Origin of the sequence: Streptomyces sp. NPDC087440 (genome assembly GCF_044744005.1) — a bacterium.
In the GTDB taxonomy this organism is placed as follows: Bacteria; Actinomycetota; Actinomycetes; order Streptomycetales; family Streptomycetaceae; genus Streptomyces.
Window position 1 is genome coordinate 573682 of sequence record NZ_JBIUXN010000002.1, and the last position, 114274, is coordinate 687955.

The 114274-nt window shown below is 71.4% G+C and carries 91 protein-coding genes and 3 pseudogenes (1 of these 94 cut by a window edge); 56 read left to right on the forward strand and 38 right to left on the reverse strand.

What is annotated here, in order from left to right; genetic code table 11:
• From ACIO3O_RS07430 to ACIO3O_RS07440, 3 genes are all read right to left on the reverse strand, one after another.
• On the reverse strand, positions 1–579 hold the 5' end (the start) of the coding sequence (locus ACIO3O_RS07430) for an ATP-binding protein (protein WP_401743038.1). Its footprint begins 945 nt before the window's first position; 579 of the gene's 1524 nt are visible here — the first part of the coding sequence; its start codon is at positions 577–579; the stop codon falls past the left edge of the window.
• Between the two features lie 233 nt (positions 580–812).
• A complete protein-coding gene (locus ACIO3O_RS07435) occupies positions 813–1034 on the reverse strand; it encodes a hypothetical protein (RefSeq protein ID WP_401743040.1) in 222 nt (73 codons plus the stop codon).
• A 56-nt stretch (positions 1035–1090) separates the two neighbouring features.
• On the reverse strand, positions 1091–2965 hold the full coding sequence (locus ACIO3O_RS07440; protein WP_401743043.1) for an N-6 DNA methylase: 1875 nt from the start codon (positions 2963–2965) through the stop codon (positions 1091–1093).
• Between the two features lie 870 nt (positions 2966–3835).
• Here ACIO3O_RS07440 and ACIO3O_RS07445 point away from each other — a divergent pair.
• From ACIO3O_RS07445 to ACIO3O_RS07455, 3 genes are all read left to right on the forward strand, one after another.
• On the forward strand, positions 3836–4084 hold the full coding sequence (locus tag ACIO3O_RS07445) for a hypothetical protein (protein WP_401743046.1): 249 nt from the start codon (positions 3836–3838) through the stop codon (positions 4082–4084).
• Positions 4081–4482 carry a DNA-binding protein gene (locus ACIO3O_RS07450; RefSeq protein ID WP_401743048.1) on the forward strand — a complete coding sequence of 134 codons (402 nt, stop codon included), beginning with the start codon at positions 4081–4083 and terminating at the stop codon, positions 4480–4482. Before ACIO3O_RS07445 ends, ACIO3O_RS07450 begins: the two co-directional genes overlap by 4 nt.
• Before the next feature lie 145 nt (positions 4483–4627).
• Positions 4628–4798 (forward strand): HGGxSTG domain-containing protein, encoded by a 171-nt coding sequence (locus tag ACIO3O_RS07455; protein WP_311772308.1) that lies wholly within the window; start codon positions 4628–4630, stop codon positions 4796–4798.
• A 308-nt stretch (positions 4799–5106) separates the two neighbouring features.
• On the opposite strand, the gene ACIO3O_RS07460 is transcribed toward ACIO3O_RS07455, so the two are convergent.
• Positions 5107–5985, reverse strand: coding sequence for a helix-turn-helix transcriptional regulator (locus tag ACIO3O_RS07460; RefSeq protein ID WP_401743051.1), 879 nt, complete (start codon positions 5983–5985; stop codon positions 5107–5109).
• 148 nt (positions 5986–6133) lie between these two features.
• Here ACIO3O_RS07460 and ACIO3O_RS07465 point away from each other — a divergent pair, with 148 nt between their 5' ends.
• On the forward strand, positions 6134–6937 hold the full coding sequence (locus ACIO3O_RS07465; RefSeq protein WP_401743054.1) for an alpha/beta fold hydrolase: 804 nt from the start codon (positions 6134–6136) through the stop codon (positions 6935–6937).
• A 105-nt stretch (positions 6938–7042) separates the two neighbouring features.
• The gene (locus ACIO3O_RS07470) at positions 7043–7231 is read left to right on the forward strand and encodes an HGGxSTG domain-containing protein (protein WP_401743439.1); all 189 of its coding nucleotides are present in this window, start codon (positions 7043–7045) and stop codon (positions 7229–7231) included.
• Between the two features lie 870 nt (positions 7232–8101).
• Here the strand turns inward: ACIO3O_RS07470 and ACIO3O_RS07475 are convergent.
• A complete protein-coding gene (locus ACIO3O_RS07475) occupies positions 8102–8629 on the reverse strand; it encodes a hypothetical protein (RefSeq protein WP_401743057.1) in 528 nt (175 codons plus the stop codon).
• Between the two features lie 430 nt (positions 8630–9059).
• On the opposite strand from ACIO3O_RS07475, the gene ACIO3O_RS07480 reads away from it, so the two are divergent.
• From ACIO3O_RS07480 to ACIO3O_RS07495, 4 genes are all read left to right on the forward strand, one after another.
• A complete protein-coding gene (locus tag ACIO3O_RS07480; RefSeq protein WP_401743060.1) occupies positions 9060–10592 on the forward strand; it encodes an ATP-dependent DNA ligase in 1533 nt (510 codons plus the stop codon).
• Positions 10593–11255: 663 nt separating this feature from the next.
• On the forward strand, positions 11256–11717 hold the full coding sequence (locus ACIO3O_RS07485; protein WP_401743062.1) for a cytidine deaminase family protein: 462 nt from the start codon (positions 11256–11258) through the stop codon (positions 11715–11717).
• On the forward strand, positions 11714–12880 hold the full coding sequence (locus ACIO3O_RS07490) for a rhodanese-like domain-containing protein (RefSeq protein WP_401743065.1): 1167 nt from the start codon (positions 11714–11716) through the stop codon (positions 12878–12880). The genes ACIO3O_RS07485 and ACIO3O_RS07490 overlap by 4 nt, the downstream gene beginning before the upstream one ends.
• A 122-nt stretch (positions 12881–13002) precedes the next feature.
• A complete protein-coding gene (locus tag ACIO3O_RS07495; protein WP_401743067.1) occupies positions 13003–13524 on the forward strand; it encodes a hypothetical protein in 522 nt (173 codons plus the stop codon).
• Positions 13525–13657: 133 nt separating this feature from the next.
• On the opposite strand, the gene ACIO3O_RS07500 is transcribed toward ACIO3O_RS07495, so the two are convergent.
• Positions 13658–15196, reverse strand: coding sequence for an alpha/beta hydrolase (locus ACIO3O_RS07500; protein ID WP_401743070.1), 1539 nt, complete (start codon positions 15194–15196; stop codon positions 13658–13660).
• A gap of 236 nt (positions 15197–15432) precedes the next feature.
• On the opposite strand from ACIO3O_RS07500, the gene ACIO3O_RS07505 reads away from it, so the two are divergent.
• From ACIO3O_RS07505 to mnhG, 6 genes are read left to right on the forward strand one after another with little or no spacing between them, the layout of a single operon-like run.
• The gene (locus ACIO3O_RS07505; RefSeq protein ID WP_401743072.1) at positions 15433–18414 is read left to right on the forward strand and encodes a Na+/H+ antiporter subunit A; all 2982 of its coding nucleotides are present in this window, start codon (positions 15433–15435) and stop codon (positions 18412–18414) included.
• On the forward strand, positions 18411–19088 hold the full coding sequence (locus ACIO3O_RS07510) for a Na(+)/H(+) antiporter subunit C (RefSeq protein WP_401743074.1): 678 nt from the start codon (positions 18411–18413) through the stop codon (positions 19086–19088). Before ACIO3O_RS07505 ends, ACIO3O_RS07510 begins: the two co-directional genes overlap by 4 nt.
• A complete protein-coding gene (locus tag ACIO3O_RS07515; protein ID WP_401743077.1) occupies positions 19085–20665 on the forward strand; it encodes a Na+/H+ antiporter subunit D in 1581 nt (526 codons plus the stop codon). The genes ACIO3O_RS07510 and ACIO3O_RS07515 overlap by 4 nt, the downstream gene beginning before the upstream one ends.
• Positions 20662–21303, forward strand: a complete 642-nt coding sequence (locus ACIO3O_RS07520) for a Na+/H+ antiporter subunit E (RefSeq protein ID WP_401743079.1) — start codon at positions 20662–20664, stop codon at positions 21301–21303. The genes ACIO3O_RS07515 and ACIO3O_RS07520 overlap by 4 nt, the downstream gene beginning before the upstream one ends.
• On the forward strand, positions 21300–21596 hold the full coding sequence (locus tag ACIO3O_RS07525) for a monovalent cation/H+ antiporter complex subunit F (RefSeq protein ID WP_401743082.1): 297 nt from the start codon (positions 21300–21302) through the stop codon (positions 21594–21596). Before ACIO3O_RS07520 ends, ACIO3O_RS07525 begins: the two co-directional genes overlap by 4 nt.
• On the forward strand, positions 21593–21940 hold the full coding sequence (gene mnhG, locus ACIO3O_RS07530; RefSeq protein WP_401743085.1) for a monovalent cation/H(+) antiporter subunit G: 348 nt from the start codon (positions 21593–21595) through the stop codon (positions 21938–21940). The genes ACIO3O_RS07525 and mnhG overlap by 4 nt, the downstream gene beginning before the upstream one ends.
• A gap of 78 nt (positions 21941–22018) precedes the next feature.
• Here the strand turns inward: mnhG and ACIO3O_RS07535 are convergent, their stop codons facing one another.
• A complete protein-coding gene (locus ACIO3O_RS07535; protein WP_401743088.1) occupies positions 22019–23029 on the reverse strand; it encodes a PRC and DUF2382 domain-containing protein in 1011 nt (336 codons plus the stop codon).
• Positions 23030–23392: 363 nt separating this feature from the next.
• Between ACIO3O_RS07535 and ACIO3O_RS07540 the strand changes: the two genes are divergently transcribed.
• Entirely contained in the window at positions 23393–25807 is a 2415-nt protein-coding gene (locus tag ACIO3O_RS07540) for an ATP-binding protein (protein WP_401743090.1), read from the forward strand.
• A 47-nt stretch (positions 25808–25854) separates the two neighbouring features.
• Here ACIO3O_RS07540 and ACIO3O_RS07545 read toward each other — a convergent pair whose 3' ends face one another.
• Positions 25855–25998 (reverse strand): hypothetical protein, encoded by a 144-nt coding sequence (locus ACIO3O_RS07545; protein WP_401743092.1) that lies wholly within the window; start codon positions 25996–25998, stop codon positions 25855–25857.
• Positions 25999–26256: 258 nt separating this feature from the next.
• Here ACIO3O_RS07545 and ACIO3O_RS07550 point away from each other — a divergent pair, with 258 nt between their 5' ends.
• The 3 genes from ACIO3O_RS07550 to ACIO3O_RS07560 all read left to right on the forward strand — a co-directional run bounded on the left by ACIO3O_RS07550 (position 26257) and on the right by ACIO3O_RS07560 (position 28585).
• Positions 26257–26679: an ATP-binding protein gene (locus ACIO3O_RS07550; RefSeq protein ID WP_401743095.1), complete on the forward strand. Its 423-nt coding sequence runs from the start codon at positions 26257–26259 to the stop codon at positions 26677–26679.
• A gap of 139 nt (positions 26680–26818) precedes the next feature.
• Positions 26819–27307, forward strand: coding sequence for a cation:proton antiporter regulatory subunit (locus tag ACIO3O_RS07555; protein WP_401743098.1), 489 nt, complete (start codon positions 26819–26821; stop codon positions 27305–27307).
• 18 nt (positions 27308–27325) lie between these two features.
• On the forward strand, positions 27326–28585 hold the full coding sequence (locus ACIO3O_RS07560) for a cation:proton antiporter (RefSeq protein WP_401743101.1): 1260 nt from the start codon (positions 27326–27328) through the stop codon (positions 28583–28585).
• 60 nt (positions 28586–28645) lie between these two features.
• Here ACIO3O_RS07560 and ACIO3O_RS07565 read toward each other — a convergent pair whose 3' ends face one another.
• The 5 genes from ACIO3O_RS07565 to ACIO3O_RS07585 all read right to left on the reverse strand — a co-directional run bounded on the left by ACIO3O_RS07565 (position 28646) and on the right by ACIO3O_RS07585 (position 32866).
• A complete protein-coding gene (locus ACIO3O_RS07565) occupies positions 28646–29311 on the reverse strand; it encodes a CatB-related O-acetyltransferase (protein WP_401743104.1) in 666 nt (221 codons plus the stop codon).
• Between the two features lie 42 nt (positions 29312–29353).
• Positions 29354–29917 carry a GNAT family N-acetyltransferase gene (locus ACIO3O_RS07570; protein ID WP_401743107.1) on the reverse strand — a complete coding sequence of 188 codons (564 nt, stop codon included), beginning with the start codon at positions 29915–29917 and terminating at the stop codon, positions 29354–29356.
• Positions 29887–31002 (reverse strand): peptidoglycan DD-metalloendopeptidase family protein, encoded by a 1116-nt coding sequence (locus tag ACIO3O_RS07575; RefSeq protein WP_401743109.1) that lies wholly within the window; start codon positions 31000–31002, stop codon positions 29887–29889. The genes ACIO3O_RS07570 and ACIO3O_RS07575 overlap by 31 nt, the downstream gene beginning before the upstream one ends.
• 208 nt (positions 31003–31210) lie before the next feature.
• Positions 31211–32191: a hypothetical protein gene (locus tag ACIO3O_RS07580; RefSeq protein WP_401743112.1), complete on the reverse strand. Its 981-nt coding sequence runs from the start codon at positions 32189–32191 to the stop codon at positions 31211–31213.
• Between the two features lie 162 nt (positions 32192–32353).
• Complete coding sequence (locus ACIO3O_RS07585; protein ID WP_401743114.1) at positions 32354–32866, reverse strand: ATP-binding protein; 513 nt, start codon at positions 32864–32866, stop codon at positions 32354–32356.
• Positions 32867–33023: 157 nt separating this feature from the next.
• Here ACIO3O_RS07585 and ACIO3O_RS07590 point away from each other — a divergent pair, with 157 nt between their 5' ends.
• From ACIO3O_RS07590 to ACIO3O_RS07610, 5 genes and pseudogenes are all read left to right on the forward strand, one after another.
• Positions 33024–33863, forward strand: coding sequence for a helix-turn-helix domain-containing protein (locus tag ACIO3O_RS07590; protein WP_401743116.1), 840 nt, complete (start codon positions 33024–33026; stop codon positions 33861–33863).
• Entirely contained in the window at positions 33860–34186 is a 327-nt protein-coding gene (locus ACIO3O_RS07595; RefSeq protein WP_401743117.1) for a DUF397 domain-containing protein, read from the forward strand. The genes ACIO3O_RS07590 and ACIO3O_RS07595 overlap by 4 nt, the downstream gene beginning before the upstream one ends.
• Before the next feature lie 169 nt (positions 34187–34355).
• Positions 34356–34754: a hypothetical protein gene (locus ACIO3O_RS07600; RefSeq protein ID WP_401743119.1), complete on the forward strand. Its 399-nt coding sequence runs from the start codon at positions 34356–34358 to the stop codon at positions 34752–34754.
• Between the two features lie 127 nt (positions 34755–34881).
• Positions 34882–35121 (forward strand): annotated as a pseudogene (locus ACIO3O_RS07605) (IS5/IS1182 family transposase); the annotation flags it as partial.
• Between the two features lie 62 nt (positions 35122–35183).
• Positions 35184–35795: an ArsR family transcriptional regulator gene (locus tag ACIO3O_RS07610; protein ID WP_401743120.1), complete on the forward strand. Its 612-nt coding sequence runs from the start codon at positions 35184–35186 to the stop codon at positions 35793–35795.
• Between the two features lie 69 nt (positions 35796–35864).
• Here ACIO3O_RS07610 and ACIO3O_RS07615 read toward each other — a convergent pair whose 3' ends face one another.
• A complete protein-coding gene (locus ACIO3O_RS07615; RefSeq protein ID WP_401743121.1) occupies positions 35865–36173 on the reverse strand; it encodes a hypothetical protein in 309 nt (102 codons plus the stop codon).
• A gap of 83 nt (positions 36174–36256) precedes the next feature.
• On the reverse strand, positions 36257–37561 hold the full coding sequence (locus ACIO3O_RS07620) for an MFS transporter (protein WP_401743122.1): 1305 nt from the start codon (positions 37559–37561) through the stop codon (positions 36257–36259).
• Between the two features lie 145 nt (positions 37562–37706).
• Between ACIO3O_RS07620 and ACIO3O_RS07625 the strand changes: the two genes are divergently transcribed.
• Together ACIO3O_RS07625 and ACIO3O_RS07630 are read left to right on the forward strand one after the other, a co-directional pair.
• A complete protein-coding gene (locus ACIO3O_RS07625) occupies positions 37707–38603 on the forward strand; it encodes a winged helix-turn-helix transcriptional regulator (protein WP_401743123.1) in 897 nt (298 codons plus the stop codon).
• 39 nt (positions 38604–38642) lie between these two features.
• Positions 38643–38911: pseudogene (locus ACIO3O_RS07630) on the forward strand (PIN domain-containing protein).
• 56 nt (positions 38912–38967) lie between these two features.
• On the opposite strand, the gene ACIO3O_RS07635 reads toward ACIO3O_RS07630, so the two are convergent.
• The 7 genes from ACIO3O_RS07635 to ACIO3O_RS07665 form a co-directional block, all read right to left on the reverse strand.
• Positions 38968–39786, reverse strand: a complete 819-nt coding sequence (locus ACIO3O_RS07635) for a hypothetical protein (protein WP_401743126.1) — start codon at positions 39784–39786, stop codon at positions 38968–38970.
• Positions 39787–39826: 40 nt separating this feature from the next.
• Positions 39827–40336 carry a SigE family RNA polymerase sigma factor gene (locus ACIO3O_RS07640; protein WP_401743128.1) on the reverse strand — a complete coding sequence of 170 codons (510 nt, stop codon included), beginning with the start codon at positions 40334–40336 and terminating at the stop codon, positions 39827–39829.
• 121 nt (positions 40337–40457) lie between these two features.
• A complete protein-coding gene (locus ACIO3O_RS07645; RefSeq protein WP_401743129.1) occupies positions 40458–40859 on the reverse strand; it encodes a DUF1801 domain-containing protein in 402 nt (133 codons plus the stop codon).
• Between the two features lie 68 nt (positions 40860–40927).
• Positions 40928–41425, reverse strand: coding sequence for a hypothetical protein (locus ACIO3O_RS07650; RefSeq protein WP_401743132.1), 498 nt, complete (start codon positions 41423–41425; stop codon positions 40928–40930).
• A gap of 98 nt (positions 41426–41523) precedes the next feature.
• Positions 41524–67206, reverse strand: coding sequence for a DUF6923 family protein (locus tag ACIO3O_RS07655; protein WP_401743134.1), 25683 nt, complete (start codon positions 67204–67206; stop codon positions 41524–41526).
• 636 nt (positions 67207–67842) lie between these two features.
• Entirely contained in the window at positions 67843–67983 is a 141-nt protein-coding gene (locus ACIO3O_RS07660) for a hypothetical protein (protein ID WP_401743136.1), read from the reverse strand.
• Between the two features lie 69 nt (positions 67984–68052).
• Complete coding sequence (locus tag ACIO3O_RS07665; protein WP_401743137.1) at positions 68053–68967, reverse strand: hypothetical protein; 915 nt, start codon at positions 68965–68967, stop codon at positions 68053–68055.
• A 197-nt stretch (positions 68968–69164) separates the two neighbouring features.
• Between ACIO3O_RS07665 and ACIO3O_RS07670 the strand changes: the two genes are divergently transcribed.
• Positions 69165–70748: a hypothetical protein gene (locus tag ACIO3O_RS07670; RefSeq protein WP_401743139.1), complete on the forward strand. Its 1584-nt coding sequence runs from the start codon at positions 69165–69167 to the stop codon at positions 70746–70748.
• A 101-nt stretch (positions 70749–70849) separates the two neighbouring features.
• Here the strand turns inward: ACIO3O_RS07670 and ACIO3O_RS07675 are convergent, their stop codons facing one another.
• Positions 70850–72121 (reverse strand): hypothetical protein, encoded by a 1272-nt coding sequence (locus tag ACIO3O_RS07675; RefSeq protein ID WP_401743140.1) that lies wholly within the window; start codon positions 72119–72121, stop codon positions 70850–70852.
• A gap of 43 nt (positions 72122–72164) precedes the next feature.
• Positions 72165–74699 carry a glycoside hydrolase family 172 protein gene (locus ACIO3O_RS07680; RefSeq protein ID WP_401743142.1) on the reverse strand — a complete coding sequence of 845 codons (2535 nt, stop codon included), beginning with the start codon at positions 74697–74699 and terminating at the stop codon, positions 72165–72167.
• Positions 74700–74948: 249 nt separating this feature from the next.
• Between ACIO3O_RS07680 and ACIO3O_RS07685 the strand changes: the two genes are divergently transcribed.
• The 3 genes from ACIO3O_RS07685 (at position 74949) to ACIO3O_RS07695 (ending at position 79269) form a co-directional block, all read left to right on the forward strand.
• A complete protein-coding gene (locus ACIO3O_RS07685) occupies positions 74949–77039 on the forward strand; it encodes a M12 family metallo-peptidase (protein WP_401743144.1) in 2091 nt (696 codons plus the stop codon).
• A 98-nt stretch (positions 77040–77137) separates the two neighbouring features.
• The gene (locus ACIO3O_RS07690) at positions 77138–78802 is read left to right on the forward strand and encodes an alpha/beta hydrolase (RefSeq protein ID WP_401743145.1); all 1665 of its coding nucleotides are present in this window, start codon (positions 77138–77140) and stop codon (positions 78800–78802) included.
• A gap of 59 nt (positions 78803–78861) precedes the next feature.
• Complete coding sequence (locus tag ACIO3O_RS07695) at positions 78862–79269, forward strand: SSI family serine proteinase inhibitor (protein ID WP_401743148.1); 408 nt, start codon at positions 78862–78864, stop codon at positions 79267–79269.
• Between the two features lie 23 nt (positions 79270–79292).
• Here ACIO3O_RS07695 and ACIO3O_RS07700 read toward each other — a convergent pair whose 3' ends face one another.
• The 3 genes from ACIO3O_RS07700 to ACIO3O_RS07710 form a co-directional block, all read right to left on the reverse strand.
• Entirely contained in the window at positions 79293–80336 is a 1044-nt protein-coding gene (locus tag ACIO3O_RS07700) for a hypothetical protein (protein ID WP_401743150.1), read from the reverse strand.
• A 190-nt stretch (positions 80337–80526) separates the two neighbouring features.
• Positions 80527–80985, reverse strand: coding sequence for an ATP-binding protein (locus ACIO3O_RS07705; RefSeq protein ID WP_401743153.1), 459 nt, complete (start codon positions 80983–80985; stop codon positions 80527–80529).
• 199 nt (positions 80986–81184) lie between these two features.
• Positions 81185–81403, reverse strand: coding sequence for a hypothetical protein (locus tag ACIO3O_RS07710; protein ID WP_401743155.1), 219 nt, complete (start codon positions 81401–81403; stop codon positions 81185–81187).
• Positions 81404–81527: 124 nt separating this feature from the next.
• On the opposite strand from ACIO3O_RS07710, the gene ACIO3O_RS07715 reads away from it, so the two are divergent.
• The 6 genes and pseudogenes from ACIO3O_RS07715 to ACIO3O_RS07740 all read left to right on the forward strand — a co-directional run.
• Positions 81528–82346: a Scr1 family TA system antitoxin-like transcriptional regulator gene (locus tag ACIO3O_RS07715; RefSeq protein WP_401743158.1), complete on the forward strand. Its 819-nt coding sequence runs from the start codon at positions 81528–81530 to the stop codon at positions 82344–82346.
• Positions 82343–82624 (forward strand): DUF397 domain-containing protein, encoded by a 282-nt coding sequence (locus ACIO3O_RS07720; RefSeq protein WP_401743160.1) that lies wholly within the window; start codon positions 82343–82345, stop codon positions 82622–82624. The genes ACIO3O_RS07715 and ACIO3O_RS07720 overlap by 4 nt, the downstream gene beginning before the upstream one ends.
• A 103-nt stretch (positions 82625–82727) precedes the next feature.
• A complete protein-coding gene (locus tag ACIO3O_RS07725) occupies positions 82728–83009 on the forward strand; it encodes a DUF397 domain-containing protein (protein ID WP_401743163.1) in 282 nt (93 codons plus the stop codon).
• A gap of 103 nt (positions 83010–83112) precedes the next feature.
• Positions 83113–83394 carry a DUF397 domain-containing protein gene (locus tag ACIO3O_RS07730; protein WP_401743165.1) on the forward strand — a complete coding sequence of 94 codons (282 nt, stop codon included), beginning with the start codon at positions 83113–83115 and terminating at the stop codon, positions 83392–83394.
• Positions 83395–83516: 122 nt separating this feature from the next.
• Positions 83517–83729 carry a DUF397 domain-containing protein gene (locus ACIO3O_RS07735; protein ID WP_401743168.1) on the forward strand — a complete coding sequence of 71 codons (213 nt, stop codon included), beginning with the start codon at positions 83517–83519 and terminating at the stop codon, positions 83727–83729.
• 129 nt (positions 83730–83858) lie between these two features.
• Positions 83859–84230, forward strand: a pseudogene (locus tag ACIO3O_RS07740) (Tn3 family transposase); the annotation flags it as partial.
• A gap of 44 nt (positions 84231–84274) precedes the next feature.
• Here the strand turns inward: ACIO3O_RS07740 and ACIO3O_RS07745 are convergent.
• Positions 84275–84937 (reverse strand): TetR/AcrR family transcriptional regulator, encoded by a 663-nt coding sequence (locus ACIO3O_RS07745; RefSeq protein ID WP_401743170.1) that lies wholly within the window; start codon positions 84935–84937, stop codon positions 84275–84277.
• Between the two features lie 63 nt (positions 84938–85000).
• On the opposite strand from ACIO3O_RS07745, the gene ACIO3O_RS07750 reads away from it, so the two are divergent.
• Positions 85001–85627, forward strand: a complete 627-nt coding sequence (locus ACIO3O_RS07750) for a class I SAM-dependent methyltransferase (RefSeq protein ID WP_401743172.1) — start codon at positions 85001–85003, stop codon at positions 85625–85627.
• Positions 85628–85846: 219 nt separating this feature from the next.
• Here the strand turns inward: ACIO3O_RS07750 and ACIO3O_RS07755 are convergent, their stop codons facing one another.
• Positions 85847–86149: a hypothetical protein gene (locus tag ACIO3O_RS07755; RefSeq protein ID WP_401743173.1), complete on the reverse strand. Its 303-nt coding sequence runs from the start codon at positions 86147–86149 to the stop codon at positions 85847–85849.
• 133 nt (positions 86150–86282) lie between these two features.
• On the opposite strand from ACIO3O_RS07755, the gene ACIO3O_RS07760 reads away from it, so the two are divergent.
• Both ACIO3O_RS07760 and ACIO3O_RS07765 read left to right on the forward strand, forming a co-directional pair.
• On the forward strand, positions 86283–86663 hold the full coding sequence (locus tag ACIO3O_RS07760; protein WP_401743174.1) for a type II toxin-antitoxin system RelE/ParE family toxin: 381 nt from the start codon (positions 86283–86285) through the stop codon (positions 86661–86663).
• The gene (locus ACIO3O_RS07765; RefSeq protein ID WP_401743176.1) at positions 86660–87016 is read left to right on the forward strand and encodes a helix-turn-helix domain-containing protein; all 357 of its coding nucleotides are present in this window, start codon (positions 86660–86662) and stop codon (positions 87014–87016) included. The genes ACIO3O_RS07760 and ACIO3O_RS07765 overlap by 4 nt, the downstream gene beginning before the upstream one ends.
• 5 nt (positions 87017–87021) lie before the next feature.
• Here the strand turns inward: ACIO3O_RS07765 and tgmC are convergent, their stop codons facing one another.
• On the reverse strand, positions 87022–88176 hold the full coding sequence (tgmC, locus tag ACIO3O_RS07770; protein ID WP_401743179.1) for an ATP-grasp peptide maturase system methyltransferase: 1155 nt from the start codon (positions 88174–88176) through the stop codon (positions 87022–87024).
• A complete protein-coding gene (locus ACIO3O_RS07775) occupies positions 88169–88738 on the reverse strand; it encodes a hypothetical protein (RefSeq protein WP_401743180.1) in 570 nt (189 codons plus the stop codon). Before ACIO3O_RS07775 ends, tgmC begins: the two co-directional genes overlap by 8 nt.
• Positions 88739–89141: 403 nt before the next feature.
• Here ACIO3O_RS07775 and ACIO3O_RS07780 point away from each other — a divergent pair, with 403 nt between their 5' ends.
• Together ACIO3O_RS07780 and ACIO3O_RS07785 are read left to right on the forward strand one after the other, a co-directional pair.
• Positions 89142–90131 (forward strand): XRE family transcriptional regulator, encoded by a 990-nt coding sequence (locus ACIO3O_RS07780; protein WP_401743182.1) that lies wholly within the window; start codon positions 89142–89144, stop codon positions 90129–90131.
• Between the two features lie 90 nt (positions 90132–90221).
• On the forward strand, positions 90222–90836 hold the full coding sequence (locus ACIO3O_RS07785; protein WP_401743184.1) for a dihydrofolate reductase family protein: 615 nt from the start codon (positions 90222–90224) through the stop codon (positions 90834–90836).
• A gap of 65 nt (positions 90837–90901) precedes the next feature.
• Here ACIO3O_RS07785 and ACIO3O_RS07790 read toward each other — a convergent pair whose 3' ends face one another.
• Positions 90902–91546 carry a uridine kinase gene (locus tag ACIO3O_RS07790; RefSeq protein WP_401743185.1) on the reverse strand — a complete coding sequence of 215 codons (645 nt, stop codon included), beginning with the start codon at positions 91544–91546 and terminating at the stop codon, positions 90902–90904.
• Between the two features lie 86 nt (positions 91547–91632).
• On the opposite strand from ACIO3O_RS07790, the gene ACIO3O_RS07795 reads away from it, so the two are divergent.
• The 3 genes from ACIO3O_RS07795 (at position 91633) to ACIO3O_RS07805 (ending at position 94978) form a co-directional block, all read left to right on the forward strand.
• Complete coding sequence (locus ACIO3O_RS07795) at positions 91633–93213, forward strand: alpha/beta fold hydrolase (protein WP_401743187.1); 1581 nt, start codon at positions 91633–91635, stop codon at positions 93211–93213.
• 146 nt (positions 93214–93359) lie between these two features.
• Complete coding sequence (locus ACIO3O_RS07800; protein ID WP_401743189.1) at positions 93360–94202, forward strand: ANTAR domain-containing protein; 843 nt, start codon at positions 93360–93362, stop codon at positions 94200–94202.
• A 38-nt stretch (positions 94203–94240) separates the two neighbouring features.
• Positions 94241–94978 carry a GAF and ANTAR domain-containing protein gene (locus tag ACIO3O_RS07805; protein ID WP_401743192.1) on the forward strand — a complete coding sequence of 246 codons (738 nt, stop codon included), beginning with the start codon at positions 94241–94243 and terminating at the stop codon, positions 94976–94978.
• 22 nt (positions 94979–95000) lie between these two features.
• Here the strand turns inward: ACIO3O_RS07805 and ACIO3O_RS07810 are convergent, their stop codons facing one another.
• Both ACIO3O_RS07810 and ACIO3O_RS07815 read right to left on the reverse strand, forming a co-directional pair.
• Positions 95001–95219, reverse strand: a complete 219-nt coding sequence (locus ACIO3O_RS07810) for a hypothetical protein (protein ID WP_401743193.1) — start codon at positions 95217–95219, stop codon at positions 95001–95003.
• Between the two features lie 164 nt (positions 95220–95383).
• Positions 95384–95815, reverse strand: coding sequence for a pyridoxamine 5'-phosphate oxidase family protein (locus ACIO3O_RS07815; RefSeq protein WP_401743195.1), 432 nt, complete (start codon positions 95813–95815; stop codon positions 95384–95386).
• A gap of 129 nt (positions 95816–95944) precedes the next feature.
• On the opposite strand from ACIO3O_RS07815, the gene wrbA reads away from it, so the two are divergent.
• The 5 genes from wrbA to ACIO3O_RS07840 all read left to right on the forward strand — a co-directional run bounded on the left by wrbA (position 95945) and on the right by ACIO3O_RS07840 (position 99813).
• Positions 95945–96565, forward strand: coding sequence for an NAD(P)H:quinone oxidoreductase (gene wrbA, locus ACIO3O_RS07820; RefSeq protein ID WP_401743196.1), 621 nt, complete (start codon positions 95945–95947; stop codon positions 96563–96565).
• 167 nt (positions 96566–96732) lie between these two features.
• Entirely contained in the window at positions 96733–97866 is a 1134-nt protein-coding gene (locus tag ACIO3O_RS07825; protein ID WP_401743442.1) for an LLM class flavin-dependent oxidoreductase, read from the forward strand.
• Positions 97863–98477 (forward strand): FMN reductase, encoded by a 615-nt coding sequence (locus ACIO3O_RS07830; RefSeq protein WP_401743199.1) that lies wholly within the window; start codon positions 97863–97865, stop codon positions 98475–98477. Before ACIO3O_RS07825 ends, ACIO3O_RS07830 begins: the two co-directional genes overlap by 4 nt.
• Positions 98478–98526: 49 nt before the next feature.
• Complete coding sequence (locus tag ACIO3O_RS07835; RefSeq protein WP_401743201.1) at positions 98527–98949, forward strand: universal stress protein; 423 nt, start codon at positions 98527–98529, stop codon at positions 98947–98949.
• A 78-nt stretch (positions 98950–99027) separates the two neighbouring features.
• Positions 99028–99813, forward strand: coding sequence for a hypothetical protein (locus ACIO3O_RS07840; RefSeq protein ID WP_401743203.1), 786 nt, complete (start codon positions 99028–99030; stop codon positions 99811–99813).
• On the opposite strand, the gene ACIO3O_RS07845 is transcribed toward ACIO3O_RS07840, so the two are convergent.
• Complete coding sequence (locus tag ACIO3O_RS07845) at positions 99795–100205, reverse strand: hypothetical protein (RefSeq protein ID WP_401743206.1); 411 nt, start codon at positions 100203–100205, stop codon at positions 99795–99797. The two genes, ACIO3O_RS07840 and ACIO3O_RS07845, sit on opposite strands and share 19 nt — an antisense overlap.
• Before the next feature lie 155 nt (positions 100206–100360).
• Between ACIO3O_RS07845 and ACIO3O_RS07850 the strand changes: the two genes are divergently transcribed.
• From ACIO3O_RS07850 to ACIO3O_RS07865, 4 genes are all read left to right on the forward strand, one after another.
• The gene (locus ACIO3O_RS07850) at positions 100361–101266 is read left to right on the forward strand and encodes a hypothetical protein (protein WP_401743208.1); all 906 of its coding nucleotides are present in this window, start codon (positions 100361–100363) and stop codon (positions 101264–101266) included.
• Positions 101267–101271: 5 nt separating this feature from the next.
• Positions 101272–101826, forward strand: coding sequence for a hypothetical protein (locus ACIO3O_RS07855; RefSeq protein WP_401743210.1), 555 nt, complete (start codon positions 101272–101274; stop codon positions 101824–101826).
• 170 nt (positions 101827–101996) lie between these two features.
• A complete protein-coding gene (locus ACIO3O_RS07860; RefSeq protein WP_401743212.1) occupies positions 101997–102281 on the forward strand; it encodes a DUF2630 family protein in 285 nt (94 codons plus the stop codon).
• Between the two features lie 270 nt (positions 102282–102551).
• The gene (locus tag ACIO3O_RS07865) at positions 102552–104177 is read left to right on the forward strand and encodes an alpha/beta fold hydrolase (RefSeq protein ID WP_401743213.1); all 1626 of its coding nucleotides are present in this window, start codon (positions 102552–102554) and stop codon (positions 104175–104177) included.
• A 58-nt stretch (positions 104178–104235) separates the two neighbouring features.
• On the opposite strand, the gene ACIO3O_RS07870 is transcribed toward ACIO3O_RS07865, so the two are convergent.
• Positions 104236–106311, reverse strand: a complete 2076-nt coding sequence (locus tag ACIO3O_RS07870; RefSeq protein ID WP_401743216.1) for a PhoX family protein — start codon at positions 106309–106311, stop codon at positions 104236–104238.
• A gap of 840 nt (positions 106312–107151) precedes the next feature.
• Positions 107152–108714 (reverse strand): MFS transporter, encoded by a 1563-nt coding sequence (locus ACIO3O_RS07875; protein WP_401743219.1) that lies wholly within the window; start codon positions 108712–108714, stop codon positions 107152–107154.
• A gap of 216 nt (positions 108715–108930) precedes the next feature.
• Between ACIO3O_RS07875 and ACIO3O_RS07880 the strand changes: the two genes are divergently transcribed.
• Positions 108931–109698 carry a TetR/AcrR family transcriptional regulator C-terminal domain-containing protein gene (locus ACIO3O_RS07880; protein ID WP_401743222.1) on the forward strand — a complete coding sequence of 256 codons (768 nt, stop codon included), beginning with the start codon at positions 108931–108933 and terminating at the stop codon, positions 109696–109698.
• A 60-nt stretch (positions 109699–109758) separates the two neighbouring features.
• Here ACIO3O_RS07880 and ACIO3O_RS07885 read toward each other — a convergent pair whose 3' ends face one another.
• On the reverse strand, positions 109759–110181 hold the full coding sequence (locus ACIO3O_RS07885; protein WP_401743224.1) for a DUF6344 domain-containing protein: 423 nt from the start codon (positions 110179–110181) through the stop codon (positions 109759–109761).
• A 316-nt stretch (positions 110182–110497) separates the two neighbouring features.
• Between ACIO3O_RS07885 and ACIO3O_RS07890 the strand changes: the two genes are divergently transcribed.
• Entirely contained in the window at positions 110498–112483 is a 1986-nt protein-coding gene (locus ACIO3O_RS07890; RefSeq protein ID WP_401743225.1) for a VWA domain-containing protein, read from the forward strand.
• A gap of 79 nt (positions 112484–112562) precedes the next feature.
• Complete coding sequence (gene metG / locus ACIO3O_RS07895; protein WP_401743228.1) at positions 112563–114173, forward strand: methionine--tRNA ligase; 1611 nt, start codon at positions 112563–112565, stop codon at positions 114171–114173.
• Positions 114174–114274 lie beyond the last annotated feature (101 nt).

Sequence of the window (114274 nt, forward strand, 5' to 3'; positions counted from 1 at the left end):
TTCAGCCGCCGCCCGGTACCCGAAGGGCCTTACGACAAGCTCCAGTTGAGCCCGCCCTCGCAAGGGCGCAGTACTCGCCAGCAGTCCGCCCATGACGGACATCGCCGAACCGCACAGGAGAAGCCGCATCCGGCTCTGCTCAACCTGGAACCGGTCGACCTCCCGCTGGATTATCGACGGAAGCTCCGGAGCGGTCTTCGCCAAGTACGGAAATTCATCGATGACCACAAGCAGTGGAGCCTGAGAACTTCGCGGCGAGGCCAGCCCGAACAGGTAGGAGATCGCGTCGTCCCAGGTGGCGAAGGCAAAGGGGACCGGCGACCCCACGTGCTCCGCAAGAGCCGCAGCGAACTGGCGCAGGGATTCCGTCTCCGTCGCCGCCGTGGCCCCAAAGTAGAAGCCCCCCTGCTGCTCCACCAGGGCGCGCAGCAGGTAGGTCTTGCCCATCCGCCGCCTGCCGCTGACGATCCCGAGCATGGCGTGCGGCAGGGGTCTGCTCACGAACGCCGCGAGAGCGTCCCACTCGACGCTCCGGTCGAAGACATGTGCCGGCTTGGGTGGGTGCCTGGGACTGGACACGAGAGACACTCCTTAGGAACGTACTCCTATGGAGTGTACTCCTCAGCATTGTCCGCCCGCCTGGAGAGGACTCCGCGCGCACCCGCGGTGCAGCGACCCTGTGGTGCGTCAGGTACTCGCCACAGCCAGCACGGAACAACAAAGCCCCAAGCCGGTGGCTTGGGGCTTTGTTGTTCCGTGCTGGGGGCAGATGCGGCAGGGGCCACGGCCCGTGCCCAGGAGTCCAGGCCAGGTCAGATCTGCCGCTTGAGTTCGCGAATGGTCGCGGGAAGTGCGAAACAGAGGCCGAGGGAGGTCGCGAATGCCCCGCCTCCGGAGAGGAGGGCGGTCGTCGTGCCGACGCCTGTTCGGAACAACATCACCATCACCACGAGTCCCACCACCATGGAGCAGGCGGCGAACAGTGCCAGCCAGAGCTTCCACGTACGCCCGGCACGGGCTGTCGGCTCGGTCATGGAATGGGTCCTTCCGGAAGTCATGGGCGAGTAGGGGAGATCGATCGGGCGGCCGGTCACAGCGGCTCCACCAGACCGTGCAGCAGATACTCACTGAGCTCGGTGCGCAGTTGACCGAGGGAGGACGCGTACGCGGCGCACTCCTCGACACGTCGGCCTAGATCGCCGAGAAGCTCGACGCACCGCCGCTGCTGCTCGATCGGAGGCAAGCGCACCGGGAGGTGCCCCAGGGCGGCAGAGCTGAGCGAGGGGGCGGCAGTGGCTGCGGCGCGGTGGGACATCCACTCCCGTGCGTACTGGAGGCCGAGGTAGGCATGGAGGTACAGCGGATCGATCGCGGCGTCCTGGCGCACCCGCAGACGCGTCACGTTGGAGCTGAGCAGCCAACCGGACTGTTCGCCGGAAACGAGTGCGGGTTGCTGTTGTGCTCCTGTACGTACGCAGACGATGTCGTCCGGGAGCAGGCGGAACTTGGCGAACGGCTCGGCCTTGTCCCTTGGGATCCGGATTCGGGGTTCGCCCGTGATCTTCCCGCCGCTCAGGTCCTGGGGAAAGACGAGAGGAACCTCGCCGTCCTCCGAGCGCGCCCGTGCCGGAAGGCGGGTGTAGGACGGACCTGCCTGGATCTCGCACAGGTCCGCAAGGCGGGCTTCCTTCCAGCCGACGGGTCCCGCGCTCGGGCGGTAGCCGCTCCCCTGCTCTGCGGCTCGTTGCTCCAGCGAGAGCAGCACGTCCCTCTGCCGGACGGCTTCAGCACCGACCTCGTTCAGTCGGGCAGCCTCGGGGGCAGCCCCGTACTTCCCGCCCCCGAGGTGGTCGGCAGGCCGCAGTGAGGACTCCTCGTCGGCGACGTCCGCCCGTGCGACGGCGATCGCCGGGAGCGCGGGACCGGATTCCTGAGCCGGGAGTTCCTTGCCTTCCAGCCACGGGCGGACGAGGGCCACAATCGCATCGGTGTCGGCGTCCCTCAGCACTCGTCGACGTCCGGCCTTCACCCCCAGGCCCTGAGCATCGACGAACAGGATCTCCTCCCTCTCCGGACGCTCGGTGCGCCGCAGCACCCACAGGGAAACCGGCACGGGGGTCCCCGAGAAGAGGTGCGACGGGAGTGTAATGACGCACTCCACCGCCGTGCGGGCCAAGTTACGGCGGATCTCCTGCTCGGCGGAGTGCACCGAGTTGCCCGCCTTCACCGGCATGATCACCACCGCCCGGCCGCCAGGCTTGAGAGCGTCGAGGTCGTACTGAAGCCAGGCGAAGTTGTCGTTGCCCCGTGGTGGTTGTCCGTAGGGCCAGGCGCCCCTCGTCCGCAGCCCAGGACCAGCCGCGTCGCTCATGTTGAACGGCGGGTTCGACAGCACGACGTCCGCGACCCGGTGCGTGCGGTCGGGTGGCCACTTGTCGGACCGGCTGCTGGTCAGCACCGGTTGTACGCCGAGATGCAGGAGCCGAAAGCTGGCAACCGCCTGCAAACGGCCGTCGAGGGTCTCGCCGTACAAGGGGCCGCACGCATCGCCCATGTGCTCTTGCGCGGCGGCCAGCATCTCTCCGCCCCGCATGTAGGTGTCCAGTACCGTGGCCTGCCGTCCGGGCGTCAGTACGAGTTTCGCCGCCAGCGAGGCAAGCCCCGTCGGACTGCAGAACTCCGTGCTCTGGAGACCTTCCCGGCTGTTGAACGACTCCAGCACGAGCGGAAAGGCGCCGGGGCCTGCCCCGGCAGCCGTTCGTACAGCTGTGGTGAGGTCGCCCCAACTCCGCGGCTGCAGTCGCAGCAAGCTGCTCCGCATGTCGGTGCGGTCACCACTCCGACGCAGCGCCTCCTGGGCCAGACCGCCGAGGTGGCGGAGCAGCCCCCGCACGTCCCGGGTGCTGTGTCCCGCCGCCATCACCTTCTCGACGCCGCGCCACTGCGCCGGCGCCGTGTGCCGCATGGACAACACGGCGAGGCAGAGATGCACGTAGTCCGCCGTCGGCGCCGGGCCCCGCACTTGGTCCGCGAGGGGTCCCATGAGTTTCGCGACGGCCTTCTCGTCCGCAACTGTGGTGCGCCGCTCGCGTACCTCTGAAGCTTCTCTCCCAAATCCCTTACGGCTGCTTCCGGTTCGAGAGAAACGATCGGCGTAGGTGGACCCTGTCGGCTCCCCGTCGCGCAACTGCTGTGACGGGATCACTCGGTTCGCCAGCCATCGGGTCACCTCGGCCTCGTGGAAGAGTTCCGTGTCACCAGAGCGCTGAGGAGCGGGGAAGTCCCTGTGCCGACGGGCCCAGTTCGATACGGCCGGACGCTTCACGCCGGCGCGCTGTGCGATCTCCTTACGGGTAACAAAGCCGGTCTGTTCACCGTGCTCCAGCTCCATGATGGCTCCCGCCGGTTGCGTCGGTTGAGCTTCCGATGCGAGGAACGTACGAGGTGGAACGCTCGTCTGCCAACTGCGCATTCACAGTGCTCAGTTCGACGTTGTGGTCCTGCGGTTCCACACGCGCCCACCGCAGGACCACGTGCGGCGGCCCAGAGAAGGGGAAGTGCCAGCTCAACAAGGCTTTCATCACCGCTCCTCACGCAGAGCCATGCGTTCAGAGGGGTTAACAACAAACCTTCAGACCGTCACGGCTGGGATATCAGGCGGGCGGGACCGAAATGTCCATGAGCTTGCGAATGACGGCCGGGACGGCCTCCCGCGGCGGGTAGATCCGATGGCCCGCCTCGGATGCGCTACTCATCCCGGATGCAGCCTCCGCCAAGGAGGGGGCGAGCTACCGAACAGCCGACGGCGCCATGCATACTCCAGCATGCTTGACGCATGTCCTCCACGACGCGCATCACCGTCACCTTGCCCAGCGACCAGGTGGCCGAGCTTCGCAAGCTCACGGACAACGTCTCCGGGTACGTGGCGGAAGCGGTGGCCCGCCAGATTCGGCACCGGCTACTCGGTGATGACCTGCGGCGCCACGAGGAGGAGCACGGCAGCTTCACGGAGGAAGAGCTCGCTGAAGCTCACTCGAAGATCTTCGGCAATGCCGACGCCGATGAGCGGTCGAGTGCCGCATGACGGAGCGCGTCGAAACCGTCGTCCTGGATTCCGAGGGGTTGTCGGCCTGGGTCGCGCAGGACCGGAAGGTTCTTGCGATGCTGCGGGTGTTCCATGGCATGGGCGCGGACCTGGTCGTGGGGACGAACACGATCGTGGAAGTCAGCCATGCGCGTACGAACATGCCTCGGCTGAACTGGGCGCTGTCGCGGGTCAAGGTGGAAGCGGTCACCGAGCAGGCTGCCAAGGCGGCTGCTGAGCTGCTGAAGCAGAGCGGGCTGCACGGGCACAAGTACGCCATCGACGCGACCGTGGCGGAGGTGGCCCTGCGGCAGCCGGGGCTGGTCGCGCTTCTCACCTCAGACGCCGACGACATGACGCAGTTGTGTGGTGGTCGCGTCCACATGGTCTACCTCTGAACCAGAGGAAACCTCGACGGGGGTACCTCCGCCGACACCGCCGGGCCGAATACGGCCGATTCGTGGCTTCACAGCCGGGGCGAGGGGCAGGACGATCTCCGCAACCACCGCAGCAGTGGCAGGGTACTCGTTCGAGGGGGTCGGCGTGGCGAAATGTGGTGCGCGCACCAAGACCGGCGGCCGTTGCCAGCGGAAGGTCGTGACCGGCACTTCCCGTTGTCCCGTACATCAGGGGGCTTGGTCGGCATACGGCGTGGCCCAGCGCAAGGAGAAGGAGGCGCAGGCGAAGAAACGCGGGATACGGAAGAAGCGTTAGCGCCGACGCAGAGGGCGGCGGCTGCCGGGCCGGAGCGGAGCCAGGCTCACCCCGAGAGGTCGATGCTCACATCGTCCCCGGCGGTCGTGCCACAACGTGCCAGTAGGAGCGGTAAACAGCGGTCACCAAGGGCTTCACCTAAGCTCCTCAGATCACCCTCAGCTGGCCATCGCCCCAGGTCAAAAGCCACTCACGGCCCGAAGTGCAGGGTGATTCCCAAGCTCAGAGCGCGAGTTCGATTCTCGTCACCCGCTCCACTGCGAACCCCCAGGCCACCGGCCCGGGGGTTCTTTGTTGTGCGGACCGCATCAGGAACCGTGCCCCACCTCTGCACCACCTGGGGAGGGCGTGAACTGGCCCGTGCCCACGATCTTGAGAAGGGCGAGGCGTTCGGCGGTGTCGCTGCCGACGGGGGGTGTATGGAGAACCACGCGCTGGTCTCCCTCCGGGGCGAGCAGGACCTGGCAGTCCAGGTCGACCGGGCCGATCAGGGGGTGCAGGACACGCATGCGGGTTGCCCGGCGTACGGCGACCTCGTGCAGGTCCCACAGGGCGGTGAACTCCTCGGAGGCCGCTGTCAGCCGCTCCACGAGGCGGGTCGCGGCCGGATCGCCGGCGCGTCGGCCCACGGCCGCCCGCAGGTCCGCCACGTGCAGGCGGCTGTAGTACGCGTGCTCCTCCGGCGGGTACGCGACGCGCTGGGCCGGGTCCGTGAACCAGCGCCAGACCACGTTGCGCCCGTGCTCCGACACTGAGCACACCCCGCCCAGCAGGGCCTCGGCCATCGGGTTCTGCGCCAGTACGTCGCCCAGGTCGCCGAGTATCTGGACCGGGGTGGCCGGCAACTGGTCCAGCAGGTGCAGCAGCCCCGGGTTGACGTGGTCGCCCGAGGTACGGGAAGCGGGCGGGCGTCGGCCGGCGAGGAGGTGGAGGTGGTCGCGTTCGTCTTCGGACAACCGAAGGGCGCGGGCCAGGGCTGCGAGCATTTCCGGCGAGGGTTGCGGGCCGCGGGCCTGTTCGAGGCGGGTGTAGTAGTCGGCGGACATGCCCGCGAGCTGGGAGACCTCCTCGCGGCGCAGCCCCGGGGTACGGCGACGGGGCCCGGCCGGAAGGCCCGCGTCCTGGGGGCTCACCCGGTCGCGGGAGCGACGCAGGAAATCAGCGAGTGCCTCGCGGTCGATCTTCATGGCGTCATCCTGCCGGACGCCCGCGGGCCCAACCAGGGACTGCCGATCCCAGGGTAAGGAGGTCTCTCCCGGCCCCTGTCGGGCGACGGCACTGTTGGTCCGGCCGGAGCACGGATGCCCCGGTCAACTCACCGACAGGGAGCATTCCATGGCCATCGTCAACGTCAACGGCGCACAGGTCCACTACGAGAAGACCGGTTCGGGCCCCGCCCTCGTCCTGGTCCACGGAACCGGCTCGGCCGGTGCCGCCCTCAACTGGGGAAGCACCGCGCCCCGGTTCGCCGCGCACCGCACGGTGATCGCCCCTGACCTCTCCGGCACCGAGGCCACCGTGGACGACGGCGCCCCGCTGACCGCGGAAGGGCTCGCCGCCCAGGTCATCGCCGTCATCGAGGACGCGGTGGACGGGCCGGTCGACCTGCTCGGCTTCTCGATGGGCTCCACCGTCGCCGCGACGGTCGCCGCCCTGCGGCCGGACCTGGTCCGGCGGCTGGTCCTCGTCGCCGGGTGGGCCCACACCGACAGCGACGAGTACCTGCGCAGCCTCTTCACTCTCTGGCAGGACCTCGGCACCTCCGACCCCGCCTCCTTCGGCCGCGCGGTGGCGATGACCGGCTTCAGCCGCGGCTTCCTCAACGCCATCGGCCGCGCGCAGTTCGAGGCCCTCATCCCCAACATGCCGCCCACCTCCGGCACCCTGCGCCACATCGCGTACGACCTCCGGGTGGACATCCGGTCCCTGCTGCCCCGTATCGACGCCCCGACCCTCGTCGTCGGAGGCACCCAGGACCTCACCGTCCCCGTCGAGCACAGCCGCGCGCTCCACGCCGCGATCCGGAACAGCTCCTACGCCGAGATCGACGCGGGCCACGTCATGCTCTTCGAGCAGGAGGACGCGTTCATCAAGCTCGTGACCGACTTCGTCAACGTTCCCGTGACGACCGGCAGGTGAGCGGAGACCGTACCGATCGCGCAGGACCGAGAGGTCCTCGCGATGCTGCGGGTGTTCCACGACATGGGTGTCGACACCGTGCGGCACCCGCGTCCGGGGGTCGGCATGGCGAAGTGCGGTGCGCGCACCAAGACCGGCGGTCGTTGTCAGCGGAAAGTCGTGACGGGCACTTCCCGTTGCCGCGTACATCAGGGTGCTTGGTCGGCATACGGGGTGGCCCAGCGCAAGGAGAAGGAGGCGCAGGCGAAGAAGCGCGGGATACGTGGGATACGTGGGATACGGAAGAAGCGTTAGCGCCGACGCAGAGGGCGGCGGCTGCCGGGCCGGAGCGGAGCCAGGCTCACCCCGAGAGGTCGATGCTCACATCGTCCCCGGCGGTCGTGCCACAACGTGCCAGTAGGGGCGGTAAGCAGCGGTCACCAGGTGCTTCGCCAGAGCTGTACGCGAACGACACCAGGAGGCCATCACCCCAGCTCAGAGGCCACTCACTGGTCGAAGTCCAGGGTGATTCCCAAGCTCAGAGCGCGAGTTCGACTCTCGTCACCCGCTCAAGGCAGTACCTACAAAAGCCCCGGGCCAGCGGCCCGGGGCTTTGTTGTTGTTGGACCGTCTCAGGCGGCTCGTGACGTCCGCATCCGGGCACGGGGGCTCTTGCGCATCACCCGCGGCGTCACAGCGAGGAGAGAAGCCAGATCAGCAGCTCTCGGAGTACGACGCGGACGACCCCCTCAAGAAGGATGCGCAGAGCCTTCCTGAGGAGGCGCGGGCAGGCCGACCGGAAATCCTTGATGCTCCTCTTGCCCGAGCGCTTCCGTGTGGTGAGGCGAGCCCGCAATGTTGACGTATGCATGACACTTCCTTACGTATGACGGCTTGGCCGCATCCCGCGTCGAGCGGGTGTCTGATGAAGTGCCGTGAAGGTAGGGCGGCGCGTGGTTAGCCCCGCAACCCCTGCTTGTCCTGGGCAAACGAAGCGTGGACGAGGAAGGGGACACAGAGGGGGGCGGGTCGGGTCGGCCCGCGCAGGGCCGCCTGGCGGCATGGAGTCCGCCGCCGTCGAGCGGGCTGTCCCCCTCACGCGTCGCACACGGAGCACGCGGGGTGATGACGAACAGCCCCCGTCGCCGTAAGCGGCAGGGGCCTGCGGGCGTGCACCGCTCCGGGTCAGAGTCCGTTCGGGGCCTCGGCGCCGACGACGGTGGTGGGGCTGTCGGCGGCTTCTGAGCACTGTTCGGTCATCGCGCGCTTGAACTCGGCGCTGCTGTACGTCTGCTTCTCGGCGGCGGTCAGGTCGTACTCGCCCGTCGTCGGGTTCGGGTCCGGGTACGCGGGATAGCCGTGCGCGCGGGCACAGGCGCTGAACCTTGTGAGCTTGGCGGCGAAGTCGGCCGGTACCTGCGCCGGCGGAGCGGCGTCGTCGGCCGGGAGCAGGTTCGCGCATTTCGCTTCGGCGGAGGTGTGAACCTTCTCGTCGAACGCGTCCTTGTCCACGCGGAGTTGGCCGTCGTCACGCTTCTCCAGGAGTACGCCGCGCTTCTCCAGGCACCGGTAGTAGGCGACTTCTCCCGCGCTCGGCGGCGCCGACTTGCCGGGCGCCGCCTGGGCGGTCCCTCCGGAACAGCCGGAAACAGCCAGGGAGACGAGCAGCATCGCCACCCCGATTCCGGGCACGGCGACCGGGCGTATGGGCATGAGGACTCCGATGGGGGACTGACCGGGGCTACCGAGAGCGCCAGGACCGCCCGGGCTGCCCGCAGGAAGGTGTGGAGGACGGGCCTGCGGAGGGGGGTGCACCTACCGCGTGAAGATCCCGCGATGACGGACCCTATCGGTTGGTCTCTTTCGTGGCTACGGGGCAACTCGCTGCGCCTGTACGTCATTTGGGATGTGCCGGGGCATCACTGCGCTGGGGATCGATACGTACGCCGCGCCCGTGGAAGTGGGTGGGCCGTTGCGGCGGGGTGGCGCGGCGTTTGCGGGTGTCGTTTCGTCGGCATGAGGGCCCTTGGGCAGGGGCTCCGGTCGGCATGCCCCGGGCGGACCCCTGCGCCGTGCGGGACGGGGGTGGGGCGGGGACGATCGGGGGAGGGCCGGTGGTGGTCCGGTGGTGGAGGGAGTGCGGGTGAGGTTCGAAGAGCTGGCGAGGGCGTCGCGGCGGGTGGGGGCCGCTTCGGGGCGTACGGAGAAGGTGGCGCTGCTGGCGGAGGTGTTCCGGGTGGCGGGGGCGGGTGAGGTGGCGCTGGTGGTGACGTATCTGTCGGGGCGGTTGCCGCAGCGGCGGGTCGGGGTCGGGTGGGGGGTGCTCAAGGAGGCTGCGGGGCCGGCGGAGGTGGCGTCGTTGGAGGTGGGGGAGGTGGATGCGGCGCTTGAGGAGATCGCGGGGGTCGGGGGGAAGGGGGCGCGGGCGGAGCGGAAGCGGTTGGTGGACGCGTTGCTGGGGGCGGCGACGGAGGAGGAGCGGGAGTTTCTGGTGCCGCTGATCCGGGGGGAGGTGCGGCAGGGGGCGCTGGACGCCGTGGCGGTGGAGGCGTTGGCGGCTGCGTACGGGGCTCCGGTGGAGGGGGTGCGGCAGGCGCTCATGCTCGGGGGGTCGCTCGGGGAGGTGGCGCGGGCGCTCGCGGCGGGCGGGGCGGAGGCGTTGGGTGCGTTCCGGCTGGAGGTGGGGCGGCCGGTGCTGCCCATGCTGGCGCAGAGCGCGAAGACGCTCGCGGAGGCGGTGGGGCGGGTGGGGGTCTGTGCCGTGGAGGAGAAGCTCGACGGGGTGCGGATCCAGGTGCACAGGCGTGGGGACGAGGTGCGGGTGTTCAGCCGGACGCTCGTGGAGATGACGGGGCGGGTTCCGGAGGTGGTGGAGGCCGTACGGGGGCTGGGTGGTGGGGACTTGGTGCTGGACGGGGAGTTGCTGGCGGTCGGGGCGGACGGGCGGCCTCGGCCGTTCCAGGAGACGTCGGGGCGGGTGGGGAGCGCGGTCGGGGCGGACGGGGTGCCGGTGGGGGTGCCGCTCACGCCGGTGTTCTTCGACGTGCTGTACGGGGAGGGGCGCGAGCTGCTGGATGTGCCGGACGCGGAGCGTCGTGAGGTGCTTGAACGGGTTGTGGGGGATGGGGAGTTGAGAGTGCGGAGGGTGGCGCCGGTGGGGGTCGGGGAGCTGGGCGCGGCGGAGGAGTTTCAGCGGGAGGTGCTGGCGCGGGGGCACGAGGGGGTCGTCGTGAAGGGGCTCGACGCGGGGTACCGGGCGGGGCGGCGCGGGGCCTCGTGGGTGAAGGTGAAGCCCGTACACACGCTGGATCTGGTGGTGTTGGGGGCCGAGTGGGGCAGTGGGCGGCGGACGGGGTGGCTGTCGAATCTGCACTTGGGGGCGCGGGGCGAGGACGGGTCGTTCGTGATGCTCGGGAAGACGTTCAAGGGGCTGACGGACGAGGTGCTGGCGTGGCAGACGGCCCGGCTGAAGGAGCTGGCGGTGGCCGAGGAGGGGTGGGGGGTGCGGGTGCGGCCGGAGCTGGTGGTGGAGATCGCGTTCGACGGGGTGCAGAGGTCGACGCGGTATCCGGCGGGGGTGACGTTGAGGTTTGCGAGGGTGGTGCGGTATCGGGAGGACAAGGGGGTGGGGGAGGTTGATGGGGTGGGGGTGGTGAGGGGGTTGTTGGTGGGGTGAGGGTGAGGGTGCCGGGTGGGTGCGGGTGCGGCCGGGGCGGGGCTGCTGGCCGGTGGGGGTCTGGTGGGCAGCCGGTGTCGGGGCTGGGCCAGGGGCGGTACCCGGGTGGGCCGGGAGCGGGAGGGGCCGCCCCCTTGCCCGCCCGTCCCGCCCCCCAGGGGGCCCCGCCGCGGGGGCTAGGGGGGAGCGGGGAGGGCGGCTCCGGCGCCCAAGGGGGCTAGGGGGAGGAGGAGGAGGGGGAGGGCGGCCCTGGCTCCCAAAGGGGCTACAGGAATAGGGGCGGTGCCCAAGGGGGCGGGGGTGCGGGAGGGGCGGCGACCAGGGGGGCGGGGGTGCGGGAGGGGCGGCGACCAAGGGCGCGGGGGTGCGGGAGGGGCGGAGCCCAAGGGGACAAACATGCAGGAGCGGGCGGAGCCCAAGGGGACGGACATGCAGGAGCGGGCGGAGCCCAAGGGGACGGACATGCAGGAGCGGGCGGAGCCCAAGGGGACGGACATGCAGGAGCGGGCGGAGCCCAGGGGGGAGGGGCGGCAAACGGCGCAGCCCAGAGGGGCTGCAAGAGAGCGGAGCCCAGGGGGCTGGAGCGGCAAGAGGGCGGGCCAAGAGGGGTGGCGGGGTCTTTGTCGCAGCGGAAGGATGCGTGGGCTTCGTAGCATGCGGATCATGGACTACAGGGCGGGATCGGCACGAGAGCTGACCGACGACGAGGTCGAGCTCGTCGCGTACGCGCGGCGGATCGTGGATACGCAGGGCGACGGCGAGCAGGGGGTGCACACCATGGGCGCCGCCGTGCGCGGCGTCGACGGGCGGATGTACGGCGGGATCAACCTCTACCACTTCACCGGCGGGCCCTGCGCCGAGCTCGTCGCGCTCGGGCATGCGCGGGCGTCCGGGGCGCGGGGGCTGACGACGATCGTCGCGGTCGGGGACGGCGGGCGCGGGCCGGTCGGGCCGTGCGGCCGGGACCGGCAGGTGCTGCTCGACTACCACCCCGGCATCCGGGTGCTGCTGCCCACCGCCGAGGGCGTACGCAGCGTGGTCATCGAGGACTTGATGCCGTACGGGGCGCGGTGGACGCCCGACGAGGGGATGGCTCCGGTGGGCCAGGAGGAGGGGCAGAAGTGAACGGTGCGCTGGTGGGGGCCGAGTGGCTGCTGGAGCGGGTGGCGGCGGGGGGTGCGAGGGCCCTGCCCGGCGAGGGGGCCCGCACCGGCCAGGGACCTCGGCCCGGTGAGGGGCTCCGGCGCGGTGAGGGGCCCCAGCCCGGTGAGCGAACCCAGCCCGGTGAGGGAACCCAGCCCGGTGAGCGACCCCGGCCCACTGAGGGAACCCAGCCCGGTGAGCGGCTCGTCGTGCTGGATGCCTCCGTCGGGGCGCACCGGCACAAGGGACCCTGGATTCCCGGTGCGCGGATCTTCGACATCGACGGGGAGATGTCGGACGAGGGTGCCGCCGCGCCGCACACCATGCTGGGTGAGGAGCAATTCACTGAGCGGGTACGGAGGTTGGGAGTGCGGGGCACGGATCAGGTGGTCGTGTACGACGCCGCCGGGATCTACTCCAGCGCCCGCGCCTGGTGGATGCTGCGCGCGGCGGGCTTCGAGCGGGTGGCGGTGCTGGACGGCGGCCTGCCCGCGTGGCTGGCGGCGGGCGGCCCGGTGGTCGACTCCCCCACCGAACCCGGGACCGGCTCCCCCGCCGACCCCCGGACCGCCCCCTCCGCCGCCCACCGGACCGGACCCTCCGAACCCGGGACCAGCTCCCCCACCGCCCCCCGGACCCACTCCCCCGCCGCCGCCCGGACCGCCCCCTCCGCCACCCCCCGGACCCACTCCCCTGCCGAACCCCCGCCCCGCACACGCGACTTCACCGCACGCCTCTCCCCCGGAGCCTTCGTCGGACGCGAAGAAGTGCGGGAGGCACTGGGCGCGCCCGGCGTCCGGGTCCTCGACGCACGCTCGCGCGGGCGGTTCGCGGGTACGGAGCCGGAGCCCCGGCCCGGGCTGCGCGGCGGGCACATGCCGGGTGCGGTGAACCTCCCGTTCGGCGAGCTTCAGGACGGGGAGGGGCGGATGCTTCCGGCCGGGCGGCTGCGGGAGCGGTTCGACGCGCTCGCCCCCGACGCGCGGCGGCTGGTGGTGAGCTGCGGGTCGGGCGTGACCGCGTGCGTGCTGGCGCTGGGGGCGGAGCTTGCCGGGTACGGGGAGCGGGTGTCGGTGTACGACGGCTCGTGGAGCGAGTGGGGACTGGAGGGGGCCGGGACGCCGGTCGTGGTGGAGGAGGCCTAGAGAGGCCCACGTGGTCGGCTTGCGTCAAGCCCGCATCAAGGTACGGGCAGGAGTTGGCGGTATTCGTCAGTGAAGCGTCAACTCCCGTCGAGCGGTGCGGGTTTCCTGCTTAACCTCCCCTTATGGGACCCGATGGAGGACCTCTCGGCGAGACCGCTCACGACGCGGAATGGGCCGATGCGGTGCGGCACGCCCTGCGGTGCGCAGGGGCGTTCCTGGCGATGCTGCTGGTGGTCGACGCGGGCGCGGAGACGTCGAGTTGGGCGCGGACGGCGGTGTGGGTCGGGCTGGCGCTGTTGCTGCTGGTGATCCTGGTGCCGGTGCGGGTGACGGCGGGGGCCGGGTGGGTGTCCGTACGCGGTGTGCTGGGCGAACGTGTCGTACGGACGGACCGTCTGGTCGCCGTGCGCTGGGCGGAAGGAGTCGCGGGCCGGGTGGTGCTGCGGGACACGGAGGGCGGCCGGGTAGAACTGGACCCGAGGGTCCTGGTCGCGAACCCGCAGCTGTGGCACCTGGTGGACGAGGGCGTCCGGGCCTCCCGGGCGCAGACGCTGCGGTGCGGGACGGCGGAGGTGCGGCGGCTCGGCGAACGGGTCGACGGGGAGACGGCACGGGCGGTGTTCCGGGTGTCGGGGCTGGAGTGACGGCCCGGGGCCTGCGACCGGGGTGAGCGAGCCCCCGCCCGAGCCCGCACCCAGGCCCCCGCCCGAGCACCCACCCAAGCCCCCAGCCGGGGCGCCCGCTCGGGCCACGACGCCCCCCGCCCCCCCCCCCCGATCAGCAGCTCACGTCCGACGCCGGACGCACGCCCCGGGTCAGGAAGGCCGTCACGCGGGCGTCGCCGCAGCTGTTGCCCGTGCCCAGGTAGGAGCCGTGACCTGCCTTGTTCACGCTGATCAGGCGGGTCCGGTCGCCCAGCGCCTCGCGCATCTTCAGGGCGCCGAAGTAGGGGGTGGAGGGGTCGCGGCGGTTCTGGACCATGAGGATGTTGGAGGGGCCGGAGGAGGTGATCCGGGTGGGCTGCTCGGCCGGGGTCCATTTCCAGTACGAGCACGGGGTGATGTTGGCCGGGAAGCCCGCCGTGAGGGGATACCGGGCGCGGTCCTCCCGTACGGCCCGGCGGTGGGCAGCAGTGGTGCCCGGGCCGGTGGGCCAGCGGACGTCGTTGCAGATCACGCCGATGGTGGTCGCGGCATCGGCGTCCGGGAGCGGGCCCGCGATGTCGGGGGTGAGGACCGGCTTGACCTTCGGGTCCGTACTCGACGCGGCGGCGATCAGCTTCGCCAGGGCGGGGTAGTTGGCCTCGCCGTACAGGGCGTTCTGGAGGGCCTGGCGGAGGTGGTTGCCGGTGAGGGGGGTGCCGGGGGTCGTCGATTCCCTGGGGGTGCGGTCGAGGCGGGCCGCGAGGGAGAGCACCAACGGGCGTACGCGGGAGGGGGTCCGGGCGAGGCGGTCGGTCCCCCGCGCCGGGTCGGACGCCCAGGCCGCGAAGTCGGGGAAGGCCTCCTCGACCGCTCTGCCCGTGTTGTACATCCAGGTCCGGGCGAGACGGGCCGGGTCGGGGTCGGCCACGCTGTCCAGCACCCAACGGTCCGTGCGCTGCGGGTACTTCTGGGCGTACACGGCCGCCGCGTACGCCCCGTACGACGTCCCCCACGCGGACAGCCTGCGCTCGCCGAGCGCGCGGCGCAGGAGGTCCATGTCGCGGACCTGGTTGGCGGTGGTGAGGCTGCGCAGGACCGCGCCGCCGTTGCGGGCGCAGAGGTCGGCGGTGCGGCGGGAGCGGTCGATGTTGGCGTCGATACTGCCGTCCGGGGCGGGCCAGGAGCGGAGGGTGGTCAAGTGCCGGTCGGTGGAAGGGAGTTTGCAGGTGGCGCGGGTGCTGTTGCCGGTGCCGCGGGGGTCGAGGGCGACGAGGTCGTACGTGTCGCCGAGCTCGGCCCGCAGCTTCGTGCCCTTCTGGGTGAGCCGCTGCACCCCCGACCCGCCCGGGCCGCCCGCCAGGACCAGCAGCGCCCCGCGCCGCTTGGCCGGGTCCTCGCTGCGGACGCGGGAGACGGCGAGGGAGAGCTGCGGCCCGGCGGGGTCGGCGTGGTCGACCGGGACGGAGAGGGTCGCGCACTCCTGGGTGGCGGGCCCCCCGAGGTCGGTCCGGGCGCACGGCGTCCAGGTGAGAGCGGGCCGGGGGTCGGCCTGGGTGCGGGGTCCCGTGGCCTGGGTGCCGGTGGCCTGGGCGCTCGGGGCGGCGGCCAGGGTGCTGATCGCGGCGGCGGTGGAGAGGGCGAGGAGGAGGCTCTTCGAGCGGTAAGTGGGCATGTGAGAAAGCTATTTGGGGGTGACGTGCGGGCCCATCGGGCGGCCTGGTGACTCGGAGGTGGGGGTAGCCCCCGAGTCACCCGCGCAGCCCCGCCCGGGGCGCGGAGACGGACGGACACACCCCGAGCCCACGCACCCCAGGCCCCAGGCCCCCCGGGGCCGATCGAGCGGCGGCCGACCGCGAGGGCGGCGTGTTGGGAGCCGCCGAGAGAAGCGCGCAAGGTATTTGTGTGCTTATGACCTTTTTGGTCCTGGCTCACTTCGTCGTCGCACTCGGCGCCGCCCCCCTCGTCCGGCGCTGGGGGCCGCGTGCCTTTGCCCTGCTCGCCGTCCCCCCGGCCGTCGCCCTCGGGTGGGCGCTGACCCGGTGGGGGGAGGTGGTGGACGGACGCCCGGCCGAAGAGGCGTGGACGTGGATCGAGGAGTACGGGGTCGAGGTCGCCTTCCGGCTCGACGCACTGTCACTGCTGATGGTGCTGCTGGCGGCCGGGATCGGCGCGGTGGTGCTGCTGTACTGCGTGAGCTACTTCGAGGCGGGCGAGCGTCGACTCGGGCCGTTCGGCGGGCAGTTGCTCGGGTTCGCAGGGGCCATGCTGGGGCTGGTCCTCGCCGACGACCTCATGGTGCTGTATCTGTTCTGGGAGCTGACGACCGTCCTGTCCTTCCTGCTCATCGGGTACGACTGCGAGAAACGGGGTGGGCGGCGGTCCGCACTCCAGGCCCTCACCGTGACCACGGTCGGCGGGCTCGCCATGTTCGTGGGGTTCCTGATGGTGGGGGAGGAGGCGGGGACGTACCGGATCTCGAAGATCCTCGACACGCCCCCCGCCCCCAGCACCGCCCTCTCCGTCGCCCTCGTGCTCATCCTGTGCGGGGCCATCGCCAAGTCGGCGATCTGGCCGCTGAGCCTGTGGCTGCCCAACGCCATGGCCGCGCCGACACCCGTCAGCGCCTATCTGCACGCCGCCGCCATGGTGAAGGCCGGGGTGTACCTGGTGGCCCGGCTCGCGCCCGCCTTCGCGGACGTCACGCCCTGGCGGCCGCTCCTGCTCACCCTCGGCACCGCGACCCTGCTGCTCGGCGGGTGGCGGGCGCTGCGGCAGAACGACCTCAAGCTGGTGCTCGCGTACGGGACCGTCAGCCAGCTGGGGTTCCTGGTGGTGCTGGCGGGAGCCGGTTCGTACAACACCGCGCTCGCGGCCGTCGCGATGATCCTCGGGCACGCCCTCTTCAAGGCGCCGCTGTTCCTGGTGACGGGGATCGTCGACCATGCCGCCGGGACCCGTGACCTGCGGAAACTCTCGGGGGTGGGGCGGGCGCTGCCGTGGGTGTGCGCCGTGGCCGCCGTCGCGGGGATGTCGATGATCGCGCTGCCGCCGATGCTCGGGTTCGTCGCCAAGGAGGCCGCCTTCGAGGCGCTGCTCGACGGGACGCCCGGGGAGCGGTGGGTGCTCGCGCTGGTCGTGGTCGGGTCGGCGCTCACGACCGCGTACACGCTCAGGTTCCTGTGGGGGGCCTTCGCACGGAAGCCGGGCCTCGCCGACACGCACGTGCACCGCGTGGGGGCCGCGTTCCTCGCGCCGCCCGCCCTGCTCGCCCTCGGCTGCCTCCTCCTCGGGCCCGGCATCGGGTGGACCGCCGGGCTCTTCGAGCGGTACGCCGCCCAGTACCCCGTGCCCGAGCACCCGTACCACCTCGCCCTCTGGCACGGCTTCGGCCCCGCGCTCGGGCTCTCCGCGCTCGCCTGGGTCCTCGGCGCGGGCCTCTTCGTCCTGCGCACGCCCGTCGCACGGTTCGGCTCGCACATCGCCTGGCCGTCCGCCGAGCGCGCCTTCGACGGGTCGGTGCTCGGGCTGGAGCGGGCCTCCCTCCAGCTCACCGGCAACGTCCAGCGGGGCTCGCTGCCCTCGTACGTCGCCACCGTCCTCGGCGTCATGACCTGGGCCCTGATCGCCGTGCTCGCCGTCGACCGGCCCTGGCGGAACCTGCCGCCCGCACCCCGCCTCTGGGACTCCCCCTGGCAGGCCGCCGTCGCCGCCCTGACCTGCGCCTGCGCACTCCTGTGTCTCGGCGCGCAGCGGCGGATGCAGGCCGCGGTACTGGCCGGGCTCACCGGGTACGGAACGGCTCTGCTGTACGTCGTCCACGGCGCGCCCGACCTCGCGCTCACCCAGTTCGGGGTGGAGACCGTCTCCACGGTGGTGCTCGTCCTCGTCCTGCGCAGGCTGCCCCTGTTCTTCGGGGAACCCGAGCGGCGCTTCCGGCGCGTGCCGGTGCTGGTGCTCGCGCTGGTCAGCAGCCTGGTGGCGGCGGGGGCGGTGTGGCTGGCGGCGGGGGCGCGCACGGGCACCCCGATCGGGGCGGCCATGGTGGCGGCGACCGCCGAGCACGGGCTCAAGGACGTCGTCGCGACGATCCTCGTCGACTTCCGGGCCTGGGACACGCTCGGCGAATCGGCCGTGCTGGCGGCGGCCGTCGCCGGGGTGACCAGCCTGCTGTTCTCCGACAGCGGGCAGGAGGACCCGCACGCACCGGGCGCGTGGCGGAGGTACACGCGGACCGGTCCGGAGACGGTACGGGCCGGACAGACGCCGTCTCCGGACGAGCCCGAGCCCGAGCCGTCCTCGTACGCACGGGAGCCGTCCCCGTACGAACGCGAGCCCTCCCCGTACGACCTGGCCGCGCCCGAACGCTCCTGGCTCGCGGCGGGCGGCGCGACCGACCCCCGGCACCGGTCGGTGGTCTTCGAGGTCGTCGCCCGGCTGGTCTTCCACCCCATCCTGGTGCTCTCCGTGTACCTGCTGTTCTGCGCCGAGAACCTGCCGGGCGGCGGCTTCGTCGGCGGGCTGGTCGCCGGGATCGCCCTGACGATCCGTTACCTCGCGGGCGGGCGGCACGAGTTGGAGGCCGCGACCGGTTTCCACGCCGGGTTCTTCGTCGGCGTCGGGCTCGCGCTGTCCACCACGGTCGCGCTCGCCGGGCTGGTCTTCGGCGGCACCGTGCTGCACTCCTGGTCCTGGCACGGGCACCTGCCGCTGATCGGCGACTGGCACGCCGGCACCTCCGTCCTCTTCGACATCGGCGTGTACTTCCTGGTGACGGGCGTCGTCCTGGACACGGTCCGGGCGATCGGCGCGTGGATGGACCAGGGGGCCGAGGAGGCCGCCCGCACCGAGCCGGCCGGACCCCGCACCCTCACCCCCGAGGAGACCTCGTGACCGTCAGCGCCACGCTGCTGGCCTGCGCCGTCGTGCTCACCTTCGTGGGCAGCGTCCTGGTCATGACCCGCAGCCTCACCCGGGTCCTGATGGGCGTCATCGTCTCCGGCAACGGGGTCAACCTCTTCGTGCTCGCCGGGAGCGGTCCGGCGGGTGCGCCGCCGCTGCTGTACCCGGGGGTCGGGCACGACACGGTCAGCGACCCCTTCCCGCAGGCCATCGTCCTGACGGCGGTGGTCATCACCCTGGGCACCACCGCGTTCGTCCTGGCGATGGCGTACCGCAGTACCCAGCTCACCGGCTCGGACTTCGTGCCGGACGACTACGTCGACCGCCGGGTCACCCTGCGCGCCCAACTCGCCCTGGAGCTTCGACGGTTGCGGGCGAAGGCGCGGGCCGGGGAGACGGACCGCCGCACCGCGCGCGGGGCGTGGCGGGAGCTGTGGCGCGAGCAGCGCCGCCTGCTGCGCAACGACCGCGCCTACCAGGCCCGGGCGGGCGACTACGCGGACGACCGCTGGGACGACGTGCTCGGCGCGGACCCGGAGGTGGCGACGCAGCCGTCGCCGCAGCCGTCGTCACAGCCATCGCCGCAGGAGCGGTCGCAGGAACCGTCGCAGCCCTCGTCGCAGCCGCCGCAGGACCCCCCGTCCCCCCAAGAGGAGTCCCGGTGAACGCACTCGTGCCGCTGCCCGTCGTCCTGCCGCTCGCCTTCTGCGGGTGGTCCGTGGTCGTCGGGGCCCGCCTCATCGCCCTCCAGCGGCTCGTCTCCGTCGTCATGCTCGCCACCGTGCTGGCCGTCGACGTGACGCTGCTCGTCCAGGCCGACCGGCACGGGCCCCTCGTCGTCCACCTCGGCGACTTCGCGCCGCCGCTCGGCGTCACACTCGTCGCCGACCGGCTGTCCGCGCTCATGCTGACGGTGTCGGGGGCGGTCACCCTGCTCGTCCTGCTGTACGCGATGGGGCAGGAGGGGCGGGCGCGCGGGCCCCGGGCGATCTCCTTCTTCCACCCCGCCTACCAAGTCCTCATCGCGGGCGTCTCGTTGACCTTCCTCGCCGGTGACCTGGTCAACCTCTACGTCGGCTTCGAGATCATGCTGATGGCCAGCTTCGTGCTGATCACGGTGGCCAGCAACGAGGCCCGGCTGCGGGCGGGTTCGACGTACGTGATCGTCTCCCTCGCCTCGTCCCTGGTCTTCCTGCTCGGCATCGCCATCGCCTACGCCGCCACCGGCACCGTGAACTTCGCCCAGCTCTCCGTCGCGCTGGGCGAACTCCCCCTCGGCATCCGCACCCTGGCCGAGGCCCTGCTGCTCACCGTCTTCGGCGTGAAGGCCGCCGCGTTCCCGGTCGGGGCCTGGCTGCCGGACTCGTACCCGACCGCGCCCGCGCCCGTCACGGCCGTCTTCGCGGGCCTGCTGACCAAGGTCGGCGTGTACTGCATGATCCGCACCGAGACCCTGCTCTTCCCCGGCAACCGGCTCTCCCACGTCCTGATGGCCGTGGCCTGCGCGTCCATGCTGATCGGCATCCTGGGCGCGGTCGCGCAGACCGACCTCAAGCGGCTCCTGTCGTTCACCCTCATCAGCCACATCGGCTTCATGCTGTACGGGCTGGCGCTGGGCAGTGCGGCGGGGATCGGCGGGGCGATCGTCTACACCGCGCACCACATCACCGTACAGACGACCCTCTTCCTGGCCTGCGGGCTGCTCGAACAGCGGTATGGCACAACGGAGTTGACCCGTCTCGGCGGGGCGATCAGGTCCGCGCCGCTGCTGGCCGCGCTGTGGTTCGTGCCCGCGATGAGCCTTGCCGGGATTCCGCCGCTGTCCGGGTTCCTCGGCAAGCTGGGGCTGATCCGGGCCGGTGTGGAGGCGGGCGGCACCTGGACGTATGTCGCGATCGCGGTGGCCATGGTGACCAGCCTGCTCACCCTGTACGTCGTCACCAAGGTGTGGAACCTGGCCTTCTGGCGCACCGCCCCGCTGCCCGACGCGGCCCCCGCCCCGGCCCTCACCGAACCGGCGGACCCGCCTCCGCTGGGGGGCGGTGCGACGGTCGTCCTCACCGCGCCGCACCGGGCCCCGGACCGGGCGGTGCCCCGCCTGACCACCGCCGCGACCGTCGCCGCCGTGCTGCTGGGCCTCGCGTACACCTTCCTCGCGACGCCCCTCACCGGCGTGGCCGACCGCAGCGCGGCCGAACTCCTCGCCCGTACGCCCTACATCGAGGCGGTACTCGGACCATGACCCCGGACACGCCCCGTGGCACGCCCCCGGACACACCCGCGGACACGCCCGCGGAAGACCCCACCCCGTGCGGGCGGCGCGGCCGGATCGACCTGCCGCTCATCGCCTGGCTGACGGTGATCTGGATGATGCTGTGGTCCGGCGTCACCTGGGGCAACCTCATCAGCGGCATCGCGGTCGCCGTCGCCCTCTGCCTGCTCTTCCCACTCCCGCCCGTCGAACTCGGCCTGCGGCTGCGCCCGTTGGGAATCCTGCTGCTCGCCAAGTACCTGCTGCGCGACATCGTCGCCGCCAGCCACAGCGTCGCCCTGCTCGCCTGGTCGGGGCGGGTCGGACCGGCGGCGGTGGTGCGGGTGCCGTTGCGGTGCCGTACGGACCTGATGCTGGCGGCGACCGCCGTCGCCGTGTCCAGCGTGCCCGGCGGGGCGCTCATCGAGGTCAACGCGGCGACCGCCACCCTCTACCTGCACGTCAGCGACGCGGACGACCCGGCGAACGTGGCCCGCACCCGGGCCAGCGTGTGGCGGCTGGAGCGGCTGGTGGTACGGGCCTTCGGCCCCCGCGACGAACTCGCCCGCGTCCGCCAGGACCCACCCTCCCTCACCCCCCGTTCCGCACTCCCTGGAGAGGCCCCGTGACCCAGGCCGCCGACATCCTCCTCAACGCCGCCCTGGGCGTGCTCGCCCTCGCCGGGGCCCTCCTCCTGATCCGTATCGCGCGCGGGCCCTCGATGCTGGACCGCGCGGTGTCCATCGACGTCGCGTCGGCGCTGATCGTCGCCGGGATCGGCGTCCAGGCGGCGATGACGGAGACCCGCTACTACCTGTCGATCATGCTGGTCCTCGCCTTCCTCGGCTTCACCAGCTCGGTCTCGATCGCCCGGTTCATCGCCCGCCGGGACCGCCCCACGGCGAAGGAGCGCGCGTCATGAGCAACTGGTCCAGGGCCGCCGACCTGATCAGCTCGATCCTGCTGCTCATCGGGGCGGTGAGCTGCCTGTCCGGGGTCATCGGCCTGCTCCGGCTGACCGACGTGTTCACGCGCAGCTACGCGGCGACCAACCCGCAGACCTTCGGCATGCTGATGCTCCTGGCCGGGGTCGCCCTGCGCCTGCGCTCGGCCTTCGACCTGGGCACGCTGGCCCTGGTCGCCTTCTTCCAGCTCCTCACGAGCGCGGTCGCCGCCCACCTGGTCGCTCGCGCGGCCTACCGAACGGGCCTGACCGGCGACACCCCCTTCCTCTACGACGAACTCAACGACCGCCTGCCTCGCTGACGCTCCCTCCTCGGCCCCCCGTGGGGCACGGCGGAGCAGCCCCGGGAGGGTGGTCCCGGGGCTGCTTGGCCGGAGGGGTCAGCGCTTGGTGCGGCCGCCGCCCAGGTCACCGTCCGGGCCGTCCGCGTACTTCGCACGGATGCCGTCGTTGAAGTCGACCTGCTCCTTGCGGACCTGGCCCGTCATCTCCTTCTGCTCGGTGACCTTGTAGACCTCCAGGCGCACCCGCTCCACCGGCACGGTCTCCTTGCGCATCACCGCGCGTTCCTCGTGCAGCACGACCTCGACCTGGCCCTCGCCGATCTGCGCGGAGGTCCGGCCCGTCCTGCGTTCCTCGTCCGTGATCGGGACGCGGGTGACCCGTACCTCCTCGTGGCTGACCGCCACGGACTTCGTCACGTCCTCGGTCACCACCCGCTTGCGGAGCTGCGCGCGGCCCGCTTCGCGTTCCTCGGTCGCGAAGCTCAGGCGCTCCTCGGAGAGGAGGAGTTCCTCGGTCTGGCCCTTGGTGCCCGTCGTGCCGGGGGCGGTACGGCTCATCGCGCCCGCACCCGCGCCCGCCAGGGTGCGCGCCTCGCCGCCGCCCGAGACCGATCCGGCCGGCGGGCGGACGGTGGCCCGGTCCGCGATGCCGGACGAGGTGGCGGCGGCAGTCCCGGCCGCCGTCGCGGCAGCCGCCGGGGCCGCCGCGTGGCGGCCCGTGGAGGTGGTTGTGGTCGTGGTCGTGGTGTCCGTCGTGCGGCCGACGAAGCCGTTGCCCGTGTCGCCCGGGCCCGACAGGCCGTAGTGCCGGTAGAGCGTGCCCTCCTCCGAGCGGTCCAGGTGGCCGTCCACGTCGATCCTCGGGGCGTCCTTGATCACGTCCTTGCTGTGCGGGACGCGCAGGCCCCCGTCCGTGCGGGTCGAGCCGGCCAGGGGCACGAAGGTCTCCTTGGTGCCGAACAGGCCGGTCCGTACCGTGACCCACTCCGGTTCCCCGGTGGTGTCGTCGCGGTAGACCTTCTGCACGGCCCCGACCTTGTTGCCCTCGGCGTCGACCACGTTCGCGCCGGACAGGTCCTCGGGGGTGTAGCCGTTGGGAGCGGTCATGGGCTTCTCGTCTCCTTTCGCGCAGCGCCGGTGCGGCACCGTTGCGGCACCGGTCCAGTGCGATGCCCTGCGCATACCTCCAGTGCGCGCCCGTCCGGCGGCCCGCGCGACCGCAGTGATCGCCCGTACGCCCGCCGAAAGCGCCCCCCGGACCGCCGGGGAGCCGCCCCACCGGCCATATCAGGCCCTTCCCGCCCCACGGGGCACCTTCCGTCCCATGTACTCCGTTCGAGTGAACCTGGTTCAGGGGGCGGTCTTGCCCCGGACCGTCACGACCTGTCACCGTGCGGTCCGTACGCTGACACGTGATGCCCTAACGGGCCACACTGGTAGGCACATTGAGAACCGCGTGTGGGGGGCGACATGGCACTCGGCTACACCCGACGCACCGGCATGCTGCCCGTGGAAGTGACCGGTTTCGTGGGGCGGGTCTCCGAGCTCGACCACGTCCGGGAACTGCTGCGGCGCTCGCGTCTGGCCACGCTGATCGGGCCGGGCGGCGTCGGCAAGAGCCGTCTCGCGCTGCGCGCGGCGCTGTCGCTGAAGGGCGACTACGACGACGGGGTCGTGCTGGTCGAACTGTCGGCACTGCACGACCCCGAGCTGCTGCCCAGCGCGGTGGCGAGCGCCTTGGGGCTGCCCGAGCAGTCCGGGCGGGTGGTCGTGGACGTGGTGGTCGAGCACCTGGAGGCCCGGCGGGTCCTGCTCGTCCTGGACACCTGCGAGCACCTCCTCGACGCGTGCGCACTGCTCGCGGACCTGCTGCTGCGCGAGGCGCCCGGCGTGACGGTGCTGGCGACCAGCCGCCAGCCCCTGGACGTCCCGGGCGAACACACCCTGCCCGTCCCGCCGTTGGAGGACGTCGACGCCGTCGAGCTGTTCGCGCAGCGCGCCGCCGCCGTCGTCCCGGGCTTCCGGGTGGACGACGCCAACCGCTCCGACGTCCTGGCCCTCTGCCACCGCCTGGACGGCATCCCGCTCGCCATCGAGCTGGCCACGGTACGGCTGCGGGCCCTGCCCCTGACCCAGCTCACCGCCCGCCTGGAGCACCGCTTCCAGGTCCTCACCGGCGGGCGGCGCAGCGCCGCCCTGCCCCGCCACCAGACACTCCGTACCGCCATCGACTGGAGCCACGAGCTGTGCTCCCCGCAGGAGAAGCTGCTGTGGGCCCGGCTGTCGGTGTTCGCCGGTTCCTTCGACCTGACGGCCGTCGAGGAGGTCTGCTCGGACGACGAGGGCGAGGGGTACGGGAACGACGCCTACCAGGAGGGACACGGGGGCGCCGCCCGCCAGGACGGCTCCGGCGGCCTGCTGCCCCGCGAGGAGATCCTGGAGCACCTGATAGGGCTGGTCGACAAGTCCGTGGTGCTGCGCGACGGCGACGAGGGCGCGCGCTACCGGCTGCTCGACACGATCCGCGAGTACGGGGCCGACACCTGCGGCTCCGCCGAGCGCGAGCGGTGCAGGCGCCGCCACCGCGACCACTACCTGGGCCGCGCCTCGTACTTCTTCGAGATGCTGCTCACCGCCGAACAGGTTCCGCTGTACTGGCAGTTGCACCGCGACATCGCCGACCTGCGCAGCGCCCTGGACTACTCGCTCTCGCGCCCCGACGGGGTGCGCCCGGCGCTGGTGATGGCGGCCCGGCTGTGGCCGTTCTGGTCGACGGCCGGGCTCTTCGCGGAGGGCCGCTACTGGCTCGACAAGGGCCTGGTGCAGGAGAGCGAGCCGTCGCGGGAGCGTTCCCAGGCCCTGCTGTGGGGCAGCCTGCTGGCCGTGATGCAGGGCGACGTGGGGGTGGCGCACGCGGGCTTCACGGAGACCATGGAGGTCGCCCGGGCGGCCCATTCCGAGCTGGACCGGATGCTGGCGCTCGGCTACCTCGGCGGGCTCTCCTGGCTGTTCGGGGACTTCGAGAAGGGCCGCGAGTCGCTGACCGAGGCGCTCGCCGGGCTGGTGCGCATCGACGACCCGCTGGGCCTGGTCATCCACCACTACCAGAGTTCGTACGTCCAGGCCCTGATACGGCGTTCCGACGACTCGGACGCGCACGCCGACGAGGCCCTGCGGCGGATCTCGGCCGCCCCCGGTGACGGGGTCGGCGAGTGCATGATCACCAGCCAGGTGCTGGGCATCAAGGGCATGGCCGCCTGGACGCGCGGCGACTGGCCCGAGAGCGTGCGCTACGCCCTGGAGTCCCTGCGCCTGAGCCGGGAGCTGCGCGACCACTTCGCCGCGACGAACTCCCTGGAGCTGCTCGCCTGGGGCTCCGCCGAGACCGGCCGCCACCGGCTGGCCGCCTGGCTGCTGGGCGCCTGCTCCGAGCAGTGGCGCAAGATCGGCTCGCCGATGATCGGGGTGGCGATCTACCAGGACGACCACTCCCGGGTGGAGTCGGCCGTACGCGAGCAGCTCGGCGAGGCGGAGTACCGGCTGCTCTTCGAGCAGGGCGCGAAACTGGCGCTCGACCAGGCCGTCGAGCTGGCCCTGACCGGTGCCTCCCGCCCGGTGACGGCCACCACCCCGGCCGAGGGCACGTCGTCCCTGGACCACCTCACCCGGCGCGAGCGGGAGGTGGCGGCGCTGATCTCGGCGGGGCTGACCAACCGGGAGATCTCGGAGCGGCTGGTCATCTCCAAGCGGACGGCGGACGCGCACGTCGAGCACATCCTCGCCAAGCTGGGCTTCTCCTCGCGCACGCAGATCGCGGCGCTGGCGGGGGAGGCGGCGACGGGACCCGGGCCCGGCCGCCTCGGGTCCTCCGGGGCCCCGAAGTAGCCGCCGCTACTCGGCGGACCGCCGTACGTACGGACCCGTATCCGCCGCTACTCGGCGGACCGCCCCACGTACCGGGCCACCGCACTGATCACCGCGTACGCGAAGAACAGCGCGAGGAGGACCTGCGCGGCGACGGGCAGGTCCGGGCCGGTACCGGCGGTGGCGGCAAGGGTCGTGCTGATCGCAGTCATGGGGCCCGTGTGCCCCCGTAACCGCCCGCGGGAACGCCCGCCCGCCCGGGCTCCGCCCGTACGAGCGACGCCGCCCCGCACCCGTTCGAGGCGCCACCGGGCCTGTTCGACGGCCCGCATCACAATTTCGCCGACCGCCGCATTGGCAGGACTGAAAACGCGATGATGGGGAAAGCGCGTCAGCAGAGCACCGGGCATCACGGGGGACGTCAGGTGTACGACAGTGGACGGGTGGTGCTAATGGTGCGGGAAGCGACAATGACGGTGACCATCCCCTTCAGTGCCAGCGCGACGTACGACGGCGCGCCGGGCACGATCGGGGAGGCCCGCGATTTCGCCGAGGACTTTCTGCTGCGGGCCGAGGCGCTGCAAGGGGTCACGGTCACGCCGAGGACATCGGGCACGGTCAAGCTGGTGGTCAGCGAGCTGGTGACGAACGCCGCGAAGTACGCCCCCGGCCCCTGCCTGCTCGACCTCTCCGTCGACCGGGGCCGCACGGGCCGCCCGGACCTCCAGATCACCGTCTGGGACACCGACGACAGCCTCCCGCAGCCCGGCGCCCCGGACCCGGAGCGGATCGGCGGCCACGGGCTGGAGCTGGTGCTGGCACTGGTGGAGCGGTACGACATCCAGCGGATGGCCGGAGGGAAGCGGGTGCGGGTGCACCTGCCGCTCGACTGACGCGCTCTCCGGGTGCACGGCCCCGAAGTGCACGGCCCCGAATTCAGCCCCGTAAAACCGCATAAAGCCCCACAACTCCGGCGGGAGTAGGGTAATGGAAACTTAAAGTTGATCAGTTTCCGCTCCCCTGGAGGACCCCATGGGAACCCGCCGCTCCACCCTCCCCGGCATCGGCACCCAGTACGACTTCACCACCGAGGAGGGCCGGCACCTCTCCGTGGTCGTCCACCACGACGGCCGCCGCTTCATCGGCTTCTACGACCGCGACGACCCCGACGCCTGCCAGCAGGCCGTCCCCCTCTCGCAGGACGAGGCCACCGCGCTCGCCCACCTCCTGGACGCCGCCCCCATCGACGCGGTCCGCACCGACGGCATCGACCTGGTCACCGAGCACATCCCGGTCACCTCCAAGTCCCCGTACGGCGGGAAGCTCCTCGGCGACACCAAGGCCCGTTCCCGTACCGGAGCCTCCATCGTGGCCGTCCTGCGCCGGGCCAGCGCCCACCCCTCCCCCGAGCCGGACTTCCGCCTCGCCATCGGCGACACCCTGGTCGCGGTCGGCACCCGCGAGGGCGTGGACGCGCTGGCGGAGATCATCGCGGGCGCGCCAGCCGGCGACGACGACTGAGCCGGACGGGAACCCAGCATGCACAACACCACCGCCCTCCTCATCGAGCTCGGCGCGGTCATCCTGGCCCTCGGGATCATCGGCCGCCTCGCGGGCCGCATCGGCCTCTCCCCGATCCCCCTCTACCTGATAGCCGGTCTCGCCTTCGGCCACGGCGGGCTCATACCCCTCGACGCGAGCGAGGACTTCACCGCCGTCGGCGCCGAAATCGGCGTGATCCTGCTGCTCCTGCTCCTCGGCCTCGAATACAGCGCGAGTGAGCTGGTCAGCAGCCTGAAAACCCAATACCCCTCCGGAATAGTCGACTTCCTCCTCAACGCGGTCCCGGGCGCGGTCGCCGCCCTCGTCCTGGGCTGGGGCCCGGTCGGCGCGGTGGCGCTCGCGGGCGTCACCTGGATCTCCTCCTCGGGCGTCATCGCGAAGGTCATGACCGACCTCGGCCGCCTCGGCAACCGCGAGACCCCCGTCATCCTCGGCGTCCTGGTCATGGAAGACCTCGCCATGGCGGTCTACCTGCCGTTGCTGACGGCCATGCTGGCGGGCGTGGGCCTCGCGGGCGGCTCGGTCACGCTGCTCATCTCGCTCGGTACGGTCGGACTCGTCCTGTACGCGGCCCTGCGCCACGGCCGCCTGATCAGCCGGGCGGTGTCCTCGGACAACCCGGAGATGCTGCTCCTGGTCGTCCTCGGCCTGACCGTCCTGGTCGCGGGCGTCGCCCAGCAGCTCCAGGTGTCGGCGGCGGTCGGGGCCTTCCTGGTCGGCATCGCCCTCTCCGGCGAGGTCGCGGAAGGCGCGCACAAGCTCCTCGCCCCGCTCCGGGACCTCTTCGCCGCCGTCTTCTTTGTCTTCTTCGGCCTGTCCACGGACCCGGCGGACATCCCGCCGGTACTGATCCCGGCGCTGATCCTGGCGATCGTCACGACCTTCACGAAGATCGGCACGGGCTGGTACGCGGCGCGCCGCGCCGGAATCGGCCCGCGCGGCCGCCTGCGGGCGGGCGGAACGCTCGTCGCCCGGGGCGAGTTCTCGATCGTCATCGCGGGCCTGGCCGTGGCCACCGAACCCCGCATCGGGCCGATCGCGACGGCGTACGTCCTGATCCTGGTCATCATCGGCCCGCTGGCCGCACGCTGGACGGAACCCCTGATCACGCGGATGCAGGGCCGGGGCAAGAAGCGGGTGGCGGGGCCGCCGACGCTGGAGGACATGATCGCGGCGGAATCGCCTGCGGCGCCTGCTGCACCTGCGTCGCCTGCGTCGGAGCCCTCGCGCTCGTAGGACGAGGTAATGCCGGAGGCCGGACCCTCTCACGCCGTACGGGTCCGGCCTCCCGGTGTGTCAGCGGGGCGCGACGGCCGCCAGTTCGTCCACGGTGCCCGCCATGATGACGCGGACGTGCTCGGTGATCAGCTCCACCGGCCAGTCCCACCAGGCGATCTCCACGAGCCTCTTGACGTCCTCCTCGCTGAACCGCTTGCGGATCAGCTTGGCCGGGTTGCCGCCGACGATCCCGTAGTCCGGCACGTCCGACACGACCACGGACCCGGCGGCGACGATCGCCCCGTGCCCGATCCGCACGCCCGGCATGACGGTCACGCCGTACCCGAGCCAGACGTCGTTGCCGAGGACGGTGTCGCCGCGCTGCGGGAGGTCCATCAGGAGGTCGACGTTCGGCCCCCAGGCCCCGCCCATCGTGGAGAACGGGAAGGTGGAGGGCCCGTCCATGCGGTGGTTGGCGCCGCCCATGATGAACCGCACGCCGGTCGCGATGGCGCAGAACTTGCCGATGCGGAGGCGGTCGGGGCCGTAGTGGTGGAGGACGTTCTTCGTCTCGAAGGCGGTGGCGTCGTCCGGGTCGTCGTAGTAGCTGTACTCGCCGACGTCGATCAGCTCCGACTGGACGAGGGGCTTGAGGAGGACGACGCGGGGGTGGCCGGGCATGGGGTGCAGGGTGCTCGGGTCGGTGACGGCCAACTCGGCCCCGGTCTTGGTCTCTTCGGTCATGGGGTCCCCCCTGGTCGTCAACAATTGATCACCCAGAACCTCTCATGTCCCGTTCCTTCCGGACCACTTGATTCCTCCCACGCCCCCCTGACGGGGCGCTCCGAAGCAGTGGACCGGTACGTGTACGCCGCCGCCCCAGTCCTGCTCGCCCGAGCCCAGCCGCTCCCACCCCGCGTGGACGTAGAAGGCCACCGAGGCCGTGTCGCCGGACACCACATCCAGGACGGCCCGGCGGCCCATGCCCCGTGCCCGCTCCCCCGCCTCCCGCAGCAGCGCCCGACCCGCACCCAGCCCCCTCGCCCGGGGGGAGACGAAGAGGCGGGCCACGACGGCGACCTGCTCGGAGGAAGCGGCGAGGTTCGGGGCCACGTCGCCATCCCCGGGCGGCCCCAGTGCAACGTGGCCGATGAGGCCCAAGCCGGGCATCTCCGCCACCCAGGCCCCGCAACCGGAGCCCGCCGCCACCCAACTCACCGGGTCCGCAGGCCAGTTGCGCGGATAGCCGCCGGCCGTGTGGACCTCCCGGAGGACCTCCACACACGCCCCGACATCCCCCGCACCCCGTTCTCGTAACCTCACAGCACCACCCCGTGCTCCCTCAGCCACGGCATCGGGTCGATGCCCGAGCCCAGTTGCGGCGTCACCCGCACCTCGAAGTGGAGGTGCGGACCGGAGACGTTACCGGTGCGGCCACTGAGGCCGATCGTCTGGCCCGGGACGACCCGCTCACCCGTGCGTACGCCGAAGACGGACAGATGCGCGTACTGGGTGAAGTAGCCGTTGGCGTGGCGCAGGATGACCTGGTTGCCGAAGCCGTCGCCGCAGCCGACGAACTCCACCACCCCCTCCCCCACGGCCCGTACCGCCGCCCCGTCGAAGACCGCGAAGTCCTGGCCCGTGTGGCGGTGCTTCCAGCGGCCGCCCGCCTCCGCGAAACCGGAGGAGAGGGGGGCCGGGTCGACCGGCTTCACCCAGGCCGGGGCCACAGCGCGGTCGGCCGGGGGTGGCGGGCCCAGCGGGGCCACCTCCGCCGCGCCCCCGCACGCGGGGCCGGGCGCGCCCCCGGACGCCACCCACCCCCTGCCGTCCTTCGCGGCCTTCGCCGCCGCAGCCGCAGCGGCCGCCGCGAGGGCCGCCCGCCGGGCCTCCTCGGCGATACGGAGCCGCTCCTGCGCCTCCTTGAGCTTCCGCTCGATCTCCTCCCGGGCGGCGGACTGCCGGGCCAGTTCCGACTTCAGCCGGGCCAGCGCCGCCGTCGACGCCGCCCGGTCCCGCGCGAGCCGCGCCTGGGAGTCCCGTACCCGCGTCATGAGCGTGTCCGTGGCGTGCCCGCCGCGCCGGGCGAGCGACAGCCGCTCCATCATCAGCTCGGGCGACGGAGCCGTCAGGAACCGCACCGCGACGACGACCCCGCCCCCACCACCCCGGTACTGGCTGCGCGCCAACTCACCCATCGCCGACCGCAACTGCTCCAGGCGCGCCCGCTCCGCCTCCTCCGCGCCCTGGAGCCGTACGACCTCGCCCCGCCCCCGCTCCACCGCCTTGCGGGCTGCCTCGTGCGCCTTGACGGCCACCGACGCCTCCCGGTACAGCCGCTCCACCTCCGCCGCCTCGGGCACGGGCTCCAGCCCCCGGGCGTTCGCGCTCGCGCCCGCCCCCACCACCAGACAGCCCGCAACCGCCACCGTCACCGCACACCTTCGTGTGAATTCGTGTCGTCGCATTGACCGACTGTGACAACCCGACACCCGATCAGCCCCGCACCGCCCCCGGGGGCGCGCGACAGGGTCACTCCGGTGCAGCAACCCGGACGCCGCTCCGTCCTCCCCTCCGGGCGCCGCCGGGAGGACTCGATCGGCCGACGGGCGTTCGCGGGGGGGCCACAGGAGGTACGCCGCCTCAGAAGGCCGGTTCCGGGTACGCGGCGGGGGCGGGCGGTGCCCAGACCTGGTGCGGGTTCTCCTGGCGGAGGGCGGCTTCCAGTTGGGGGTAGGTGCGGCGGCAGGCGGGGCAGAGGGTTTCGTCGCCGACGGGGCGGAAGGCCAGGCCGCAGCATTCGTCGCAGGTACGGAGTGCCTTGTACGGGTTGGCAGCGGCCACCGGCGGGGTGGCGTCCCGGAGGGCGTCGGAGGCGGCGAGGGTGGGTCCGTCGGGGACGTTGCGGCGCAGGCGGCTGGTGACGAACCCGGCGGCGTTGTGGATCGGGGTGGCGGGCAGACCGTGGGTGAGGGCCTGGTGGACCTCCCACACCGGGACCCCGCTCCGCAGCTTCTCGGCGACGACTCCGGCGAGGTAGCGGACGTTGCGGAAGGTCAGGCGGAGGTCGGTCCGGACCATGCCGAGTTCCCTCAGCAGGCGTTCGGCGACGGCGAATTCGGGGCCGGGGGTGGTTTCCGGGGTGTCCGCCTCCGCTGCCTGCTGGCTGGGTGGGCGGGTGGGGTATGTCTTGCTGTTCGTCTGAGAAGTACCGGTAGAACCGCCGACGGACGGTGCGCTCGGCCGTCCGACGGTCGGACGGTGACCGTCGGAGGAGAGCCCGGCGGTTCCGCCTTCGCGCAGTGCCCGGAACTGTTCTTCGGAGAGCGGCACGTTGCTCACCCACTGGTCGGTGACCCACCGCCCGCCGCCCACCTGGTGGCGGTGGTCGTGCACGTATCCGTACTGGACGAGCTGCTTCTTGATCCGCTTGTACGCCCCCGGGCTGATCCCCAGCTCTTCGGCGTGGCGTGCGAGCGGCAGGTGGGTACCGTCGGCGGAGGGCAGCAGGTCGCCTACGTAGGCGAGGAGGAGGCGGGTGTCGGGGTCGAGCTCCGTCCGCCGGAACAGACTCTTGGCAACCTTCGCGAACGCGCGAGAGGGCGAGATAGCATGCAGAAACATTCCTGGGGCTCCGTTAGCGCCTTGGGTTTGAGGCCCTCGCTCGGTGTTGCTAGCACCAGGCGGGGGCTGCTCTACGCGCCGAACCGCACGCGGAGAGTGATGACGCGGTCACCGTAACGCATCAACTCCACTCTGCGTGACTGGAGTTGGTGAATCGGTCGATCACGGACACAGACGTGCACGTACGGTCTTCCCGCGATCAGGATCCGATCTCAGGAACCAGCTCAACTCGCCCAGGCTGCGGACCAGTTGGAGACCGCGCCCGCCGTCGCAGCCGTCACCGGAGGGCCGGAAGCCCTCCACCGGGTCGGACACGTCCACCAGCAGCGCACCGTCCTCCAGCAGCGCGAGCCGCAACCACGCCACCCGGCCGGGCACTCGGGCATGCCGGACGGCGTTCGTCACCAGCTCCGAGACGACGAGTACGGCGTCGTCCACATCTCCCGCCCACCCGAGGACGGTCAGGCAGGTGCGGGCCCGCGTGCGGGCGAGCCTGACCGCGCGGGGGGTCAGGGCGCACTCGGCGGACCACTCGCGGGTGACCGGCGGGGGCAGGGTGGCGGAGGCGGGTGTACATCCGAACGCCGGTTCCCACGGCGGAACGACGTGTGTTCCGTCTGCGCTCAACTCGGCCCGGGTAGGGGACAGTTCGACCCCCGCAGGTTCGCTCATCATGCGTGAAAGGCTGTCAGCGGGCGACTACCGTCGGTACTCCAGCCGACCCGTAGAAGTGAACTTGCGGATCGGTGAGGAATCCGATGCGGCCCGGATGGGGAGCCTTGAGACCCCGATGAGGGCTCGGTGAGGTTCGCTGCGGGAAGGCGGGAACGGCATGGGAGAACAGGGCAACGGTAGTCGGGGGAAGCCGCTCATCTGGAAGCTCTTCGGGCTTCAGCAGAAGGCGTTGCGCAACCTTCGTGGGATGACGCAGGAGCAGTTGGCGACGGCTACGGCGCGTAAGTATTCGCTGTCGACGGTCCAGAAGGTGGAGGCCGGGTCGATCAGGCCGCAGCCGGATTACGTCACGGACGTGGACCATGTGCTGCGGGCGGAGGGCGTGCTCATCGCCTTGCTGGAGGAGCTGGCCCAGCCCGGCTATCCAGGCTTCTTCGAGGAGTACGTCGAGACGGAGGGCACCGTAACCCGGCTCTACAAGTACGACGCAGTCTCGATCAGCGGCCTCCTACAGACCGAGGCGCACGCCCGTGAAGTCCTCAGCTCATTCATCCCACTGATGGAGGACGACGACATCGAGGCCAATGTACGGGGCCGGATAGGGCGTCAGAAGCTGCTCACCCGTAAGCCCTCGCCCATCCTCTGCTTCGTCATCGAGGAACATGTCCTGCGGAGGCCGATCGGCGGAAGGGCTGCCCACCAGGAGCAGTTGGAGCACATCGCCTCCTGCGCGCGAATGCGCAACGTTTCCATCCACGTGATGCCCATTTCGGTCACGAGGCACGTCGGGCTCGACGGGTCGATGACACTTCTGGACACCGCCGATGGCCAGTCGCTCGCGTACGTGGAATATCAAGGCCCAGTGGGTGGCTCCACCTTCTACAGCCTCCCCAAAGAGGTCAGCGCCTTGGAACAGCGGTATGCAATGATCCGATCCGATGCACTCCCGACGAAGGAGTCGCTGATGTTGATCGAGGAACTGGCAGGAGCGCTATGAGCAACGGAACCCCCAACTCAGCCTGGTTCAAGTCCAGTTACAGCGGCAACGCAGGCGGCGACTGCATCGAGGTCGCACACGGCTGGCACAAGTCCAGCTACAGCGGGAACGAAGGCGGCCAGTGCGTCGAGGTCGCGTACGCGGGGTGGCAGAAGTCCAGTTACAGCGGCAACCAGGGCGGCGAGTGCGTCGAGATTGCCACCTGTGCCTGTGCTGACGTCCACGTGAGGGACAGCAAGCTCGGTGACGCCTCTCCCACCTTCGACGTGCGCCCCGCCAGCTGGGCGGCCTTCGCCTCCTTCGCGGCGGCCCACACGGTCTGACCCGTACGACATCCGAACGGGGTCCCGCCAGAACTGGCGGGACCCCGTTGTGTACGGCGGGGGCGGCTGGGGCCTGTCGTTTGGATCAGGTGCCCGAAGTGGCAGGCTGTGCAAGGCAGTTCAGGCTGGCAGATGGTTCCGTGAAAGCGTCGCTGCTACCGTTCGATCCATGATGGTCAACATGCCCACCGGGCTCGGCAGGCCGGCGCGGGACAACTGGCTCATGCTGCTGTCATCGGTCGACCCGTCGGAGAGCGGCAGGCGAGCCTTCGACGGCTTGTACGCCGACTTCGGTGCCCGCATGGACCTTTCGCCCGGCGATTGGGTTCTTTCGGTCATCGGCGAATCGGACCCCGTCGTCCAGGTCCGCCTGTACGAGGTGTCCGCCAGTGGCCGTCTCGCGGAGCGTGGTTCTTGGGCCGCGTCCGCCCAGCCCAATTGGATCCTTGAGGTGCGGGACAGCATCGCGGCCCTCGTCAATCCGAGCCATGAGGCGCTCATGCGGGCATACGAGAGCCCGGAAGGACGGGCGGCGATGGAGCAGGTTCGCAAGCGCCTCAACCCTTAGGCATATTCGCCTGGATCAGTCGGTCGTTGGAGCGGGTGTGACGTTGGCTGGTGCGCAGGGGGCCCACTTGCCGGGAGGTGATGGCCGGCCTGCGCGATCCCAGACAGCGCGGTCGTCCGCGCACCCCCGCGAGATCCGCGACCCTCTGCGCAGACGCGGCATCCGGGCGGTGATTCCGGAACGGGCCGACCAGCGGGCCAACCGCCGGCGACGCGAACCGGCCGACGGCAGGCCACCGGCCTTCGAGCGCGAGGCGTACAAGCAACGCAACACCGTCGAGCGGTGCATCAACCGCCTGAAGCGGTGGCGCGGTATCGCTAGGCGCTGCGGGAGTTCGTTCCTGTGCGGCGAGATCACCACTCACCTGATCCAGCGAAAAAAGAAGCCACCCAAAAGCACTTTCATTGGGCGCACAATATTGTGCGCCCAATGAAGACTTCTCCGTCGCTACTTCCTCTTTTGCGGTCGCAGCTCCAGGGAGACCTGCTGGCGCTCACCTTGCTGCACCCCGAACAGCCCTACACGCTCGGCGACTTGGCCGAGCAGTTACGGGTCTCCCACACCTCCGTACTGCGTGAGGTCAACCGGCTCATCGAAGCCGGAATCCTGACTGACCGGCGGGTCGGCCGCACGCGCCTGGTCACCGTCCGGACCGACACTCCCCTGGCCCGCCCCCTCACCGATCTCATCGCCGCCGCCTTCGGCCCGGTCCCCCTGCTGACCGACGCCCTGAGCGAGGTACCGGGAGCGACCCGGGCGTACCTCTACGGCCCCTGGGCCGCCCGCTACAACGGCGAGAACGGTCCGCCGCCCACCGACATCGACCTCCTCGTCGTCGGCGACCCCGACCCCGACGAACTCTCGGCAGCGATCGTGCAACCCGCCCACCGCCTGCGCCGCGAAGTCAACGTCCACCTCACCACCCCCGCCGCCTGGTCCACCCCGACCGACGACCCCACCCTCGCCACCATCCACGCCCAACCCCTCGTCGAACTCCCCCTCACCCACACCCCGATCACCACCTGGGGCACCTGGGACTGACCCGCCAACTCCGCCAGCCCCAGGCCCCGCAGGCTCGGGGCCGCGTGACTCACCCAGAGGCTCGCCCCGTCAGCCCGAACCCTCCGGGAAGGCGTTCAGGTCGGAGTCGAGGCCGTGCGCAAGCGATCCGAGGTGGTCCATGGAGGCAAGGTCCTTGGAGCTCTCCAGGGACCCGGAGGACGCAGGGCCCTCGGGGTCCCGGAGGCTGAGCGCGTCGTCGCCCTTCGTCACCAGCGGCACGCTCGTCAGAACGGGAACGGACGGCGGCTCCGGGCTCCGGGACGCGGCCAGATCGGCAGCGGAGGCGGCCGAAGCGCCGGTGGCGAGGGCGGTGAGGGCGAGAGCAGCTGAGGCGAGGGCACGCTTGGCATGATTCATGCCCCCCTCAACGATCAAGCCGAGGCGTGGTCACACGACGGGTCGACCGTCTGCGGCACCGGTCACCGGGCAGGGCGCGGGCGTCAGGCGAAGTCCCGGTGGCGTCCCACCCGCGTGGTGAGCAGGTAGAGCGGGGGCAGGACGGCCGCCGTGCACACCACCCACAGGGCCGTGTGGGTTCCCGCACACGTGGCCAGCACGCCCGCCGTGAGCGCGCCGACCGGCTGCGCACCCCAAGAGACAAAGCGCACGGTGGCCATGACCCGGGACAGGAGCTCCGGCGGCGACTGCGTCTGCCGGTACGTGCGGGTGGTGATCGAGCCGATGACGACGCCGAAGGCGAAGCCCGCGTTGCCCAGGGCGAACCAGTACGCGTCCGCGGCACTCGTCGTCAGCGGAATCAGCGCCGCAGCGGCGACACCGCCCGCCAGCGAAACCCCGACGACCCCGCGCGCGGTGCCGAACCGCCGGGTGATCCGTACCGCCACCGTCGACCCGGCGAGCGCGCCCACACCGTCCATGGCGAGCACCAGACCGAGCTGGGCCGGCGTCAGCCCGGCCTCGCGGACCAGGTAGAGGGGAGTGAGCGCGACCAGCGCCGCGCACACGAAGTTGGTGGCGGTCGCCCAGAGCATGCACGGCAGCATCACCGGGTGCCCCGTCACGTACCGCCAGCCCTCCCGGATCTGCCGCAGCGCACTGGCGCCGGTACGAGGGGCGGGGCGGCGTTCGGGGAGGGTGCGCAGCAGCACGGCGGAGACGAGGTAGCTCGCGGCGTCCACGAGGAGCGCGCCGACCGGACCCGCCGCCTGCACCAGGAGGCCGCCCGCGGAGGGGCCGCCGGTCTCGGTGACGGCACCCGTGCCGGACATCAGGCTGTTCCGCGCGGCGAGCTGCCCCGCCGGGACGACGGCGGGCAGGAAGGTCGAGTTCGCTATGTCGAACAGGACCGTGCAGGCGCCGGTGACCAGCGCGGCGAACAGCAGGTGCGGATACGTGAGGGCGTCGAACCACCAGGCCAGCGGCAGCGACCCGAGCGCGGCGAACCGTACGAGGTCCAGGCTGACTTGAAGCCTGCGCAGCGGTACGCGCTGGGCGACCACCCCGGCCGGAAGGCTCAGCAGCAGCCAGGAGATCTGACCGGCGGCGGCGAGCAGGGTGGCCTGGAGCGCGGTCGCGTCGAGGACGGTGAGAGCGACCAGAGGCAGGGCGAGCGCGGTGACCGCAGTGCCTGCGTGGCTGACGGTGGAGGCGGCCCAGTAGCGCCAGAAGTGGCCGGTGGGCGCCGAGGGAGCGGGGGCGGTGGCGGCAGGGGCGACAGGTGTCGCGGCCGGGGGCGGGCCGGGGTCCGGGCGGACAGGTCCCGGGGCCGTCGGGGTCGCGCTCATGCCGTGTCCTTCTCCGCCGAAGCCAGTGAGTCTCCATATGAAACTCACTCGTACGACTGAGTTTCTATCGGGAACCGACCCGGTGGCGCAAGATGGTTCCGAGGACTGAGGACCGACACACCACACCGCATCCGACAGGAGACCCATGGCCAGGACCGTTCCCGAGCGGGATGCCGCCTGCGCGATCGCCCAGGCGGCGGCCGTGATCGGCGACTGGTGGAGCCTGCTCCTGGTGCGGGAGACCGCGCGCGGGCACCACCGGTTCGACGCGCTCCTGGGGGAGCTGGGGATCTCCCGGAAGGTGCTGACCGAGCGCCTCACACTGCTGGTGGAGGCGGACGTCCTGGAGAAGGTCCCGTACCAGCACAACCCCGTACGCCACGAGTACCGGCTGACGGAGCGCGGGCGGGGGCTATTGCCCGTGCTGCTGTCGATGCAGGACTGGGCGGACCGCTGGGTGCTCGGCGACGGCTCGCTGAGCGGCACGGCCGACGAGGCGAGCGCCGAGGCGCGGCGGGTGGCGGGCCTGGTGGGCGAGCGGCTGCCGCGCCTCGAACTGCCCGGACACGTGGACGGGGCGCCGACGGACCCGGTGGCGGAAGGGGCCGCGGCCACCGTCCTGTTTACCTACCCGGCGACGGGCCGCCCGAGCCCGCTGCCGGACGACTGGGCGTCCATCCCCGGGACGATCGGCTGCACGCTGGAGAACCGGCTGTTCCGCGAGGCGTACGAGGACTTCCGGGCGGCGGGCGCACAGGTGCACGGCGTGAGCACCCAACGCCCGGACGAGCAGCGGGTGTTCGCGGTGGAGGAGGGCCTGCCCTTCCCCCTCCTCTCCGACGTCGACCTCCGCCTCTCGGCGGCCCTGCGCCTGCCGGTGTTCCGCGCGGGACAGGCACTGCGCCTGAAGCGGGCGGTCCTGGTGGTGGACCGCGACCGCGTGGTGCGCCACGCACGCTTCCCGGTGACGGACATCCCGGACGCGGTCCGGGAGGCCTTGGACACGGCACGCAGCCTGGCCGCCGGAACCGCCCCGGCCTGACAGGCACCTCCGGAGACATACTGTCGCGACACCAGCGCCCTGGCCCGTCTCGTGCGCGGCGACGCCGAGCCGTACGGCTGGGACCAGGCCGCAGCGGCAGGACTCATCGCCACCTGCCCGCTGACGGACCTGGAATTCTTCTTCAGCGCCCGGAGCGCGGCTGACCCGGGCCTGTCGACCTCGTCGTGGCCGCGACTGCGGAGCTCCAGGGCCTCACACTCCTGCACCGCGACCGCGACTTCGAGCGCGTGGCGGCCGTCACCGGGCAGGCACTCCAGTGGTACGGCCCGCCGCCGGGCGCCAAGTAGCGCGGTCTTCACCCGGGGGGACCCGGCACGGCCGGCTACGCGCCGCCTGCCGCGTATCAGCCCACCGCGCCCAGGATCGGCGTCCACGCCGGGCCCGTGAGGGCGGTCGCCGCCTGGTGCGGGGTCAGGGGAGGGGCGGGGCGGTTCGGCTTGCGGGGGGTTGTGGCGTCGGCGGGCGCGGCGGCGGCGTTCCACTGGACGAGCTGGACCTGTGCTCCGGTGGATTTCACGGTGACCGTCGTCGTCCAGCGGTAGGCGGTCGGGCCGTCGGCGGGGTCCTTGTCGGCGATCTTCTCGGACATGACGAACGCGCCGCCGGGGAGGGTGGGGCTGCTGGGCAGCTCGGTGAGTTCGCAGGTGTCGCCGATGTCAGGGTTGCCGAAGGTGTTCTCGCAGGTCAGACCCTCGCCGTCGGTGAGCGGGAGCTGGAGGCGCATCGCGGAGACACCGACCTGGGCGGGGCCGCCGTGGCCGTCGTCGACCAGGAGGCTGCCGTTGGCGACCTTTCCGGCGGAGGGGTTGGAGGGGTCGTTGCTCTGGCCCTCCTTCCCGCTGAAGCGGCTGCCGGGGTACGTCTTCTCCAGGGCCCGGATCATCTCCGTACCCGAAATCGCGGAGCGGGGCATGGCGAGCGCCACCGGCTCGATGTCGGAACTCCCGGCGGAGCGGGCCGCGTTGAGGGCGCCGGGGGCCACCAGGCCCGCCACGGCGATCAGGGCGCAGGCGCCGACGCCCGCCCCGAGGTTGCGCCGGTTGCGGCGGCTGCGGCCGCGCCGGACGGCGTCGGCGGTCAGGCGGGTGAGGTCGGGGGCGAGGTGCTCGGTCGTACGGTCGAGGGCGTCCGCGAGGTGCGAGGCGAAGGCGTCGTCGGGCATGCGTGGGTCACCTTTTCGCTGGGTGGGGGCGGTGGAGGGCTCAGTGCTGCGGTACGAGGTCGGCGAGGGTGTCGCCGAGCAGGGCCCGGACCCGGGTGAGCGCCCGCGTGCTCTGGGAGCGGACCGCGCTGCTGCTGAGCTTCAGCATGTGCGCGGTCTCCTCGATGCTGTGGCCCTCCCAGTAGCGGAGGAGGAGAACGGCCCGGTCCCGGGGCGGGAGTTGGGCGAGTGCGTCCAGCAGGGTCAGGCGCAGGGCGGTGTCCGGTCCGGTCGCCGCGCTGTCGGGCATGTTCCCGGTGGGCCGCTCGCCGGTGCTGCGGCGGCGCTGGAGCGTGAGGAAGGTGCGGACCAGGACGGTCTGCGCGTACGCCGCCGGGCTGTCGGCCCGGGCCACCTTCTTCCAGTGCACGTACACCCGGCTCAGGGTCTCCTGGACGAGGTCCTCCGCCAGGTGCGCGTCGCCCGCCGCGAGGGCGTACGCCGACCGGTGGAGCGCTCGCGCCCTCGCCGTCACGAACTCCAGGTACTGGTCCTCCTGCGCTGCCTTCACTCGGCCCCCGCCTGCTCTCTGTCGCTGTGATCCGCGTGCATACCCCTGCTGACTACGCGGGGCGGCAGGATGTCGCGCACCACGGGCGACCACTTTCGCGGCCGGGTGCCGGGGGAGCCCGCTAACTCCCGGCCAGCCGGTCCCGTACGCGTGCGGCGGCCTCGTGCAGGAGGGGGGTGATGCGGGGGTCGGCCGCCGCCTCCGGGGTGTGCAGCTTGATGTGGCGGGCCTTCTTGCCGGTGCCCTCCAGCAGGGCGCCCGCCTCGGAGTGGGCCGCCAGCTCCGCGCCCTCCGAGAACATCAGGTTCACATGGCGGGTGTGCAGGATCAGGCCCGCGAACAGGCCCTTGTACGTGCCGGGGGCGAAGGTGAAGCCCAGGAGACGGGCGGAGGGGTCCACCTCCTCGGACGCGTCCGGGACCGCGTCGCGGATGATCTCCCGGGCGCGCCGCGCGATCCCGGCCACCTCGTCGGAGGCGGCGTCCAGCAGTACGTCCCAGCCCTCAGGGCCCTGTCGCGTCATAAGGGGGACACTAACGCCCGAAACCGTCCCACTTCTGAGCGCGACGTCCCGGCCCCGCCGCCGCTCGCTCACTCCCCCGCACACGCCGCCTTGCGGAACGCGTCCGTCGAGCCCGTGGTGTAGACATCGGGGTCCGCCGCCGTGGCGTACCGCACCTGGCCCGGCTTCAGCGCGGCCAGGTCCTCCGGGGTGAATTCCACGGGCAAGGTCGACCAGGAGCTGTCCTCCGTCGCCCCGTAGAGGGCGTACGTGACGTGCGGGGTCAGGGGCTTCGGCGGACGCTGCGCGGCCCAGTCGCCCGTGGCCTCGCCGGACAGCGGCCAGGTGGCGAACTCCGTCGGGGTCCCGGACCTGCGCCAGGTCGCCTCGGGAGGCGCCTCGGGGTCCTTCGCGGGCACGTACAGCAGCACCTGGTCCATCGGTGCCTCGCACGACTGGACGACCCCCATCGGCCGCCCGTCCCTCCCCACCGTCACTCCGGTCAGGCCGGACACCGGCACCGTGCACCCCGTGAGGAGGGCAAGCAGGGGCAGGGGCAGGACGAGGAGTGCTCTGCGGTGTGTCAACGTCGGTCCCCCCGAGGGCCGTTGGGTACGGCGACGCGCCCCCGCCGGACGTTGGGTCCGGCGGGGGCGCGTCGTGGCGTCAGAAGGGGATCGTAGGGCTAGGAACCGCCGTTGCGCCCCCGCCGGGTGATCACGATCAGGGCACCTCCCGCCGCCAGGAGCAGCGCCCCCGCGCCCGCCGCTGCCGCCGTGCGCCAGCCGTCCGAGCCGGTGGCGGGGAGGTGGCCCGACGCGTGGCCCATCGGGCCCGGCTTGCCGCCGCCCGGCTTCGGCTTGGTGGGCTTCGTCGGCTTGGACGGCAGCTGCTTGATGCGTACCGCCGTCGAACAGGCCTTGTCGCGGGAGGACGTGCCGCAGTTGGAGCCCAGGGTCGCCGTCGAGTCGACCGTGTTCGTCAGGCGGCCGTCGCCCGTGCGCGCCCCGACCACGGTCACCGGGTAGGTGACGGTGGCGGTGGCGCCCGCCGGGATGTCGCCGCGCCAGGTCAGGACGGGTGCGGCGTAGGTCACCCGGCCCAGGGAGGCCTTGACGTACCGGGGGTCGAAGCGGACGTCGTCCAGGATCTCGCGGAGGTCGTCCGCGAAGCCCGCACCCGTGTAGACACCCGTCCCGGAATTGCGCAGGGACACCGTGTACGTGAGCTTGTCGCCCGGCTTCGGGACCGCGGGGCCCGTCAGCTTCTTCGTGTACGTCACCAGCGGGATCAGGACCTCGTCCGCGCACTCGGTGTCCACCGGGCGCTGCGCGTTGCAGTTCGAGGCGTTGCCGATGATGTGCGCGTTGAGGTGCAGGTTGCCGCCCGGCGGGGTGTCCACGACCGCCGACCAGGTGACGGTCGCCGTCTCCCCGACCGGGAGGTCACCGGTCCAGTACGCCACGTCCTGCGCGGTGGGCACCGCCCGGTCGGCCAGCTCGGTGGGGAGCTGGGCGCGCGGGATGCGGGTGACCGTTCCCTTGTCGGTGGCGAAGTCGTCGGCGACGGTCGCCGAGTCCATGATCTGCGCCAGGTCGACGTACGCCTTGGCCGCCGGGTAGGGGGCCGTGCCGGTGTTCTTCACCCGGGCCGTGTACTTCACGCGCTCGCCGGGCTTGGCGACCACGTGGTCGTCGACCAGGTCCACGTACAGCTTCGGGATGCCGCCGTTCTCGCCGGTGCCCGTGGAGCACTCCGGGGTCTGCTCGCCCTCGACGCAGTTCGAGCCGGGGTTGGTGGAGGTGACGGAGTTGGACAGCTTGGCGTTGCCCTCGGGCGGGGCGCCGACCGTCACCGAGTAGGTGATGACGACGGCGGTGGCGTCACCGCCGTGCCGGACCGGGCCGGTCCAGGTCAGCTTCTTGGTCGCCGGGTCGAAGACCGGGGCCGGGTTGCCGTCCGTGACGGTCAGGTCGTCGTTCCACTTCGCGTCGTCCAGGACGTCCGCGAGGTCGTCGGTGAGGTTGGCGTTGGGGAAGTCGGCCCTGCCGGTGTTGAAGACCTTCACCGTGTAGGTGACCTTGTCGCCGGGGAGCGGGTTCGGCTTGTCGACGGACTTCTCGATGGCCGGGTTGGCGATCGGGACCTCGACGCCGCACTCGGCGCCGGGGGCCGTCTTCTTGCAGTTGGAGCCCGCGTTCTCGGAGGTGACGGTGTTCTTCAGGAGCGCCGTGGCGCCCGCCTTTGTCTTCTCCGGGACCTTGACGGAGTACGTCAGCTTGACCGTGGTGCGCGCCGGGACGTCGCCCCTCCAGGTCAACACCGGTGCGGTGTAGGAGAGTTGGCCGCCGAGGGAGGAGGCCGCGTCGTCCCGGTAGTCGGCGTCGGTGAGGACGGCGCTCAGGTCGTCCGTCACCGTCACGCCCTCGTACTTCGCACCGCCCGCGTTCGCGATCAGGATCGTGTACGTCACCTCCGAGCCCGGCACCGCGTGCTCGTGGTCCGCGCTCTTCTTCACGTCGAGCTGCGGGAAGCCGCCCTTCTCGTCGGGGCCCTTCGTCCCGAACTTGTTGCCGCAGAGCACGTTGTTCGAACCGGCCTTGCAGTTGGAGCCCGCGTTGGCCGAGACGATCCCGTTGAGCAGCTGGCCCGTCGCGCCCGCCTTGGGGCGTTCGTGGACGGTGACCGAGTAGGTGACCGTGGCCTTCGTACCGGCCGGGACGTCCCCCTTCCAGGTCAGCTTCTTCGCCGCCGCGTCGTACCGCACGTCGCCCGCGGTCGCCGCCGCGTCGTCGTTGTAGTCGGCGTCGGTGAGGGCTCTCGCGAGGTCGTCCTCGAAGGCGGCGGCCGGGTAGACGCCCTTGCCGTCGTTCTCGGCGGTCACCGTGTACGTGACCTTGGTACCCGGCAGCGGCCTCTTCGGGCTCATCACCTTCTGGAAGGTGATGTTCGGGTACGTGACCGTGGTCGTGCACCCGGACGCCGTCGCCGTGGCGCAGTTGGCGCCCGGCTCGGTCGAGGTGACCGTGTTGACGAGCTCGCGGTCGGCGGCGGACGAGGTCCGTGCCGGGTCCGGGATCTTCACCGCGTAGGTGAGCGTCGCGGAGCCCTTCGCCGGGACGTCCCCGGTCCAGTTCAGCTTCGTACCGGAGACGGTGGCCGTGCCCGTGGTGGCCTGGGCGTCGCCGACCAGGTCGGCGTCGTCCAGGACCTTGGCGAGGTCGTCGGTGAGGGAGTAGTTCCGGTACGCGCCGGCTCCCGCGTTGGTGACCTTCACCGTGTACGTGACGGTCTCGCCCGGCAGCGCGGTCGCCTTGTCGGCGGTCTTGACGACCGTGACGTAGGGAACGCCGCCGTCCTCGCCGCCGGTCCCGCAGGCGGGGTCGGTGGAGCCGAAGGGGCAGGGCGAGCCGGGGATGTCGGAGACGACCTTGTTGACCATCCGGCCGTCGCCGCCCGTCTTGGGCTGCGCCGGGATCTTCACCTGGTAGGTGATCTTCTTCTCCTCGTGGGGAGCGAAGTCGCCCGTCCACGTCAGGTCGGGGGCCGTCCAGACGGCCTTGCCGCCCGCGTCGTCCTGGACGCCGACCCAGTCCGCGTCGTCGACGACACCCGCGAGGGAGTCGCTGAACTCGGCGTTCGGGTAAGGGGCGTTGGCGTCGTTCTTCATGGTGACGGTGTAGGTGACCGTGGCGCCCGGGAGGAGCGGGGTGGGCGCGACGGTCTTGGTGATGACCAGCTTCGGGTCCACGGGCGGCTGGCTGCCGCTGACGCAGGCCTTGTCGGCGTCGTCCGCGCACTGGTTGGCGGTCGGGACGGTGGCCTTCGAACCGGCCGTCGTCCAGGCCTTGTTGACGAGCTTGTCCGTCTTGCCGGCGGAGGCCGTGGCCTTCACCGTCAGGACCAGTGAGGCATCCGCGCCGGGGGCGAGGGTGCCGACCGTCCAGACCAGCGGGCGGGCCGCGGGGTCCGCGACCGTTCCGGCGGTCGGGGCGGCCTTGACCACCTCGACGCCCTCGGGGAGCGCGTCCGTGACCTCGATGCGCTTGGCCTCGGCGGCACCGGCCGCATTGGCGATCTTCAGGGTGTAGGTGAAGGGGACGCCGACCTGCGGCGCGTCCAGGGACTGCGCCTTGGTGAGGGTCAGCTTCGGCTCCTTGACCTCGGAGCCCTCGCCGTCCGTGTCACAGACCTTGCCCGGCTTGGGGTCGGTCTTGCAGGTGTTCTCGGGCGGGACGACCGGGTCCGGGCCCTCGGTCACCTCGGCGGAGTTGACCAGCTTGGTGCCCTTGGCGGCCGCCGTGACGAGAGCGGTGATCTTCAGGGTCGAGGTCGTCCCCGCCTTGAGCAGCGGGAGCTTCCAGACCACCGGGTCGGCCTTCGCCGCGCTCGTGCCCTCGGACTGGTCGACCGCGAGCAGGTCCAGGCCCTGCGCCAGCTTGTCCGCCACCTCCAGGTCGGTGGCGTCGGCGGTGCCGGTGTTCTCGGCGGTCAGCGTGTAGACCACCTGCTCACCGACCTGCGGGTCGGCCGGGGAGGCCTTCTTGGTCAGCTTCCAGACCGGCTTGCCCGGAGCGGTCGTGTCGTGACCCGAGCAGGCCCTGGTGGGCTCGCCGGGGCACTGGTTCGCCGTCGGCACGGTGGCGACCGCGCCCGTCGACGTCCACGTCTTGTTGACGATCTTCTGCGATACGTCGGCGTCCTGGCGGACCTTGACCTTCACGGTCAGGGTGGCCTCCGCGCCACCGGCGAGGGTGCCGACGGTCCACAGCAGCTTCGGCTTGGCCCCGTCGTCGACGGTGCCCGTGGAGGGGGTGGTCGAGACGAGGTCCACACCGGCCGGGAGCAGGTCGGTGACCTCGACGCGCTTGGCGTCGTCGGCGCCGGCCGCGTTGACCAGCTTGACCGTGTAGGTGAGCGTGTTGCCGATCTGCGGGTTGGCCGGGAGCTGCGTCTTGGTCAGGGTGAGCTTGGGCTCGCCCACGTCCGTACCCTCGCCGTCCGTGTCACAGACCTTGCCGGGGTCCGGCTCGTCCTTGCAGCGGTTGTCCGGCGGGATCGTCGGGTTGGGGCCCTCGGTGACCTCGGCGGCGTTCTTCAGCTTCGTGCCCTTGGCGGCGGCCGTGACCGTCGCCGTGATCTTCAGTTCCTCGGTGGCTCCGGCCGCGAGGGCCGGGATCTTCCACACCACCGGGTCGGCCTTCTCGGCGCTGGTGCCCGTGGACGGCTTCACGTCCAGCAGGGTCAGGCCGGTGGGCAGCTTGTCGGTGACCTCCAGGTCCCTGCCCTCGACGGTGCCGTTGTTGACGGCCTTCAGGGTGTACGTCACGACCTCGCCGACCTGCGGATCGGCAGGGGAAGCCGTCTTGGACAGGGTCCAGTCCGGGCGGCCGGGAAGCTCCGCCTGCTCACCGACGCACGCCTGCTTCGGGTTGTCGTCGCAGCGGTTGGCCGCCGGGATCTCCGGCTGGGCGCCGGTCGACGTCCAGGCCCGGTTGACGATCTTGGCGCTGGCGTCCTGGCGCACCTTGACGGTGACGGTGAGCGTGCGCTCGCCGCCCGCCTCCAGGGTGCCGACGTTCCAGACCAGGCGCGGCTTGCCGGTGGTGTCCACCGGGGCCGAGGTGTCGGAGGACACCGCGCGGACCAGGTCCACGCCGCCGGGCAGCAGGTCGGTGATCGTCACGCGCTCGGCCTTGTCGGCGCCGGCCGCGTTCACGATCTTCACCGCGTAGGTGAGGGTGTTGCCGACCTGCGGCTGCGCCGGGACCTGCGTCTTGGTCAGGGTCAGCTTGGGCTCCTTGACGTCCGAGCCGTCGCCGTCCGTGTCACAGATCTTGGCGGGGTCCGGGTCGTCCTTGCACTTGTTGTCGGGCGGAATCGTCGGGTCGGGACCCTCCGTCACCTCAGCCGCGTTGCGCAGCTTCTGGCCCTTCGCGCCCGCCGTGACGAGAGCGGTGATCTTCAGGGTCGAGGCCGTCCCCGCCTTGAGCAGCGGGAGCTTCCAGATCACCGGGTCGGCCTTGGCCGCGCTGGTGCCCGTGGACGGGTCCACGGCGAGCAGGTCCAGGCCCTCGGGCAGGTCGTCCTTGACCTCCAGGTCGACGGCGTCGGTGGTGCCGGTGTTCTCGGCGGTCAGGGTGTAGACGACCTCCTCGCCCACCTGCGGGTTGGTCGGGGAGGCCGTCTTCGACAGCTTCCAGACCGGCTTGCCCGGCGGGTTCACCGAGTCCTCGTGACCGGAGCAGGCCTTGGTGGGCTCGCCCGGGCACTGGTTCGCGTCCGGCACGACCGCCTGCGAACCGGCCGACGTCCAGGTCTTGTTGACGACCTTCTGGGTGGTGTCGGCGTCCTGCTTGACCTTCACCGTGACGGTCATCGTCGCCTCGGCGCCGCCCGCCAGGTCACCCACGTTCCACACGAGCTTCGGCTTCCCTGCGGAGTCCACCGTGCCCGCCGACGGGTCGGTCTTCACCAGCGCCACCCCGGCCGGGAGGACGTCGGTGATCTCGACGCGCTTGGCGGCATCCGCACCCGCCGCGTTGGCGATCTTCACCGTGTAGGTGAGGGTGTTGCCGATCTGCGGCTGCTTGGGCAGCTGCGTCTTGGTCAGCGTCAGCTTCGGCTCCTTGACCTCCGAGCCGTCGCCGTCGGTGTCACAGATCTTCTTCGGGTCGTCCTTGCACTTGCTCTCGTCCGGGATCTCCGGGTCGGGCCCCTCGGTCACCTCGGCGGAGTTCTTCAGCTTGGCGCCCTTCGCACCCGCCGTGACCAGCGCGGTGAAGGTCAGCTCCTTCGTCTCGCCGGCGGCAAGCGTCGGGATCTTCCAGACGACCGGGTCGGCCTTCGGAGCCGTCGTACCGTCCGGAGCCTTGACCGCCAGCAGGTTCAGCCCGTTCGGGACGTCGTCCTTGATCTCCAGGGCCTTCGCGTCGACGGCACCGGTGTTGACCGCCTTCAGCGTGTACGTCACCACCTCGCCGACCTGCGGGTCCTTCGGGGAAGCCGTCTTGGACAGGGTCCAGGCGGGCTTGCCCGGCAGGTTCGCCTTGTCGCCGGAGCAGGCCTTGGTGGGCTCCCCGTCGCACTGGTTGGCGGCGGGCACCTCGCCCTCCGGACCGGCCGACGTCCAGGTCTTGTTGACGATCTTCTTGGTGGTGTCGGCGTCCTGTTTGACCTTCACCGTGACCGTCATCGTCGCCTCGGCACCGGCGGCCAGGTCGCCGACCGTCCACTGCAGGGTGGGCTTCGCGGCGGAGTCGACCGTACCGACCGACGGCTCGACCTTGACCAGCTCAACTCCCGCCGGGAGAAGGTCAGTCACCTCCGAACGCTTGGCAGCATCCGCGCCCGCCGCGTTCACCAGCTTCACCGTGTAGGTGAGCGTGGTACCGATCTGCGGGTCGGCCGGGAGCTGCGTCTTGGTCAGCGTGAGCTTCGGGTCCTTGGGCTCGTTGCCGTCGCCGTCCGTGTCGCAGATCTTCTTCGGGTCGTCCTTGCACTTGCTCTCGTCCGGGATCTCCGGGTCGGGACCCTCGGTCACCTCGGCGCTGTTCTTCAGCTTCTTGCCCTTGGCGGCCTCGGTCACCTTCGCGATGATCTTCAGCTCCTTCGTCTCACCGGCGGCCAGCGTCGGGATCTTCCACACCACCGGGTCCGCCTTCGGCGCGGTGGTCCCGGCCGGGGCGTCGACGGCGAGCAGGGTCAGGCCCTCGGGCAGGTCGTCCTTGATCTCCAGGTCCTTGCCGGGGACGGTCCCCGTGTTCACGGCCTTAAGGGTGTACGTCACGACCTCGCCGATCTGCGGCTCGGCCGGGGACGCGGACTTCGACAGCTTCCACTCCGGCTTCGCGGGCGGGTCGACCTTGTCGCCGGAGCAGGCCTTGGTGGGCTCCCCGTCGCACTGGTTGGCGGCGGGCACCTCGCCCTCCGGACCGGCCGAGGTCCACGTCTTGTTGACGAGCTTGTCGGCGGTGGAGGCGTCCTGCTTGACCTTCACCGTGACGGTCATCGTCGCCTCGGCACCGGCGGCGAGGTCACCGACCGTCCACTTCAGGGTGGGCTTCGCGGCGGAGTCGACCGTACCGACCGACGGCTCGACCTTCGCCAGGTCAACTCCCGCCGGGAGAAGGTCAGTCACCTCCGAACGCTTGGCAGCATCCGCGCCTGCCGCATTCGCCAGCTTCACCGTGTAGGTGAGCGTGTTGCCGACCTGCGCCTGCACCGGGAGCTGCGTCTTGGTCAGGGTCAGCTTGGGCTCCTTGACGTCCGAGCCGTCGCCGTCCGTGTCGCAGACCTTGGTCGGGTCGTCCTTGCACTTGCTCTCGTCCGGGATCTCGGGGTCGGGACCCTCGGTCACCTCGGCCGAGTTCTTCAGCTTCTTGCCCTTGGCAGCGGCCGTCACCTTGGCCGTGATGGTCAGGGTCTCGGTCGCCCCGACGGCCAGTGTCGGGATCTTCCAGACGACCGGGTCGGCCTTCGGAGCCGTCGTACCGTCCGAGGCGACGACACCGAGCAGCGTCAGCCCCTCGGGCAGCTTGTCGTTGATCTCCAGGTCCTTGCCCTCGACCGTGCCCTTGTTGACGGCCTTGAGGGTGTACGTCACGACCTCGCCGACCTGGGCGTCCTTCGGGGACGCCGTCTTGGACAGCTCCCAGTCGGGGCGGCCCGGGATGTCCGAGCCCTCGCCCGCACAGGCCTTCTTCGGGTCGTCGTCGCACCGGTTGGCCTCGGGGATCTCCGGCTGGGCGCCCGTGGACGTCCAGGCCCGGTTGACCACCTTGGCGCTGGCGTCCTGGCGGACCTTGACCGTGACGGTCAGGGTGCGCTCGGCGCCCGCGGCGAGGTCGCCGATGTTCCAGACCAGGCGCGGCTTGGCGGCCGTGTCGACCGGGTCGGTGGAGTCCGAGGACACCGCCGAGACGAGGTCCACGCCGGTCGGCAGCAGGTCGGTGATCGTCACGCGCTCGGCCTTGTCGGCGCCGGCCGCGTTCACGATCTTCACCGCGTAGGTGAGGGTGTTGCCGACCTGCGGCTGGGCCGGGACCTGGGTCTTGGTCAGGGTCAGCTTGGGCTCGCCGACCTCGGACCCGTCGCCGTCCGTGTCACAGATCTTCTTCGGGTCGTCCTTGCACTTGCTCTCGTCCGGGATCTCGGGGTCGGGACCCTCGGTCACCTCGGCAGCATTGCGGAGCTTCTTGCCCTTGGCACCCGCCGTGACGAGAGCCGTGATCTTCAGCGTGGCGGTCCTGCCCGCGCCCAGCACCGGGATCTTCCAGATCACCGGGTCGGCGGCAGCGGCGGAACCCTCGGTGGCCTCCGGGGCGCCGACGAGGGTCAGGCCCTCGGGCAGCTTGTCCTTGACCTCCAGGTCCTTGGCGTCGACCGTGCCGGTGTTCTTGGCCGTGAGGGTGTACACGACCTCCTCACCGACCTGCGGGTTCGCCGGGCTCGCGGTCTTCGCGAGGGACCAGGTGGGCTTGGCCGGCGGGTCGGCCTTGTCGCCGGAGCAGGCCTTGTCGGCCTCGCCCGGGCACTGGTTGCCGGTCGGGATCTCGGGCTTGGCACCCGCCGTCGACCACGCCTTGTTGACGAGCTTGGCAGTGGTGGACGCGCCCTGCTTCACCTTGACGGTGACAGTCATGGTCGCGTCGGCACCGGCGGCGAGGTCGCCGACGGTCCACTTCAGCGACGGCTTGCCGGAGTCGTCCACGGCACCCGCACTCACGGAAGCCCGTACGAACTCCGCATCAGCCGGAAGCAGATCCGCCAGCTCGATGCGCTTGGCAGCACTCGCACCCGCCGCGTTCGCGATCTTCACCGTGTAGGTGAGGGTGTTGCCGACCTGCGGCTGCGCCGGGGACTGGGTCTTGGTCAGGGTGAGCTTGGGCTCGCCGACCTCGGACCCGTCGCCGTCGGTGTCACAGATCTTCTTCGGGTCGTCCTTGCACTTGCTCTCGTCCGGGATCTCCGGGTCGGGCCCCTCGGTCACCTCCGCGCTGTTCTTCAGCTTCGCGCCCTTGGCGGCCTCGGTCACCAGCGCGGTGATCTTCAGCTCCTTCGTCTCACCGGCGGCCAGCGTCGGAATCTTCCACACCACCGGGTCGGCCTTGGGAGCCGTCGTACCGGCCGGGGCATCGACCTTCTGGAGCGTCAGCCCGTTCGGTACGTCGTCCTTGACCTCCAGATCCTTGGCGTCCACGGACCCGGTGTTCTCGGCCTTCAGCGTGTAGACGACCGTCTCGCCGACCTGCGGATCGGCGGGGGAGGCCGTCTTCGACAGCTTCCATTCCGGCTTGGCCGGCGGGTTGGCGCTCTCACCGGTGCAGGCCTTGTCGGCCTCCCCGGCACACTGGTTGGCGGCCGGGACGGACGCCTTCGCGCCGTCCGACGTCCACGCCTTGTTGATGAGCTTGTCGGTGGTGGAGGCGTCCTGCTTGACCTTGACCCGGACGGTCAGGGTCTCGGAGGCGCCCGCCGCCAGGTCACCCACAACCCACTTGAGCGGAGTACCGCCCACCGCGGGCCGGGCCTCGACCAGCTCGACGCCCTCGGGCAGCAGGTCCGTCACCTCGACCCGCTTGGCCGCATCCGCACCCGCCGCGTTGGCGATCTTCACCGTGTAGACGAGGGTGTTGCCGATCTGCGGCTGCGCCGGGGACTGGGTCTTGGTCAGGGTGAGCTTGGGCTCCTTGGGCTCGCCGCCGGTGCCGTCGTCACAGATCTGGCCGGGGATCGGCCGTCCCTGCGCGTCCTTGCACTCGCTGCCGGGGTCGACGGTCGGGTTGGGGCCCTCGGTGACCTTGGCCTGGTTCTTCAGCGGGCGGCCCTTGGCGGCGGCCGTGACGGTGCCGGTCAGGGTGAGGGAGGCGGTGGTGCCGCCGTCCAGGGACGGGATCTCCCAGTGGACGGGGCCCGTGCCGACGGCCGACGTACCGGGCGAGGCCTCGGAGGCGTCCAGGCGTATGCCCGACGGGAAGACGTCGTCGATCTTCAGGTCGGCCGCCGGGGACGACCCCGTGTTCTCGACCGTGATGACGTACACGACCTTCTCCCCGACCTGCGGGTCCTTGGGCGTGACCGTCTTCTTCATCGTCAGCTGCGGGCTGGCGGGCGTCTTGTTGCCCGCGCAGACGTGCGCCGCGTTGTCCGAGCAGGCGTTGCCCGCGAGCGGAGTGACCGCCGGGCCCGCGGTCGCCCACGCCCGGTTGGTCAACTCGTCGTCCAAAGACACGTCCTGACGGACCTTCACCATCACGGTGAGCTGCTTCTGCGCGCCCGCCGCGACCGTACCCGGCTTCCACACCAGGACCGGCTTGCCGCTGGTGTCCACGGTGTCGGTGGAGTCGGAGGAGACCGCGCTGATCAGGTCCACTCCGGCCGGGAGCCGGTCGTGGATCTCGGAGCGCTTGGAGGCGTCCGAGCCCTCGTTCTTCAGCGTGACGATGTACGCGAGGGTGTTGCCGACCTGCGGGTTCGCCGGGTTCTGGAGCTTGGAGAGGATGAGCTTGGGCTCCTTGGGCTCCTCACCCCCGCCGTTGTCGCAGATCTTGCCGGGGATCGGCTGACCCTGGGCGTCCTTGCACTCGTTCTCCGGGTCGACGGTCGGCGTCGGGCCCTCGGTGAGGTCCGCGCCGTTGCGCAGCTTCTTGCCGCGCGCGCCGTCGCCCACCAGGGCCTTGAAGGTCAGCTTGGCCTCGGCGCCGCCCGCGAGCGTCGGCACCTTCCACACGATCGGGTCGGTGGCGGTGGCCGTACCGGCGGTGGCGTCCGGGGTGCCCACCAGGGTGAGGCCCTCGGGCAGGTCGTCCTTCAGCTCCAGGTCCTTGCCCGGAGTCGTGCCGGTGTTCTTCATGACGACCGTGTACGTCACGGTCTCGCCGATCTGCGGGTCGACCGGGTCGACCGTCTTGGAGAGCTTGATCTCGGGCTTGGTCGGCGGGTCGCTCTTGTCGCCGGAGCAGGCCCGGGTGGGTGCGCTCGGGCACTGGTTGGCCGTGGGCACCGTGCCCTCGGGTCCGGCGCTCGTCCACGCCTTGTTGATGAGCTTCTCGGTGGTGGAGGCGTACTGCTTGACCTTCACCGTGACGGTCAGGACCCGCTCGACGCCCGGGTCGACCTCGCCGACCTTCCAGAGCAGGGTGTTGCCCGCGCCCGGGGTGACGGTGCTTCCGGCCGGGGCGTCCGCCCGTACGAACTCCACGTCCGCCGGGAGCTGTTCGGTGATCTCGACCCGCTTGGCCGGGTCCGCGGTCGCCTTGTTGGCGATCTTCACCTGGTAGGTGAGGGTGGAGCCGATCTGGGGGCGCTCGGGGGTCTGCGACTTGGTGAGCGTCAGGTCGGGCCGGGCGGGGTTGGTGCCCGTGGTGTCGTCACAGACCTCGTCCGGGACGACGGCCCCCGAGCCGTCCTTGCACTGGCTGGTCGGCGGGACGGTCGGGTTCGGGCCCTCGGTGACCTTGACCCTGTTCTTGGCGGGGGTGGAGGCGTCGGTGACCTTGCCCTTGATGACCAGGGTGGCCGTCTCGTCCTTCTTCAGCGAGGGGATCTTCCACACCGACGGCTTGGCGTTCGTCGCCGTGCCGAGGGCGTCCGGGGTGATCGACAGGACGTCGACCCCGGCCGGAGTCCGGTCCTCGTACTGGAGGTCCTTGGCCTCCAGGTCCCCGGTGTTCTTGACGGTGACGGTGTACGTCACGACCTCGCCCAGCTGCGGGTCGGTCGGCACCGCCTTCTTCTCCATGGTCAGCTGCGGGGCCGCCGGAGGCTCGGTGTTCTCGCCCGAGCAGGCCCGGGTGGCGTCGGCGGCGCACTTCTCACCGGTGATCTCCGGGCGGGGGCCCGAGGACTCCCACGCCTGGTTGACCAGCTTCCCGGTGGCCGACTGCTCCACCTTGACGGTGATGACCAGCTTCTCGGTGCCGCCCGCCGCGACCTCGCCGACCTTCCACTCCAGCTCGGGCAGCTGGGAACGGTCGACGGTGCCGTGCGTGGGGACGGCGGAGACCAGGGTGACCCCGGCCGGGAGCCTGTCCTTGATCGCGACGCGCTCGGCCTTGTCCGTACCGGCGTTGGTGAGCTCGACGGTGTAGGTCAGCGTGGAGCCGACCTGCGGCTGCGCCGGGGACTGGGTCTTCTTCAGCTGGAGCTTGGGCTCCTTGGGCTCGACGTTGTCGCCGTCGTCGCAGATCTTGCCCGGGATCGGGCGACCGCCCGCGTCCTTGCACTGGCTCTCCGGGTCCACGACCGGGTCGGGCCCGGCCGTGACGGTGGCGACGTTCTGGAGCTTCTTGCCCTTGGCGGCGTCGGTGACCCGGCCGATGACCGTCAGCTTCTTGGTCTCACCGGCCCCGATGGCCGGGATCTTCCACTTCACCGGGCGCACGGCCGTGTCCGTGACGGACGTACCCGCGTCCGGGGTGACGTCCTCGGCGACGACGCCCTCGGGCAGGACGTCGGTGATCTCCAGGTCGGCGCCGGGAACGGTCCCGCTGTTCTCCATGGTGATCACGTACGTCACCCGCTCCCCGATCTGCGGGTTGCTCGGCGTCGCCGTCTTCTTCATCTTCAGGGTGGGCTGGGCGAGCGTGTACGTCACGGTGCAGTCGGCGTCCGTGGCACCGGCGGCGCAGTTGACGCCGGGGGTGGTGGACGTGACGGCGTTGGTGAGGGTGAGGTCGCCGGTCGGGGTGCCGTCCGCGGCGCGCTTGCGGTTGGCGGGGATCTTCACCTCGTAGGTGATCTCGACCGTGTCGCCGGCCGGGATGTTCCCGGTCCAGTCGAGGGCGTCGCCCGCCGCGTTCAGCAGGTTCACGGCGGTGCCGTTGACCTTCACCGAACCGGCCACCACGTCGGCGTCCTTGAGGACGTCCGTCAGGTCGTCGTGCAGCTGGACGCCGGTGTACTCGGCGAGGCCGGTGTTGCGTGCGGTGAGGGTGTACGTCGCCGTGGTGCCCGGTGCCGGGGCGGCCGGGCTGACCTTCTTGGCCATCGTGACGCGCGGGATCTTCACCGGGCGGCCGGTGCCGCAGTCCGGGTCGGTGGAGGTGGCGGTGCAGTTGGTGTCGTCGGAGGAGACGACGACGTTGTCGAGGCGGTTGTCGCCGGTGGCGGCCGTGTTGACGGTCACCTCGTAGGTGAAGGAGAAGGTCGAGCCACCGGGCACGTCGCCCTTCCACCCGACGGTCTTCGTCGCGGCGTCGTAGGTGGCGCGCACACCGGTGCCGATCGTCTCCAGCGAGGCCGGAACGTACGCGGCGTCGTCCAGGACCCCGGCGAGGGCATCCTTGATCTCGGCGTCCGGGTAGGGGACACGGCCCTGGTTGGTGACCTTGATCGTGTACTTGACCTTCTCGCCCGGCTTGGCGACGGTCTTGTCGGACGACTTCTGGATCTTCAGCTTGGGCGTGTTGGTGTCGGTGGTGCAGCCCGCGTCCGTGGAGCCCGTACCGCAGTTGGTGCCCTCGGTGGCCGCGACGACCACGTTGCGCAGGTCGCCGTCACCGCCGGAGGCCCTGACGGTCAGCGAGTAGGTGAGCGTGACGGCCTTGCCCGCCGGGACGTCGCCGGTCCAGTCGAGCTTCTGGTCGCCCGCCGTACCGGAGTAGGTGAGGGTGCCGGTGTCGGCTCCGCCCTCGTCCACGGCCTTGTGGTCGTTGTTGTAGGTGGCGTCGTCGAGGGCGTCCTTGAGGACGTCGCTCAGGCGGGCGCCGGTGTAGGCGGCGGTGCCCGGGTTCCGTACGACCACCTTGTAGGTGATCTTCGTACCCGCCTTCGCGGTGCCGGTCAGGTCGGAGGACTTCTCGATGTCCAGGACCTGCACGGCGACCTGCGCCCGGCAGTCCGCGCCGGGGGAGGCGGCGTCGCAGTTGGAGCCCGCGCGGGTCAGGGTGACCAGGTTGTCGAGCCCGTCGGTGCCGGTCGGCGGCTTGACCAGGGTCACCGGGTAGCGGTAGGCGACCGTGGCGCCGGCCGCGACCGTGCCCTTCCAGGTGATCTTCTGCCCGGCCCGGTCGTAGACACCCGGGCTCGGGACGGTGCCGATCGTGGCGTCGTCGACCAGCTTCGACACGTCGTCGACGAGTTCGGCGTCGGGCCAGTCGGCGGTTCCGGTGTTCTCGACCTCGATGGTGTAGGCGACGTCGTCACCGGGCTTGGCCGACGCCTTGTCCGCCTTCTTGGTGATCTTCAGTCGCGGCACCGGAGTCGTGGTCACACAGGGCGCCGCCGCCGTGCAGTTCGCACCCGGCGACGTCGACGTCACCTTGTTGACCAGCTTGGTGTCCGCCCCCGCGTCCATGATCTTGTCGAGCACGACCTGGTACGTGATGACGTGGGAGCCACCGGCCGGAACGTCACCGGTCCACTCGACGGTGTTCCCGGAGGCACTCGCCCCGCCGGTCACCGACCCCGGCTGGAACGTGCCGTCGTCGGCCACGCCCGCCAGGTCGTCCTTCATCCGCGCGCCCCGGTAGGGGACCGTCCCGGTGTTCTTCATCGTCACCGTGTACGTCACGGTGTCGCCCGGCAGCGGCTTCGCCGGGGAGATCTTCTTGTCGATCTCCAGCGCGGCGGTGCCCAGGTCGACGGTGCAGTCCGCGTCCGTGGACCCGGTACGGCAGTTGGAGCCCGGGGTGTCGTCCACCACCGTGTTCTTGACCTTCGCCCCTGCGGGCAGCGGGTCCTTCAGCTTGACCTTGTACGTGATGACCAGGCCCTGCGTGCCCGAGTAGACGTCGCCGTCCCAGGTCACGGTCTTGGTCGCCGCGTCGTACACCGGGGCCGGGGTGACCCAGCCGGGCGGCGCCTGCGGGGTGACCGCCTTCAGCTCGGTCGGCACACCGTCCATGGCGTCCGCGAGCCCGGCCAGCGCGTCACGGATCTCGGCGCCGTAGTAGACGTCGGCACCGTCGTTGAGCGCGGTGATGGTGTACGTCAGGGTGTCGCCCGGCTTCGGGGCGTCGTCGTCCGCCTTCTTCGCCAGGTGCAGCCTGGCCACCCGGGTGTCAATCGAACAGGGGCTGCCGACACCGCAGTTGGAACCGGGCGCCTCGACCACGAGGGAGTTGTTCAGCCGGTCGTCACTGCCCGCGACCTTGCCGGCCGCGACCTTCACCTTGTACGTGAAGACCACCTTGCCGGGTGCGGTGTTCGACCCCGCCGGGACCGTCCCCTCCCAGGTCAGCTTCTTGGCCGTGGCGTCGAAGACGGGCGCGCCCGCTCCGGTGGGGGTGACCTGGTTCAGCCAGGTCGCGCCCTTGAGGACGTCGTTCAGGTCGTCCGCCATCCTGGCGGTGGCCGGGGCGGCGCCCCGGTTCTCCATGGTGACGGTGTACGTGAGGGTGTCGCCGCCCCGCACCGGCCGCTTGTCGACGGTCTTGGAGACCCGCACCGAGCCGTAGGACGTGGACGTCGTGCAGTTGGCGTCCGTGGACCCCGCCGCACAGTTGGACCCGGTGCTCGGGACCACGACGGTGTTCTCCAGGGTGCCGTCGGCGGTGCCCTTGGGGGTGGTGGGGACGGTCGCGGTGTACCGGATCTCGACGGAGCCCGCCTTGGGGACGGTCCCCTTCCAGCTGAGCTTCCCGTTCTCGATCTTCGCCTCGGGCGGCGAGACGACGGTCAGCGCGTCGGCGTCCTTGGCCAGGTCCGCGAGGTCGTCGGCGACCTCCACGCCCGGATAGTCCGCCGTACCGGCGTTCGTCAGCGTGACGACGTACGTGTACGGAGTCCCCGGGACCGGCGTCCCGACGCCCGACTTCTTCACCTGGAGCTCGGCGATACCGGCGTTCTCACCGGGCTGGCCGGTGCCACCGGTGCCGCAGCCCGGCTCGGTGCCGAGGGGGCACTCGGAGCCCGGGGTGGCGGAGGTGACGGAGTTCCTGAGCTGCTTGTTGCCGGTGGTGGGCAGCGGCGAGGGCAGTGTGACCTGGTACGTCACCTTTGTCTCGCCGGGCGGGAGGTTCCCGGTCCAGCCCATCTTCTTCGTGCCGGAGTTGTACACAGGCTGTGGAAGACCACCGGTGATGGTGATGTTCTTGGGCCCGCCGGGCGCGTCGTCCACGACGTCCGACAGATCATCACTGAAGGTCGCACCCGGGTACGGGACCGCACCGGCGTTCTTCATGGTCACCGTGTAGGTGATCGTCTGCCCGGCCTTCGGCTTGAGGTTGTCGGCCTCCTTCTTGATGTCGAAGGTCGGCACGCCACCGGTGGTGTCGTCGTCACCGGTCGAACAGTCGGCGTCGGTGGACCCGGACGCACAGTTGGAGGCGGGGGACAGCAGCTTGTTGTTGAGCTTGCGGTTGCCGCCGGGGCGGGAGTTGACCGTGACGGAGTAGGTGATCTCCAGGTCCTCGCCCGCGGCCAGGTCACCGGTCCACTTGATGGAGTCGGCACCGGCGGTCAGCGTGCCGCGCGGGCCCTTCGTGACGGCCTGGTCGCCGTTGAGGCGGGCGTCGTCGACGACGTCGGCGAGGTTGTCGGTGATGGAGGCACCCGGGAAGGGAGCGACCCCCTCGTTCTTGCCGGTGATCTTGTACGTGATCCGGCCACCGGGCACCAGCTCACCGCTGACCTTGACCTTCTTCAGCTTGAGGTTGGGCAGCGGGGTGGTGAGGGTGCAGGCCGGATCGGTGCTGCCCGTCTGGCAGTTGGAGCCGTCGGCCTCCGAGAGGAGCTTGTTGGCGAGCTTGTGGTCACCGGCGCTGGTGACCTTCACCTTGACCGCGAACTTCGCCTCCGCACCGGCCGCGAGGTCGCCGGTCCAGGTCACCTTGTCGCCGCTGCGGGCGACGGCTCCGCCGCCCGAGACGATGTTCTCGCTCACGTAGGTGGCGTCGTCCAGCACGCCCGACAGGTCGTCGTCGGCGACGACGCCGGTCTTGGCGGTGCGGCCCGCGTTCTTCACGGTGATCGTGTAGGTCACCGTGTCGCCCGGCTTGGGCGCGGTGTTGTCGATCGTCTTGGAGAGCTGGAGCAGCGGCGGGTTGATGGTGAGGGGGTAGTCCTCGACCTCACCGCTCCCGGCGTACTTGCCGGCCGGTCGCGGGTCGGCGATCTCCGCGTCGTACAGCCGGAACCGGGCGAAGGAGGCCCCGGCGGTGGGTGCGGCGAAGGCCCGCAGCCCGCCCTTGGCGGCCTTGGCCTTCAGCGCCAGGAGCCGCTTCATGGCCCGGGTGTTCTGCACACCCGTCCACTTCAACTGGGCGGTCCTGTCGCCTGCTTCGAGGCTCTGGGTGACCCGCTCGCCCGTATCGAAGGTGCCGTTGACGTTCCAGTCGACCCATCCGGCGAGGGTGACCTTCTTGCCGGTGTTGTTCTTCACCACGACCGGGACGGTGTACTCCTTGGCCGTCACGTCCACGTCGGGCAGGGTGACGCCGTCGTCCAGGGTGTCGCCGGTGCCGTCGTGCGGGTTGCGGGCGTCGGCCTCCAGGGACTCGCCCGCACCGATGCTCAGCCCGGCGAGCCGCTTGTGGGCGGGGCCGCCCTGCTCGTCGAGGACCTTGTACGTGTCGGGGGCGTCACCGAAGTCGAGGGCCTGGAGGCAGCCCATGCCGTCGACGACGTTGAGCCCTGCGGGGAGGGTGCCGACCTTCTGCGGGGTCTTGGACCACGGGTCGATCCGGCGGGCCTTGGTGGACTCGGTGAGGTCGATCTGCCAGATGATCTGCGGGCTGGCGTTGTCGATGACGTAGTAGTTGCCCTCGGAGTCGAAGAACGAGGCAACGCGCTGACCACTGCTGAAGGTGCTGCTGCCGTAGCTGTAGTTGCCGGTCGCCGGGTCGGTGCGCACGGGGTACCCGTTGTCCGTGACGGCGATCAGGGACTCGTCCTTGGGGTGCACGGACCAGTCCCGGATGCCGCTGACGGTGCTGTTGAGGGACACCTGGGCCAGCACCTTGCCGATCGGGCCCAGCGCCGGATCGAGGTTGATCTTCTGGAACGGGCCGGACGAGCTGGTCTTGTTCGGGTAGACGATCAGCTGGGTGCCGCCGTCGGTGGCGATGCCGCCCGCGGAGTACGACGTGTCGGGGAGCTGGGAGGACAGCGGGATCTCCCGCACCGTGCCCGTCTCCGGGTCGATCTGGAGCAGGGTGGTGCGGGACGCCGGGCTCGTGCTCGGCAGCGCGTAGATCATCCCGTCGAGCGGGCTGACGCCGCCCGCGTCGTAGCCGTCCGGGTAGGCGCCGTCGGGGTACGCGGTGCCGTCGGCCTTCTTCAGCGGCACGACGGAGTTGGCTCCGGTCAGCGGGTTGAACTTGACCAGCTTGGTCGGCTTGGTGCCCGAGGCCAAGTAGGCGGTGGAGCGGCAGGTCTCCTTGTCCGTACGGATGACCAGCGCGTAGTCCTCGACCTCACCTGCCCCGGCGAACGCACCCGCAGGCTGCGGATCGGCCACCCGGCCCGCGTACAGCCGGAACCGGGCGAAGGTCGCCGCCCCCGAAGCGAGCCCGGACAGACCGGTCCACCGCAGTGTCGCGGACGTCGCCCCGTCCGCCACGGAGGTGCTCACCCGCTCGCCGTCCTCGAAGCGCCCGTTGGCGTTGAAGTCGACCCAGCCCGCGAGGGTGGCGGCGGCTCCGGTGGTGTTCTTGACCTTGACCGGAACCTCGTACCCCGTCGCGTCGGCCTTCAGCTCCGGCAGGGTGACGCCGTCGTCGAAGGTGTCGCCGAAGCCGTCCAGCGCGGTGGTGCCGACCGGCATCCGGGCGTCCGACTCGACGGACTCCTTGTCGCCGATGACCAGCCGGGAGTCGATGTCGTGGCTGGGCCCGCGCGCACCGGCACTCGTGGCGTACGAGTCGGGGGCGTCGCCGTACTCGGCGACCTTCAGGCAGCCGCCCGCGTCGGTGATCTGCTGCGTCACCGGCACCGTCGACATCGGCTGCTTGTCGTGGGTCACGGAGTTCACGTCGATCAGCGCGCCCGGCTTGGAGGCGGTCAGGTCGACCTGGAAGACCTTGCCGGGGGTGCTGTTGTCGACGCCGTACAGGTTGCCGTAGTTGTCGAAGAACACGCCCCGGTACTGGGCGCCGGGCAGCATCGCACTGGTCTGCCGGGACGAGGTCGCGGTGTCCGGGTCGATCCGCACCAGCCGCCCGTCGGTGGCCAGGCTGTACAGCTTCCCGTCGATCGGGTGGAAGGCCCAGTCGTACAGCCCGTTGCCGGTGCTGACGGTGAACTGCCCGACCCGCTTGCCGACGGGACCGGCCGACGGGTCGATGTTGATGATGAAGGTGGGGTACGAGGAGTTGTAGTGCACGTAGAGCTTGGTGCCGTCCGGGGAGACCGCGCCGATGTCGTAGGCCGGGGACCCGATGTTCTGGAGCGCCGGGTCGAGGTCGTGCTGGGTGATGCCGCCCGCCGGGTCGATCTCGACCAGCTTGGTGAACCGGTCCGCGCCGATCGCGGTGCCGTAGATGTGACCGTTGAGGCTGGAGACGCCGATGCCGTCGTAGCCCTGGGCCCGGGTGGTGTTGTCGATCTTCGTGGCCCGCCCGGAGAGCGGGTCGAACCGGTAGAGGTCGGTGGGCCCGTTGCCCACCGAGGTGTAGACGGCACTGGTGCAGTTCTCGTCCTCGGGGACCCGGATCACCACCGGGTGGTCCTCGACCTCACCGCCGCGGGTGTACGCGCCGACGGGCTGCGGGTCGGCGACCGCACCCGAGTACAGCCGGAAGCGGGCGTACGTCGTCGCGCCCTTCTTCAGCCCGGACAGACCGGTCCACTTGAAGGTCACCGAGGTCGTCGACGTGGTGACGTTCGCGGTCTGCCGCTCGCCGTCCTCGAAGGTGCCGTTGATGTTGAGGTCGACCCAGCCGGCCGCCGTTCCGGACCTGCCGGTGGTGTTGCGGATCGGGAGGGTCACCTCGTACGAGGTGTCCGTCGAGGTCAGGTCGGGCATCCGGCGGACGGCGTCCTCGTCGTCCCGCTCGGTCTCGTCGTCGCCGAACCCGTTCAGGGTCCCCGCCGCGTCCGGCTCGTCGTCGGAGTCGGCGCCCAGTTCGTACCCGCGCCGCACGACGTGGCTCGGGCCGCCGGACGCCTTCTTCGTCTTGTACGAGTCGGGGGCGTCGCCGTAGTCCACGGCAATGATGCAGCCCGCGCCGTCGCCGCCGGTCAGGCCGCCGACGGTGCCGATCTTCACATCGCCCGCGTACTTGGCCTTCCCGCCCTCCATCTGGGACAGGTCGACCTTGATGATGAAGGCGGACCCGGTCGCGTACAGGTTCCCGGCCCCGTCGAAGGCGACGCCGTTGAAGTACGAGGAGCGGTTCGCGGAGGTGATCTGCCCGTTCTCGCTCATCGCACCGGTCTTCGGGTCGATCCGCCAGATCTTCCCGTCGGTGTTGCCGATGCCGTAGAGCGCGCCGTCGCCGGGGTGCACGGCGAAGTCGTAGAAGTCCTTGTTGCCGGTGGTCAGGTCGGGCAGCCGGACCGGCTTGGCCGGGTTGGAGATGTCCACGACCAGAAGAGCGGTGGCGTTGCCGACCCGCGCGTAGTAGCGCGCACCGTCGTAGCTGATCTCGCCCTGGGCGCTCGTCCCGATGGCGGGCAGGCCGCCCGCGACGGGGAGTTCGGTGACCGCACCGGTCACCGGGTCGACGCGGACCATGGTGTTGGCCTTGGCGGTGGCGGCGGCGTACAGCTTGCCGTCGGCACGGTTGTAGCCGAGCCCGTCGTACGGCGGGGTGTTGGCCGAACCGATCGCCGTGCGCGCGCCGTTGGCGCGGTTGACGCTGTAGAGCTGCGTGCCGGAACCGGAGCCGCCGGAGTAGTACATGACGTCGTTGCACTGGTCGGCCGGGCCGACGACGTACAGCGGATGGTCCTCGACCTCGCCGCCCCGGGCGTACGCGCCCGACGGCTTCGGGTCGGCGACCGTGCCCTCGTACAGGCGCAGTCGTACGTACTCGTAGATGTTGGGCCGCAGCCCGGACAGACCGGTCCACTTGAGGGTCGCGGAGGTCGCCCCGTTGGCGACGGTGGCGGTCTTGCGCTCGCCGTCCTCGAAGGTGCCGTTGCCGTTGAAGTCGACCCAGGCGGCGAGGGTGGCGTCCGCGCCGGTGGTGTTGGTGGTGCGGACGTCGATCTCGTACTCGGTGTCCGTGGAGTGCAGGGCGGGCAGGGTGGTGCCGTCGTCCTGGGTGTCGCCGGTGCCGTCGTAGTCGCCGCCGGCGCTCTTGCGGGCGTCCAGCTCGGCGGAGGTGCCCGTGCCGAGGCGCAGCTTGTCGGTGTACCCGTGGGAGGGGCCGTCGGAGGCGACGGTCGTCTTGTACGAGTCGGGGGCGTCACCGAAGTCGGTGGCCTGGATGCAGCCCGCCGCGTCGTTCTCGAACAGGGCCCGGGTGTTGGCCAGCGCGACGGACTCGCCGCGCACGTACTTCCCGCCGGACTGCTGGGTGAGATCGGTCTGGGTGATCTTGCCGTCGGTGCCGATGAGGTACAGGTTGCCGATGGTGTCGAAGACCGCGCCGGGGCTGGCGGGCAGCGGGGCCCCGGAGTTGCCGAGGTTCTCGGAGGTGCCGGTGAGCGGCTGACGCCACACGCCCTGGCCGTACATCGTGGAGTCGAACGGGTGCAGGGCGGTGTCCGCGAGCCCGGCGCCGTTGGCGGCCTGCGGCTTGAGGACGGGGTTGGCGGGGTTGGTCAGGTCGACGATCTGGAATTTGTTGCTGCTGCCGATGGCGGCGGCGTAGAAGGTCTTGCCGTCGGGGCCGAAGGTGCCCTGGACGTACTCGTAGTTGCCCGACGGGGTCGGCAGCGTCAGCGGCAGGTCCCGTACGGTCCCGTCCTCGGGCTCGATGGAGAGCAGCCTGCGCGGCGCACCGGTCTGAACGGCGATCAGCAACCCGCTGCCCGAGCCGTAGCCCATGGCGTCGAAGCGGATGGTGCTGGGCGCGCCCTTGTAGGTGAGGGGGATCGGGGTGGAGGCCCCGGTCGTCGGGTTGACGGTGTACAGCTTCGTCGGGCCGCCCGCCGCGTCCGCACCCGACAGGTACAGGGTGTTGTTGCAGGCGTCGGACTTGCTGAGGAAGACCCGGTGGTCCTCGACCTCGCCGGTCTTGGCGTTCGCCCCGGCGGGCTTCGGGTCGGCGACGGTCCCCTCGTACAGCCGGAAGCGCGCATAGCTGCGCCCGTGCTTGGCGGTGTCGGGGACCGCCCAGGTCAGCTTGGCGGTGGTCGCCCCGGCGGCGACGGTCGCGGTCTGGCGCTCGCCGTCGTCGAAGAGGCCGTTGCCGTTGATGTCCAGCCAGCCCGCGAGGGTGGCGGGAGCGCCGGTGGTGTTGCTGAGGCTGACGTTCGCCTCGTACGCCTCACCGATCCGCGCGACGGGCATCCCGTCCGTGCCGAACGCGTCGTCCTCGGTGTCGCCGGTGCCGTTGTAGTCACCGGTGGAGGCCTTGCGGGCGTCCAGCTCGGCGGAGGTGGCGGCGCCCAGGCGCAGCTTGTCGCTGAGGTTGTGCGTGGGGCCGCCGGAGTCCTGGGTGGTCTTGTACGTGTCGGGGGCGTCGCCGAAGTCGGTGGCCCGCAGGCAGCCCGCGAGGTCGTTCTCGGAGAGGGCCTTGGTGGTGGCCAGGACCTGCGTGTCGCCCCTGACGTAATTGCCGCCGGACTTCTTCGTCAGGTCGGTCTGGGTGAGCCGCCCCTCGGTGCCGACCATGTACAGGTCGCCGATGGCGTCGAAGATCGCGCCGGGCTGGCTCTGGGTGACCCCGGTGGCTCCCAGGTTCGCGCCGGTGACGCCGGGCGTCGTGACCCGCCAGACGCTGCTGCCGTCCGACCCGTAGAAGGCGTTGTCGCCGGGGTGCACGGCGAAGTCGTACAGACCGGAGCCCGTGGAGAGCTGCGGCTTGAGGACGGGCGCGGCGGGGTTGCTGAAGTCGACGACCTGGATGCGGGCCGCGGAACCGCGCGCGGAGGTGTAGTACGTGGTGCCGTCCGCGGCGAACGAGCCCTGGACATAACCCTCCCCGGGCGGTGCGGGAAGGGTCAGCGCGGTGTCGGTGAGCACGCCGTCGTCGGGGTCGACGGTGAACACCCGGTACGGGGGCGTCCGTTGGACCCCGACCAGCAGCCCGCTCGCCGAGCCGTAGCCGAGGCCGTTGAAGAACTCGCCGCTGGGCGCGCCCTTGTAGGTGAGCGGGATCGGGGTGGTCGTCCCGGTCGTCGGGTTGACGGTGAAGAGCTTGGTCGGGCCGCCGTTGGTCTCCGAGCCGGAGAGGTAGATGACGCTGTTGCAGCCGTCGGAGGCCGCGCCGAGGAAGACCGCGTGGTCCTCGACCTCACCGGCCCCGCCGGACGATCCGACCGGCTTCGGGTCGGCCTCGGTACCCGCGTACAGCCGCAGCCGGGCGAAGGTGCGGCCCTTCTTGCCGCCCTCGGGGAGGTTCCAGCTGAGCCGGGCGCTGGTCGCCCCGGCGGGGACGGTCACGGTGGCGCGTTCGCCGTCCTCGAAGGTGCCGTTGCCGTTGGAGTCGACCCAGCCCGCGAGAGTGGCGGGGGCGCCGGTGGTGTTGGTGACGGCGGGGGTGATGGCGTAGGCCTCCCCCAGCTTGCCGACGGGCATGGAGGCACCCGCGCCGAACGCGTCGTCGCCCGTGTCCGAGGTGCCGTCCAGGGCCGCGCTCGCGTCGCTCGCGTCGCGCCGGGCGTCCGGCTCGACGGACTCGTCCGCGCCGAGGCGCAGCTTGGGGTCGTACTTGTGCTCGGCGCCGGCGCTCGCGAAGGTCGTCTTGTACGAGTCGGGGGCGTCGCCGAAGTCGGCGGCCTTGAGGCAGCCGCCGGCGTCGTCGACCTTCACACCCGCCGGGATGGTGCCGAAGGGGGTGGTGGTGGCGACGACGTCGTTGATGTTGATCGGTGACGCCTTGGTGGACGCCGTCAGGTCCAGGGACCAGATCTTCTGCGGGGTCTGGTTGTCGACCGCGTAGAGGTTGCCGACCTCGTCGAAGAACTGGCCGAGGTAGATCCGTCCGGAGCCGTCGATCTTCGGTCGGGAGTAGGAGAAGACCTGGTCCGCGGGCTTCGACAGGTCGTAGCGCATCAGGTAGCCGCTCTTGCCGATGCCGTACAGCATCCCGTCCTTCGGGTGGAAGGCGAAGTCGTACGGCAGGTCCGCGTCGTCGTTCGTCGGATTGACCTCGGCGAGCACCGTGCCGACGGCACCCGCGGCCGGGTCGATGTTGATGGTGTAGATCGGGTGGTTCTGGCTGGTGTACGTCACCAGCTTGGTGCCGTCCGCGGTCACGGCACCGACGTCGAAGTTGGTGGTCGACAGCGCCTTGGAGAGGGTGTGCCGCTTGGGCGGTTCGACGCCCGTCGGGTCCGTCTCCACCAGGATGGTGCTGCTGCCCTTGTCCATCCCGTAGACCTTGCCGGTCAGCACGCTCCAGCCGATGCCGTCGTAGCCCTTGCCCGCGTTGTTGTACGTGGTGTTGGGGATCGCCGCCGACATGGTGCCGGTGGAGGGCTCGAAGCGGCGCAGGTCGGTGGGTCCGCTGCCGTTGGAGACGTACACGTACGGCTTGCACGCGTCGCCCGGCGCGTACCGGCTCCGCGCCCGCTGGGCCTTCGCCCGCGCGGCGGCCTGCGCCCGCTTCCGCTCGGCCTCGGCCTTCTTCGCCGCCGCCGCCTTCTTCTTCGCGGCCTCGGCGGCCCGCTGGGCGGGGGTCGCGGGGGCGGAGGGCTTCGCGGAGGCCTCCGGGGAGGCGGACGCGGAAGCAGAGGCAGAGGCAGAGGCCGACGGGGACGCGCTCGCCTTTGCCTTCAGCGCACGCTCAACCGCCTTGCAGTCACCGGCAGTTGTCTGCTCGTAGACGTTCTTCAGGTCGCCGTCGCCGGTCGGCTTCGCGTCCAGCTTCAGCTGGTAGGTGACGGCCGCCATCTCGCCCGGCTCCAGGTCCCCCGACCAGTGCACCCGCGGTCGTACGTAGGTGGGGGTGCCCGAGGTCGCCCTCGGCTTCCCGACCAGCTCGGCGTCGTCGAGCGCGCCCGCGATGTTGTCGGCGAACGCCGCGCCCTCCGCCTTGGCCCCGCCGTCGTTGCGAGCGGTGACGGTGTACGTCACGGTCTCGCCCGGCGCCGGGGCCTGCGGTGTCGACTCACGCGTGAACGTGATCCTCGGCCCGCCCTCGACACCCTCGCACGCGGCGGTGGCGACCGCGCCCGGCCGCATCGCCTCGGCGGAGGCGATGGTCCCCGACAGCATGCCGAAGCTCATCCCGTTGACCAGCAACAGGACGAGCGGCACCCGGGCGTTGCGGGCCGTGGTGGCGGCGCGCACCCACCGGACGAGACGACCAGGGGTCCGCTCGGGCTCGGGCTGGCACTCGGCGCTCATGGCGTTGTCGACCGTTCTCACAGCTGGCTCGGATTCTGCTGGGCGGGAATCTGACGGGCACTCACATGCACGGCGTACGGGCCCGGTTCGGGACCCGCCCGGTGGAGCGGTACGTGATGCCGCACGCACGGCACGCCGCCTGCGGGCAGCACGGAGGAGGCCCCGGCGGCACGAAGGCGGCGTGGGCGGTCGCTGGGCGACAGCGCATGCATCACACAAACCACAACCTGACAAGTCGGACAAATGACGCGCAGATAGTAGGCATGCACGTCAGGCGACTTGTCGTATTGACTGGGCGTCAGGTTGCGCGGCGCGGCGGCCGGACCCCAGAAGCCCCAAGGGATGCATCCCACCCCATGACGCTCCGTCACTCATTCGGTCCGCCGCCGCACGGGTCGTACGGGGGCGCGCCGGACTCACCGGACGGCGCAACGGGCACGCGGCTCAGGACCCGCACGGACTCCCGTACGGCCCACCGGCACGCGCACACGACGAAGGGGCGGGGCCCGAATGGACCCCGCCCCTCCACCTCTCCGCCCCTACGGCCTACCTGGGCGGCCGCGCCACCGGCCCGACCTGCGGCGCGTACGACGCGGACCCCGCCCGGGGCCCGTCAACCAGCGTCGTGCACTTCCTGACGATCCGTCCGGCAGCTTCCTACGGCGCGAACACCGCCGTCACGCTCGGCATGGCCACCGCCCAGACCAGCGCCGCGACCACGGCCAGCACCAGCACGGCCCGCCAGACCTTCGCCCGTACGCCCAGCCCTTCCGCCTGCTTCTCCGTATTCGTCTCCATGCGCCCCATGCTGGGCAACGCGGACGGCCCCCGCACGTGGGCGGGGGCCGTCCGGTACAGGCGCAGGTACTACGGGGCCTCGCCCGCGGCCGCGTCCGTGTTCTCGTCCCCCTCGAACATCTCCTCGGCCGCCGTGACCGTCAGGGCCCGGCCGAGCCAGCGGCTCAGGGTGTCCAGGTCCGTGCACTCCATGACGCGCCGGCTCACATCCTCCGAGACCGGGATGCCCCTGAGCTCCAGCAGTTGCAGTATCGACGAAGCCCTGCCCTTCGCCTCCCCCTCGAGGAAGCTCGTCTCCCTGATGGTGCCCCCGCCCGGGAAAAGGGTGCCTCTGGCCATGAGTTTCCTCCAGGTGGTGCGGGCCGGGGTGTCTCCCAGGCCGATTTCCAGGATCTCGGAGTAGTCGGCGAACGTGTCGTCGTCGGTACGGCTCAGCGCGATGGCCAGTGCCTCCAGTATGGCCGGGGCGCAGGCCTCGCGCCCGTGTGTCAGCGCGGCGAAGGCCGCCAGGGGCAGGTCGGCGGCGGCCTCCTCCGGATCGGTGATCATCGGGACGTTGTCCGGCCCCAGGACCAGCGGGCGGACGGTCAGGGCGTTCCAGCCGAGCGCCCCGGTGTGGAAGGGGCCGCGCGCCCAGGCCGCGGTGGCCCGGTCCTGACAGACGACGAGGAGCAGGGCAGGGACCTCGTACTTCGCGGCAAGGTGGGCGAGGTAGTACCCCCAGCTCACCTCCTTCTCCGGCTTGCGGCTGGTCTGTGCCTCTACGGCGAGCAGGAAGCCGGGGTCGCCCTCGTCGGGCGAGGAGATGCGCAGGACGCCGTCGACCCGGCGCTCCAGCACCTTGATCTCGGTGACGTCCGGGGTGATCACTTCGACGGACGCCTTCTCGGACAGCGGCATGCCCAGGAGGCGGAAAACAGGGGCCAGGAGTTCCGGTTTCGCCTGGAAGATCCGGTGCGAGGCCTCGTGGGTGGTGGTGACCATGGTCGGGACGGTAGAGCGGGGCGGGGGCGGGCGTTCGGGGAACGGGGGTGCCCTCGTTCGCACGGGGATCCGTTCGGTCTGGCGTGCGGACGTACGAGTGGGGTTCGGGCGGGGAGTGGGGCGGGCCGGGGTGCAGGTGGCAGGGATGTCCCGGAATGCTCCCTCCCCCTTCTGCCGAGCTGAGAGGCACGCCCGTCATGACCCGTTCCTGCCCGCCGACCCCCGGCAACCCCCCTGCCGCACACCGGCCCCCCGCCCCCGTCGCCCGTCCGGCCCTGCGCCGTGCCCTGACCTGCCTGGTAGCGGCCGGGCTGGCGGTGGGCGGCGGGCTGGTGATGCCGCAGTCCGCTGTGGCGGCCGAGGTTCCGTACGTGGACCGGCTGAACTGTCCGAGCGGCTACAGCGGACCGCTGGCCACCCTGCTAGGGAACGGGTCGACGTTCACCCACGACTACCAGCGGGAGGTCGCCTTCCTCGCGCCGAACCAGACGTTGGGGACGCCCCCGCTGAGCCCGGCGGGCAAGGTCACCATGACCTTCGACCGCTTCACCCCGAACTCGCTGGACATCTTCACGGCCCGGGACGGCATGAGCACGGCCCGCCAGTACGGGTTCGACCCGGACCTGAAGCAGTCGTTCCTGGACCGCCGCTACCGGGGCAACGTGTTCTTCCCGTCCACGGTGAACGCGGGCAACTCCTACCGGATGAGCTGGGCGCTGCAGAACCCGCAGCGGATGCAGTTCTCCCTGTTCAACCTCAAGTTCAACTCGCACATCCCGACCATCACCGGTTACGGCCCCTCGGGCCCGGTCACCCCGAAGGTGTTCCCGCGCGCCACCCCCGGCCTGACCACGACACCGGTGGGCAACGGGGTGCGGGTCAACCCGAACACGGCGGGGAAGTGGGCGTCCGTCCCCGACGACAGCACCTCCGCCGACGTCCTCTTCGACACCCCGGTCAACCGCGTCGAGTTCGACGTCACCTCGACCCTGGACAGCTACCCGCTGGTCTACAGCCTGCTGACGGTCCCGTTCGGCTGCGAGATCGACCACCCGCGTACGTCGGACCTCCGGGTGACCACCTTCAACACGAACCCGGCCGAGGCCGCACCGGGCGACCTCGTCTCGTACCGCGTGAACGTGGCCCTGCCCCGTACCGGCGACGAGATCCACAAGGCCCTCCTCCACCTCGGCATCCCCGCCGAGCTGGAGGACGTGAAGTGGACCTGCCCGCCGAGGGCCACCGCCTCCTGCTCGGCGCCCTCCGGCACCGGCAACGACATCCGGCCCACCGTCGACCTGGAACCCGGTTCCTCGCTCACCCTGACCGTCACCGGCCGGGTACGGGCGGACGCCGTCCCCGGTACGCAGCCTGCGGCGACCGTCGACATCAACCCGCCCGCCGGGGACACCGACCCCAACCCGGCCAACAACAACCGCAACGCCACCTTCAAGGTCGCAGGCACGCCGCCCGTGAACCCGCCCGTGAACCCGCCCGTGAACCCTCCGGTCACGCCGCCCGTGACCCCGCCCGTCACACCCCCGGTGACGGAGCCCACGGACCCGGACACCCCTCCCGTCGTCCCGCCGGGCCCCGAGCCCACCCCGAAGCCTCCGGTCCCGCCGAAGCCGACCCCGAAGCCCCAGCCCCAGCCGACACCCAAGCCCTCCAAGCCCGGTAACCCGCACGGCGGTTGGGGCAAGCCCGGCCACGGGCACAAGCCCGGCCACGGCAAGCCCACCGACCACCGGGCCATGCTCCTCACGATGCTGCGCGGCTAGGCACACACAGCCGGATCGCCGGAGGGTATTCCGGAAGCGGCGCCCCGTCGTCCGGACGGGGCGCCGCTCAGTTCGTGCGTACGGGCGTCGGCCGTGCTGCGCTACTTCTTCGGCGGGTGGTCGAAGCCGTCCCAGACCGTGTACCAGTCGTACGAGCCCTTCATCGCGGGACCGGTCATCGGCTGCGGGTGCTTGCCGTCCATGTACAGGATCGGCACGTGCGTCGAGACCAGCAACGCCACCACCACGGTCCGGAATTGACGTGTCGTCAGATCCTGCTGTCCGTTGCGGTCGTAGCGGTCGCCGAGCCAGATCCACAGCGCGACACAGAAGTTGGCCATCAGCAGGAAGACCCACCGGTACAGGTCCCACCCGCCGAAGGCGATCAGCAGCGGGGACGCGGCGGCCGAGGCGACCGCGCCCACGAACAGCCAACGCGGGCAGGGTCCCTCCCCCGCGGACTTCAGGGTCCGGTCGCCGCCGACCACGTGCAGCAGCGCGAAGGTCGTCACCGCGAGGATCGCGAGGGGGAGCAGGAAGAAGAAGATCTCGACCGGCTTGTAGAAGCCGTAGTTCTCCGCCATGGTGCGCTCGAAGATCGAGTAGACGTCGGGGCGCGGGGTGAAGTTCGCCCCCTTGAGCGCGGCCTTCACCCGCTCGATCGCCCCCTCCTCCATCGGCTTGCCGAGCAGCACCGCACCGCCCAGCAGGGCCGTCGGCGCGACCGCCATCAGAGCCTTGTGCACGGGCAGGCGACGCACGGCCGCCGCGCAGAACAGCGGCAGCACGGTGAGCGCGGTGATCTCGTGCACCAGCGCGGCCCACGGCATCAGCGCCGCCGCCCAGATCCAGCGGCCCTTGGCCAGCAGCCCCATCGCGGCGAACAGCATCAGGTACAGGACCTGGTCGAAGTAGCCGACCTCGTGGAAGAGGAAGCCGCCGGTCGGCAGCAGGAACCAGGCCGCGACCAGGAAGCGCCGGCTGGAGTCCCGCACCCGCAGCGCGGCCGTGATCAGCACGCCGACCAGCACCGCGAGGACCAGGAAGGAGAAGGTGGCGTACGTCCAGTAGTCGTATCCGCTCGCTTCGGCGAACGGGCGCAGCAGCGTACCGACGAGGAAGCGGCGCCGGAAGCCGTCCTGGAAGGAGACCGTCTGGAGGGTCACCGACCAGATGTTGGGATGGCTGAACCCGGTGTACAGGGCCAGGCCCGCCGAGAGCGCCAGCAGGACGGCGACGAGCGGCGTGTGCGAGGCCCCGGCCAGGTCGGCCCGGCGGGGGCGGACGGCGAGGGGCGGCACCGGGTCGGCAGGGGCGGGCCCGGTGCCGCCGGGTCTGGGAGCGGGAGGGGTGGGCAGAGTGGTCTCAGCCACAAAAGGGAAACTAACAACTAAAAGGTAGATTTTATGACATTCATCACCGTACGAGGCTGTGCGCCTCGTATGCCGAGGCCGTCCACGGAGGGGCGTACGGGTCCGGGGTCAGCGTCACCTTGATCCGGCTGCGGCCCGCCGTGACGGCGGCCGGAAGCTGGTAGGAGTCCTCCAGCCAGCGGCGGTGCTCGTTGCGCTGGGGCTGGAGCCAGTCGGGGAGACGGTGCCCGTCGACGGTGACGGCGGCCCGCTGGTAGGCCGTCAACTGGTCGGCGGTGCGCCGGAGTTCGACACCCCGGTTGGCCGGGTCGACGCGGAGGGTGAAGCTCACCGGGCGACGGGTGGAGCGCAGGGTGGCGGTGTGCGCGGGCGGGTTGACGTAGTCGCCGTCGAAGTGGGAGGCGAGCCGGGCGCCCGCGCCGTGGGCGGCCTTGTCGGCCGCCGTGTCGCCCACCTCGATGCGGTCGGTGCGCCGGGAGCGGACGCGGTCCTGGCCGTACCAGTGGGTGGTGGTGGAGTAGTGGGCCTGCTTGTCGTTGAGCGGGCCGTGCTCCATGGAGAAGTCCAGGGCGCTCTGGAAGTGTGTCGCGTCGTGGATCTGGAGGCGGTAGGCGGCCGTGCAGTCCCGGCCGGGCACGCAGCCGGAGCCGGGCCCGGTGCGGACCGGGTGGCCGTTGAACGGCTGGGTGTAAGCACCCCAGTTGAAGTACCACCCACTGTGGTAGTAGTCCTCGCTGCCGGTCCCGTGCCACTGCGGGGTGCGCGAGCCGTCCGCGTACATCCGCACGTCGCCCTCCAGGTACAGCCGGTCCGGCTCGCCCCGCATGGTGTGGCTCGCCCCGACGACCTTGCCGCTGCCGCGTGTCTTCAGGAAGCTCCAGGACCGGTCGGGGACGGTCTCCCCGGCGTGCGAGGTGGCCCGGAAGTACCCCTCCGCCCCGGACCGCACGGCGGCGGCACGCGCGGCGGACGGAGCCCGCGACACCTCCCAACTCCCGCCCCGGAAGGGGACGTTCGACCCGTTGTACAACTCCACGAAGGCGCTACGGGCGTACGGCATGGGCCACCACGCCGCAAAGGACCCGGCCTCCGGATCGACCCCGTACATCAGCGCCCTCACCCGGGCGAGCGCCGTGCCCGAGCCGAAGAACTCGCCGACCGGGGAGTCCACGGTGCGCCTGCCGTCGAAGGAGATCCGCAGCCGCAGCCCCTGGAGGAGGTCACGGACGGCGGGTACGGCGTCCTGCCGCTCCGGGGTGAGGAGGTAGTCGAGGAAGCGGCTGCCCTCCCAGGTCTGGCCGGTGATCCGGTAGCCGTGGCGGCGCTCGGAGTGGGCGGTGCCGACGTCGAGCCCGTCGGTGCGGTAGGCCCCGTGCGCGCCGCCCAGGCTGTCCACCCCGTACTGGAATTCGTTGAAGTCCACTGCCGTACCCGCGAATTGCTGCCGCACGGCGATCCGTTCCCGGCCCGAGGTCAGCCGGGCGGGCAGGTCGAGGCTCTGCTCGACCCAGCGGGCGCCGGAGGCGGGCAGCGGCGGCCAGGTCCCGGCCCGCTGCCCGTCGACGTACACCTCGGCGCTCTGCCCGCCGATGGTCGCGTCGAGGCGGCGGGTCAGCCGGACGCCGGTGTTGGCGGGGTCCACCTCCACGGTGAACTCGCTCCCGCCGCCCGGCCCGAAGGCCCGCCCGTTGTCGTTCTCCGTGCGCGGGGCGACCCCGGCCACCTGGGGCAGCGTGAGCCGCAGGGAGGTGAGCAGTCCGGGTACGTCGCCGCGCGCGAAGGCGGTGCTCGCGCCGGGGGCGAGGGCGGGCAGCGCACCCTTCTCCGTACGGGTGCCGGGCAGCGCGGGCTTCGGGTCGCGCAGCCCGGAGGCGCGCAGCCGGGCGACGATGTCCTCGGCGCGGTCGGCGGCCGGATCGAAGGTGGTGACGCCTTCCGCGTCGCCGAAGGTCCGGTACGTCACCTGGTGGAAGTCCGGATTGCGCTCGGAGGTCACCCGCATCGAGCGCCGGAACGGCATCGGGACCTCGATCAGCACCGCCCCCGACTCGTCGTGCACGTCCCCCACCAGCGGCTTCACAAACGGAGCCCCCAGCTTCCCGCTCACCACGTCCAGCCAGGGCGCGTCCACCACCCGCCGCCCGTCCAGCTCCACGATCAGCTTCCCGGACCGGGAGAGGTCTCCCAGCTCCCGCGTGGACCAGATCGCGCCGATCTCGCCGGGCCCCGAGTGCTCGGCGATGACACAGCCCTCGCTCGTGTTCCGCAGACAGGCGAAGACACCATCAGGGCCGTCCCAGTTCTTGCCGGTGCGGTCGTAGCTGGAGGACATCCGGGTCTGCACCCCGAGCGGCAGCTCCGCGAGCCGGTCGAGCCTGCGGTACGTGTCCCAGCCGACGGGACCCTTGCCGAGGGCGGGCTCCTTGGGCGCGGCATCGACGGGTCCGGGAGCCGGTGCCCCCGCGGGAGCCGGTGCCCCCGCCGGAAGGTGCGCCTCCCCTCCCACCGAGGGCAGCACGACGACGAGGAGAGCGCTCACCAGGGCAAGGGCGATGCGGCTCCGGCGGGCTGCGCGCACGGAATTCTCCTGTCGGACGGTCAGAACACCTCGGACAACCGGACGCTAACCCTCCGTCACCTGCCCCGCCTCCCGAGATCCGCCCGGCCCGCACGAGGCAGGTCGACACGACGGCTCCGCACCCGGAACGGGCTGCTCCCGCCGGGACCACGGAACGGGCTCGCCCCCGCTGCGCCGGTCGGATGAAATGCCCGGAGTGTCCTGCCCGATCCGGCCCTGCGAGGTGCGGGACCGGGCTCCCCTGCCGGTATGAGACCCGTAGAAGCCAGACCCCTGGGCAGGCCCACGGGCGGCCGTCGCCGGGGTGCGCTCGCCCTGACCGCCGCAGCCCTCCTGGGGCTCGGGGCGCTCCCCCCGCTCACGGCGACGGCCGCCGCACCCGCCTCCACCGCCGCCTCCGCCGCCGACCGGCCCTGGGTCGTACGCAGCGCCCCGCTGGACCTGTCCGGCGACGACTACCGCGCACTGTGCGCACCCGACCCGGTGGGCAGCGGACAGGCCGACCTCACCCTCCCCCTCTTCCCCGACGTACGGATCGCCCTGGACGCGGAGTCCGTGGAGCGGGACCAGGAGCTGCCCATGGTGGTGTGGTCCGGTCACGTGAAGGGCGCCCCGGACCGGCCCGTCACGCTGGTCTTCGACGGGCTGTGCGGCGGCGGGCCGCTCGCCGTGGCCGGTGGCGTCCCGGCGGGCCGCGACGGGCTCGCGTACGCGGTGGCACCGGACGCCAACGGCCGTACGGTCGTTGAGGAGTTGAACTCGCGCAGGGTCCCGGACTTCGGCGGTGACGACACGGTCGACGACCCGCAGGCCGCCGCGCTGAACGCGCACCCGAACGCGCCGGGCGGGGACGGCCACGTCACCGTGCCGGGCACGGCCACCGGCCCCAAGAAGCCCGGCCGCAAGCCCGGCCACGGACACAAGCCGGGTCATGGCCACGGCTACGGGCACGGGCACGGCCACAAGCCGGGCGCGGGCAAGCCCCGGGCCGCCACCGGCACCCACCGCACCTCCTCCGCCGAGACCGTCATCGACCTCGCCGTCACCTACGTCCCCCGCACCCTCCTCCACGCGGGCACCGAGCAGGCCGTCCGGGTCAAGGCCGCCGCCGGGGTGGCGCTGATGAACCAGTCGCTCAAGCTCAGTGGGGTGTCCGGCCTCCGGGTCAACCTCGTCAAGGTGTTCCCCACCGACCGCTACCGGGGCAGCGACGACATCGAGAAGGTCCTGCGGGGCCTGAACGACCGGAACTCCCCGGCGGGCGCCCAGGTCCTCGCCAACCGGAACAGGCTCCAGGCCGACCTCGTCACCGTCATCACCCCGTACGAGCCCGAGGGCCCCGGCGGCACGACCCTGGGCATCGCCTACACGCCCAGCAAGCCGCAGGGCCGCTCCCCGGACTCGATGTTCGACTTCGCCGCCACGGACGACGTCTTCCTGTCCGCCGTGCGCATCGACTACACCGCCCTGCCCAACCGGCGGGTGATGGCCCACGAGATCGGGCACAGCCTGGGCCTGAACCACGACGACCGCACCGCGGCCGAGCAGGGCTTCTCCTGGCCCTCCTCACGCCCCTACGGCCGCGGCTGGATCACGCCCAACGAGAAGTTCCACACGATCATGGCGTACCGCTCGTCCTGCCGACTCGACTGCACCCTGGTCCCGCAGTTCTCCAACACCGTCAACAAGCACGCGGGCCAGCCGCTCGGCGACGCCCGGCACGACTCGGTGCGGCTGCTGCGCGAGACCGCCGACATCATCGCCGGATACCGCACGGGCCAGGGCCCGTACCGGCTGAACACCAACGCCCTGTACCTGGACTCCCGCCCGGTCCCGGCCGGTACCCGGATCGAGGTCCGCTCGCTCCCGGGCATCGACGGGAAGCTCCTGGGCTGGACCCTCGACGGCGAACCGGCAGGCACCGCCGACCCGTTCACCGTCACCATGGACATGGACCACACCCTCACCGCCGAGTACGGCTGCATCCACCCCACCCCCGGCGGCATCGGTACGAAGTGGAAGGCGCTCGGCGGCATGGACGGCCCCCTCGGCTGCCCGACCGTGCCGATGACCCGCACCCCCACCAAGCCCGGCTGGTTCCAGCACTTCCAGCAGGACCGCTCGATCTACTGGACCGCCACCACCGGCGCCCGCCAGGTGCGCGGCGCGATCCGCAACGGCTGGGCCTCGGTCGGCTGGGAGGCCGGTCGCCTCGGCTTCCCGATCTGGGACGAGTACCGCCCCGAGAAGCACCTCCTGCGCGGCAACTTCCAAGGCGGGTACGTCACGTACGACTACAACACCCGCAAGGTCTCCATCGCCTACAAGCGCGGCCACTGACCCCGTTGGCCCAGCAGGACGGGCCGCAGGCCCCCGGAGCCGTGACAGTGGCTCCGGGGGCTTTCGCGATCTCCGACACGGAAAGCGGGACCGGACGCATGACTGGGACGGCACGGCGGCAGCAACAGCGGCGGCGGTACGGCGGACGCGGGGCGGCCGTCGCCGCCGTGGTGGCCCTGGCGGCCACCGGATGCGGATCGGACAGCGCGGACAAGACCGGCACGACCGCCGCCGAGTCCCCCGCGGCCTCACCGTCCATGTTTCACGTGAAACACGTCAGCGACGCGAGCCTCACCAAGTTCACCGGCCAGAAGCTCAGTTGGTCCGACTGCAAGATTCCCGACGGCGTCCCGGCGGACGCGGTGCCCCCGGGCCTCCAGTGCGCCAAGGCCACGGTGCCGCTGGACTACGCGAAGCCGGACGGCGAGACGTACGAGGTGGGCGTGAGCTGGATTCCGGCGACTGTCGCGAAGGACAAGCGACGCGGCGTGCTCTTCGTGAACCCCGGCGGCCCCGGCGGTTCCGCGAAGGAGATGGCGCTGGGCCTGGCCTCCGTCGCCCCCCAGGCGGCCGAGGCGTACGACGTCATCGGCATGGACCCGCGCGGGGTCGGCGACAGCGGCCAGGTGCACTGCCTGGACGGCAAGGGCAACGACGCCCTCTACGCCGTCGACCAGGCCCCCACCGACCAGACCGGCCGCGAGGCCCTGCGCAAGCAGGCCAAGCTGATGGCGGACGCCTGCGAGGCGAAGGCGGGCAAGCTGCTGCCGTACATCGGTACCGAGAACGTCGCCCGCGACATGGACGTCGTCCGCGCCGCCCTCGGCGAGAAGAAGCTCACCTACGCGGGCATCTCGTACGGGACGCTCCTGGGCCAGTACTACGCCGAGCAGTACCCGGACCGCTTCGAGCGGATGTTCCTGGACTCGGTGATGAACCCCGAGCTGTCGCTGCCGGGGATCATCGAGCAGACCGCCGTCTCGTTCCAGAAGTCCTACGACGCCTTCCTCGCCGACTGCGCCAAGAAGGGCGCCGCGTGCCCGCTCGGCACCGACGCCGAGGCCGCCGGCCAGAAGGTCACCAAGCTGGTCGCGGACCTCAACGCCAAGCCGCTCGCGGGCGTGGACAAGGCCCGCCCGGTCAGCGGCTCCGACGTGCTGGCCGTGCTCACCGACTCGCTGAGCAAGACGTCCTCCTGGCCCCAGCTGGCCACGGACCTCGCGGCGGGGACCACGGGCAAGGTCGACGGCCTGCGTCTGACCGCCGACACCGCACGCGGACGGAGCACGGACGGCACGTACGACGGGTCGGTCGACGCGTTCACGGCCGTCGCCTGTACGTTCGCGAGCGACGCGGACCGCAGTGACGCGGCGCTGGACGCGGCCATCGCGAAGGCGACGAAGGCGTCCGCACTGTTCGGCCCGATCGACTCCTTCCGCCCGTGCGCGAGCTGGCCGACGCCGTCCGCAGCGCCCGCCCATGAGATCAAGACCTCGGGCACGGCCCCGATCGTGGTCGCCAACAACATCGGCGACCCGTCGACCCCGCTGTCCTGGGCGGAGGCCGCCGCGGCCGATCTCGGCGGTTCGGTGCTGGTGAAGAACACGGCGGACAGCCACGGGTACATGAGCTCCGGTGCCTGCACCGTGAAGGTCTTCGAGGACTACCTCGTGGCCGGAACGCTCCCGAAGGCGGGCAACGTGTGCCACGACAGCGGGGCCCCGCAGCAGGAACAGGCCCAGCAGCCCGCGACGGCCAACTAGACACCTCCCCACACCGGGCGGGCCCGCCTCCCGGATTCCCCCCTCACCACGGAGCCGCCATGAACCGCTTCCACCGCGCCCTGGCCGTCGCCGCGGCCTGCGCGGCCCTACTCCCGGCCGCCGCGCCCGCGGCCTGGGCCGCCGACCCGGCCCCGCTGGGTGACCTCGTCCTGACCAAGACGTACGACTTCCCCTCCGAGAAGCCCCCGGTCTCATACACCCTGACCTGCTCGCCGGACGGCGGTACGCACACCAACCCGGCCGCCGCGTGCGCCACCCTGCGCAAGGTGGAGGGAGACTTCCGCGCGCTGCACGGCAGGCAGCAGTACCCCTGTGACCAGACCTGGCAGGAGCCGGTGACCGTCACCGCCAAGGGCACCTGGAACGGCACCCCGGTGGACTGGCAGTACAGCCACGCAAACAGTTGCTTCACCGAGCGGGACACCGCCGGGGTCTTCAACTTCTGAGGCCTCCGCCCCGCCGGTCCGGCTCAGACGGCCGGACCGGCGTGCGGGAGGGGCGCCCAGGGCCGCTCCGACATGGCCTCGCAGACGCGGGCGAACTCCGGGTGCTCGATGCGGCAGGGCCCGCAGTACGTCTCGCCGCCGACGGGCCGGAAGACCTTGCCGCAGCCGGGTGCGCCGCAGTCCACGAGGGGGCGGGGGCGGGGTGCCGGTTCGACCGGCTGCGGCTGCGGCTGGGGTCGCGCTCCGAGCTCGGGCACGGGCGGGGCCTTGCGGAGGAGGCGGTCGCGTACGAAGCCGTGGGCGTTCTCCACGAGCCGGTTCGGCAGGCTGACGGTGAGCTCGCGCCAGAGGGTGCTCAGGCTCTCGCCACGGGCCAGCCAGAGGGCGGCGTGGGGGGCGAGGGCGTGGGCGTCGCGGGCACCGAGGTAGAGGTCGTTGCGGGCGGTCTTCAGCTCGCGCAGGACGCGTTCGGCGGCGGCAAGTTGGAGGACGTCGTACTCGGGCTCGTCCGGCTCGTCGGGCTTCTCCGGGGCCGGGTCCGGTTCCGACTCCTCCGGCTCCGGGGCGGCGTCAGCCGGAGCAGTTCCCGCCCCTACCGGCTCGCTGGGAGGGAGGGTGGGATTGGTTTTGGTCTTGGTAGTTGTCTTAGTTTCTGTAACGCCGCCGACGGGCGAGTCCCCCGGCTCACCGGCCGCCGGTTCGGGGGCACTTGGCGACGCTCCCTGCTTGCTGAGTTCGTCCAGGCGGTGGACGGCGTCCTCCGAAAGGGGGACGTTGCTGACCCACTGCCGGGTAATGCGCTGGCCCTTGGCGTTCCGGTCGGGAAGGTCGTGCACGAACCCGTTCTCGACCAGCTCCTTCTTCGCGGCCCTGAACCGTCCCGGCTTCATGCCCAGCTCGGCGGCGTACGCGCTGAGCGGCTTGTGCCAGGTGAGGGGGGTGTGCCCCTGAACGCTCTGGATGTACGCGATCAGGACTTTCGCGTCGGCCCCCAGCCGGGGGTGCGCGAGAAGGGCGTTCGACACCTTGGTGAAGGCGCGGACGGGAGGGATAGCATGCAGAAACATCGCTGTGGCTCCTCTGGCTTAAGCCTCGGTGGTGAGGCCCTCGCCTGGTGCGGCTAACACCTGCGGGGGCCGCCCTACGCGCACACAACTGCACGCGGAGAGTGATGACTTCGCCACCGTAGCGCAGCAAATGCACGCTCAGTAACCAGAGTTGCGAAATACCGTCTAACGGGTGAACACACGAACGGCGTCACGGAAGCAGCTGCACCCGCACGGTCTTCCCACACTGGGGTGCAGCCCGCAGAAACCAGCTCAACTGCCCCAGATTCCTGACCAGTTGAAGCCCCCGTCCACCTTCCTCACTGGTGTCTCGCGGTACGAAGCCGTCCACCGCGTCCGAGACGTCCACCAGTAGTCCGCCACCCTCCAGCAGCGCCAGCCGCAGCCACGGCACACGCCCGGGTGCGTAGGCATGCCGTACGGCATTCGTCACCAGCTCCGACACGACCAGCACGGCATCCTCGACATCCCCCTCCCACCCGAACACGGTCAACTGGGCCCGCGCCCGGGTACGGGCCAGGGCGGCGGCCCGGGGCGTGGGGTCACAGGCAGTGGACCATTCGCGGGTCACCGGGGGCAGAAGGGGCGCGGGGGCGAGGGGGACGCACCCGCCCGCGTCGCCGGGGGTCTGGACAAGGGCGGTTCTCATGCTCTCTCCTGTTGCTGTGTGGAGCCCGCCCCTGCCGGGGCCACTGCCAGGTGAACTGTCCGGCAGGAGCGGGGAGTTCAACGAGGTCGTTCAGCTGTCTGCTTGTTCGCTTCCCGGACTTTGGCGAGCAGTGCTTCCCGGCGCTGCTCGTCCTCCGCTTCCTGTTCCTCCCGCGGCCTGGGCTGCGGGTCGTCGCCGCTCACTTCCGCAGGGCGGCGGTGAGCTGCCGCGCGGTGTCGAGGTTGCACCGGCCGAGTTCGAGGAGGGGGTGGGAGTACGTGGCCGCCATCGCGGCGGCGTCGAGACCGAGCGAGGGGAGGTAGATCCCGTGCCCCTTCAGCGCGTCCCGCAGGTCTTCCCGTACGACCTCGGCTTCCCGGATGCCCTCAACTGCCTTGCGGTGTTGTTCCGTTCCCATGTGCGGGGTGCCTCCTGTGGGGTAGTAACGGTGTGTAGCCTCAGAGTCGCGGAGTGCCGTGCGGCTCGCCAGGTGGTTACCCATGACGCAGCCGGAGTCATAGCGCGCGAAGGGAGGCCGGGCCGTGACCGCTGAGACCGAGGAGCCCGACCCCACAGAGTCACTGCTGGCCTTCTTCGCCAGCGAAGTCACACGTGTACGAACGGAGTTGGGCCTCTCGCAGGAGAAGACCGCGAAGCTGGCCCACACGACGCAGTCCATGCTGAGCAAGATCGAGAACTGCAAGCGGGTTCCGTCCGAGGATCTGGCCATTGACCTGGACGCCGCATTCGGAACCAGGGGTCACTTCACTCGCTTGTACCCACTCGTACTGCGGTTTGCTTACCCGTCGTGGTTCCTGCCGTTCCTCGACCTGGAGCGCGACGCCACTTCCGTCCGCACGTTCGAAAGCCAGCTCATCCCAGGACTCTTGCAGACGGAGCAGTACGCACGGGCCGTGTTCGCCCCGGTCAGGCCGGACAACTTGGAGGCACTTGTAGCCGCGCGCGTGACCCGCCAGGACATCCTCGAAGGCGAGGATCGGCCGCGACTGTGGGTCATCATCGACGAACAGGTGCTCATCCGACACGTCGGCGGGGCCGAAGTCATGGGGCCTCAACTCGAACGCCTGCTGAGCGCGGGCGAAGATCCACGCACCGTAATTCAAGTTGTCCCGCAGAGGGTCGCCGTCCATGCTGGACTGGCCGGGCCCTTCACCGTGTTGGGCTTTGACGAAGGCCCCGACGTTCTCTACGTGGAGGGCTTCTCCCAGGGACGGATCGCGCTCGACGGAGCCGAACTTGTCGATGCCGCTCGTGCCTATGATCTCCTCAGGGCGGACGCCCTGTCACACGCCGAGTCGGCCAGGCTGATCGGCGCGCACCTGGAAGGACTGAGCACATGAATCGCGCAAGCGCCCTGGCCACGGTGTGGCGCAAGAGCAGCTACAGCAGCGCCAACGGCGGCAACTGCGTCGAGATCGGCCAGCTTCCCATCACCTGGCGTAAGAGCAGCTACAGCAGCGCCAACGGCGGCGAGTGCCTCGAAATCGGCGAGGGCATCGCCCACCTCGTCCCCGTCCGCGACAGCAAGAACCCCGACGGCCCGGCCCTGATCTTCCCGGCAGCCGCCTTCACCACCTTCATCTCCGCAGTCCAGCAGGACGAGTTGGGCCACGCCTGATCCACCCCCATCCCGTACCCAGACAGAGCCCCCGGACCGCCGTCTCCAGCAATCCGGGGGCTCTGCGCGAAGTATTCGGCACGTACCCGAAGGGACTGAGCGCATGATCAACGCAAGCACCCTCCCCACCACGTGGCGCAAGAGCACCTACAGCAGCACCAACGGCGGCGAGTGCCTGGAAGTCGGAGAACTGCCCCTGACCTGGCGCAAGAGCACCTACAGCAGTGCCAACGGCGGCGAGTGCCTCGAAATCGGCGAAGGCGTCGCCCACCTGGTCCCCGTCCGCGACAGCAAGAACCCCGACGGCCCGGCCCTCATCTTCCCGGCAGCCGCCTTCACCACCTTCATCTCCGCAGTCCAGCACGACGTGTTGGGCAAGGCCTGACCCACTCCAGCCCCGTACCCACACAGAGCCCCCGGACCGCCGTCTCCAGCAATCCGGGGGCTCTGCGCGAAGTGTTCGGCACGTACCCGAAGGGACTGAGCGCATGATCAACGCAAGCACCCTCCCCACCACGTGGCGAAAGAGCAGCTACAGCGGCAGCAACGGCGGCGAGTGCATCGAGGCCGGCGTACTCCCCGTCACCTGGCGCAAGAGCAGCCACAGCGGCGCGAACGGCGGCGAGTGCCTCGAAATCGGCGAAGGGGTCGCCCCCCTCGTCCCCATCCGCGACAGCAAGAACCCCGACGGCCCGGCCCTCATCTTCCCGGCAGCCGCCTTCGCCAACTTCATCTCCGCAGTCCAGCAAGGCGAGTTGGGCCAAGCCTGACCCACTGCCTCCCCACACCCCGAAGAGGCCCCGACCCCGTCGCAACCCAGCGCCCCGGGGGCTCTTGCCGAATCGAACGGCTCGCACCGCTCGCACCGCTCGCACCCGAAGGGACTTCGCTCATGACCAACGCAAGCACCCTCCCCGTCACCTGGCGCAAGAGCAGCCACAGCGACTCGAATCGGGCCGAGTGCCTGGAAATCGGCGAGGGCATGGCCCCCCTCGTCCCCATCCGCGACAGCAAGAACCCCACCGGCCCGGCCCTCATCTTCCCGGCAGCCGCCTTCGGCTCCTTCGTACTCGCCGTCCAGCAGGCCGAATTGGGCCCGGCCTGACCCACCACCGGCTCCCTCCCCCACCCCGAAGGCCACCCCAAAAGTAGGACACTCCAGCCCCAAACCGTCCCACTCTCCGAGCACCCACACCCGCCAGGGCTGCTGCCACGCCACGCACCCGACCCCCACCACCACCCCCACCCCGGTCAGGGAGCCCGCCCCGAGTTCCGTACGGTCCTGCACGGTCGGGCATGGACGCACCCGGAGGGGCCTGTCGCGTTGTTCAACCAGGCGGTGGGCCGGCTGCGGCGGAACCGGGTGCTGCTGCCGGGTGTCTCGGTGCCGGCCCGGCAGGTGTCGGAGGTCCGCACGATCGCGGAGAAGCGGCTGCATGCCACCGTGGCCAGGGCGGCTCAGCTCGCGGACCCGGCGCTGCCGGTGGACCTGGTGGCCACGCTGGTGACGCCAGAGGGAAGCCGGTACGGGCCGGGGTCAAAGGCCGCGAGCCTGGAGCGGGCCGCGGAGCCCCAGCGCACGGCGTCGCGGACCCTGGCGCGGGCGGCGGGGCCTTGCGGCCGCCGTGCGACCCGGACGCCGCCGTCGGCCTACTCGTGGTCCGTGCAGAGCTGGGCGGTCAGGGCCACACACGCCCACTCCTCCCAGGCGTCGGGGGACCAGCCCCGGTCGCGGACGAAGATCAGGTACAGCTCCGGACTGAGCAGCCCGTACAGCAGGTCGGCGGCGCGGGCAATATCGACGTCGGGGCGGGCGTCGGGCTTGGAGGTCAGCGCCTTCGCCGCAGCGTGCTGGACGGTGTAGCGCGGGTCGGGGCCGGCGGGCCACTGCGCGGCGATCTCCGGGTCCGTGGCCGCCGCAGCCGCGATCAACGGCATGATCGGGGCGACCCGGCCGAGGATGTCACGTACACCCCTTACGTGGGAGCGCAGTTGCCCGGCCGCAGTGGGCTCGGCGCACGCGGCGCGGAACCAGTCGCGGTCCATCGTGGCGACCGGTTCGACGTCGCCCGCGATGGACGTGTCGACGACGTCCTTGAACAGCGCGCGCTTGTTCCGGAACACGAAGTACACGGTCTGGACGGCCACACCCGCGCGATCCGCAACCTCCTGAAGGCTTGTCGCGCCGTACCCCTGCGCGACGAACAACTCCCGCGCCGCCGCAACGATCTTCTCGCGGGTACGCCGCGAGCGCTCGGCCCTCTTGTCGGGGCGCTTGACGTTCTGTCCGTCGGATCCCTTGACCGCATCCATGACGGGAGTCTATCTCTAGAGTCAGTCACTAGAGATGAACTCTAATTTCTTGGAGGGCTAGCGATGAGTGAGACGCGGACGGCTGCGGAGCTGGAGCAAGAGGGTTTTGTGCGCCGTGTGTTGGAGGACTTCTACCGGGACGGCAAGCCGCCGTGGGACAGCGGCGTCACGCCACCCGAGCTGGTGGCCCTGACAGAGGGGCCCGGTGCGCTGATGCCGGGCCAGGCCCTCGAACTCGGCTGCGGCACCGGAACCAACGCGGTGCACCTGGCCCGGCACGGCTGGCGAGTGACGGCCGTCGACCTGGTCGAGCGTGCGGTACGGCAGGCTCGGGAGAAGGCCGACGCCGCAGGAGCGGACGTCACGGTGCTGTGCGGGGACGCCACCCGTCTCGACGAGGTGGGCGTGCCCGGTCCGTACGACCTGTTCTTCGACCTGAGCTGCTACTGCGGGATCCCGCCGCACCGCCGCGACGCCTATGCGGCCGGCCTCACCCAGCGTGCCGCCCCCGGTGCACGATTGCTGATGTTCGGGTACGGGCCCGGGGCGTTCGACGACTCGTGGTCCGGCGTCACTGCGGACGAACTGAGCGCCAGGTTCGCCGGGTGGCAGCTGGACGACGTAACGCCCGGCACGAACCCGGTCCCGACGTTCTGGTTCACGCTGCGCCGCGACGCCGACTCCGCATGAGCTCTACGACCCCACCGGCATGGGCGTCACGTCCTTCGCCGTGTTCGCCGTGGCCGGGCAGACCGAGCGCGACTACATCCGGGTGAAGGCCTGCGGCCCAAGCCCGTCCGCACCCATCCGCCCGGGGGCCAACGGCTGCACCGATGTTCCCGAGGCCGTATCGTACGCGGACGCCAGCGGCCCGGACGGCCGGCCGAGGCCTGCCGGACGGTGCCCGCATCACGCCTCGCCGGAAGCCTCCGAGCCCCGCTCGTCCGCCTCGAAGATCGCCTCGGCCGTCTCGGCCGTGATCGCCCGGTCGAACCAGCGCGTCAGCACCTCCCGCTCACCGCACCCCCGCACCCGCTCCGCGACCTCCACGGACACGGCGACGCCACGCCCCTCCAACAACCGAAGGATCGACTCTGCCTGCCCCGCGGCCTGCCCCAAGGCCTGTCCCTCCGCCTGCCCTTCGGCCTGCCCGGCGAGGTAGCTCTCCTCGACAAAGGTTCCCCGGCCCGGGAAGTACGTACCTGCGGACATCAGGTTCCTCCAGATGGTGCGGGCCGGGGAGTCCCCCCGAGCGCGGAGTATCTGTCTCCAGGATGCCGGGCTGCTCGTCCGCAGCGTCGGCACGCACGTGGAATATGTCGCGCACGCCATATACGGTGGCCTTGTGAGCAAGCTCTACGAGGTCGAGCTGGAACCAGAGGTCGCGGCCTGGCTCGACGGCCTGTCCGACAAGCACTTCGGCAAGGTGGACGACGCCACCTCTGTCCTGGCAGAACTGGGACCCGCGACACCCATACCGCTCGCTCGCCCGTTGCGGGACGGAGTCAGGGAACTGCGCCTCACCCTCGGCGACGTCGAAGCGCGCATCACGTACTGGATCACAACCGACCGACGGATCATCTTCCTGACCTGGTTCCGCAAGACGCGGCAGCATGAAGAGAAGCAGATCAACCGCGCGGTGGCCGCCCAAAGGCTGTGCGAGGCGGAGCACGGACCGGCCCACGATGTCTTCGACCGGGAACCGAGCGAAGGAGCACCCCGATGAACAACCACGTGAAGTTCAAGGCCCTGCGGGACAAGCGGCTGAAGGACGGCTACCGCGAGTCCCCGGAACGCGTTCAGGAGCGGCGCGAGAACTTCCTCGCGATGGCGCTCGCCGTCGCCGTGTACGAGCGCCGCAAGGAACTGGGGCTGACCCAGGCCGAGACCGCCGCACGCTGCGATCTCGACCAAGCGAAGATCTCCCGCATCGAAGGGAGCGACGCGGTGCCCACGCTTCCCCTCCTGTACAAGCTGTCCAAGGGGCTGGACGCGACGTTCCGCATCGACATCGACGTCACCGACGACCAGCCGAAGATCATCATCACCCCTCACGAGCACACCGACTCCGCAGCCTGATCGCATCACCTCGTCCGGGGCAAACGACCTCGGTATTCCGAGAGGAGACGCTGCCGCGCCGCCTCAACTCGCAGGCACAACCGGCCGGTTGACGGCGAGCCCGTAGCCCGCCACCGCGTCACGTCCTCCGTGATCCGGTCCCAGAGGCGGTCCGGGCCGCCCTGCCGCACCGACCAGCCCTCCCCACCTCCGTCCCGGAAGACCGCCGCCCACGACCCGGCGTGCACGTCGAGCACGATGTGCTCGGTCCTGCCGTGCCGTTCGAGGCGGAAGCGCTGCGCGCGCGGGGCGGCGAACTGGGCGACGAAGCGGGCGTCCCAGCCGTCCAGCGCATCGGCGCCGAGCGCGGTGGGTGCGGGCTCGCCCGCGTCGAGGTCCGGGAGCAGGCCCAGGGGCGGCGGGAGGTGGGGGCGCGCCAGCATGAAGGAGACGTGGTCGCCGAGGACCGGACCCTCGGCCGTACCGTCGGCGGCGACGGTGAGACGTACGAGCTCCGAGGCCTGCATCCACCCGCCGACCGTGACCAGCACCTCCCCGCCGGGGCGGGTCTGCGCGAGCCAGGCGGCCGGGACGGTGTGCACGCCGCAGGTGGCGATCACCCTGTCGTACGGCCCGTTCTCCGGTCGGCCCGCCAGGCCGTCGCCGACCATGCAGGCGGGCCGGTGGCCGACGCCCGCGAGGGCCGCCTGCGCGCGGGCGGACACCTCCGCGTCGACCTCGACCGTGGTGACGTTGTCCGCGCCGACCACCTCGCACAGCAGGGCCGTGGAGTAGCCGGTGCCGGTCCCGATCTCCAGGACGCGCGTTCCCGCCTCGGCCCGCAGCTCTTCGAGCATCCGCACCACGAGGCCGGGGAGGGTGGACGAGGAGGAGGGCAGGGCGGCGATCCGCCCCTCCACCTGTGCGGGGAAGACGCTCCCGGCGACCTGGGTGACGAGCGTGTCGTCCTCGTAGACCCGCGCCGTCCCGGCCGGTTCGGCACCGGACGCGGGCCGATACCAGCCGCCCTCCTCGTACTCGAACCACCCGCCCGCAAGGAACGCCTCCCGCGGCACGGACCGCACGGCCGCTTCCACTGCGGGGCTGCGCAGTACGCCGGTCCTGGCCAGGTGGCGCGCGAGGTCGGCGCGCAGGTGTTCCGCGCGCAGGGGGTCAGTCATGGTGGCTCGCTCCGTTCTCCAGCAGGTCCGCGAGGGCGCCGGCGACCGGCAACCCGGCCACGCCTTCGAGCCACGCCCACTGACCGTTGGGATTGCACTCCAAGAACCACCAGGCACCGTCGGCGGTCACGGCGAAGTCGAACGCACCGAAGCTCAGCCCGAAGCCCGCGAGGAACCGCACCAGCGCCCGGTGCGTCCCGTCCGGGCAGGCGACCGGCTCATAGGTGAGGTTCTGGTACTCCGCGCGCCAGTCGACGACACCGGGCGGCGCGGTGATCAGGACACTGAACACCCGCTCCCCGACGACGACCGCACGCACGTCCGCCACCTTGGGCACCTGGGCCTGGAACAGATGCGCGCTGTGGCACACCGAACCGTCGATCTCCCCCGCCTCGACGGGCGCGGCCCAGATTCCGGCGGGCTCGCCGTCGACGTCGTACGCCCCCGCGTGCAAGGGCTTGTAGAGAGTCGACTGTTCGGCACAGAAGGCCTTGGCGCTCAGCGGGTCGTTCGTGATCAGCGTGGGCGGGACCGTGAACCCGACGCGTACTGCCGCGTCCACAGAAGTTCGGTGTATCCCCGCTGTATCCCCGTCACCACGCGCAGTACCCTCGACGCCACTCCAGGTGATGGGATGACCCCATGGACGACGCGATCCGGCACCCCCTCGCGCATGCGCGTCGCGCGTGCGGGTGGTCGCAGGCGGAGCTTGCGCGGCAGGTGCAACGGGCCGCCCAGAGGCGGGGGTTGAGGTCCGGGGCGACTCGGCAGCGTATCTACAAGTGGGAGAGCGGGCGGGTCGTGCCCGATGCCGAATCGCAGGTGTGCTGGGCGATGTCTTCGGGGTCGGGGTGGAGAGGGCCGTCGCGCTCGGGTGGCCCGGGTGGTTGCCCGGGAGCGACAGATTCCTGCCGTTCGGGCCGCACAGCACCGTTCCCGCACTTCGAGAGGCACTGAGGGATTCGATGGACCGTCGCGATTTTCTGGCGTACAGCGGGGCTGCACTCGGCGCGCTCGCCCAGCAGTGGGCGCACCTCGATGCGGCGAGCGCCGCTCCCGGCAGGGGGAGCAGTGCCGTCGGGGCGGCGGACGTGGGGTGGCTGGAGGAGACCGGCAGCCGGCTGACCGGGCTCGTCACCGAGCAGCGGCAGTATGCCGCGCAGCTCCTCGACGCCCATCTGGCGACCGTCACCGACCTGATCGAGCAGGGGCGGTACGAGGCCGGGGTGGGCCTGCGGTTGCACCGGCTCGGGGCCTCGCTGTCGCAGGCGGTCGGGTGGCACCGGTTCGACCAGGGGCAGCACGCGGCGGCGGCCCGGTTCTGGCACGGGGCACTGCACGGGGCGCAGGCCGCCGGGGACCGGGACATGGGGGCGGGGGTTCTGTCGGATCTCGCGTACCAGACGACGTGGCTGGGCGACCCGAGGACGGCCGTGGACATCCTCGGGCACACGGTCCGCCGAACCCGGCATCCGGCCGCCCGGTCACTGCTGCACCTGCGGCTGGCCCGGGCGCAGGCGGCCACCGGGGACGCGGCCGGGTCCCGGGGGTCGCTGGCGGCGGCCGAACGGGCGTGGGCCGAAGCCGGGGCCCACCCCGATCCCGCGCCCGCCTGGTGTGCGTGGATGTCGGACGCCGACCTCGCCGTGGACTCCGGGCGGTGCCTGCTGGACGCGGGGGACGTTCGCGGTGCGCTGCGGCTGATGGACGAGGGGGCGCGGCTGCTGCCCGGGGCGCGGGCCAAGACCCGGGCGGTGTTCCTCACGTACGAGGCGGACGCCCACCTCAGGGCCGGTGAGATCGACCGGGCGGCGGTCACCGCCCGGGAGTCCCTGGAGCTGGCCCGCCGCATCGGCGCACCGCGCTGCCTGGCGCTCGTACGGGGGCTGGGGCCCGGATTCGTACCGCATGGGGGCGTGGCGGGGGTGGATGCGCTACTGGTGGGGATGGGGTGAGGGCGACCACACTGGGGCCATGGATGTCCTCGGCCGGGGGCCCGCTGCGCCGCTCGACCGGTTCATCGACGACGTCGAGGAGGAGGACCCGTGGGCACAGTGATCCTGCACAGCGTGGTGTCGGTGGACGGCTTCATCGCCGACGAGAAGGGCGACGTCGGGCCCCTGCACGACTGGTACTTCGGCGGGGACGTCCCCGTCGGCGAGGACCCGCAGAGCGAGGGGCACGACCATTCCGGGACGGGCGGCGGCTTCCGGGTCTCCCGTGCGTCGGCGGACTACCTCCGGTCGATGTGGGCGTCGATCGGCACGATCGTGATGGGCCGCAACCTGTTCGACCAGGTCAACGGCTGGGAGGGCAGGCCGCCGGCCGGTGAGCACGTGGTCGTCGTCTCCCACCGGCCCAAGCCCGAGGGGTGGCACCCCGAGGCGTCGTACCACTTCGTCGAGGGCGCGGCGGCGGCGATCGCGAAGGCGCAGGAACTCGCCGGGGACCGGACCGTCGCCGTGAACGCCGGTGACGTGGGCGCCCAGATCTTCGCCGCCGGGCTGGTGGACGAGGTGGCGATGGACGTGGTCCCGGTGGTGTTCGGCTCGGGCAGGCGCTTCTTCGGGGGTGTCGCCACGCAGCACCTGCTGGAGGACCCGCACCTGGTCATCCAGGGAGAGCGGGTGCTGCACCTGAAGTTCGCGGTACGCCGATGAGCGGTGCGCCGCTGAGCCGAGGCTGCCGGGCGCGGCCGACGGGTCACCGGGGCGCGGCCGACGGGTCACCCGGGCGGGGCGATCACCAGCTCCGTGCGGGGATCGTGGGCGAGAGGGGCCGGGCCTCCGACGATCAACGTCGCGTGCTCCCACGGGCGTTCGCGGGCCAGGAAGGGGGTCTCCTCCCGGAGCCAGTTCGTCACGTGCTCGCGCTGAGGTGTCGCGTCCCCGTCCCGCAGCGTCGTACGGCGCTCCTGCGCGTCCAGGTCCCCCTGCATCCACACCGACGCGTCCAGCCAACCGGCCAGCTCCGCGCGGACGGCGCCCGTGCCCTCCACCCAGACCACCGGGGCGGTGGCCGGGACCGTGATCGAGCCGGGGCGGCCGTGTGCCGTCCACGCCCCGGGGCGGAAGTCCACCGGCTCGCCCCGGTGCAGGGGGCGCAGGATGTGCGTGGCCAGGAGCTCGGCCCAGGCGAAGTAGGCGTGGTTCCAGGCGAGGTCGTCCGTGTGGACGACGGCGGAGTGCGGGACCGCCGCGCTCAGGAGTGCGGCGAGGGTGGTCTTGCCGGAACCTCCCCGGCCGTCGATCGCGATCAGGCGGGGGCGTCCGCCGGACAAGGCCGCGTCCGCGCCCAGCAGCCGCACCACCTCCCCCAGCGGCACCACCCGCCACCCCACCGCCTCGGTCTCCCCCGTACGCAAGCGCATGCCGAGCCTCCCGTCCTCCGTGTCCGGGTACCCCGTACGGAGGCCCAACGCATGCGGTCGCGCCCACGGCCGCCCAGGCTGGGCGCATGGGAGCGAGCGGAGAGAGCCGACGGGGGCGCGTGCGCCGGGTGATCCGGTACGTCATCGGGCTGACCCTCGCCCTCGCCCTCGCCGCCTGCGGAGGCGGCAGCGGAGGCAGCGGAGGCAAGGACACGGCCTCCTCGGCGCCGCCCCCCGTCCCCGCGCCCAAGGCCGACTGGAAGGACTGTCCCCTCACCGGGCAGCCCACCCGCGAGTGCGCCACCCTCAAGGTGCCCATCGACGCCGCCAAGCCCGGATCCGGAACCCTCGGCCTCGCCGTCTCCCGGCTGCCCGCCACCGACAAGCGGCGGCGCATCGGCGCGCTGGTGATGGACCCCGGCGGGCCGGGTCTGCCAGGGCTGTACACCACGGCCGCCCTGCTGCCCCCGCAGATCCGCGCGCTGTACGACGTCGTCGGGTTCGACCGGCGCGGCTCCGGCAAGAGCACGCCGGTCGACTGCGGGGAGCCCGGCGGGGCGATCGACAAGCTGGGCAGCGAAGGGGAGTTCGCCGACCTGGAGAAGGCGGACCCGGCCGCCGTCGAGCGGGACGCGAAGGCGTACGTCACCAAGTGCCGGGCGAAGTACGGCGAGTTGCTGGCGCACCTCGGGACCGCCGACACCGTCTCCGACCTCGAATCCATGCGGCTCGCCCTCGGCGAGGAGAAGCTGAGCCTGCTCATGGTCAGTTACGGGACCGTGGTCGCCCAGGACTACCTGCGCACCCACCCCGACCGGGTCCGCGCCGCCGTCCTCGACGGCACGGTCGACACCTCGGAGTCCGGCGTCCTGGCCGCCCTCGGCAGCGACGCGACCGAGGACGAGGCCTCCGGGACCGCCGGGAAGACGGAGGAGCAGAAGAAGGAGGCCCAGATCCGCGCCCAGACGGCGGGGTTCCGGGAGTGGTGCACGGCCTCCGGGCCCGCCGAGTGTGCGGTGGCGCCCAAGCCGGAGGACGCGCTGGCGACGGTTTCCGGCCGGGACCGCGACACCCTGGCGAAGGCCGCCGACGCCGTGATGGTCGTGCCGTCCGACTGGCCGGGCTTCAGCCGGGCCCTCGACAAGGCGGCGGACGCCGCGCCGGGGGACCGGGCCGCGTACGCCGATCTGCGCACGTACGCCGACAAGGGCTTCCCGAAGGACGTCGCCGCCGCGCTCAAGCACCCCGGCACCCCGGCCGCCTTCGAACTCGGCGTCAAATGCGCCGACTTCGCCTGGCCGAAGACCACCGCCGGGCTCCTGAAGGAGGTAGCGGAGGAGGCGAAGGCAAAGGGCGCGGAGGGGAGTGCCGCCTACTACGCGGCGTTCTACTCCCCCTGCGCCGTCTGGCCGCGCGGCGGGCCCACGCTCGGCGAGATCCGGGCCGGGAAGGCCCCGCGTCCGCTGATCCTCAACGCCGAGAAGGACGTACGCACAACCCTCGCCGAGGCCGAGAAGACGGCCAAGACGCTGCCCGCCTCGCTCCTCAAGGTCGGCGGGCAGGTCCACGGGCTCGCCCAGTCCGGCAACCCCTGCGTGAACACGGCGGTGGTGAAGACCCTGGTCGACGGCGCGACGCCGAAGGACGGGACCTGCCCAGAAAACTGACCACTCGGCGAGCAGGGGGAGGGGGCTTGAAGGGAGTTGGGCGGTGCGGGCATCCTGAGGGGGAGAAGAGAGAGTTCCGCCGTTCGGCAGTGTGCGGCCCCTGATTCGGCTCGTCGCGGACGCCGCGGCGGACGGGGTGATGACGCATGGCCGCACGAGAACCCGCACAGCAGCACGGTGAACTCACCGTCCTGCTCGGTGCGTTGCGGGCCGGAGGCAAGGGGCCCGACACCGACTGGGCGGTACGCTGCGCGCGGCTTCTGGACATGGACGGCCTGTGCGTGTCGAGTCAGGCCGACTCGGGCGAACTGCTCTGGTTCAGCGGTGAGTTGAGCGCACGGCTGGACGACCTCCAGTTCACGGTCGGCGAGGGCCCCAGCTTCGAGGCGGGCAAGCACGGCACCCTGTCCCTCGCCACCGATCTGCGCACCATCCCCACCCGCCACTGGGCCGCCTTCGTGCCGGGGGCCGAGGAATTGGGCGTACGGTCCGTGTTCGCCTTCCCGCTCCGGCTCGGGGCGATCAGCGTGGGGGCGATGACCGGCTACCGCCGTGAGCCCAGAGCGCTCACGGAGGCGGGCATCGACGCCGCCCTCACGCTGTGCGACGCCCTCACCCTGTACCTGCTTTCCTCGGTCGCGCCACCGGGCCGGGGGGAGCCGCACGCGACGGTGCGCCCGGGATCGTACGAGAGTGATCGTGGTGCGTACGAGAACGACCGCGATACGTACGAAAGCGACCGGGGACCGCACGAGAACGACCCGGGCAACCGCCCGAGCGGCCTGCACCGGGCCGTGGTGCACCAGGCCAGCGGCATGCTCAGCGTCGAACTCGGCGTGAATCTGGCCACCGCTCTCGACCGATTGCGCGCTTACGCATTCGCCCACCACCGCCCTATCGTCGCCGTCTCCCGCGATGTCGTGGCCCGGCGGGTCCAGCTGACCGCCGACTGTCCCGGCCCCGGCCATGCGGGGTGCGGCAACGGATGACGGCAGCCGGGACACGGGAAGACCGAGGAAGCAGAGTTATGAACCCGGAACGTGAATTGACGCTGGCGGACGCGTTCGTCGAGCTGGCCGACACTCTCGCCGACGAGTTCGACGTGATCGACTTCCTGCAACAACTGTCCGTACGGTGCTGCGAGTTGCTCGACATCTCGGTGGCGGCCGTACTGCTCGCCCCGCCCGGCGAGGAACTGCGGCACGTCGCGCCCTGCGACCCGGGCGAGGAACTCACCGAACTCCTCGACACGGCGGCCGAGGAGGGCCCGGCGCTGGACTGCTACACCGGAAGCGGCCCGAGCGGCACCGGCGACGTGACGCGCGTCAATCTCGCCGGGGGAGTACCGGCCGCGCGGTGGGGCGCGTTCGTGCCGATGGCGCGGCGGGCCGGGTACACCTGGGCGACCGCGCTGCCGCTGCGGCTGCGCGGGGAACGCCTGGGCAGCCTGCTGCTCCTGCGCACGGGGGAGAGCCCGCTGCCCCCGACGGACGTACGGCTCGGGCAGGCGCTCGCCGACGCCGCCGCGATCGGCCTCGTACACGAACAGACCCTGCGCGCCCACCGCGCCACCGGGGTCCAGCTGCGCTCCGCCCTGCACAGCCGCATCGTCATCGAACAGGCGAAGGGCATTCTGGCGGCGCGGCTGGGGGTGGGGGTGGACGACGCGTTCACGGTGCTGCGCAGGCATGCGCGGAGCAACAGCAGGCGGCTCACGGAGGTGGCCCGGCAGGTCATCGACGAGGGGCTGCTGCCGGTCGCCTGACGCGCGGCTGCCTGACGCTCGGCTAGTTGAAGCGGCGCAGGTGCTCCTCCGTCGGCCGGAAGCGTTTGGAGCAGTTGCCGCACCACCAGCGCCAGTGGTGCTCGTCGGTCTCCCGGATCTCGGCCCGGGTGTCCTTCCAGAGGAGCCCCTGACGGCAGTTGGGGCAGGTGGGAGGGATGGGCGGCGGGGACGGGACACCGTGGGCGGGGTCCGCTGCGGGGGCTGTTGTACGTGTGGACATCCCGGCAGAGTGCACCTCTGCGGCGTGGCGTGGGGCGATTTCGTGAAGGCATCACCCCTTCGGGTCAGGCGGGGTCGGATGAGGTCGGGTCGGATCCGGTCGGGCCGGGCGAGGTCGGGACCGGTGCGGTCAGGCCGGGCCGGATGAGGTCGGGACCGGTGCAGTCAGGCCGACGGCCCCAGATCCGCACCGAGCCAGTGCTCGGGGCGCATGCGCAGGGTGACGAGCCCGCCCCGGGCGAGGGACTTCTCGACGTACGCCCCGACCGCCTCCGCCGGGAGGTAGCGGGAGGCGATGGCCGCGAGTTCGTCGGCGGTGGTGTCCCGGAGCGGGGCGAGCGGCCCCTCGACGGACACGTACCGGTACGTAGGCGTCGCCCGCTGGACGAGCACGGTGAGCCGCTCGGCGGCCTCGGCGGCGCGGCCCTTCCGGGAGGCGCGGGCGGTGGTGACGATGAGGTCGCCGCCGGGCTCGTACGCGTACCAGACAGGAACGGAGAGGGGGGCCCGGCCGGGGTGGGCGGCGTCGGGGAGGGCGATGCTCGCGACGTGCGGCTCGGCGAGGAGGGCGTGGCGTTCCTGGGGGGTGAGCGGCATGAGGGGCCCTTTCCGAGTCTCGACCTTTAGATGGCTTATGCATCTATATTGCACCCGCGCAGGGGCGGGGTGGCGCACACCGGGCTACTTTTGTCACTAAATGCCCCATCCTCACCCCCGGAAGGCGCCATGACTACTCCCACCCGCGTGAACGTGGCCGTCATCTACTACTCCGCGACCGGCGTCGTCGCCGCCATCGCCAAGGAGATCGCGGCGGCAGCCGAGGAGGCCGGCGCGAACGTGCGGCTGCGCAGGGCGACCGAACTGGCCCCGCAGGCGGCCATCGACTCCAACCCGGCATGGGCCGCGAACGCGGCCGCGACGGCGGACATCGAGGAGGCCGCACCGGCGGACATGGAGTGGGCGGACGCGGTCATCTTCGGCACGCCGACCCGGTACGGAAACGTGTCCTCGCAGCTCAAGCAGTTCATCGACACGCTCGGCGGACTGTGGGCGGCAGGCAAGCTGGCCGACAAGGTCTACAGCGGCTTCACCTCGTCCGCGACCCTGCACGGCGGCCAGGAGTCGACCCTGCTGGCGCTCTACAACTGCGCGTACCACTTCGGCGGGATCATCGTGCCGCCCGGCTACACGCAGCCGTCGAAGTTCGAGGACGGCAATCCGTACGGCACCTCGCACGTGGACGGCAACGGCACGAACCCGGTGGACGACGTCACGCGGACGGCGGCGCGGGTGCAGGGGCACCGGGTGGTGCGGTTCGCGTCGGCGATCAAGGCGGGGCTGGAGTAGGGGACCGGACCGAGCGGGGGGGGGATCCCGCACCGGCCGGGCGGGGGGAGGATCCCGTACCGGCCCGACGGGCGGGAATAGATCCCGTACCGCACCCGTTCTTGAGTTCGTTCAACTTTCAACAGTCACAGACGGACTCACAACAGGCGGGTGCCTCGATGAACGCGATGCAGTTCGGAATCTTCACCGTCGGCGACGTCACGCCCGACCCGACGACGGGCCGGACGCCGACCGAGCACGAGCGCATCAAGGCGATGGTGGCGATCGCGCAGAAGGCGGAGGAGGTCGGCCTCGACGTCTTCGCGACCGGCGAGCACCACAACCCGCCGTTCGTCCCGTCCTCCCCCACCACGATGCTCGGCTACATCGCGGCGCGCACCGAGCGCCTCATCCTCTCCACCTCCACCACGCTCATCACCACCAACGACCCGGTGAAGATCGCGGAGGACTACGCGATGCTCCAGCACCTGGCCGACGGGCGCGTCGACCTGATGATGGGGCGCGGCAACACGGGCCCGGTCTACCCGTGGTTCGGCAAGGACATCCGCCAGGGCATCCCGCTCGCCGTCGAGAACTACGCGCTGCTGCACGAGCTGTGGCGCAAGGAGGTCGTGAACTGGGAGGGCCGGTTCCGCACCCCCCTCCAGTCCTTCACCTCCACGCCCCGCCCGCTGGACGGCGTCCCGCCGTTCGTCTGGCACGGCTCGATCCGCTCCCCGGAGATCGCCGAGCAGGCGGCCTTCTACGGCGACGGCTTCTTCGCGAACAACATCTTCTGGCCGAAGGACCACTTCCGGAAGCTGATCAACCTCTACCGCGAGCGGTACGCGCACTACGGCCACGGCACCCCCGACCAGGCCATGGTCGGCCTGGGCGGCCAGCTCTTCCTGCACAAGAACTCGCAGGAGGCCGTGCGCCGCTTCCGCCCCTACTTCGACAACGCCCCGGTCTACGGCCACGGCCCCTCCCTCGAAGACTTCACCTCCCAGACCCCGCTCACGGTCGGCTCCCCCCAGGAGGCCATCGAGAAGACCCTGACCTTCCGCGAGACCTTCGGCGACTACCAGCGCCAGCTCTTCCTCCTGGACCACGCGGGCCTGCCCCTGAAGACGGTCCTGGAACAGCTCGACATCCTCGGCGAGGAGGTCGTCCCGGTCCTGCGCGCCGAATTCGCCAAGAACCGCCCGGCGAACGTGCCGGACGCCCCGACCCACGCGGCCCGAGTCGCCCAGGCACTCGCCGCCGACTCCGCCTCCACCCCCAACTCCGACTCCGACTCCAAGGAGGTCAACGCGTCATGACCACCCACCCGAGCCGCCTCGTGGTCGTCTCGGCGGGCCTGAGCGTGCCCTCCTCGACCCGCCTCCTCGCCGACCGCCTGGCCGAGGCCGTCCACACCGAACTCCCCACCACCACCGTCGAGTTCATCGAACTCCGCGAACTGGCCACCGCCATCGCCAACCACCTCGTGACGGGCTTCCCCAACGAAACCCTCCACCAGGCGATCGACGCCGTCTCCACGTCCGACGGCCTGATCGCCGTCACCCCGGTGTTCGCGGCCTCGTACAGCGGCCTGTTCAAGTCCTTCTTCGACCTGATCGACCCGGACGCGCTCACCGGCACGCCCGTCCTGATCGCGGCGACCGGCGGCACGCCCCGCCACTCCCTCGCCCTGGACCACGCGGTCCGCCCGCTCTTCTCGTACCTCCACGCGCTGACCGTCCCCACCTCGGTCTTCGCGGCCTCCGAGGACTGGGGCGGTGAGGGCGACGCCTTCACGGCCCACCTGCCGGGCCGGATCACCCGGGCGGCCTCGGAGCTGGCCGCCCAGATGCGGATACGGAGCACCCGCCCGGCCGCCGAGGAGGTGACCCCCTTCGCCCAGCAGCTCTCCGACCTGCGCCTGGACTGACCGTTTCACGTAGATTGTCCGCAAAGACACCACCCGAAGGGAACCTCCCATGGCAGAAGGCAAGATCGTCGTCGGCGTGGACGGCTCGGACCAGTCCGTGCGCGCCCTGCACTGGGCCGCCCGCCAGGCCGGCCTGACCGGCGCGGAACTGGTCGCGGTGACGGCCTGGGAGTACCCGACCTGGGGCGGCCTGACCCCGGAAGCCGCGACGTACGACCCGGAACGCGAGTCGGCGAAGGTCCTCACGGAGACCGTCGAACGGGCCCTGGGCGCGGAGGCCGCCACCCAGGTCACCCAGAAGACCCACAAGGGCAACGCCGCCGAGGCCCTCCTGAAGCAGGCGGAGAGCGCGGACCTCCTGGTCGTGGGCGCCCGCGGCTACAGCGGCCTGAAGGCCACGGTCCTGGGCTCGGTCTCCCTGCACGTGGTCCAGCACTCCCCGGTACCGGTGACGGTGGTACGCGGGGAGTAGCCCCCGACCTGCAAAAACCTTGACCGGGCCCGAGACCTGACCGATGGTTCTCGTACGGATCAAGGGGTGGGAAGCAGCATGACGGCGTACGCATACGCGGACAGGTGCGAGGAGCTCTTCGCGTTGGGCGCCTACGCCCGGGTGCGGGCCGCCGCCACGGAGGGGCTCGCCGAGGCGGGCCCCGATCCGGTGCTCCAGCGGTGGCTCGGCCTGGCGCATGCGGCCGAGGAGGACGACGACCACGACGACGAGGCAGAGGCGGCGTACGAGGAGGGCCTGCGGCTCTGGCCCGACGACCTCGGCCTCCTCGTCTCGTACCTGGAACTGTGCCTGCGCGCCGACGGCTGGGAGCACCCGGCTCGCGAACGCAGGGCCCAGCCCCTCAGGGACCGGATCGCCGAGCTGGCCCCGCCGGGCTCGCCCGAGGCCCAGCAGGTCGAGGCCGCGCTGGGCTGGGCGGGCCGGGGCTACTGGGAGGACACCCGGGCCAAGCTGGACCGGGCCCGGGCCGAGGGGGCGGCGCTCAGGAACCTCGGCGCGGTGCCCGCCGCCCACCCCGAGGACCTCCACGCCACGGAGGCCGCCGCTGCGGCGGAGACCCTGGGCGGCCCCTGGAACGCGCCGCTCCGCCTGATCCACCGCTACCGGATCGCCGCCTACGTGGCCGCTCTCGCCCTCTCCTTCCTGACCAACACCCTCCTGGTCAGGACCGGAACGCTCTCCTTCAGCCTGTGGGGCTGGTTCTGGTACGTCCCCCTGTTCCTGGCCGAGGCCAAACTCAAGCAGACCCGCCAACTGGCCAGGGAGCGGGCCGCCGCCGCGGTCGAAGCCCGTTACGCCGTGCGTCAGTCCGAGCGCGAGTAGAAGTAGTAGTACGCGCCGATGCCGATGCCCGCGCCCACCGCGAGCCCCAGCGCCGCCGAGCTGAGCACGCTGCCGTCGCCCCGGCTGGCCAGGAAGCCCATCGCCACCCCGGTCAGCACGCCGAAGCCCAGTGCCCGCACGCCCGGCGTGCCCGCCCGCAGTGCCTGCCAGACGCCCGCGAACAGGGCGGCGAAGAGCAGGCCGCACAGGAGGCCGAGCCAGACGTTGCCCGCGGTCAGCTCGCCGCCCTTGCGGTCGACCAGGCCGACGTACAGGCCGTAGATCAGGCCGAGGGTGGCGGAGAGGCCGCCGATGGCGCGCGGGGTGGCCGTGCTCCTGGTGACTCCGACAGGGCCCGCGTTCCGTACAGGTACCGCCGCGTGTGCTCCCATGACAGCTCCGTCCGATCGCCCCCTGGTTCGCCCCACCAGGTCACACCCGGTCGGCGGACGCGGCAAGTGGATCAAGGTCGTACACCGGCCCGCCCGGTCACCGCTACGGCGGCGCTCCGCTCGCGCCGCCGCACGGGTCCGGTTTGGGTGGGGGCATGCTGCTGCGCCGTCTCCTGCCCGCCGTCCTGCTCGCCCTCGTGGCGCTGCTCGTGCCCGTCGGCGCGGTCGCCGTCTGGTCGGACGTCGAGGTCGAGGACACCGGGCGGTACGTCGCCACCATGGCCCCCCTGGCCGAGGACCCGGACGTACAGAAGGCGGTCGCCACCCGCCTGACCAGCGAGATCATGAAGCAGATCGACCTCGGCCCGCTCCAGAACGGCGCCGAGCGGCTGATCGGCGAGGCGGCCCGCTCCTTCGCCGGCACCGAGCCGTACCGCAAGGCCTGGAACACGGTCAACCGCGTCACCCACGACGCCTTCCGCGACGCGCTCGCCGCCGAGCGGGGCAGCGGCGACCGGGTGCGGCTCGACCTCGCGCCCGTCACGGCCGAGCTGAAGCAGCAGCTCAAGGACGACGGGGTGCCGTTCGCGGGGCGGATTCCGGTCGCCCGCACGGACCTGACGCTGGTCAAGACCGACCAGCTGGACACCTGGCGGTCCGGGTACGCCTTCCTCAAGGCGGCCGCGTGGTGGGTGCCGGTGGCGGTCGCCCTGCTGGTGGCGGGGGCGGTCGTGCTGTCCGTACGGGGACGGAGGCTGCCGGCCCTCGCGGCGGCCGGGGGCGCGTTCGTGCTCGGCGCGCTGCTGCTGGCGCTGATCCTCGCGGTGGCGCACAACCTGGCCCTGTCGAGCCTGCCCGAGGACGTGAGCCGGGCGGCGGGCGAGGCGGTCTACTCCACGGCGACGGGCGGGCTGCGGACCACCGCCTGGTGGCTGGGGCTGGGCGGGCTCGCGGTGGCGCTGGCGGCGGGCGGCACGTGGTGGGTGCGGGGCCGGAGGGTGAATTCCGGCACCCCTTCGGACCAGTGGGCTCGCGAGGACGCGGCGGCGCACGCAAGGTGACCGGCATGAAGACCACGAAGATGACCCGCGTTGTCAGTGCCGCCGTCCTGACCTCCGTCCTCGCGCTGACCGCCTCCGCGTGCGGCGACGACAACAAGTCCGCGGCGGACGCCGTCTCCGACGCCACCCAGAAGGCGGGCGAGGCAGCCGCGTCCGCCACCCAGAAGGCGGGCGACGTCGCCGCGTCGGCCACCGCGAAGGCGGGCGAGGCCGCGGACAAGGCCAAGGAGGCGTACGCGTCGGCCTCCGCCTCGGCCGACGAGAAGTTCAAGGACGTCAAGGACGGGGTCGACGCCAAGGACGAGGTGAAGGTGGGCGCGGTCAAGGAAGACGGCGACCGCAGCACGGCCGAGGTGACGGCCACCAACAAGGAGACCAAGGAGCAGACCTACCTGGTCCAGGTGAACTTCCGCGACGCGGGCGGCAACCTGCTCGACGCGGTCGTCGTGAACGTCAAGGACGTGGCGGCGGGCAAGGACGGCACGGCCGTCGCCAAGAGCAACCGGGCCCTGGCGGGCGAGATCAAGGCCGAGGTGGGCAAGGTCCTGCGCCACGGCTGACCCCCTCCCGGCGACGGGGGCGCACGGTCCGGGACCGGAGGCACACGACCGTCCCCCGACCCGAGCACACGACCGTCCGGCGGCGGGGGCACGAGTCGCGCCCCCGTCGCCCCTCCGCCAGGCTGGACGCAGCAGTCCCGCCGTCCCGACGCCTACGGAGGAGCGCCGCCATGAGCACCCCCGCGGAATCCGACACCCCGGACACCCCCGAGATCCTCGGCAGCATCGACCGCCTCGTCGCCGAGGAGCACGAGCTCCGGCAGCGCGCCGCCTCCGAGGGCGGCCGCCCCGGCGGCCTCTCCGACGCCGACCGCACCCGGCTCGCCGCCCTCGAAGTGCAGCTCGACCAGTGCTGGGACCTGCTGCGCCGCCGTCGCGCCCGCTCCGAGTACGGGCAGGACCCCACCACGGAGAAGGTCCGCCCCGCGCACGAGGTCGAGGGCTACACGGGCTGAGCCGAGGACCGCACCGGCCGACCGAAGCCTCCGGCACCGGCCGAAATCCCTGGCCAGGGCCTCTGACCTGCACCTCCACTCCAGTTCACAACCTTGTCACGGTGCACGCACCTGGTTCTCACTCGATCACCCGTTCGTGGCACCATGTGCTGCGTTCCGGGCGCTCCATGGCCCCCGCCCGTACGGCCCCGCCCCCGGACGCGGCCCGCACAGCTCACTCCCACGCCGGCCGAGACCGCGGAGTACGGCAGCGAAGGGACCGGGTGCGCAGTGCGATCACGAACAGAGGCAGCAGGGGCAGGCGCGAACCGCAGGACGACGCGAACCCGTGCTGCCGCCGCGCTCGCCCTCGCCGCCGCCCTCGCGCTGACCTCCTGCGGCGGCTCCGAACAGCCCCAGGACTCCGCCACCACGAACCTCGCGCGGCCCGACGTCCCGGCCCCCGAAGCCCGTTGGGACGACTGTCCCGTCACCGGCCAGCCCACCCGCGAGTGCACCACCCTCAAGGTGCCGATCGACGCGGCCAAACCCAGCGGCGGCAAGATCGAACTCGCCGTCTCGCGGATCCCGGCCACCGACCGCAAGCGCCGCCTGGGCGTGCTGGTCATGGACTCGGGCGGCCTCGGCCTCCAGGGCCGCTACACCGCCGCCAACACCCTCCCGCCGCAGCTGCGCGCCCTGTTCGACGTCGTCGGCTTCGACCGGCGCGGCACCGGACAGAGCACTCCCGTCGACTGCGGCCCGGCCCCGGCCCCGGTCGCCGCGCTGGACACCGCCAAGAAGCTGCCCGAGACCCCGGAGGCGACCGCGGCCGTCACCGAGGCCTCGAAGACGTACATCGCCGACTGCCGGGCGAAATACGGCCCGTTGCTCTCCCACCTGGGCACCGCCGACGTCACCGCCGACCTGGAGTCGATCCGCCTCGCCCTGCACGAGGACAAGCTGAACCTCCTCCTCCACTCGTACGGGACCCTGCTCGGCCAGGACTACCTGGCCGCCCACCCCACCCGGGTGCGCGCCGCCGTACTGGACTCGACGTACGACCCCCACCGCACCGGCACCGAGCACGCCGTCGACGCGGCGAAGAGCCCGGAGGCGGTCAGCAGCACCCAGGACCTGACCAAGGCCACGCCGCCCACCCCGTACGCCGCCCGCCTGCGCGCCTACACGGCGGGCTTCCGCACCTGGTGCAGTGCGGCCGGTCCCGCCGAGTGCGCGCTCTCGCCGGACCCGCAGAAGTACCTCGACCAGGTCGCCCGCAAGGCCCCCAACCTCCAGCAGGCCGCGTACGCCGTCATGGCGAACCCGGCGGACTGGCCGGGCTTCAGCCGCGCCGTCGACCTGGCACTGGACGGCACCAAGGACCCCGAGCACCCGGCCTACTCGGAGCTGCGGACGTACGCCGAGCAGGGCTTCCCCCAGGACGTCGCGGACGCCGACGAGAGCGCCCCCACCTCCTACGCCCTCACCCTCGCCAACCACTGCACCGACTTCGCCTGGCCCCGCGACACCGGGGCCCTCCTCGACGGCATCACGCGGGCCGCGAAGGCGGGCGGCAAGCCGGACGCCGCCCCGGCCCTCGGTGCCGCCTACGCCCCGTGCGCCCAGTGGCCGCAGAGCCCCGGCGGCACCCTCGGCCCGCTCACCCTCAAGAAGCTCCCGCCCGCCAAGCTCAAGGCCGCCCCGCGCCCCCTCCTCATCAACACCGAACGCGACCCCCGCACGCCCGTGCTGGGCGCCTGGCACGTGGGCACCCGCTACCCGGCCGCCCTGCTCCGCGTCGGCGGCGCCACCCACAACATGAGCCTCAAGGGCAACCCCTGCATCTCCTCGCACCTCCTGACCACCCTGGTCAACGGCACGCCCCCGAAGAACGCGAAGTGCCCGGCGGTGTGATCCACACCCACCGGGCACCCTCGCTACGAGGTCACCTGCCGGCACCCCCGGCACGAGGTCACACGCCGATGTCGCGGCCGTCCTTGCGCCAGACCGACACGACCGCCGGGCGGACCATCTTGCCGGGGCCGTCGGGCCAGGCCGAGAGGGGGTTGTCGACGGTCGCGCCGTCGAGCTCGCCCGGGTGCTGGACGGCGACCAGGACGCGGCTGTCCTGGATCAGCGGGCCACAGGTCTCCGCCCCGGACGGAACGGTGAGGAACTGCTTCAGCTCGCCGCGCCGCTCACCGGCCGTCGCGACGCCGAACAGGCCGTCGTGGGAGCCGAGTTGGTTGCCGTCGGTGGAGATCCACAGATTGCCGTGGGCGTCGAAGGCGACGTTGTCCGGGCAGGAGATCGGCGAGACCTTGTCCTTCGGGAAGCCCGCGAAGTAGGTGGCGGGGTCCTTCGGGTCGCCCGCGACGAGGAAGAGGCGCCAGGCGAAGGTGGTGGCCGTGGGGTCGTTGCGGCGCTCGGCGAGTTCGAGGATCTGGCCGTGCTTGTTGAGGTTGCGCGGGTTGGCCTCGTCCGCGCCCGCCTTGCCGGGCTTGCCGCGGTCGGTGTTGTTGGTGAGGGCGACGTAGACGCGGCCCGTGCGCGGGGACGGCTCGACGTCCTCGGGGCGGTCCATCTTCGTCGCGCCGACCTTGTCGCCCGCGAGGCGCGTGAAGACGTACACCTCCTCGGCGGTCATGCCCGGGACGTGCGACTTCGTGCCGGTGGCGAGCGGGATCCAGGTGCCGGAGCCGTCGAACTCGCCGTCGTTCGGGAGCTTGCCCGTGCCGTCGATCTCGGCCGCCGGGCTGTCGCCGGTCAGCTTGGCGACGTACAGCGTGCCCTCGTCGAGGAGGGTGAGGTTGTGCTCGCGGGCGGAGCGCGAATTCCCCTTCCGCATCCGCTTGGACGACACGAACTTGTACAGGTAGTCGAAGCGCTCGTCGTCGCCCATGTAGACGACCGGGCGGCCGTCGTCGGTCAGGCGCGGCTGCGCGGCCTCGTGCTTGAAGCGGCCGAGCGCGGTGCGCTTGCGCGGGGTCGAGTCCGGGTCGTACGGGTCCAGCTCGACGACCCAGCCGTGCCGGTGGGACTCCTGGGGCTCCTGGGCGATGTCGAAGCGCTTGTCGAACCGCTCCCACTTGCGCTCCGAGGGGCCCTGCTGGAGGCCGTACCGCTTGTCCGTCGCGCTCTTCGCGTGGTCGGCGTTGGCGAAGTAGCCGTTGAAGTTCTCCTCGCCGTGGAGGGTGGTGCCCCACGGGGTGGTGCCGCCCGCGCAGTTGGCGAAGGTGCCGAAGACCTTGGTGCCGGTCGGGTCGGCGGAGGTGCGCAGGAACTTGCTGCCCGCGGCCGGGCCGGTGAGCTTCATCGGGGTGGTGACCGTGATGCGGCGGTTGAGGTGGTGGCGGGGGACGGCGGTCAGGCCCGCGTTGCGACGGTTCTCCTCGACCACGACGACGCCCAGGCCGTGCGCGGCCCACGCGATCTCGACCTGCTCACGGGTCGGGTTCTTCGGGTCGTACCCCCGGAACATCAGGTTCTCGTCCGTGTACTCGTGGTTGGCGACCAGGAGTTGACGCTCGCGGCTGCCGAACTCGCCCCGCAGGGGGAGCAGCGACAGGAAGTCGTTGTTGTACCCGAACTGGCCGGCCTGGGCCTTCGCCGTCTGGTTCTCCGGGTCGAAGGCGGGCGCGCCGCGCAGGATCGGGTCGCCCCACTTGATGACGACGTTCTGCTCGTAGCCCTCGGGGATGGTGACCTTGTCGTCCTTGTTGGGGGCGACGGGGGTGAAGCGCAGGCCCTTGGCGGCCTTGTCCTTCGGCTTCGGGGGGCGGTGGCCCGCCGCGGGGGCCGCCACGGCCTCCGGCGCGCTGCCGACCGCGAGGGCGCCGCCCGCTGTGGCGGCGACGGTGACGACGGCTGCGGCGCGCATCATCGAGCGGCGGGAGAGGGTGCTGGCGATGATGTCGCCGACGTACTCGTTGTCGCTGGTGTTGGGGACTTCCTGGAAGCAGGCGTCACCGCAGCGGTAACGGCACGTCAGGGCGGAGCGTCCGCCCGCGTGCGGCGACGGGTTGAGCAGCGGCAGCAGGTTGCGCACGGGTCGGGTCCCCTCCGAGGTCATATGTGCGTACGAATCCGGGGGTTCGGCCCGGTCACGGCGGTGACACTAGGGGGCGTGGGGGGTGTGCGCGGGGCCCCCGGGGTGAACGCCAAGTGAAGTCCAACCAACTGGTCCCCTTCGGGCGCCCCCCTTCACCACCCGGGCCTCCTGGGGCTCCGGCTCTTCCGCCCTCGCCCCCTGGGACTCCGCCCTTTGCCGCCCCAGCCTCTGGGCTCCGTCCCTTCCACCCTCGCCCTCTTGGGCTCCGCCCACCGCTCCCCGCAGCCCCTTGGGCCCGCCTCTTGCCGCCCCGCCTCCTTGGGCGACGGGGCCGCCCTTCCCCACCCTTCCCCGTAGCCCCCTTGGGCGGCGGGGCCGTCCCTCCCCACCTTCCCCCTAGCCGCCTTGGGCGGCGGGGCCGCCCCTCCCCACCTCCCCCCTAGCCGCCTTGGGCGGCGGGGCCGCCCCTCCCCACCTACCCCCTAGCCCCCTTGGGCGGCGGGGCCGCCCCCCGGGGGCGGAACGGGCGGGCAAGGGGGCGGCCCCTCCCGCTCCCGGCCCACCCGGGTGCCGCCCCCGGCCCAGCACCTGTGCCGGACGCGCGTCCAAAGGGGCCTGGCCCGCCCCCGTACCGGACATGCGGCCCCGCCCGGCTCAGGCAGAAGAGGCCCCGGACCCGCCCCTTTCCCTAAAGCGCTCGCCGCGCGGCTGCACACGGTTCCCGTGCGGGTGCGTCGTGGCTGGTCGCGCAGTTCCCCGCGCCCCTGACGGGGCGCCCAGCGCGGCGGAGCCGCACGTGCAATAAAGTCCCGCGCCCCTGGCGGGGCCCGGCCGGGTTCAGGAGGAGGCGCCCACCAGTTCCCGCTCCGCCGACTCCGACTCCGACTCCGCCCTCACCGGCGCACCCCCCTTCGGATCCCGCATCATCAGGAAAGCGACCGCCGCCGCCACCAGCACCCCCGCCGCGCTCAGCAGGAACGTCGTGCCCACACCCGAGGTGAAGGCCTCCCGGGCGGTCTGCGCCAGGGCGGAGTCGCCCACCGCCAGCGCCTCGCTGATCGAGTGCCGCGCCGCCGAAGGAGCCGATTCCGGCATGCCCGCCGCGTACCCCGTCGCGAGGATCGACCCCAGGGCCGCGACCCCCAGCGCCGCCCCCGCCTGCTGGATGGTGTCGTTCAGCGCCGACCCGACCCCCGCGTGCTCCGCCGGAATCGCCCCCATCAGGGCCGTGATCGCCGCCGGCATCGCCAGCCCCGCACCCGCACCCACCGCCACCATCGCCGCCGCCAGCATCACAAAGCCGTCGCCCTGGTCGACCGTGCCCAGCAGGACGAAGCCGCCCGCCAGGACCAGCAGGCCGATCGCCGCCATCGCCCGGTTACCGATCTTCTGGCCGAGCGTCGCGCCGAGGCCGTTGAAGGCGAGGGCGGCGACCGCCATCGGGATGAAGGCCGAGCCCGCCTCCGTCGGCGAGTAGCCGAGCACGAACTGCACGTACTGGGTGACCACCAGCAGCATCCCGCCGTTGCCCACCTGCACCAGCGTCAGCGACAGGCTGCCGCCCGCGAAGTTGCGGTCACGGAAGAGGCGCAGCGGCACCATCGGCTCGTCGACCTTCAGCTCCCAGGCGATGAAGGCGGCCAGGCCGACCACCGCAACGACCAGCGCGACCACGGTCCCCGTGTTGCCGAGCCCGCCCTTGGGCAGCTCGTTGATGGTCCAGATCAGCGCGACCATGCCGACGACCGACAGCGCCGCCCCCACCGGGTCCGCCTTCTTCCACGCGCCCTTCGACTCCGGCATCAGGAACAGCGCCGCGAGGATCGCCACGCCCGCCACCGGCACGTTGATCAGGAACACCGCGCCCCACGAGAAGTGCGTGACCAGCGCGCCGCCCAGCACCGGACCGCCGATGAGCCCCAGCATCGAGACCGAGCCCCACACCGCCATCGCCTTGCGCAGCTCGTCCGCCGCGAAGACCGTCATCAGGATCGACAACGTACTCGGCATGATCAGCGCCCCGCCGATCCCCATCACCGTACGTGCGGCGATGAGTTGGGCCGGGTCGGATGCGAACGCCCCTGCCAGGGAGGCGAGTCCGAAGAGCGCGAGCCCCATCACCATCACCTTCCGCCGCCCGAAGCGGTCGGAGAGGCTGCCGGAGGTGAGGAGCAGTCCGGCGAAGACCAGGATGTAACTCTCCAGCACCCACTGGATGTTCTGCGGCGTCGCCCCCAAGTCCTCGGTGAGGGACGGGACTGCGACGGTGAGCGCCATGTTGTCGATGACCAGCACCAGCGTGGCCAGGCACAGCACCATCAGGATGATCCAGCGTCGCGGGTTGCGCACCACCGGGCCTTCCGAACCAGCTTCCTGCGCCGCCGACTTGAGCGTTTCCATGTCCAACCTCCTTTGCCCCGCGCCCCCTTGCAGGGTGCTGCGTACGACGTTCCCTTGTTGCGAACACTGTACGCACGGCGCACGGTGTTCGCAACAGGCAAACAGCGTGCGCTACGGTGGATCGCAAAGGACATCGCAGAGGACATCGCCGAGGACGAAGCGCGGCAGCAGCACGGACCGCTGCGAGAAACGTTTCGAGAGAGGGAGGGCCCGAACATGCCGGCACCCGAGAAAACGACCAGGTCAGCAGCGCAGCCCGTCGCATCCGTGTGGACGCGCCCGCGCCCCAAGCAGCGCGAGCAGCTCAGCCGGGAGCAGATCGTCGCGGAGGCGGTACTGCTGCTGGACGCCGACGGCATCGAGTCCTTGAGCATGCGAAAGCTCGGCACCCGCCTGGGCGCCGGCGCGACATCCCTCTACCGGCATGTCGCCAACAAGGACGAGCTCATCGAGCTGGTCGTGGACGAGATCTACGGAGAACTCGAAGTCCCGGTTGTGACCGGGGAGTTGGGCTGGCGCGAGGCCGCGGTCCGCAGCGCGTACAGCGTGCGGGCGATGGCCATCCGCCACCCGTGGATGGCTTCGGTACTGGGCCAGGTGGGCCTTGTCCACCTGGGGCCTAACGTGCTGCGCATGACGGAGCGACTGGCCGACATCATCGCCACGGCGGGGTTCACCGCCGAGGAGGCCGATCTCGCTCTGAGCGCGGTCTTCTCGTACGTCATCGGGTACGCGACCAGCGAGGCCGCGCAACTGTCGTTGATCGCCCGCAGCGGGCTGACGGAACAGGAATGGGTGGAGAGCCTGACCGGCGTCTCCGCTGCCGCCACGGAGGAACTTCCGCGACTGCGGGAGGGGCAGGACAACTACCGGGGCAGGACGGCCGAGCAGATCCGGGGCGAGAAGTTCGACTACGGGCTCCAACGCGTCCTGGACGGACTGGAGTTCCGGCTCGGCACTCTCTCGACCGGCGACGGCCGCTAGGCACGGGCCACGCGGGATGCGGCGGTACGTGTTCCGGGCGGGCCGGGAACGTACCGCGCCTCACGCTGCGGCGACGTACGCCTTGGCGGCGGCGCTGCTCTCGCCCTGCGACGCGCCCTTCACCGACGCCTCGCCCGGCAGGAGTCCGCCCAGGCCGCCCAGTCCGTCGAGCGCGTCCAGGGCCGGGACCTTGCGGGCCGAAGGGGAGCCGCCGTGCGCCTCGGCGCCGATCCGCTGCTTCATGGTCGGCGGCACCGAACGCGTCGGCACGTCCGCCCTCCAGCGGGTCGCCGACGGCGCTTCGACCGCCGCCCTCTCGGCCGGAGTGTCCGCCCGCTCGGCAGCGGCGGCACCGGCCGGCTGCGGGGCGTCGGAGGAACGGTCGGTGGGGGCGGCGGCGGAGGCGGACGCCGGGGCGGCGAAGCCCAGCATCGCGAGGAGCGCGACAATCGCGCTGATCAGTGCGGTCCACATCGTCTTCATGGCACGGCTCCTTGAGTGCGTGAGGGTGCGTCAGCCTGGTCGTGGGCGTGACGAGTACGAGTTCCGGGATGTCCGGTTTTCGTACTTTCCTCATGATGCGGAGGACGCACAGGAACGCACGGACCGCCACCCCGATTCGCAGTTCTTCGGACAAACGCCACCCATGCGGAGCAATCATGGGTCCGGAAGTCGGGGCTCCGGCCGTTGCTCCACCCGTGCAAAAGCGGCCGCTAACCTTACGTGTCAGCCCTGGTCAGGGATCAATCCCTCCAGTACGGACATACAACGCACCCAACTCACTCGAAAGGCCTCGCCCATGGGCATTCGGAGCTTGCTGCGCAAGGTGTTTGGCGGTCGGACGGATCAGGTCGACGAGACCTCGACGGCGTCGACGCCGTCCTTCCCGGCCCAGACCGAGCGCACGGAGCCGACCGATGCCGGGGCGAACACGCCGTCCGGCGACGGGAGTTCGGCTCCCGCCCCCGAGAAGAGCGAGGCTGCGGCACCCCCGCGCTCCGCCTCTTCCTCCCTGGCCGCCGACCTGGTCGCCGAAGCCTTCGACAACCCGAAGCGCGCGACCCCGCCGACCCCCGCCCGGGACGAGCCCTCGACCCCGCAGACCGCTCCCGCCCCGGCCGAGACCCCGGCCCCGGAGGCCGAATCCGTACGGGACGAGAAGCCCGCACCGGACGAGAAGCCCGCTCCGGAACCAGCCCCGGAGCCCCTCACCGCCTCCACGCCGGAGACCGTTGAGCCGGAGGCCGTTGAGCCGGAGGCTGCGGAGGCTGCGGAGGCTGCGGAGGCTGCGGAGGCGGACCCCACCCCCGCCCTCCCGGCCCAGTCCGCCCCGAAGGACACCTCGGACCCCGCCCCCACCACCGCCGAGGGCCGCCTCCCCGCCCAAACCGACCGCGACACCGCCCCGGAAGCCGCCCCCACCCTCGCCACCCCCAAGGCAACCGCTCCCACCGAGCCCGCAGCCGAACCGGAACCGGAGGCCGCCGCCGAACCCGAGGCCGCCGCCGAGGCCGAGCCCGAGCCCGCAGTTGCCGAGCCCGAGGCTGCCGAACCCGAGGCCCCGGTTGCCGAGCCCGAGGCCGCTGCCTCCACCCAGCCCGAGGCCCCCGCCACCCAGGCCGAGCCCGACGCCGAGCCCGACGCCGCAGCCCCCGCCGAGCCCGAGGCCCCGGATGCCGAGCCCAACGCCGCAGCCCCCGCCGAGCCCGAGGCCCCCGCCACCCAGGCCGAGCCCGAGGCCGCAGCCCCCGCTCCCGCCGAGCCCGACGCCGCCCCCACCACCCAGCCCGTGGGCGCGGGTTCCGCCAGGGGCGAGGGGGGCACCCCCTGCTCGAGCGAAGCCGAGAGCTTGGGGGAGGGCGGGCACGGGCGGACCGGCTCGGCGCCGGACGCCCCCACTCCCGTACCCGCACCCCCTGCCCCGGCCGACCCGGCCCCCGCCCCCGAGGCCGAGCCCACCGCTGCCGCCGAGGCCCCCACCCCCGAGGCCGAGCCCACCGCCGCCGCCGAGGCCGAGCCCACCGCCGCCGCCGAGGAGTCCACCCCCGAGCCCGCCGCAGAGGCCCCCGCCCCCGAGGCCGAGCCGGACCCCACCCCTCCCCACGCGCCCCGCGAAGCCCTCACCCCCACCCAGCTCAAAAAGCTGAAGGCCCCCCACCGCGCCGCCGCCACCGCCCTCCAGAAGGCCGGTGTCCCGGAGACCGCCCAGGCCCGGGTGTACCTCGTCCTCGACCGCTCCGGCTCCATGCGCCCGTACTACAAGGACGGCAGCGCCCAGAAGCTCGGCGAGCAGGCCCTCGCCCTGGCGGTCCACCTCGACCCGGACCCGGCCGCCCCCACCGTCCCCGTCGTCTTCTTCTCCACCGACATCGACGGCACCGGCGAGCTCACCCCCGCCGACATCGACGGCAAGGTCGACGCCCTGCACGCCGACCTCGGCCACATGGGCCGCACCAGCTACCACCGGGCGATCGAAGAGGTCGTCGACCACTACGAGAAGCACTCCGCCACCTACGACGGCCCCGCCCTCGTGATCTTCCAGACGGACGGCGCCCCGGAGACCAAGACCGCCGCCACCGCCGCCCTCGCCGAGGCCGCCCGGCTGCCCCTCTTCTGGCAGTTCGTGGCCTTCGGCGACACCGAGGCCAAGGGCTTCGACTACCTCCGCAAGCTGGACGTCGAGAACGCCGCGTTCTTCCACGCGGGCCCGGCCCCCGCCGACCTCACCGACGCCGCCCTGTTCAAGGGCGTACTCGCCGGTTCCGCGCGGTGGCTCCAGGGCTGAACCCGTAAAACCGCAGGCCCCCGGCGCCCTCACCCATATCCAGGTGAGGGCGCCGTTCCGTACCACTTAAGATTTCCGCATGGCGGCCACTGGAATCGAGAAGCAGGGATCGGCGACGTACTACGTCACGACCCCCATTTACTACGTCAACGACGCTCCTCACCTGGGCCACGCCTACACGACCGTCGCAGGCGACGTGCTCACGCGCTGGCACCGTCAGCGCGGCGAGAAGGTGTGGTACCTCACCGGCACGGACGAGCACGGTCAGAAGATCATGCGCACGGCCGAGGCGAACGGCGTCTCCCCCCAGGAGTGGTGCGACAAGCTCGTCACCGAAGCCTGGAAGCCTCTCTGGGAGCACCTGAACATCGCCAACGACGACTTCATCCGCACCACGGAGAAGCGTCACACGGACCGTGTGCAGGAGTTCGTCCAGGATCTCTTCGACAAGGACGAGATCTACAAGGGCGGCTACGAGGGCCCGTACTGCGTGGGCTGCGAGGAGTACAAGCTCCCCGGCGACCTCATCGAGGCCGAGGACGGCACCAAGCTCTGTCCCGTCCACAAGAAGCCGGTGGAGATCCTCAAGGAGGAGAACTACTTCTTCAAGCTGAGCGCGTACGGCCCGAAGCTGCTGGAGTTCTACGAGGCCAACCCGGACTTCATCCAGCCGGAGTCCGCCCGCAACGAGGTCGTGAACTTCGTCAAGCAGGGCCTCCAGGACCTCTCCATCTCCCGCTCGACCTTCGACTGGGGCATCCCGATCCCCTGGGACGACAAGCACGTCATCTACGTGTGGGTCGACGCGCTGCTCAACTACGCGACGGCGGTCGGCTACGGCGCCAACCAGGAGAAGTTCGAGGAGACCTTCCCCGCGAACGTCCACCTGGTCGGCAAGGACATCCTGCGCTTCCACGCGGTGATCTGGCCCGCGATGCTGATGGCGCAGGGCCTCCCGGTCCCCGGCAAGGTCGTTGCGAACGGCTGGCTGATGGTCGGCGGCGAGAAGATGTCGAAGTCCAACCTGACCGGCATCAAGCCGCAGGACCTGACCTCGCACTTCGGCGTGGACGCCTACCGCTGGTACTTCCTGCGCGCGATCACCTTCGGCAGCGACGGTTCGTTCTCGTGGGAGGACTTCACCGCCCGCTACACCTCCGAGCTGGCCAACGACTACGGCAACCTCGCCTCCCGCGTGGCCGCCATGGTCGGCAAGTACTTCGGTGGAGCCCTGCCCTCCGGTGACGCCTCAGGCGACGCCGAGAAGGCCGTGCAGGAGGGCCTCGCGAAGGCCGTCGCCGACGCCGACCGGCTGATCGGCGAGGAGCAGGACTTCCAGGGCGGCATCCTGGCGATCTTCGACTTCGTGAAGCAGGTCAACGGCTACATCACGGAGCAGGAGCCGTGGAAGGTCGCCAAGGACGACTCGGAGGAGGGCCGGGCGCGTCTCGCGACCATCCTCTACACCTCCGCCGAGTCCCTGCGCGCCATGGCCGTCCTGCTGAATTCGGTCATGCCGGAGACCTCCCAGAAGCTGTGGGACTCCCTCGGCGCGGAGGCGGCCGGCCTCGGTGCGCTCGCCGACCAGAAGGTCCAGGACGCGGGCAACTGGGGTCAGCTGCCGGCCGGCGCGACGGTGACGAAGGGCGCGGTCCTCTTCCCGCGCCTGGAGGAGAAGCCCGCCGCGTAGGCGTTGTTCGTACGGCGTTTCGTACGGCGTTTCGTACGGCGTTTCGTACGGCGTTTCGTACGGCGTTTCGTACGGCGTTTCGTACGGCGTTTCGTACGGCG

Coding starts and splice junctions, on each gene's coding strand:
- ACIO3O_RS07665 (WP_401743137.1), bottom strand. CDS start 68,967: ATGGTCACCACCACCCACGAGGCCTCGCACCGGATCTTCCAGGCGAAA.
- ACIO3O_RS07875 (WP_401743219.1), bottom strand. CDS start 108,714: ATGGAAACGCTCAAGTCGGCGGCGCAGGAAGCTGGTTCGGAAGGCCCG.
- ACIO3O_RS07890 (WP_401743225.1), top strand. CDS start 110,498: ATGGGCATTCGGAGCTTGCTGCGCAAGGTGTTTGGCGGTCGGACGGAT.
- ACIO3O_RS07610 (WP_401743120.1), top strand. CDS start 35,184: ATGAAGACTTCTCCGTCGCTACTTCCTCTTTTGCGGTCGCAGCTCCAG.
- ACIO3O_RS07695 (WP_401743148.1), top strand. CDS start 78,862: ATGAACCGCTTCCACCGCGCCCTGGCCGTCGCCGCGGCCTGCGCGGCC.
- ACIO3O_RS07560 (WP_401743101.1), top strand. CDS start 27,326: ATGCACAACACCACCGCCCTCCTCATCGAGCTCGGCGCGGTCATCCTG.
- wrbA (WP_401743196.1), top strand. CDS start 95,945: ATGACTACTCCCACCCGCGTGAACGTGGCCGTCATCTACTACTCCGCG.
- ACIO3O_RS07750 (WP_401743172.1), top strand. CDS start 85,001: ATGAGTGAGACGCGGACGGCTGCGGAGCTGGAGCAAGAGGGTTTTGTG.
- ACIO3O_RS07580 (WP_401743112.1), bottom strand. CDS start 32,191: ATGTTTCTGCATGCTATCTCGCCCTCTCGCGCGTTCGCGAAGGTTGCC.
- ACIO3O_RS07790 (WP_401743185.1), bottom strand. CDS start 91,546: ATGCGCTTGCGTACGGGGGAGACCGAGGCGGTGGGGTGGCGGGTGGTG.
- ACIO3O_RS07735 (WP_401743168.1), top strand. CDS start 83,517: ATGACCAACGCAAGCACCCTCCCCGTCACCTGGCGCAAGAGCAGCCAC.
- ACIO3O_RS07600 (WP_401743119.1), top strand. CDS start 34,356: ATGATGGTCAACATGCCCACCGGGCTCGGCAGGCCGGCGCGGGACAAC.
- ACIO3O_RS07590 (WP_401743116.1), top strand. CDS start 33,024: ATGGGAGAACAGGGCAACGGTAGTCGGGGGAAGCCGCTCATCTGGAAG.
- ACIO3O_RS07830 (WP_401743199.1), top strand. CDS start 97,863: ATGACCACCCACCCGAGCCGCCTCGTGGTCGTCTCGGCGGGCCTGAGC.
- ACIO3O_RS07485 (WP_401743062.1), top strand. CDS start 11,256: ATGGACTACAGGGCGGGATCGGCACGAGAGCTGACCGACGACGAGGTC.
- ACIO3O_RS07505 (WP_401743072.1), top strand. CDS start 15,433: ATGACCTTTTTGGTCCTGGCTCACTTCGTCGTCGCACTCGGCGCCGCC.
- ACIO3O_RS07645 (WP_401743129.1), bottom strand. CDS start 40,859: ATGACGCGACAGGGCCCTGAGGGCTGGGACGTACTGCTGGACGCCGCC.
- ACIO3O_RS07535 (WP_401743088.1), bottom strand. CDS start 23,029: ATGACCGCTCCCAACGGCTACACCCCCGAGGACCTGTCCGGCGCGAAC.
- ACIO3O_RS07620 (WP_401743122.1), bottom strand. CDS start 37,561: ATGAGCGCGACCCCGACGGCCCCGGGACCTGTCCGCCCGGACCCCGGC.
- ACIO3O_RS07625 (WP_401743123.1), top strand. CDS start 37,707: ATGGCCAGGACCGTTCCCGAGCGGGATGCCGCCTGCGCGATCGCCCAG.
- ACIO3O_RS07805 (WP_401743192.1), top strand. CDS start 94,241: ATGAACCCGGAACGTGAATTGACGCTGGCGGACGCGTTCGTCGAGCTG.
- ACIO3O_RS07585 (WP_401743114.1), bottom strand. CDS start 32,866: ATGATGAGCGAACCTGCGGGGGTCGAACTGTCCCCTACCCGGGCCGAG.
- tgmC (WP_401743179.1), bottom strand. CDS start 88,176: ATGACTGACCCCCTGCGCGCGGAACACCTGCGCGCCGACCTCGCGCGC.
- ACIO3O_RS07725 (WP_401743163.1), top strand. CDS start 82,728: ATGATCAACGCAAGCACCCTCCCCACCACGTGGCGCAAGAGCACCTAC.
- ACIO3O_RS07730 (WP_401743165.1), top strand. CDS start 83,113: ATGATCAACGCAAGCACCCTCCCCACCACGTGGCGAAAGAGCAGCTAC.
- ACIO3O_RS07845 (WP_401743206.1), bottom strand. CDS start 100,205: ATGGGAGCACACGCGGCGGTACCTGTACGGAACGCGGGCCCTGTCGGA.
- ACIO3O_RS07850 (WP_401743208.1), top strand. CDS start 100,361: ATGCTGCTGCGCCGTCTCCTGCCCGCCGTCCTGCTCGCCCTCGTGGCG.
- ACIO3O_RS07700 (WP_401743150.1), bottom strand. CDS start 80,336: ATGTTTCTGCATGCTATCCCTCCCGTCCGCGCCTTCACCAAGGTGTCG.
- ACIO3O_RS07545 (WP_401743092.1), bottom strand. CDS start 25,998: ATGACTGCGATCAGCACGACCCTTGCCGCCACCGCCGGTACCGGCCCG.
- ACIO3O_RS07520 (WP_401743079.1), top strand. CDS start 20,662: ATGACCCCGGACACGCCCCGTGGCACGCCCCCGGACACACCCGCGGAC.
- ACIO3O_RS07685 (WP_401743144.1), top strand. CDS start 74,949: ATGAGACCCGTAGAAGCCAGACCCCTGGGCAGGCCCACGGGCGGCCGT.
- ACIO3O_RS07615 (WP_401743121.1), bottom strand. CDS start 36,173: ATGAATCATGCCAAGCGTGCCCTCGCCTCAGCTGCTCTCGCCCTCACC.
- ACIO3O_RS07720 (WP_401743160.1), top strand. CDS start 82,343: ATGAATCGCGCAAGCGCCCTGGCCACGGTGTGGCGCAAGAGCAGCTAC.
- ACIO3O_RS07565 (WP_401743104.1), bottom strand. CDS start 29,311: ATGACCGAAGAGACCAAGACCGGGGCCGAGTTGGCCGTCACCGACCCG.
- ACIO3O_RS07840 (WP_401743203.1), top strand. CDS start 99,028: ATGACGGCGTACGCATACGCGGACAGGTGCGAGGAGCTCTTCGCGTTG.
- ACIO3O_RS07465 (WP_401743054.1), top strand. CDS start 6,134: ATGGCCATCGTCAACGTCAACGGCGCACAGGTCCACTACGAGAAGACC.
- ACIO3O_RS07825 (WP_401743442.1), top strand. CDS start 96,733: ATGCAGTTCGGAATCTTCACCGTCGGCGACGTCACGCCCGACCCGACG.
- ACIO3O_RS07445 (WP_401743046.1), top strand. CDS start 3,836: ATGTCCTCCACGACGCGCATCACCGTCACCTTGCCCAGCGACCAGGTG.
- ACIO3O_RS07555 (WP_401743098.1), top strand. CDS start 26,819: ATGGGAACCCGCCGCTCCACCCTCCCCGGCATCGGCACCCAGTACGAC.
- ACIO3O_RS07440 (WP_401743043.1), bottom strand. CDS start 2,965: ATGCGGCACACGGCGCCGGCGCAGTGGCGCGGCGTCGAGAAGGTGATG.
- ACIO3O_RS07475 (WP_401743057.1), bottom strand. CDS start 8,629: ATGCCCATACGCCCGGTCGCCGTGCCCGGAATCGGGGTGGCGATGCTG.
- mnhG (WP_401743085.1), top strand. CDS start 21,593: ATGAGCAACTGGTCCAGGGCCGCCGACCTGATCAGCTCGATCCTGCTG.
- ACIO3O_RS07460 (WP_401743051.1), bottom strand. CDS start 5,985: ATGAAGATCGACCGCGAGGCACTCGCTGATTTCCTGCGTCGCTCCCGC.
- ACIO3O_RS07745 (WP_401743170.1), bottom strand. CDS start 84,937: ATGGATGCGGTCAAGGGATCCGACGGACAGAACGTCAAGCGCCCCGAC.
- ACIO3O_RS07765 (WP_401743176.1), top strand. CDS start 86,660: ATGAACAACCACGTGAAGTTCAAGGCCCTGCGGGACAAGCGGCTGAAG.
- ACIO3O_RS07835 (WP_401743201.1), top strand. CDS start 98,527: ATGGCAGAAGGCAAGATCGTCGTCGGCGTGGACGGCTCGGACCAGTCC.
- ACIO3O_RS07810 (WP_401743193.1), bottom strand. CDS start 95,219: ATGTCCACACGTACAACAGCCCCCGCAGCGGACCCCGCCCACGGTGTC.
- metG (WP_401743228.1), top strand. CDS start 112,563: ATGGCGGCCACTGGAATCGAGAAGCAGGGATCGGCGACGTACTACGTC.
- ACIO3O_RS07705 (WP_401743153.1), bottom strand. CDS start 80,985: ATGAGAACCGCCCTTGTCCAGACCCCCGGCGACGCGGGCGGGTGCGTC.
- ACIO3O_RS07800 (WP_401743189.1), top strand. CDS start 93,360: ATGGCCGCACGAGAACCCGCACAGCAGCACGGTGAACTCACCGTCCTG.
- ACIO3O_RS07450 (WP_401743048.1), top strand. CDS start 4,081: ATGACGGAGCGCGTCGAAACCGTCGTCCTGGATTCCGAGGGGTTGTCG.
- ACIO3O_RS07690 (WP_401743145.1), top strand. CDS start 77,138: ATGACTGGGACGGCACGGCGGCAGCAACAGCGGCGGCGGTACGGCGGA.
- ACIO3O_RS07710 (WP_401743155.1), bottom strand. CDS start 81,403: ATGGGAACGGAACAACACCGCAAGGCAGTTGAGGGCATCCGGGAAGCC.
- ACIO3O_RS07660 (WP_401743136.1), bottom strand. CDS start 67,983: ATGGAGACGAATACGGAGAAGCAGGCGGAAGGGCTGGGCGTACGGGCG.
- ACIO3O_RS07635 (WP_401743126.1), bottom strand. CDS start 39,786: ATGCCCGACGACGCCTTCGCCTCGCACCTCGCGGACGCCCTCGACCGT.
- ACIO3O_RS07885 (WP_401743224.1), bottom strand. CDS start 110,181: ATGAAGACGATGTGGACCGCACTGATCAGCGCGATTGTCGCGCTCCTC.
- ACIO3O_RS07880 (WP_401743222.1), top strand. CDS start 108,931: ATGCCGGCACCCGAGAAAACGACCAGGTCAGCAGCGCAGCCCGTCGCA.
- ACIO3O_RS07780 (WP_401743182.1), top strand. CDS start 89,142: ATGGACCGTCGCGATTTTCTGGCGTACAGCGGGGCTGCACTCGGCGCG.
- ACIO3O_RS07855 (WP_401743210.1), top strand. CDS start 101,272: ATGAAGACCACGAAGATGACCCGCGTTGTCAGTGCCGCCGTCCTGACC.
- ACIO3O_RS07470 (WP_401743439.1), top strand. CDS start 7,043: ATGGCGAAGTGCGGTGCGCGCACCAAGACCGGCGGTCGTTGTCAGCGG.
- ACIO3O_RS07860 (WP_401743212.1), top strand. CDS start 101,997: ATGAGCACCCCCGCGGAATCCGACACCCCGGACACCCCCGAGATCCTC.
- ACIO3O_RS07500 (WP_401743070.1), bottom strand. CDS start 15,196: ATGCCCACTTACCGCTCGAAGAGCCTCCTCCTCGCCCTCTCCACCGCC.
- ACIO3O_RS07495 (WP_401743067.1), top strand. CDS start 13,003: ATGGGACCCGATGGAGGACCTCTCGGCGAGACCGCTCACGACGCGGAA.
- ACIO3O_RS07595 (WP_401743117.1), top strand. CDS start 33,860: ATGAGCAACGGAACCCCCAACTCAGCCTGGTTCAAGTCCAGTTACAGC.
- ACIO3O_RS07435 (WP_401743040.1), bottom strand. CDS start 1,034: ATGACCGAGCCGACAGCCCGTGCCGGGCGTACGTGGAAGCTCTGGCTG.
- ACIO3O_RS07795 (WP_401743187.1), top strand. CDS start 91,633: ATGGGAGCGAGCGGAGAGAGCCGACGGGGGCGCGTGCGCCGGGTGATC.
- ACIO3O_RS07815 (WP_401743195.1), bottom strand. CDS start 95,815: ATGCCGCTCACCCCCCAGGAACGCCACGCCCTCCTCGCCGAGCCGCAC.
- ACIO3O_RS07540 (WP_401743090.1), top strand. CDS start 23,393: ATGGCACTCGGCTACACCCGACGCACCGGCATGCTGCCCGTGGAAGTG.
- ACIO3O_RS07550 (WP_401743095.1), top strand. CDS start 26,257: ATGACGGTGACCATCCCCTTCAGTGCCAGCGCGACGTACGACGGCGCG.
- ACIO3O_RS07670 (WP_401743139.1), top strand. CDS start 69,165: ATGACCCGTTCCTGCCCGCCGACCCCCGGCAACCCCCCTGCCGCACAC.
- ACIO3O_RS07755 (WP_401743173.1), bottom strand. CDS start 86,149: ATGTCCGCAGGTACGTACTTCCCGGGCCGGGGAACCTTTGTCGAGGAG.